Genomic DNA, 109,141 nt, shown 5'->3' on the forward strand with positions numbered 1-109,141 from the left:
CGCAGCGCCGTGCGGCGAAGCCGCATACATCGAGAGGAGGTGCAGCGAAGCAAACCGTAGGCGATGCCCCCTGATGGACACCGTAGCGAGGGAACACTGAGCCTAAGCGAAGTGCCGTACGCCGGGGCAAAAGCCTTTTGCTTACTTTTCGGCGTTTGGAAAAGTGAGTCGCTGTAAGAGCGAAACCGCCAGCGGCAGCACCCGAAGCAACGGATATACACCCAAAACTTAAGCACAAACCCAAAACGCCAAATCCCGGACAAACAAAAACGCCCGGCATTAAGCCGGGCGTCTTGTATTGACTTGATTAGCGAGCGCGGTAAGTAATACGCCCTTTGCTCAAGTCATAGGGCGTCAGCTCGACGCGCACTTTGTCACCGGTAAGAATACGAATGTAGTTCTTGCGCATCTTGCCGGAGATATGCGCGGTTACGACGTGCCCATTTTCCAATTCCACGCGAAACATGGTGTTTGGCAGGGTGTCGACGACAGTGCCTTCCATTTCGAAGCTGTCTTCTTTCGACATGCAGTAAAGCCCTCGGTGTCCAGTGAATGGCCCGGTGCAACTGCGCCAGGCAAAAGCGGCGTGCATTGTGCCCGAAAAATGGGGTTTACGCCAAGGGGTTTAGGGCTTTCGATCAGTTCAGGATGACCCAGCGCTGATTAATCAGCAGTTCGATAGGCCGATATTGGGTCTTGTAGTTCATCTTTTTGCAGTTTTTGATCCAGTAGCCAAGATACACGGCTTCAAGCCCAAGGCGTCCGGCTTCAGCGATTTGCCAGAGGATGGCGTAGCGTCCGAGGCTGCGGCGTTCTTCTTCCGGTTCGTAAAAGGTGTAAACCGCCGACAGGCCGTTGGGCAGCAGGTCGGTGACGGCGACGGCCAGCAACCGTCCGTCGAGCCGAAACTCGTAGAAGCGTGAGAAGGGCAGGTCGCGAACCAGAAAAGTCGAGAATTGATCACGGCTCGGCGGGTACATGTCGCCGTCGGCATGACGCTGTTCGATGTAGCGCTGATAAAGATCGAAATACTCTTCGCTGAAGGCCGGTTTGACCGGGCGCACCTGCAAGTCGGCGTTGCGTTTGAAAATGCGCTTTTGTTGGCGATTAGGGTTGAATTGCGCCACTGGAATGCGCGCAGGCACGCAAGCATTGCAGTTCTGGCAATGCGGGCGGTACAGATGATCGCCGCTGCGACGAAAGCCCATTTCCGACAGGTCTGCGTAGACATGCACATCCATGGGCTGGCTCGGATCGAGAAACAGGGTCGTGGCCTGTTCCTCGGGCAGATAACTGCAGGAATGAGGCTGAGTGGCATAAAACTTCAACCGCGCCAACTCGGTCATGATCAACCCTCAGGGGTAAGCTGGTGAATTAAGTGTAAGCCACGCGCGCAAAAGTCGCTCAGCAAACCCAGGTGGCAGCGTTGGGTCGGTCGAGATGCCGGGCCAGATACTCGGCAAAGGCGGGGCGGGAAATTGCCCGGGCGCCCAGGCTGTGCAGATGATCGGTCGGCATCTGGCAGTCGATCAGCACGAAACCCGAGTCTTTCAGGTGCCGCACCAGTGTGGCAAAGCCGTACTTGGAAGCATTGTCGGCGCGACTGAACATCGATTCCCCAAAAAACAGCTGCCCCATCGCCAGGCCATAGAGGCCGCCGACCAGTTTGCCTTCATCCCACACTTCTACTGAATGTGCGAAGCCGCGTTGGTGCAGTTCAATGTAGGCATCCTGCATGGCCTCGGTGATCCAGGTGCCATCGGCGTAATCCCGTGGCGCGGCGCAGGCGCGGATAACCGCTTCGAAGTCCTTGTCGAAGGTCACTTGATAGCGTTGCTGGCGCAGCAGTTTGCCCAGGCTGCGCGAGACATGCAGTTCGTCGGGAAACAATACGGTGCGCGGATCCGGCGACCACCAGAGGATGGGCTGTCCCTCAGAGAACCACGGAAAGCAACCGTGGCGATAGGCCTGGATCAGGCGATCGGCGGACAGGTCACCGCCAGCCGCCAGCAATCCGTTGGGATCGCGCATGGCCTTTTCCAATGGCGGGAAAGTCAGTGAGTTGCGTTGTAACCAAGTCAGCATGGCGTCCAGGCTTGCAGAAGGGGAGGGCGATGGGCGGCGGGGCCCGTTGCAAAGTGTGCCGTTAAATGGCGCGAATGTCCTCCCGAACCTGCGCGAAGTCGACGCTGCTGCAACTTGCCTTTCAGGATGCGGTCGTAGACGGGCGACGAGCTTGAGGGTGCATGCTTCGCTACGTTCATCAAATACACCTCATAAGCCTTTGTCACAAAAGACAATGCATGCTCAAATTGCGTCGCAGGTTTGGTCTGCTTGGCTATGCTTGAACATGGGGTTCGAAGCATGGCATCGAACGCGCAAACCCGTACAATGCCGGGCTGTTACAGAATATTCGCAGTGTGCCGTGTTTATAAAAGACCGGGCGCAGTGTTAAAAGTAGTCTCAGTTGCGCCCGTCAATTTTTTACCTGCCTGGATCGGGCAGTTTTTTATCGTCATTCAATAGATGGACGCGCCGCTGGCGCAGGAAAAGAAGCGTTTTGAAGAAATCCACGGAAGCACCAAAAACAGTCGTTCCGCTTTGGCGCCAGCAATTGCACTACCGGCTCAAGGAAGGTGCATTGATCGCCATCGGCGCTCTGTGCCTGTTCCTGATGATGGCCTTGCTGACCTACGGCAAGGACGATCCGGGCTGGAGCCACAACAGCAAGATCGACGACGTGCAGAATTTCGGCGGCCCGGCGGGCTCCTACAGCGCCGACATCCTGTTCATGGTGCTGGGTTACTTCGCGTACATCTTCCCGTTGCTGCTGGCGATCAAGGCGTATCAGATCTTCCGTCAACGTCACGAGCCGTGGCAGTGGAGCGGCTGGCTGTTTTCCTGGCGTCTGATCGGCCTGGTGTTTCTGGTGCTGTCCGGCGCCGCGCTGGCGCACATTCATTTCCATGCGGCCACCGCATTGCCGGCCGGCGCGGGTGGTGCACTGGGCGAAAGCCTCGGTGACCTGGCCCGCAATGCCCTGAACATTCAGGGCAGCACATTGCTGTTCATTGCCCTGTTCCTGTTCGGCCTGACCGTGTTCACCGACCTGTCGTGGTTCAAGGTGATGGATGTTACCGGCAAGATCACCCTCGACCTGTTCGAGCTCTTTCAGGGCGCGATCAATCGCTGGTGGTCGGCGCGTACCGAGCGCAAGCAACTGGTGGCGCAACTGCGTGAAGTCGATGACCGCGTGCACGACGTGGTCGCGCCGACCGTTACCGACAAGCGCGAGCAGGCCAAGGTCAAGGAACGCCTGATCGAGCGCGAGCAGGCCCTGAGCAAACACATGTCCGAGCGCGAGAAACAGGTTCCGCCGGTCATCGCCCCGGCCCCGGTCAAGGCGCCGGAGCCGAGCAAGCGCGTGCAGAAAGAGAAGCAGGTGCCGTTGTTCGTCGACAGCGCCGTGGAAGGCACCTTGCCGCCGATTTCGATTCTCGATCCTGCAGAAAAGAAACAACTCAATTATTCGCCCGAATCCCTGGCGGCGGTCGGCCACTTGCTGGAGATCAAGCTCAAGGAGTTCGGCGTTGAAGTCACCGTGGACTCGATCCATCCGGGCCCGGTCATTACCCGTTACGAAATCCAGCCGGCCGCTGGCGTCAAGGTAAGCCGCATCGCCAACCTGGCGAAAGACCTTGCACGTTCGCTGGCGGTGACCAGCGTGCGGGTGGTCGAGGTGATTCCGGGCAAGACCACGGTCGGTATCGAGATCCCCAACGAAGACCGCCAGATCGTGCGCTTCTCCGAAGTGCTGTCGACCCCCGAGTACGACAACTTCAAGTCGCCGGTCACCCTGGCCCTGGGTCACGACATTGGCGGCAAACCGGTCATCACCGACCTGGCGAAGATGCCGCACCTGCTGGTGGCCGGTACCACCGGTTCCGGTAAGTCGGTGGGTGTGAACGCGATGATCCTGTCGATCCTGTTCAAGTCCGGCCCGGACGACGCCAAGCTGATCATGATCGACCCGAAAATGTTGGAACTGTCGATCTACGAAGGCATTCCGCACCTGCTGTGCCCGGTCGTGACCGACATGAAGGACGCCGCCAATGCCCTGCGCTGGAGCGTTGCCGAGATGGAGCGTCGCTACAAGCTGATGGCGAAGATGGGCGTGCGAAACCTGTCCGGCTTCAACGCCAAGGTCAAGGAAGCCCAGGACGCCGGCGAGCCGTTGAGCGATCCGCTGTACAAGCGCGAAAGCATCCACGACGAAGCGCCGCTGTTGCAGAAGCTGCCGACCATCGTCGTGGTCGTGGACGAATTCGCCGACATGATGATGATCGTCGGCAAGAAGGTTGAAGAACTGATCGCCCGTATCGCCCAGAAGGCGCGTGCGGCCGGTATCCACTTGATCCTCGCGACCCAGCGGCCATCGGTTGACGTGATCACCGGTCTGATCAAGGCCAACATCCCGACGCGCATGGCGTTCCAGGTATCGAGCAAGATCGACTCCCGGACCATCATCGACCAGGGCGGCGCCGAACAACTGCTCGGCCACGGTGACATGCTCTACATGCCGCCGGGCACCAGCCTGCCGATCCGGGTTCACGGCGCCTTTGTGTCCGACGATGAAGTTCACCGGGTGGTAGAAGCCTGGAAACTGCGCGGTGCGCCGGAATACAACGACGACATCCTCAACGGCGTCGAAGAGGCGGGCAGTGGTTTCGAAGGCAGCAGCGGCGGTGGTGACGGTGACGATCCGGAAGCCGACGCGCTGTACGACGAAGCCGTGCAGTTCGTGCTGGAAAGCCGCCGCGCCTCCATTTCTGCGGTACAGCGCAAGCTGAAGATCGGCTACAACCGTGCCGCGCGCATGATCGAAGCCATGGAAATGGCCGGCGTCGTGACGTCCATGAACACCAACGGTTCCCGCGAAGTCCTGGCCCCAGGCCCGGTGCGCGACTGATTCAAATGCAATGGACGGCGCATGAGGCGCCGTCCACTTTCCCACGCGTATTCAAGAGGACTCCCATGCGTCTTATCCGCATGCTGCTGCCGGTACTGGCTCTGACCACCCTCACGGCTCACGCCGATGACAAGGATGTGGCTCGCCTGACCCAATTGCTGGAAACATCCAAGACCCTGACGGCCAACTTCTCCCAGCTGACCCTTGACGGCAGCGGCACCCAGTTGCAGGAAACCACCGGCGACATGACCCTGCAGCGTCCGGGCCTGTTCTACTGGCACACCAATGCGCCGGCCGAGCAGACCATGGTCTCCGACGGCAAGAAAGTCACCCTGTGGGACCCGGATCTGGAACAGGCCACCATCAAGAAACTGGACGAGCGTCTGACCCAGACCCCGGCCCTGTTGCTGTCCGGTGACGTGTCGAAGATCAGCCAGAGCTTCGACATCAGCGCGAAAGAAGCGGGCGGCGTGATCGACTTCACCCTGAAGCCGAAAACCAAGGACACCCTGTTCGACAGCCTGCGTCTGTCGTTCCGCAACGGTCTGGTCAATGACATGCAACTGATCGACAGCGTCGGCCAGCGCACCAACATCCTGTTTACCGGTGTGAAGGCCAACGAAGCGGTCCCTGCATCGAAGTTCAAGTTCGACATCCCGAAGGGTGCCGACGTGATCCAGGAATAAAAACAGAGGTTTCAACGGTACGTGATGGATCTGTTTCGCAGTGCACCGATTGCCCAGCCACTGGCCGCCCGATTGCGGGCGACCAATCTGGATGAGTACGTCGGTCAGGAACACGTGCTCGCTCGCGGCAAGCCTTTGCGCGAAGCGCTGGAGCAGGGTGCCCTGCATTCGATGATCTTCTGGGGGCCGCCGGGCGTGGGCAAAACCACGCTGGCGCGGTTGCTGGCGGAAGTTTCGGATGCGCACTTCGAAACGGTCTCGGCGGTGCTGGCCGGGGTCAAGGAGATCCGTCAGGCGGTGGAAATCGCCAAGCAGCAGGCCGGCCAGTACGGCAAGCGCACGATCCTGTTTGTCGATGAAGTGCACCGCTTCAACAAGTCCCAGCAGGACGCCTTCCTGCCGTACGTTGAAGACGGCACGCTGATCTTCATCGGCGCGACCACCGAAAACCCCTCCTTCGAATTGAACAACGCATTGCTGTCGCGGGCGCGGGTCTATGTACTCAAGAGCCTCGACGAAGCGGCGTTGCGCAAACTGGTGCACCGCGCCCTCACCGAAGACCGTGGCCTGGGCAAACGTCATCTGACCCTCAGCGATGAAGGCTTCCAGATGCTGCTGTCCGCCGCCGACGGTGATGGCCGGCGATTGCTCAATCTGCTGGAGAACGCCTCGGACCTGGCCGAAGACAGCAGTGAGATGGGCACCGAGCTGCTGCAAAGCCTGCTCGGCGACACACGCCGACGCTTCGACAAGGGCGGTGAAGCGTTTTACGACCAGATTTCTGCGCTGCACAAATCGGTACGCGGTTCGAACCCGGACGGCGCGTTGTACTGGTTCGCGCGAATGATCGACGGCGGCTGCGATCCGCTGTATTTGGCCCGCCGCGTGGTGCGCATGGCCAGCGAAGACATTGGTAACGCCGACCCTCGCGCCCTGAGCCTGTGCCTGGCCGCATGGGAAGTGCAGGAGCGGCTCGGCAGCCCTGAAGGCGAACTCGCCGTGGCCCAGGCCATCACTTACCTTGCCTGCGCGCCGAAAAGCAACGCGGTGTACATGGGCTTCAAGACCGCGCTGCGCGCCGCCGCCGAACACGGTTCGCTGGAAGTGCCGCTGCATCTGCGCAACGCACCGACCAAACTGATGAAACAACTGGGTTACGGCGACGAATACCGCTATGCCCACGACGAGCCGGACGCCTATGCCGCCGGCGAAGACTATTTCCCGGAAGAACTCGACCCGATTCCCTTCTACCAACCGGTGCCCCGTGGCCTGGAGCTGAAGATCGGCGAGAAGCTCAACCACCTTGCCCAACTCGATCGTTTAAGCCCCCGGCAGCGGAGAAAATAGTGGTTCCATTGATCGTTGCAGTCTCCGTCGGCGGGGTTGCCGGCACCTTGTTGCGCTTCGCCACCGGCAATTGGGTCAACGCCAATTGGCCGCGGCACTTCTATACCGCGACGCTGGCCGTTAATATCGTGGGCTGCCTGTTGATCGGCGTGTTGTACGGCCTGTTTTTGATACGCCCGGAAGTGCCCATCGAGGTGCGTGCCGGGTTGATGGTCGGCTTCCTCGGGGGGCTGACGACTTTTTCATCCTTTTCACTGGATACGGTGCGTCTGCTGGAAAGCGGGCAAGTGCCGCTGGCCCTGGGCTATGCGGCCATCAGCGTATTCGGCGGGCTGCTCGCGACGTGGGCCGGCCTGTCCCTGACCAAACTTTGATAACGAGAAACCGACATGCTCGATTCCAAACTGTTACGTAGCAACCTCCAGGACGTAGCGGACCGCCTGGCTTCCCGTGGCTTTGCCCTGGATGTCGCGCGCATCGAAGCGCTGGAAGAACAGCGCAAGACCGTCCAGACCCGCACCGAAGCACTGCAGGCTGAGCGTAACGCGCGTTCCAAATCCATTGGTCAGGCCAAGCAGCGCGGCGAAGACATCGTGCCGTTGATGGCGGACGTCGAGCGCATGGCGGGCGAACTGAGCGCCGGTAAAGTCGAGCTGGACGCGATCCAGACCGAACTGGATTCGATCCTGCTGGGCATTCCGAACCTGCCGCACGAATCGGTACCGGTCGGCGAAGACGAAGACGGCAACGTCGAAGTCCGCCGTTGGGGTACTCCGACCGCGTTCGACTTCCCGGTTCAGGACCACGTGGCCCTGGGCGAGAAGTTCGGCTGGCTCGACTTCGAAACCGCCGCCAAGCTGTCCGGCGCACGTTTCGCGCTGCTGCGTGGCCCGATTGCCCGCCTGCACCGCGCACTCGCACAGTTCATGATCAACCTGCACGTCACCGAGCACGGCTATGAAGAGGCCTACACGCCTTATCTGGTTCAGGCCCCGGCGCTGCAAGGCACCGGTCAACTGCCGAAGTTCGAAGAAGACCTGTTCAAGATCGGTCGCGAAGGCGAAGCCGATCTGTACTTGATCCCGACCGCCGAAGTGTCGCTGACCAACATCGTGGCCGGTGAAATCGTCGATTCGAAACAGCTGCCGATCAAGTTCGTCGCCCACACTCCGTGCTTCCGCAGCGAAGCCGGCGCGTCGGGTCGTGACACTCGCGGCATGATCCGCCAGCACCAGTTCGACAAGGTCGAAATGGTGCAGATCGTCGAGCCGTCGAAATCGATGGAAGCGCTGGAAGGCCTGACCGCCAACGCCGAGAAAGTCCTGCAACTGCTGGGTCTGCCTTACCGTACCCTGGCGCTGTGCACCGGCGACATGGGCTTCAGCGCAGTCAAGACCTACGACCTGGAAGTGTGGATCCCGAGCCAGGACAAATACCGCGAAATCTCGTCGTGCTCCAACTGCGGCGACTTCCAGGCCCGCCGCATGCAGGCGCGTTTCCGCAACCCGGAAACCGGCAAGCCTGAGCTGGTGCATACCCTGAACGGTTCCGGCCTCGCGGTCGGTCGTACCCTGGTGGCCGTGCTGGAAAACTACCAGCAGGCCGACGGTTCGATCCGCGTGCCGGACGTGCTGAAGCCGTACATGGGTGGCCTCGAGGTCATCGGCTAAATGAAATATCTGCCGCTGTTTCACAACCTGCGCGGCAGTCGTGTGTTGGTTGTCGGTGGGGGGGAAATTGCTTTGCGCAAATCCCGCCTGCTGGCCGATGCCGGTGCGCTGCTGCGGGTGGTCGCACCTGAAATCGAAGCGCAACTGCGCGAACTGGTTGCCGCCAGCGGTGGCGAATGCCGGTTGCGTGGCTACGCCGAAACGGATCTGGACGGTTGCGGGCTGATCATTGCCGCCACCGACGACGAAGCCTTGAACGCGCAAGTCTCCGCTGATGCTCATCGGCGTTGCGTGCCGGTCAACGTGGTCGATGCGCCGGCGCTGTGCAGCGTGATCTTCCCGGCGATCGTTGATCGTTCGCCGCTGATCATTGCGGTGTCCAGCGGCGGCGATGCGCCGGTGCTGGCCCGGCTGATCCGCGCCAAGATCGAAACCTGGATTCCCTCGACCTACGGCCATCTGGCCGGTCTGGCCGCACGCTTTCGTGATCAGGTCAAAGGCCTGTTTCCCGATGTTCAGCAGCGTCGTGCCTTTTGGGAAGACGTGTTCCAGGGTCCGATTGCCGACCGGCAACTGGCCGGGCAGGGCGCCGAAGCCGAGCGTCTGTTGCAGGCGAAAATCGATGGCGAAGCGACCGTGGCCACCGGCGAGGTGTATCTGGTGGGCGCAGGGCCGGGTGATCCGGATCTGCTGACCTTCCGCGCCTTGCGCCTGATGCAGCAGGCCGACGTGGTGCTGTACGACCGCTTGGTGGCTCCAGCGATTCTTGAGCTGTGCCGTCGTGATGCCGAGCGGGTTTACGTCGGCAAGCGTCGCGCCGATCACGCCGTGCCGCAGGATCAGATCAACCAGCAACTGGTGGAACTGGCCAAGGCCGGCAAGCGTGTGGTGCGGTTGAAGGGCGGGGATCCGTTCATCTTCGGCCGTGGCGGCGAAGAGATCGAGGAACTGGCGGCCCACGGCATCCCGTTCCAGGTTGTGCCGGGCATCACAGCGGCCAGCGGTTGTGCGGCGTATGCCGGGATTCCGCTGACCCATCGCGATTACGCGCAGTCGGTACGCTTTGTTACCGGGCACTTGAAGGACGGTTCCACTGATCTGCCGTGGGCCGACCTTGTCGCGCCGGCGCAGACGCTGGTGTTCTACATGGGGCTGGTGGGGCTGCCGGTCATCTGCGAGCAGTTGATCAAGCATGGTCGGGGGGCTGACACCCCAGCGGCGCTGATTCAGCAGGGCACTACGGTCAATCAGCGGGTCTTCACCGGCACCCTGGCTGATCTGCCGCGTCTGGTGGCGGAGCATGAAGTGCATGCGCCGACGCTGGTGATCGTCGGCGAAGTGGTACAACTGCGCGAGAAACTGGCGTGGTTCGAGGGCGCTCAGGCGCAGGTCTGAAAACCGAGTAACCCCATTCGCGAGCAGGCTCGCTCCCACAGGGGATTTGTGCAGGACACAGATCCAATGTGGGAGGGAGCCTGCTCGCGAAGAGGCCTTCAAAAACGCGGAACAACTCAGCCCCTGCGCCAAACCCCTTTCCCGCCCAACCGGTTCCGGTCATGGGCAACCTTGAAATCCTGCTTCGGCCCCTTTGGCACAACTCCGGTCGGGTTGATGGTCTTGTGGCTGCCGTAGTAGTGATTCTTGATGTGCTGGAAATCCACTGTCTCGGCAATGCCCGGCCACTGGTACATCTCACGCAGCCAGTTCGACAGGTTCGGATAATCGCTGATCCGCCGCAGATTGCATTTGAAGTGCCCGTGATACACCGCGTCGAAACGAATCAGCGTGGTGAACAACCGCACGTCCGCCTCGGTCAGGTATTCGCCCGTCAGATAACGATTGGCGCCGAGCACCTGTTCCAGATGATCGAGCTCGGCAAACACATCGTCGAACGCCTCTTCATAAGCCTGTTGCGAAGTGGCGAACCCGGCGCGGTATACGCCGTTGTTCACGGCGGGGTAGATCCGCTCGTTCAGCGCATCGATCTCGCTGCGCAATGGCGCCGGATAGAAGTCCAGATCGTTGCCGGTCAAGTCATCGAAGGCACTGTTGAACATGCGGATGATTTCCGCCGATTCGTTGCTGACGATGCGCTTGAGCTTCTTGTCCCACAGCACCGGCACGGTGACGCGGCCGGTGTAATCGGCGGTGTCAGCGGTGTAGCGCTGGTGCATGAAGTCGAAATGGTCGAGCTTGTCGCCGGTCGAGCCGAGGTTCTGGTCGAAGGTCCAGCCGTTTTCCAGCATCAGCCAGCTGACGACTGAAACGTCGATCAGGCTTTCCAGGCCCTTGAGCTTGCGCAGGATCAGCGTGCGGTGCGCCCACGGACAGGCGAGAGAGACATAGAGGTGATAACGCCCGGCTTCGGCGGCGAAACCGCCTTCACCGCTCGGGCCCGGCTCGCCATTGCGAGTGACCCAGTTGCGGCGCTGCGCCTGTTCGCGCTGGAATGCGCCGTCCTTGCTGCTTTCGTACCACTTGTCCTGCCAGTGGCCGTCGACGAGTAAACCCATGATCAAGACTCCAGAAACCAATAATCGTTGGAGTGGAGTCTATTCCGATGAGTTCGAACAAAAAGCGCAAAGATCGGGCGTGAATGATCGGTTAAATCGATTTGTTCCGTGCGGCCCAGTATTGCTCGGCGGTTTCGAACGCCTGTTCCCGGTTTTGGCCAAGACCACGCAGCGCCAGTGCCATGGTCGAAATCAGCGTCATTTGCGGGTAGCTGTCGACCACATCGCCACGCCAGACAGCCTTCAGATGCTCGATATCCAGCGACGCCGGTTTGACGTGACGCTGCGCCGACAACTGCGGCCATTCCTCGTCCCAACTCTCGCCGCCAGTGGTGCCGTACAGGTGACTGTCGGCATCCGGGTTGATCTCGATTTCGCCGCCGTCACCCTTGATCACGATTGCCGTGTCGCCGACCAGGCCGCTGGCATCGCGGTGCACCGCTTGGTAGCCGGGGTGGAAAATGCTCTGCAAGCCGCAACGTGCGCCCAACGGATTGAGAATCCGCGCCAGCGAGTGGATCGGCGAGCGCAAGCCGAGGGTGTTGCGCAGGTCGATCATCCGTTGCAGCTGTGGCGCCCAGTCCACCAGCGGCATGAAGGCCAGGCCGCCGTTATCCAGCGCTGCTCCGACCTGTTGCCAGTTGCGGCACAGCGGAATGTTCAACTCACCGAGCAATTGTTCGGAATACAAACGCCCGGCGGTGTGGGCGCCGCCGCCGTGCATGAAGATGCGCACGCCGTTCTGCGCCAGGCACTTGGCCGCCAGCAGATACCACGGCAGGTGACGTTTCTTGCCGGCATAGGTCGGCCAGTCCAGATCCACGTTCAACGCCGGTGCTTGCAAGCGATCGCGCAGGGCCTCGGTGAAACCGGCCATTTCCTCGGCGCTTTCTTCCTTGTGCCGCAGCAACATCAGGAAGGCGCCGAGCTGGGTTTCTTCGACGGCCTCGTCGAGCACCATGCCCATGGCTTCCCGGGCTTCCTCGCGGGTCAGGTCGCGGGCGCCGCGCTTGCCTTTGCCGAGGATGCGCACGAACTGGGCGAACGGATGCTCGGCGGGCGTTTCGAGGGTCAGCGCTGGATAGTCGGTCATAGGCAATTCGTCGGTTTGGGCAGGCCCGCCAGTTTCGCGGCGAGTTTGGCAGGGGTGCCTTTGAACAGTCGGTTCAGGTGCAGGCTGTTGCCTTTCTCCGCGCCGAGCTTGAGCGCGGCGTACTTGATCAGCGGCCGGGTGGCCGGCGACAGCTGGAATTCGGCATAGAAGCTGCGCAGCAATTCGAGGACTTCCCAGTGTTCCGGGCTCAGTTCGATATCTTCGGCAGCGGCGAGGGCGCTGGCGACTTCTGCCGACCAGTCGTTGAGGTCGACCAGGAAGCCGTCCTTGTCCAGTTCAATGGCGCGGGCGCCGACGGTCAGCGCATTCATAGCCAGCTGTTGACCTTGTCGTGATGAATCGACAGTTCGACGAAGGCCGGATAATCGATGGTCTCGGCCCAGTCCGGAACCTGCACGGCGCGGGCTTGCGCGTCTTCGGCCAGCACGAACAGTTTCACCCGGCGGGTTTCCAGCGCACTGAACGGCGCGGTGCCGGGTTGCAGCGCGTAAGCGGCATCACCGCACAGCAGCAGCGCGTCGGCAGTGCCGAGCAGACGCAGGCAACTGGTCAGGCGTTCGTCGCCGAACGGGGAATGAGACAACACATGCAAAGTCGACATCAGAGGGTGATCACCTGGTCGTAACGGTCAATAAGGGCGGTGATTTGTTCGGCGGCCAAAGACTGCGCCTCGTCCAGCGAACGATCGCCGAGGCCGCGGGCACTGGCGCTGTCGGCGCAGTAGAACAGCTCTTCGACGCCAAACATCGGCAGCGCTTGCAGATTGGCGCTCAGGTCTTTCTGTTGCAGGGCCTTGGCGTTTTGCCCGGCCGCCAGTTGCAACACGCCGTCATCGAGAAACAGCAGGCCGATCGGCAGATCGAAGGCACCGCCGGCCAGCACGATGTCCAGCGCTTCGCGGGCGCCGGGGCCGGACCACGGCGATTGACGGCTGATAATCAGAAGGGACTTGGCCATGTCATGCGCCTCCAAAACAGATGAGGCGGTCGGCGTCCTGCACCGCATCATGCAACTGACCGAGGCCGGACAATTCCCACGGCGCGCTGACCGCCACGGCATCACGCTGATAACGCACGGCTTCCTCGGCATTCAGCACGCCACGGCGCAGGGCGGCGGCGATGCACACCACACCGTCGAGGTTTTGTTCGGTGATGAAATTGCGCCATTGCTTGGGCAGGTCCAGTTCGTCCTGCGGCGTGACCACGGCGTCGGACGCGTTGTGGACTCCGTCCTGATAGAAAAACAGCCGGACAATCTCATGCCCGCCGGCCAGCGCAGCCTGCGCGAACAGCAAGGCGCGGCGCGAGGAGGGCGCATGGGCGGCGGAAAACAGTGCGATGGCGAACTTCATGACGGACTCGATCAGCAAAACTGCGGCCATGATAAAGCTTTCTCGGCGGGGCGGCGAAGTCGATGTTGCCGCAGACGTCAGCGCGGCATGTAACCCAACTGCCAGCGCCGAGGGATTTTCAGTGAGACCAGGCCGATCAACGCAGCCAGCAAACCGCTGGCGTACAGTGCTTTGAGCCCCAGGTGATGCTCCAGCACGGCACCGAGGATGGCGCCGATGAACATGCCGCTCCACGGCACCAGTTGCACCCGCCAGCCATTGCGTCGCTCGCCCATGATCCAGCGCCCAAGACCGCGACCGAACCGTGAAAGCGCACCGGTGACATAGGTCAGCCCGACGGCCAGACCGTTCACTTCCTCCACCGCAGCATTGAGCATGCCCATGGCGATGATTGCCGCCAGCAGCGCCGGCAGTTGCACCTCGGACGGCCAGGCCGCAGCCCCGCAAAGCAGCGTCGCGATGCACAACAGCAACGGCAGTGCGCGGCGCCCGCCGAGGCGACCGATCACCACGCCGAGGGCGTTGCCGACGATGAACGTGGCAACGAGGATCACCAGGCGCAGCGTCAGACTTACATCGCCATCACTGATCGCCACCGCCAGCCGTGTGGTGTTGCCGCTCATGAATGAAACGAAGTCGCCACTGGCCATGAAGCCGATGGCATCGGTCATTCCCGCCAGCACCGAGAGCGCGGCCACCATTGCCAGTCCTATGCGACCGCGCCATTTTTGCGTATGCAAGTGGCCGGGGCTGGCGCGGTGAGTCGAGGCGGTTGGCAACATTGGCGCAGATGTCCTTGCGTAGAGGTCAGGGTTCTATGCCATAAAGGTCGCAATATTCCAACCAGTCCATCCCGGCCATCTCCGCCACCTCGCGGTGCACTTCCAGGCGTTGCGCCTGATATTCCTCGGGTGTGGCTGCAGTCAGTTGCAGCGTCAGTTCCCAGGCGAACAGACCCTGGCATTCGGCCTCGGCTTCAAAGGCTTCGTGCAGACGTTCTTCACGATACTGTGCCGGGGTTTCGCCCTTGGCCTGGGCCAGTAACGGATTGAGATGGTCGAGGGTTTCGCGCAGCTCGGGGCGTGCGTCGAGAAACAGTTTGAGGGCATGTTCATGTCGCTGGTCGGTAGGCGCCATGGGGGTTCCTTGTGGGGCTGATGACCTTAATGTGCCGCAGCTGTCGGCGGGTGTCGCGCTCTAAATGCAGTAAAGCAGAACGATTTTGCCCGTTGCGGTGATACAGTCCGCTTTTTTCCGAATGAGCGAATGCAATGCGAATGCTGATGGTGGCACTGGCGGCAACCCTGCTGGCCGGTTGCGCGGGTTCGGTGATGGAAGACGCCCGCACTCAAACTCCTTACAAGGTCCTGAACTCGGACAAGCCTGAAAAAGTCGTGGCCGAATGTGTGCAGTTCGCCTGGCAGGACGAAGCGGTGTTCGGCGTGGATGCGGCGGCCTATCTGCAACCGGGCAAGAAGGGCGGCTCGACGGTCTACACCCGTTCGGCGGAGTCGTTCGTCGACTTGACCACTGCTGCGTCCGGCACCGTGCTGAACTACTACGCGCAGAAGGACGACTTTGTCGCCAAGCGCCGGTTGGCGGCGTTGGCGACCTGTCTGTAAACCTGGCGATCCGTGGGGCTCAGACGTCCAGACGTTTCTGGAAAAACATTCGTTTGTGCCCCGGCGGGTAATCCGCCAGTTCGCCAAACTGGCTGTACCCCAGCTTTTTGTAGAACTCAGGCGCCTGAAAATCGAAGGTGTCGAGCCAAGCCCCGATGCAACCTTTCTCCCGCGCCAGGTCTTCGGCCATGCGCATCAATTTCGAGCCGATCCCCTGATGGCGACCCTGCTCCGGCACCGACAGCAGATCGACAAACAACCACTGGCAGACCAACCGGCCATAGAGTCCGCCCAAAATCGCGTCATGTTCGTCGCGTACCAGCAGCGTGAGCGGCTCCGATACGGCAATCCCGGCCTGAGCGACGTTATAGGCGTGCAATGGCGCCAAAATGGCCAGGCGTTCTTCTTCCGTGGAGTCTTGCGACAGCTCGATCCGTAAACTCATGTGCAACATCCTTATGGCAGTGAACCGGCAGCCTATCGCGCCTCGACGGATTGATCCATCCCGGCATCGAGCAGTTGGAACCGTCGCTCTCGCGTTGAGGTCTAGCGCTTGAAGGCGTTCAGTCCGAATGCGTCTGCCGAGGAGAGTCCATGAATATTTTCGAAGCCCTTCGCGAGAGCCACGACCGCCAGCGCGGCTATGCCAAGACCTTGATCAAGACCAGCGGCGACACCCCGGAACGCGTCGAAGCCTACAAGCAATTGAAGGCCGAGCTGCAAGCCCACGAGACCGCCGAAGAGCGTCACTTCTACATCCCGTTGATGGAGTTCGACAACGGCGTTGACCTCAGTCGCCACGCCATCGCCGAACCCCATGAAATGGACGAAATGATTGAGGAACTCGACGAGACCGAAATGTCCAGTCCAGCCTGGCTGGCCACGGCGAAAAAGCTCTCGGACAAGGTCCATCACCACTTGAAGGAAGAGGAGCAGAAGTTCTTCCAGATGGCCGGCAAGCTGCTCGACGACAAACAGAAAGAACAGCTCGCCGGGCAGTATGAAAAGGAGTTCAAGGCGCAACTTCCCTGAGTGCTTGAATGCAGGTTTTTGTAATGACGCCGTGTAGGCTTTTTGCCATGCGTTGGGTGAGCGTCGTCGCAATGTACTGTATTTATATCCAGTATTTTCGGTGTTTTTCGGGTATTGCACAGGCGGGCTGCGACAAAACCGCCGATGGACAAAAAATCCCCCTCCGTTAGCTTGAAGACCTCTCCCCGGAAAGGAGAGTTCTTAAATCAATGGAGTGAAAAACATGAATCAACCACAAGCTCAAACCCAACTGCGACACGGTCGCGTCATTTCCCCTGCAAGCCGCGGTGCGGTGGCCATCGAACAAGGATTGCTCGGTGGCTGGCAGGTCAACGAGATGGAAGGTGGCAAGAACTTCCCGGCACTGGTGGCCGGCCCGTTCCCGGCGCCTTTCGAGTCGGACAACCCGAGTGTCGTGCCTCCGGCCGACGGTCACATTCTCAGCGGCGGCAAGGACGACGCCCGTGACTGTGTGAACTTCACCGACGAGGAAATGAGCAAGAAGCTCGGTCGCCCGTTCACCTGGCCGCTGCTCAACGTCACCCCTGGCCAGACCCTCGAAGTTAAATGGGAATACACCGCGCCGCACACCACTCGCGGCTACCGCTGGCTGATCACCAAAAATGGCTGGGACCCGAAACAACGCATTACTCGTGGGCAACTGGAAGCAAAACCGTTCGCCGAGGACTTTTATGCGCAAGTGCCGTACTACAGTCATTCGGCGGAGCTGAAGGCCAAGGTCAATCACGCGGTGAAACTTCCGGCCAACAAGCAGGGTCGTCACGTCATCGTCCTGATGTGGATCGTCGCCAACACCGGCAACGCCTTCTATCAGGCCTTCGATGTGGACTTCAAATAAGTCTGCAACATCCACCCACACGTTCTGAAGGATTAGAACATGTCAAATATCGACTTCACGTTAATGCAAAACCAGGCGAGCGACGCGGCTTCGCTGATGCCGAGCATCGCCGGCAAGAAGATCCTCATGGGCTTCTGGCACAACTGGCCCGCCGGTCCGAGCGACGGCTATCAACGTGGTCAGTTCGCCAACATCGCTCTGGAAAACGTGCCCAAGGACTACAACGTGGTTGCGGTCGCGTTCATGAAGGGCAGCGGGATTCCGACCTTCAAGCCGTTCAACGTTTCCGACGCCGAGTTCCGCCGTCAGGTCGGCGTACTCAACAGTCAGGGCCGAGCGGTGCTGATTTCCCTCGGCGGCGCCGATGCGCACATCGAATTGCGTGCCGGTCAGGAGCAACCGCTGGCCAATGAAATCATCCGTCTGGTAGAAACCTACGGCTTTGACGGGCTGGACATCGATCTTGAACAGAGCGCGATTGATTTCGCTGCAAACAAGACTGTCCTGCCGGCCGCCCTGAAACTGGTCAAGGATCACTACGCAGGCCAGGGCAAGCATTTCATCATCAGCATGGCGCCGGAGTTTCCATACCTGACCACCTCCGGCAAATACGTCGGCTACCTGCAGGCACTGGAAGGCTACTACGACTTCATCGCGCCGCAGTTCTACAACCAGGGTGGTGACGGTGTCTGGGTCCCCGAGGCCAATAACGGCAACGGGGCATGGATCGCGCAAAACAACGATGCGATGAAAGATGACTTCCTCTATTACCTGACCGAAAGTCTGGTGACCGGCACGCGCGGGTTCACGAAGATCCCTGCGGACAAGTTCGTCATCGGTCTGCCAGCCAACGTTGACGCTGCTGCCACCGGTTACGTGATCGACAAGAATGCGGTCGGCAACGCGATGAAACGCCTGGCCGTCAAAGGGCACCCGATCAAGGGCCTGATGACCTGGTCGGTGAACTGGGACAACGGCACCAGCAAGGATCGTGTGCCGTACAACTGGGAGTTCATCCGGCGTTATGGACCGCTGATCAACGGCGTGGCGGCTGCCACGCAGGTGCCAGATGTCGCAATGGCCGACATGGCCCGTCAGCGGTAATCGAATGAAAAAGCCCGGTAGCGCTGCCGGGCTTTTTTTCGCCTAACATGGGGCTTTTCCGGTCAAGACAAAGGATGAAGCGTCATGCCCAACACCGCCGAGCGGATCAACATCGTCGACACTCAGGTGTTGTCCCACGACTGGTATCTGCTGAAGAAAATCACCTTCGACTACCTGCGCAATAACGGTGAATGGCAACGCCAGACCCGCGAAGTCTACGACCGCGGCAATGGTGCGGCGATTCTGTTGTTCAATCGTGAGAAGCGCACGGTGGTGCTGACCCGTCAGTTCCGCTTGCCGGTGTTCGTCAACGGTCATGACGGTCTGCTGATCGAGGTGGCTGCCGGGTTGCTGGAAGGCGCGGCACCGGAGCAGCGTATCCGCGACGAGGCCGAGGAAGAAACCGGTTATCGCGTGCACGATGTGAAGAAAGTCTTCGAGGCGTACATGAGTCCGGGTTCGGTGACCGAGAAACTGCACTTCTTCGTTGCCGAATACGACGCGGCGTCAAAGGTCAGCGACGGTGGTGGCCTGGAGGAGGAAACCGAGGAACTGGAGGTTCTGGAGTGGCGCTTCGACGATGCAATGGCAGCGTTTCATCGTGGCGAGATCTGCGATGCCAAGACCATCATGCTGTTGCAGTACGCGGCGATGAATAACTTCTTCGGCGCTTAAAACAGTTCGCCGGTTTTGCCGATGTCTGACCACTGGCCACCTTCCAGTGTCAGCAAACGCTCCTTGGCTTCAAGGCCGCCGGCAAACCCGGTCAGTTTTCCCGAGGCACCAATCACCCGGTGGCAGGGCGCGATGATCGAAATCGGGTTTCTGCCGTTCGCCGCGCCGACGGCACGTACCGCGCTGGGATGGCCGATCTGTTCGGCAATCTGGCTGTAGGTGCGGGTCTCGCCGAACGGAATGGTCAGCAACGCGGCCCAGACCTTTTTCTGGAACTCGGTGCCGGCAAAGTCCAGCTCCAGATCGAACGCACTTCGCGTTCCGGCAAAATATTCTTCCAGTTGTCGCGCGGTTTTCACCAACACCGGGTTGTCCGGCGCTTCGGTCATTGGTCCGAGGCGCACCCGGTTCGGTTTGTCGTTTTCCCAGAGGATGGCGGCCAGTCGTGAACCGTTCGCGACCAGCTTCAACTCACCGACGGGCGAGGGCAGGGTGATGAACGTGTAGGCCATGGGAAAAACTCCGGGTCGGGTCGGCAACAGCGCCCAGCATACTGCCGGATCGGGGAGGCGCAAACCGCAATCGCGACCATACTGGCTGATGCTCTTGAAGCGCTTTCCTACCTTATAAAAAGAAGAGACCGACTCATGAAGTACGAACCTTTTGCCAAATCGCTGATTGCGACCTCATTGGCGCTCAGCTGCCTCATGGCCCATGCCGCCTCGGTTGCCCCGGTCGCCGCCGAAAACGGGATGGTGGTCACCGCCCAGCACCTGGCGACTCACGTGGGTGTCGATGTACTGAAAAGTGGCGGCAACGCGGTGGATGCGGCGGTCGCCGTGGGCTACGCACTGGCGGTGGTTTACCCGGCGGCGGGCAACCTCGGTGGTGGTGGTTTCATGACCATCCAACTGGCGGACGGACGCAAGACCTTCCTCGACTTCCGGGAAAAAGCCCCACTGGCCGCGACAGCCAATATGTACCTCGACAAGGATGGCAACGTCATCCCTGATCTGAGTACCCGTGGCCACCTCGCGGTGGGCGTTCCGGGCACTGTCTCCGGCATGGAGCTGGCGCTGACCAAGTACGGCACCAAGCCACGCAAGGACATGATCGCCCCGGCCATCAAACTGGCGGAAGAAGGCTTCGAGCTGGAGCAGGGTGACGTCGATCTGCTGGACTACGCCACCGACGTGTTCAAGAAGGACATGAAAGATTCAGGCTCGATCTTCCTCCACAACGGCGAGCCGATGCAGGTCGGGCAGAAACTGGTGCAGAAGGATCTGGGCAAGACCTTGCGCACCATTTCCGAGAAAGGCGCCGATGGTTTCTATAAAGGCTGGGTCGCCGACGCCATCGTCACCTCCAGTCAGGCCAACAAGGGCATCATCACCCAGGCTGACCTCGACAAATACAAGACCCGCGAACTGGCTCCGGTGGAGTGCGACTACCGTGGCTACCACGTTGTTTCTGCACCGCCACCGAGCTCCGGCGGGGTGGTGATCTGCCAGATCATGAACATTCTCGAAGGCTATCCGATGAAGGATCTGGGCTTCCATTCGGCCCAGGGCATGCACTACCAGATCGAGGCGATGCGCCACGCTTATGTGGATCGCAACAGTTATTTGGGTGACCCGGATTTCGTGAAAAACCCGATCGAGCACCTGCTGGACAAGAACTATGCGACCAAGCTGCGCAATGCGATCCAGCCGCAGAAGGCCGGTGTCTCCGCCGAGCTGAAACCCGGCGTTGCGCCGCACGAAGGCAGCAACACCACGCACTATTCGATCGTCGACAAGTGGGGCAACGCGGTGTCCGTCACCTACACCCTCAACGACTGGTTCGGCGCAGGTGTGATGGCGAGCAAGACCGGGGTGATCCTCAACGATGAAATGGACGACTTCACCTCGAAAGTCGGCGTGCCGAACATGTACGGTCTGGTGCAGGGTGAAGCCAATGCCATCGCTCCCGGCAAGGCGCCCCTGTCGTCGATGAGCCCGACCATCGTCACCAAGGATGGCAAGGTGGTGATGGTGGTGGGCACGCCGGGCGGCAGCCGCATCATCACGGCGACGCTGCTGACCATGCTCAATGTCATCGACTACGGCATGGGCCTGCAGGAAGCGGTCGATGCACCGCGCTTCCACCAGCAGTGGATGCCGGAGCAGACCAACCTTGAGGACTACGCCGCCAGCCCCGACACGAAGAAGATTCTCGAGAGCTGGGGCCACAAGTTTGCGGGCCCGCAGGACGCCAACCACATCGCCGCGATTCTGGTCGGAGCGCCGTCGCTGGGGGGTAAACCGGTCGGCAAGAACCGCTTCTACGGCGCCAACGATCCACGGCGCAACACCGGGTTGTCTTTGGGTTACTGAGAAGGGTAAAAAGGGGGCGGGCACACGTCCGCCCCTGTCTCAAGGACCGATCAAGGAAGGCTCACCATGACCACCGCATTGCTGATCATCGATGTCCAGCGCGCCCTGTGCACAGGCGAATACGAGTGTTACGACATCAAACGGGTGATCGACACCATCAACGGCCTCAGCGCCCGGGCGCGCAAGGCTGGCGTCACAGTCGTACTGATCCAGCATAACGAAAAGGACAGCCCGCTCGCCTATGGCGCCGAGGGCTGGCAACTGGCCGATGGCCTGAATACCGCACCGAGTGACCTGCACGTCGACAAGACCGCCAACGACTCGTTCTACCAGACCAACCTGCAGAAACTGATCCCCCGGGAAGACTTCGATCGCCTCGTGATCTGCGGTCTGCAAACCGATTACTGCGTCAACGCCACCGTGCGCCAGGCCCATCAACTGGGCTACGACGTGGAGCTGGCCGCCGACGCGCATTCCACCGTCGACAACGGCAACATGAGCGCCGAAGACATCATCGCCGAACACAACAAGGACTGGGCGCACCTGACCGGTTCGGTGGCGCGGATCGATGTGAAGCCGGCGGCCGAGATCGCGTTCTGACTCTCTTGAAGTAATCGGTGAAATTTCCAGAGCATCGATAACCCGGGCGCGGCATACTGCCGCCGCCTCAGGAATGGAATCTGTCGATGCTCGCTTTCAATCTCCGTCACGCCTTGCTGCTGACGCCCCTCGTTTTTGCTGCCAACTCCCACGCTGCCAGTTTCGACTGCGCCGGCGCTTCCAGTCCGGTTGAAAAAGCCATTTGTGCGGATCCGTATACCTCGAGTCTTGATGAGAAACTCGGGAAGCTCTGGACGACAACGCTGGCGCAGGTTGCTGATCCGAAAGCGCTCAAGGCCGATCAAAGAGCATGGTTGAAGAACCGCAGCCTTTGTGGCGCTGAACCGGCGTGCTTGCGTCGTGAATATCTGATGCGCCTGACTGAGCTGCAATATGCGGCCAGAGCGTTCAACTGGGATTCCACATGGCATTTGATTCCTCACGGGGTGAACTCGGGATCTGAAGTGATCATCAAGCGTCAGGACGCCACACACATCCGCTTTGAGGTTTCGGCACAGGAGGGCGCCAACTCTGGTGATCTGGAAGGCATTGCTGTGTTGAGCGGTGGTGAGGCTCGTTTTGAAGAGGGTAGTTGCACGCTTGTTTTTCGAGCTATCAATGGTGTTCTGGACGTCACGCAGAATGGCGATGACGTTGATTGCGGCGGCGGTATGGGTGTCTTTTACTCAGGTCGTTATGTGGCGTCTGATAAACCACTTTCGATGAATTACAACTTGCTCAGCGTTGGACTTGCTCGTACGCAGCAAGAGGATCAGGCGTTGCATAAATTGCTCAAGGGTGATTATCAGAAGCTGGTGGACCGTACGAGTACCATGACCGTCGGCGACCCGGCGGTTGATGTGCCTGATGCCGAGGTCATCGAAATGTGGGTGCGCGGACTTGGCAATATGAACGCGGCCATTCTGATGCGTGCGGCCAGTAACCGTTTCTGGGTGCTGATGCTGGTGCCTGAGAAAGGGGGACACACGCGAGCCCGTTATTACACCAACGTACCGGAATGGAAAAAGCGCCTGCCTGCTCAGTTCCAGGCATGGTACGAGCGGATGGAAGGTGACCGCGCACTACCTTTGGACATCATGCCCTGACTCCGCCGCTCAAGTCGCAAACATCAACCTGCGTACATCACTCACCGGCTCGGACACCACGCCGCCCAGCACCAGCCGCGTAATGGTATCCGCCGCCCTTTCATAATCCTCATCCTGCGGCATTTCGCGCCCGGTGATGCGCCCCATCTGCCAGCCGATATTGGTGTAGGTGCGCGTCGCCGACCAGATGAACAGCATCAAATGCTCGGGATCGACCGGGGCCAGCAAGCCTCGCTCGATCCAGCTGCGCAGGCACTCGACATTGCGTCGGGCTTCGGCGTGCAGCAGGTCGCGGCATTCGTCGGGCAACTGGCGACCGCCCAGCAGCAGTTCACCACTGAACACCTTGGCAATCGCCGGATGCTCGCGGGCGATGCGGATGCGTGCCGCGACGTAGGCACGCAGGCCGATCAACGGGTCATCACTTTCGCGCAGCACCGCCGAGGCTTCCAGCAGCGGCTCGACGAAGCCGAGCAGCACTATGCCGTAGAGGTTTTCCTTGCTCTGGAAGTAGTAATAGAGATTGGCCTTGGGCACACCGGCGCGGGCGGCGATGTCGCGGGTCTGGGTCGCGTCGAAGCCGTTGGCGGCAAACTCTTCGCTGGCGGCCTTGAGGATCAGTTGCTGGTTGCGTTCGCGGATGCTGCTCATGGAAGACATTGAAAGTCTGGCGATTTCGGGTTCGCAATATACAAAACTATATAGCGATTAAGCCAGCACACTCGACGGACAGCGCTATGCTGCTGCAATCATTTGACGGGATCGGGGAGGGGATATGAGTCTTCAGGCAATACGCGCCAGTGCGGAACATCTGGATGCGGTGGCCTCACTGTTCGACGGCTATCGCGGCTTTTATGGTCAGCCATCGAACCTGGCGCAATCGCGGGCCTTCATCGCCGAGCGCCTGGCCGGCAATGAATCGGCAATTTTTCTGGTTGAAGAGGAAAACGGCGAAGCGCTGGGATTCGTGCAGTTGTACCCGACGTTTTCATCGATAGACGCCCACCGCACCTGGCTGCTCAGCGACCTGTTCACCACGCCGGCCGCCCGAGGTCGTGGCGTCGGACGGTTGTTGATGAACACCGCCCGCGACTTCGCCGTGGAAACCGGCGCCAAGGGGCTGGTGCTGGAAACCGCCACCGACAATTTCACGGCACAAGGGTTGTACGAATCCCTTGGCTGGGTGCGTGACACAGGGTATTACACCTACAACCTGGACCTGCGACAGGGCTGATCCGGTCAGTCGGCCCGGGCCAGCAATCGTTCGATCTGCGTCAGTTCCCAGGTGCTGAGCAGGCTGACCGGGTCGGTGCCGAAACGTTGAGTGGTGTCGAGTGTCCATACGCGACCTTCCGGGCACCGGCATTGCAGGCAGTGGTGCAGGCGTTGGCCGTCGAAGTCGAGCGACAGGTGCCAGCCGTCGATCTCGACCGACATCTGGTCGGTCCCGGATTCCTGTGCAATACACCGTAATGCGCAAACGCCCAATGCCGCATCGCGCAGGCGCTGGCAGACTTCGCGGGTGGATAGCGGTGACATGTTCAAACCCGTCGATCAACGAAGCGCGCAAGCATAAAGCGCCGGGACGTCTCTGTCAGCGACCGCTGGCCCGTGCCCGGTCAATTGCGTAACATCCGCAACCCTCTTTTTCCCGCGAATACAGCGGCCGCCAGTCGCGGCCGCGCTGTCAGGTAAGCCATGAAACCGATTCGTCTGCGCGCCGATGTCCTGGCCGGACTCACCACCTCGTTTGCCCTGTTGCCCGAATGCATTGCGTTTGCGCTGGTGGCTCATCTCAATCCGCTGATGGGCCTGTACGGCGCCTTCATCATTTGCACATTGACCGCGTTGTTCGGCGGCCGGCCGGGCATGGTGTCCGGTGCGGCCGGTTCGATGGCGGTGGTGATCGTCGCGCTGGTGGTGCAGCACGGTGTGCAGTACCTGCTGGCGACGGTGTTGCTCGGTGGCCTGATCATGATGGCGTTCGGGCTGTTGCGCTTGGGCAAACTGGTGCGCATGGTGCCGCACCCGGTGATGCTCGGGTTCGTCAACGGTCTGGCGATCATCATTGCGCTGGCGCAACTGGAACATTTCAAGAGCGGCGAGCAGTGGCTCAGCGGCACGCCGTTGTACCTGATGGCCGGGCTGGTGTTGTTGACGATGGCCATCGTCTACATCCTGCCGCGTCTGACCCGCGCCGTTCCGCCGGCACTGGTGGCGATCCTCGGCGTCGGGGCGCTGGTCTATCTGCTCGGCCTGCCGACCCGTACCCTTGGCGACATGGCCCACATCGCCGGCGGTCTGCCGACGTTCGCGTTGCCGGACATCCCGTACAACCTCGAAACCCTGCGCATCATCGCGCCTTACGCGATTCTGATGGCGCTGGTCGGCCTGCTGGAAACCCTGCTGACCCTCAACCTCACCGACGAAATCACCGAAACCCGTGGCTACCCGGATCGCGAATGCGTAGCGCTGGGCGCGGCGAATATGGTCTCCGGTGCGTTCGGCGGCATGGGCGGTTGCGCGATGATCGGCCAGACCGTGATCAACCTCAGTTCCGGCGGACGCGGGCGGTTGTCCGGCGTGGTGGCGGGCGTGCTGATTCTGTTGTTCATTCTGTTTCTGTCGCCGCTGATCGAGCGGATTCCGCTGGCGGCGCTGGTGGGGGTGATGTTCGTGGTGTCGCAGCAGACCTTTGCATGGGCCTCGTTGCGGGTGCTGAACAAAGTACCGCTCAACGATGTGCTGGTGATCATCGCGGTCACCACCATCACAGTGTTCACCGATCTGGCCACGGCGGTGCTGTGCGGGATCATCATCGCCGCGCTGAATTTTGCCTGGCAGCAGGCACGTGAACTGTACGCCGACGAACATCTGGAAGCCGACGGCAGCAAACTCTATCGCCTGCACGGCACGCTGTTCTTCGCCTCGACCACGCCGTTTCTCAATCAGTTCGACCCGGCCAACGATCCTCAGCGGGTAACCTTGGACTGCCGGCACCTGAGCTTTGTCGACTACTCGGCCATCGCCGCGCTGAAAACCCTGCGTGAACGCTACGCCAAGGCCGGCAAGCAGTTGCAGGTGTTTCACCTGTCCGAGCGCTGCAAGAAACTGCTGAAGCGCGCCGGGGTCGACCACGACTGAACAATTGTGGGAGCCAGCCTGCTGGCGATGGCGTCAGGTCGCTCAAAGAGGCTTTGATTGACACACCGCTATCGCCAGCAGGCTGGCTCCCACAGGTTTTCTGTTAAATCAGGCATCGATTGCCGGGAAGTCGATGTCGGTCAGTGCGGTGTTGTTGAGGTAGTTGGTCAGGGTCTGCACGGCGACGATGGCGATCACTTCGATGATCTTCTTGTCGTCGATGCCGGAAGCGCGGGCGGCGGCGATCTGTTCATCGCTCAGATGTCCACGGGTTTCCGTCAGTTGATGGGCGAGGGTGGCGAAGGCATTCAGCCGGCCATGACGGGCCTCGATGATTTCTTCCGTGGCGAGCCCCGCCTTGCCGGCAAACAAAGTGTGCGCCGCCAGGCAGTAATCACAGCCATTGACCTGAGACGTGGCGAGGTACACCGCTTCTTTTTCCTTGGCGCTCAGGGACGTTTTGCCCAGTGTGGCGGAGACTTGCACGTAGGCATCCAGTGCAGCGGGGGCAACCGCCAGGGTCTTGAACAGGTTGGGCAGGAAACCGATTTTTTTCTGCACGCCTTCCAGGGTCGGGCGGGTGGCTTCGGTGGCGTTTTCAAGGGTGATCGGGGCAATGCGGCTCATGGTGATTCTCCGAAAGTCCGGTGCGAAGTGCGCCGGGGATGGAGGTCATGTTATTGAGCGAGGCTGGTGTCTTGGGTGCAAATCGTCGAGGATATGCGACAGATCGTCCAAACCTGTCGTCGAGGATTCGTCCATGGATCGCTTGTCCACGTTGCTCAGCCACTTCGGCGTGAATGCCGGCACCTTCCACAGCGGTACTTTCTGCGGCATCAGTGCCTACGGTGGCGATCAGGTCTGCGGTCATGTGCATCTGTTACAGGCCGGGCAAGTGCTGCTCAAACCGGGGAATGACCCAGAACTCACGCTCAGCGAACCGACCCTGATTTTCTTTCCCCGACCGTTTGCTCACCGACTGTTCGCCGACGAGGCCATGAACACGCAACTGGTGTGCGCCTCGCTGACCTTCGATGGCGGCGCGGGCAATGCGCTGGCGGCGGCGCTGCCGGATTATCTGGTGCTGAAACTCGCCGACCTTCCGGAAATGGCCAGCATTCTGGAATGGCTGTTCAAGGAGGCATTCGATGGTCATTGCGGGCGTGAAGCGGTGATGGATCGGCTGTTCGAATTGTTGGTGATTCTGCTGCTGCGGCATCTGATCAGCAGTCGCAACCAGCAGCCGGGCATGATGGCGGGGTTGGCCGACCCGAAGATTTCCCGTGCATTGAGCCTGATGCATGACCAACCGGCCAAGGCCTGGAGCGTCGCCGAACTGGCTGCGACCGTGCATTTGTCCCGTGCCGGTTTTGCCGAGCATTTCCGGCGAGTGGTGGGGCAGACGCCGGTGGATTATCTGGTGAGCTGGCGCGTCAGCCTCGCGCAGAAACGTCTGCGCGAGGGGCGGCCGATTGCCTTGATCGCCGAAGAAGTCGGCTATGAAAGTCCTTCGGCGCTGGCCCGGGCGTTTCGGCGCAAGACCGGGCTCAGTCCACGGGAGTGGAAAGCGGGAACGAGCTGATCATCGGGCGAATTTCTTCGCCCCGGCCACGCACAAAATCACGCCCAACTCGACCACCAGCATGCCGACGCTGACGTGTTCATGCAGCAACGTCGCCGCCAGCGCCAGACCAAAAAACGGCTGCAACAACTGCAACTGCCCGACCGCCGCAATCCCGCCCTGCGCCAGGCCGCGATACCAGAACACAAAACCGATCAGCATGCTGAACAGCGAAACGTAAGCCAGGCAGACCCATGCCGACACGCTGATGCCGCTGAACGAAGTGGGCGCCAGCCATACGCTGAGCACGGCCATCGCCGGCAACGACAACATCAGCGCCCAGCAGATCACCTGCCAGCCACCGAGGGTGCGCGACAGTTTGGCGCCTTCGGCATAACCGAGACCGCAGGCGAGGATCGCCGCCAGCATCAACAGATCACCAGTGGGTGAGGCGGTCAGGCCTTGTGATACCGCAAAGCCGACCACCAGCGAACTGCCCAAAACCGAAAAGATCCAGAACACCGGGCGCGGCCGTTCACCGCCGCGCAGCACGCCGAAAATCGCCGTCGCCAGTGGCAGCAATCCTACAAACACAATGGAATGCGCCGACGTCACATATTGCAGCGCGAGGGCGGTCAACAACGGGAAACCCACGACCACGCCCAGTGCCACGATCAACAACGAGAACCACTGATCCCGCGCCGGGCGTCGTTCACGAAACAGCCACAACAGGCACAACGCCAAGACCCCGGCGATGGTGGCGCGGATGACGGTGAGAAACACCGGGTCGAATTCCAGCACCGCCAGCCGCGTGGCCGGCAGCGAGCCGCTGAAAATCACGACGCCGATGAAACCGTTGATCCAGCCGCTGGTTTTTTCCAGGGCCGGTGCGGGCAGATTCGTGGTTCGTTCCATGTCGGGTCAGGCTCAAGAGTGGGGTTGCTTGTGGCTCATCCTAGGGTTGAGAATCAGCACAATCAAAAAATTGTCATGGATACATCCCGACATGCCGCGCTCCCGTTACAAGACCCTTGTTGATACCTACGCCGCCGACATTCGCAGCGGTCGCCTGTTGCCCGGCACGCGTTTGCCGACCCATCGGCAACTGGCGGCGAGCGAAGGGCTGGCGCTGGTCACAGCGTCGCGGGTGTATGCGGAGCTTGAGGCAATGGGGCTGGTCAGCGGCGAAACCGGGCGCGGCACGTTTGTCCGGGAAACCTCGTTGTTGCCGGGGCAGGGGATCGATCAGAAAGACATTGCCGTCGGCATGATCGACCTCAACTTCAACTATCCGTCGCTGCCGGGACAGGCCGATCTGCTGCGCACCGCTTTACGGCAATTGGCGCTGTCCGGCGACCTTGAAGCGCTGCTGCGTTATCAACCCCACGCCGGGCGCCAGCATGAAAGGGCCTCGGTTGCCCGGCATTTGCAGGCGCGAGGCTTGAACGTCGACGCCGAGCAGGTGTTGATCGTCAACGGCGCCCAGCAAGGGTTGGCGGTGACGCTGATGGCACAGCTCAACCCCGGCGATGTAATCGCGGCCGATGCGCTGACTTATTCGGGCTTCAAGGTATTGGCCGAAGCACTGCATCTGGAAGTGGTGGCGATTCCCGTGACCGCAAACGGCCCGGATCTGGAGGCGCTCGACAGGCTCTGCCGCAACCGCCCGGTGCGCGCCGTCTACAGCATGCCGACTTTGCACAATCCGCTGGGCTGGGTGATGCCGCTGGCGCAGCGTGAACAACTGGTGGCGATTGCCCGACAGCATGATCTGACGATCATCGAAGACGCTGCCTACGCCTTTCTGGTCGATAACCCGCCGCCACCGCTGGCGGATCTGGCGCCGGAGTGCACGGTGTACGTCTCGGGGCTTTCGAAAAACATCGCCACGGGCCTGCGCGTCGGCTTCGTCGCCGCGCCGCTGAAAATCGTCCCGGCACTGGAACGCATCATCCGCGCCACCACCTGGAACACGCCGGGGGTGATGACCGCGATGGCCTGCGGCTGGCTCGACGACGGCACCGTTACATTGCTGGAGGCGCAAAAGCGCGATGACGCCCGGGCCCGTCAGACGCTGGCCGCTGAAATCCTCAAAGGCTTGCCGATGGTTGGTCATCCATCTTCGTATTTCCTCTGGCTGCCGCTACCGGAAGACGCGAGGTCCGATCAGGTGGTGATCGAGCTGATGAAGGCGCAGATCTCGGTCACCAACGCCGAGCCGTTCACCGTATCCGCCCATGTGCCCCATGCGATCCGGCTGGCGCTGGGCTCGGTGGACAGGCTTGTCCTGCGTCAAGCCTTGCTCAAAGTCCGGCAGGTGATCGCGGCTTACCTGTAGCGCAACGCTCCCCGCAGGATTACCCTTGGCGCCGCCGAAGATCTGGATGCTCCCGATGAAAAACACCGCGTTACTGACCCTCGCCCTGATCCTCAACGCAGGTCTGTTCAGCACACCCGCGCTGGCGGCCGGCGACGCCGAGGCCGGCGGCAAAATCTTTCCGCGCCTGTGCGGAGGCTGCCATCAGGTCGGCGAGTCCGCCCGCCCCGGATTCGGCCCGCAACTCAACGGCATCATCGGCCGCCCGGCGGGGACGTCGGCGAACTACGTCTACTCCGATGCGATGAAGAACTCTGGCATTACCTGGAATCGTGAAACGCTGACGGCGTATCTGAAAGATCCGAAGGGTGTGGTGCCGGGGACGCGGATGATCTTCTGGGGGCTGAGTGACGAGGAGAAAATCGACAATCTGTTGGCGTATCTCCAGTCATTTCCCGCTCAATGAACATCGGTGCGGGAACTGCGCAAGGCAGTTCCTGCGTTCAATCTTCCCGCTCGACCTGACTGGCAAACCACTTCATCACCACCCCGCACGCCGGATGCGAACCCGCCGACGGCTGCGGGCACAGCGAATAAATCCCCCCGGTTTTCAGCGGCTCCCCGAACGGCACCACCAACACCCCACGCTCGATGGATTCTGCCGCGAGCGTCATGTCCGTCACCGCCACACCCAATCCCCGCGCCGCCGCGTCCAGTGCCAGTTCATCGAGATTGAACGGAATGTGCCGGTAATCCTCCAGCGGTTTGCCGTCGTTTGCGGCCAGCCATTCGATCCATGCCTGGCGATCCGCCGAGCGATGCAGCAAGGCAAAACGCTGCAGTTCTTCGACTGACCGGGGGGCGTCCACCAAACCTGGGGCGCACACCGGCACCAGGGTTTCCTTAAATAACGTCAGGCAATCCGGATCACTCGAGGCCGTCGGCAAGTAAAGGATGTAGGCGTCACTGTCGCTGGTGGGCTCGACGACTTCGGTGGCGACGGTTTCGATGGCCAGCGAAACCTCGGGATGACGCAGATAAAAGTCGCTGAGTCTGGGCAGCAACCAGCGCACTGCCAGCGACACATGCAGGCGAATGCGGAACGGGCGCTTCTGCGGCGTGAGGCGTTCTTCGAGGGTTTTCAGTTGCTCGAAAATGCTCCGGGCACTGGCCAGAACCTGCTCGCCTTCCGGCGTCAGGTGCAGGTTGCGGCTGGTGCGCACGAACAGCGCCACGTTGAAGTGACTTTCCAGTTGCTGGATCTGCCGGCTGACGGCGCTTTGGGTCAGGCACAACGTCTGCGCAGCCTGAGTGAAGCTGCCGCATCGGGCGACTTCGACCAGTGCCTGCATGGCTTGCAGCGATGGAACGTGGCGAATTTTATCCATGCGTTTTCAGAATGGCTCGATGATTTCTTAGCGTTGGTGAGGCGTTTGAAGACTCTATAGATTCTAGTTCTGGCGGCAATCTTCACAACACGGGCATGCGATTCACGCATGGGTATCTGAAGAAGGCAAGCCGCCGAACGACAGTCTTACGAGGTGATGCATGGAAAATATCTGTGGCTGGATCGCGCAGGCCGGAAACGCCCCGGCACGCGCTCGCCTGAGCGGAGCGCAAAAAGCCGACTGGCTGGTGATCGGGGCCGGCATCACTGGGCTCAGCGCCGCGCATAACCTCGCGCAACTGCATCCCCAGGCGCGCATTGTCGTGGTGGATCGGCAATCGGCGGCGCAGGGTGCGTCTGCGCGCAACTCGGGATTCGTTGTCGCCCATGAACACCCGGCCGATAGCGAACTGATCGGCGCCGCAGGCTTTGCCGGGTTTGAAGTCGACACGGCGATTTCCCGCGCCGCCAGCGCTGAAGTCCGCCAGTGCATCGATCGACACACCATTGATTGCGACTTTCGTGACAGTGGTTATTTCTTTGCCGTCAACGATCCGGCCAAGCTCAATCAGGTCAACGCGAAACTGGCCACGCTGCGCACCCTGGGTGCCCGCGCTGAATTTCTGCAAGGCGAGGCGCTGAGCCAGAAGCTCGGCACTCGCCACTATCAGGCTGCGATCTGGTGCGGCAACGGCAATGCGCTGCTGCAACCAGCCAAGTATGTGAAGGGCTTGCTCGATGCGCTCCCGGAGAATGTCACGGTGTTTGAAAACACCGATATTTCGGGTCTTGAGCGTGTTGGTTCGGGGCGTCTACGCGCCCAAGGCGCCGAAGGCAGTATCGAGGCGAAGCAGGTGCTGGTGTGCCTCAACGCCTTCATACCCCGCGTCGGCATCCGCGACAGCGCCACGTTCCCGATGGAGTTGAGCGCGAGCCTGACGCGCCCGCTCACGGATCAGGAATTCGCGGCCATCGGTTCGGTCGAGCCGTGGGGCGTGCTCTCGACCCGGCCGTTGGGCGCGACCGTGCGGTTGACCCCGGATCGCCGGGTGATGATCCGCAACACCGCCGAATACCGCACGCGGGACCTGTCCAACAGCGAACTGGTTTTGCGTCGGCAACATCATGTGCGCGGTCTGCAACGACGTTTTCCGTTCCTCGGCGAGCAAGACATTCGCTACACCTGGACCGGTCACCTGAGTGCGAGCCGCAGCGGTCAGGCCTATTTCGACCGGGTGGAAGAGGGCGTTTTCGCCGTCGCCGGTTGCAACGGTTCGGGCGTGGCGCGTGGAACCCTGTGGGGACGACTGTTGGCGGAGTTGGCATCGGGCGTCGACTCGCCCTTGCTGCAATCGGTGATGCAACGGGCGGAACCCGGCTGGCTGCCGCCGCGACCTTTCTTCGATATCGGTGCCATGCTTCGCATGCGCGTGGAGGCGGTCAGGGCCAGAACAGAAATCTGAAATTCCGCACATCCCACAAGAACAAAAGCCATTCAATTCAGGTGACAGAACATGCGCGCCCACACACTTTCCCTGGCGGTCCTGCTCGCAACGGCATCGACCGGCGCCCTGGCCGACGAAGCGGTCAACATTTCCAACTGGAACGGCTACATTGCCGATGACACCCTGGCCAACTTCACCCAAGCCACCGGCATCAAGGCTACTTACGATATCCATGACAGCAACGAAGTGCTGGAATCCAAGTTGATGACCGGCAATACCGGTTACGACGTGGTCAGTCCGTCGAACCACTTTCTGTCGCGGCTGATCAAGGCCGGCGCGATCCAGAAACTCGACAAGTCGCAACTGCCGAACTGGAAGAACCTCGACCCGCAGTTGATGAAGAAACTCGAAGTCAACGATCCGGGCAATCAATACGGTTATCCGTACATGTGGGGCACCGCCGGCATCGGCTACAACGTCGAGAAGATCAAGGCAATCTTCGGCAACACCGACGTTACCCGTTCGTGGAAGATGTTTTTCGAAGAGGACAACATCAAGAAGTTGAGCCAGTGCGGCGTAGCGATCATCGACAACCCGACCCAGGTATTGCCGATCACCCTCAACTACCTGGGCCTGCCGCCACACAGCCATGAACCGGCGGATTACCAAAAAGCCGAAGCGGCCTTGTTCAAGATTCGCCCTTACGTGCAGTACTTCCATGCGTCGAAGTACATCAGCGATCTGGCCAACGGCAACGTCTGTGCGGTGATCGGCTTCAACGGCGATGTCGTCCAGGCGGCCGCCAGTGCCAAGGAAGCGAAAAACGGTATCGACATCGCCTATTCGATCCCGGACGAAGGCACGACGCTGTGGTTCGACATGGTGGTCATGCCCAGGAACGCGCCCCACGAGAAGAACGGCTACGCCTATATGAACTACCTGCTTGAGCCGAAAGTGATCGCCAACATCAGCAACAGCATTCACTACGCCAACCCCAACGCGGCGGCGAATGAGTTCCTGACGCCGGCGGTGGAGCAGGATCAGGCGATCTACCCGCCGAAAGAGGTGATGGACAAGCTGTTCACCGTGGAAGAGTTGCCGGCGGCGATTGCCCGGTTGACGACGCGGTTGTGGACCAAATTGAAGACCAATACCTGAAGAGACTCGTGAAGCGCTGCTGGCAGCGCTTCATGAAACATTCCCAGATTGATACCAATGTGCCATTGCCTCCAGTAAAGTGTGCGCCGCCCGAGAGATGGATCCCGGGCGTTTACCCATGGAGTCTTGCAGTGAAATACCTCAGCAAAGTAGTCGCCGCCGCACTGTTCGGTGTGGTTCTGGCAGGTTGCACCGGCACCCCGATGAACAGCAAACACTACGACAGCAACCAGTACACCGTGATTGGCCACAGCGAAGCGACCGCCACCGGCCTGATGCTGTTCGGCGTGATCCCGATCCGGCAGAACAGCCGTTTCGTCCGCGCTCAGGATGAGGCGATCAAAGCCAAGGGCGGCGATGCCATGATCAACACCCAGGTCCAGGAAAACTGGTTCTGGGCATGGGTTCTGAGCGGCTACACCACCAAGGTCTCCGGTGACGTGGTCAAGCTGAAAACCGTTCAGTAAGCGACGACTGGATGTGAAAAAGCCCGGCTGATCAGGCCGGGCTTTTCTTTGTCTTGCGAAAGCGTTTTCAGGTCATGCGACGCGGCGTTCGATCAGACGATCCGAACCGCCTTCAGCAACACGGCGTTCTTGCAGGCGATCCGAGCCACCTTCGGCAACGCGGCGTTCTTGCAGACGATCCGAGCCACCTTCGGCAACGCGGCGTTCCAGCAGACGATCCGAGCCACCTTCAGCAACACGGCGTTCCAGCAGACGATCCGAACCACCTTCGGCAACGCGGCGTTCCAGCAGACGATCCGAGCCACCTTCAGCAACACGGCGTTCCAGCAAACGATCCGAACCGCCTTCGGCAACACGCTGTTCGATCAATCGATCCGAACCGCCTTCGGCGATCATGGTGTGAGCGGGTTTTGCTGCAAAAGCGTTGACTGCGAGAACCGAGAAAGCGATGCCGAGAAGGATTTGGCGTTTCATGATCGTGTGCTCCGGGGTGTTGTTTGGTTGGTATGGAGCAGATGTTACGCCCGGGATTTTTTATGAGAACTTCATTGACGTGATGGTGACTATCGACGCCAGCGATGGATGCTTGAGCCCCGATTTACGGGGCTGTTGCCCGAATACAGAGTTCGCCGGTGGCGCGGATCAGGGCCAGTTCATGCAACGCATCCTGAGCCAGACCGCTGCGTGCCTTGGCCAGCCACGCCGTGCAGTCCGGGTCGTGGCGATAGGGCGTGAAGTCGGCGTATTGCTGCAACAGCCGGGTTTGCAGCTCATCCAGGCGCGGACGAATCTGTTTGCCCAGATCCGGACGCGGCGTGTCCGGTGCAGCGCCGGCCGCCTGCCACTTCGCGAGCAAACCGTATTGCACCAGCTTGTTGGCTTCCATTTGCGCGGCGATCAATTGCGCCACGTCTTCCGGATCGAGTTTGCGTTCGGCGGCTAGCCTCCTGGCATTGGCGATGACCTGGGCTTCGCGGGGACTGTCCTGGATCGGCTTGCCGCTGTCCCATTTGGTCAGGGCGACGAGGTCGCCGATGTTCAGACGTTCGTTCAGGGTACTCAGCAGGCTTTGCAGCGCTTCAGGCGCTGGTGTCGGAGCTGCGTTGGCTGTCGTCGCCAGAACGGCAAAAAGGGTAGAGGTCAGCAGGGTCGAGACGCGGGACATGGGATCGGTTCACTTCCATTTTGGACAGGGGGTGGAGATTACGAAGTTTTAATGCAAAGGGGTACGACCTGAACGGCTGTGCATACCTTAGACTCTCCCACATTGCCTCCTCCCGAGACGGACTCTCAATGCAAACCCCCGCGCAAAACCCCCTCTGGAAAACCTACCTGCTGTTCCTCGCCCCCATGGTGCTGTCGAACTTCCTGCAATCCATGTCGGGCACGGTCAACAGCATCTACATCGGCCAGATGCTCGGCACTCAGGCACTGGCGGCGGTGTCGGGGATGTTTCCGATCATCTTTTTCTTCATCGCGCTGGTCATCGGTCTGGGGGCCGGGGCAGGGGTGTTGATCGGTCAGGCGTGGGGCGCGCGTGAGTCGCATATGGTGAAGGCGATTGCCGGGGCGACGCTGTTGCTGGGGGTGTTGATCGGGCTGGTCGCGGCGGTGTTTGGCAGTGTGTTTGCGCGTCAGGCGTTGCAGGGGTTGGGCACGCCGGCGGATGTGCTGGATGACGCGGTTTCCTACGCCCGGGTGATGATGTGGACCTTGCCGTTTGTGCTGGTGTACGTGCTGTTCACTCAGCTGTTGCGCGGGGTGAGCGACACGCTGTCGCCGATGCTCGCGCTGCTGCTGTCGACCGTTGTCGGTCTGGCGCTGACCCCGGCGTTCATTCGCGGCTGGTTCGGCTTGCCGCAACTGGGCATACAGAGCGCGGCGTTCGCCGGTCTGGCCGGTACGCTGGCGGCAATGGCGTGGCTGGCGTGGAGCCTGATCCGCAAAGGCCATCCGCTGGCGCCGGATCGGGAGTTCTTTGCGTCGTTGCGCCTGGATGGCGAGATTCTCGGCAAGGTGTTGCGCATCGGTCTGCCGACCGGGGTGCAGATGATTGTGTTGTCGCTGTCGGAGCTGGTGATCCTGGCACTGGTCAACCAGCACGGCTCACAGGCAACGGCGGCCTATGGCGCGGTGACACAGATCGTCAACTACGTGCAGTTTCCGGCGCTGTCGATTGCAATCACTGCGTCGATCCTCGGTGCCCAGGCGATTGGCGCCGGGCGGCTGGAGCGGATGGGGCCGATCCTGCGCACCGGGTTGTGGATCAACGTGTGCCTGACCGGTGGCCTGATCGTGCTCGGTTACCTGTTGTCGCACTGGCTGCTGGGGCTGTTCCTCACCGAAGACTCGACCCGGGCCATGGCCGAACATCTGCTGCACATCATGCTGTGGAGCCTGCTGATCTTCGGCTTCCAGGCGATCATCGGCGGCATCATGCGCGCCAGCGGCACCGTGTTGGTGCCAGTGGCCATCGCGATCATTTGCGTGGTGGGTGTGCAGTTGCCGGCGGCGTACTGGCTCGACGGGCAGTTTGGTTTGCAGGGCGTGTGGATGGCGTTTCCGGTGGCGTATCTGGGGATGCTGGTACTGCAGACGCTGTATTACAAACTGGTCTGGCAGCATCAGAAAATCGAGCGGTTGGTGTAGTACTTGTCGCCAGCAGCCAGAAGGACCGTTCCTCAGGGAGCGGCCCTTTTTCATGCCCGGTGCAGAGCCACTGAACCGAATCCTTTCGCCCGGCGAAAAATAGCTGTTGTCCCGTCGCAAAGCGTCGTAGCTTAGCCGCCCATAACTACAAGGACAGGTGAGGGTGTTCGTGGGCGTCTATCGATTGTTGCTGGCGGTGCTGGTGGCTTTGTCCCATATGGGGATCAATTTTGCGGGGCTGAACCCGGGTGTGGTCGCGGTGATCTCGTTTCTGATCATCAGCGGTTTCGTGATGACCTCGCTCATCGAGCGTAACTACAAGGCGCTGGATAAAGTCGGGTCGTTCTATCTGGATCGGGCCTTGAGACTCTATCCGCAATTCCTGTTTTATCTGTGCCTGTCCTGCGCGGTGATCTATTTCTTGCTGCCCGGCACACCTCAGGCTGCCGAACTGACGTTCAAGCATATCGTCGCGAATCTGGCGATCGTGCCACTGGATTTCTACATGTTCGGTCTGGCCGGCACCCAGCTCATGCCGCCTGCGTGGTCGCTGGGGCTGGAGCTGTGTTTCTATCTGGCGATTCCGTTTCTGCTGATCTTCAAGCTGCGGGGCGTGGCGTTTGCTCTGTCCGTGGCCGTGTTCATGGTCGCGTGCCTGGGCTACATCAACACGGATGTCTACGGTTACCGGCTGCTGCCGGGCGTGTTGTTCATGTTCCTCTGCGGCAGCTATCTGTACGGCGCGCAGGGCAAGGGCCGGCTGATCGCGATGGGCACGTTCGTGGCTGCGGCATTGCTGTTTGTCGCAATCATGGCCGGCTGGATCGAGCGTCGGCCCTTCAATGCCGAAGTCACACTGGGCGTCGCCTTGGGCATTCCGGCCGTGTACCTGTTGACGAGGCTGCGACAGCATCCGCTTGACGAGTTCTTCGGCAACATCAGTTATGGCGTGTTTCTCAATCATTTCGTGGCGATGTACCTGCTGCGTGCCCTCTGGCCGCTGGCCTGGATTGGCTGGTATGTCGAGGCGGTGATGGCGCTGTCATTTGTCATGAGCATCGTGTCCTACCACGTCATTGAAAAACCGGCCCTGAAGCTGCGTCACAAGCTGCGGGCCGGTGGGCGATCGGGCATGGCACAGGCACCCGGTAGCGAACCGGTTGCCTGAGTGATGTCAGCCTGCGTGGCCGACCCGGATCCGTGGGCGCAGATGTCGCCAGGGCAACGCTTGCTCAAGTTGTGAAGCCAGGCGCAGCAGCCTGTCTTCCGCACCGAAGCGAGCGGCCAGTTGCACGCCGATCGGAAAGCCGTCGCGGGACATCCCCAGCGGCAGTGAAATGGCAGGTGTCCCGGCGACGTTGAACACTGGCGTGAACGGTGAGTGCTCGAACACTCGAGCCGTCCATTGCAGGCCGTCCAGGGTCTCGGCGCCGCGATTGTAGGTGCCGATGGCTTGCGGCAGTTGCGGCAGGGTCGGGGACAGCAGGATGTCGATGGACTCGAACCACGCGGCCACTTGCCGGGCGACGCTGTTGCGCGCTTCCAGCGCGGCGGCGAAATCCGTGCCGCGTGATTGCTGGCCGAAGGCGTAACAGGCGAGGGTGGCCGGCTCCAGGGTGTTGCGATCGACTGGCCGCCGGGTAGCGGCGGCGAGAGGGTCGATCCAGCGCACCAGGCTGGCACACCAGATATGCGCGTTGGCCTCGACGAACGCGTCCCACGACAGACCGAGCGGCGCCCGGACGGTTTCAACCTGATGGCCTAGGGATTCAAGCTCTCGGGCAACACGGGCGGTGGCATCACTGATCTCGGCATCGACACTGGCCCCGTTCCACGGTGTATCGAGCAAACCGATACGCAAGCGTCCCGGATCGCGGCCGACCTGAGCGAGAAAACCTTCCGCCGGTGCCGCCGTGTAATAAGGATCTCCCGGCGCACAGCCTTGCACCACATCCATCAGCGCCGCGCTGTCGCGCACCGTCCGCGACAGGCCCAATTGCACGCCGAGCCCGGCGAACACTTCGTCCATCAATGGCCCGTGGGAGCTGCGACCGCGCGTCGGCTTGAGGCCCACCAGCCCGTTGAAAGCGGCCGGAACGCGGATCGATCCTGCCGCGTCGGTGGCATGAGCGATCGGCACGATACCCGCCGCGACGGCAGCCCCGGCACCACCGCTTGAGCCGCCGGCGGAAAGTTGCGGGTTCCAAGGATTGCGGGTCGGGCCTTGCAGGAGGGAGTCGGTTTCGGTGCTGAACGCCATTTCCGGCGTGGTAGTTCGGCCCAGGGTGATGAGCCCGGCGGCGTTGAAGCGCTGCATCAGCGTGGAATCGATTTCCGCGACCAGGCCTTGGGCGAGTCGGCTGCCCAGTTCATTGCGCCGCCCGGCTGCGGTGATCGCCAGGTCCTTGATCAGAAATGGCACCCCGGCCAAGGGGCCGCTGCCCGTGGTCGCGGTCGGTGTCCAGTGCTCGATGACGGCGTTGATCGATGGGTTGACCTGCCGTATCGCTTCGATGGCCAGAGCGGCCAGCTCTTTGGCGTGGACTTCGCCTGAGGCAACCAGTTGCGCGAGGCCGATGCCGTCATGTTCGGCGTATTCGTTGAGGTTCATGGATAGCACTCCGAGAGGGAGCGTCGATATTAGGTCGCAGGGCCTCAGCTGATTAGCCCATAATCGCGGCATGCAATGTGCCATGGGTGGCACAGTTGATTGCTTTCAGGCAGGCCCGAAATGATCCGTGACTTGAACGACACACTGGTTTTTGTCTGCGTGGTGCGCCTAGGCAGCTTCACCGCCGCCGCCCAAGCCTTGCAGATACCGAAAACCACGGTCAGCCGCCGGGTGCGTGAGCTGGAGCAGGCCATCGGTGTGCAACTGCTGCGCCGCACCACCCGCCAGTTGAGCCTGACCGAGGCCGGGGCGGTGTATTACGAGCAGTGCAAATCCATCGCCGACACACTCGAACACGCCGAACGGGCGGTGCATCAATTGCGTGACGGGCCCCGTGGCTGGTTGCGGGTGACGGTGCCGTTTTCATTCGGGGTGAGTTGGTTTGCACCGCTGTTGGCGGGGTTTCGTCAGGCGTATCCGGAGATTCGTCTGGAGATTCTGGCCTCCCATGTGCCGATGGATCTGGTGGGCGAGGAGATCGACGTCGCACTGCGGCTTGGGGCTTTGCCGGACTCGAGTCTGATCGCCCGTCGGCTGGCCAGTTTTGCCACGGGCATTTACGCGGCCCCGCAATACCTCGCCCGCCACGGTACGCCGCAAGCCCCGGAAGAATTGCTTCACCATCAGACGTTGACGCTGCATCAGGCCCGGCGTGATGTCGGTTATGTCTGGCCATTGCGTCGGGAAGGGGGGCGCCTGAGAGACTATCGTGTGGAACCCTCCATCCTGGCCAACGACCCGGCGCTGATGCACGACGCGTTGCTCGCCGGCGAGGGACTGAGCCTGGCGATGGACCAGAGCATGCAAGCGGATGTGCAGGCCGGACGCCTGATCCGGGTGTTGCCGGAGTGGATCGGCCCGCCGCAGGATCTCAACGCGGTCACGGCTCGCGAGCATCTGCCATCGCCCAAGGTGACGGCGTTGATCGGATACCTGAAGGCGCACATGCCAGACGGAGTGGCGTAAGCGGCGGTTGTTTGCTTAAGTCAATCGAGGCCTACCGAGGCGCCGGAGCATCCCATGTCGATTCGATTGTTGTTGGCTGCCGTGTGTTGCCTGATCCTCATGCCGACGGCGCAGGCGGTGGAGTACACCCGGGTCAATACCGCCGCCAGCCAGATCAGCTTCACCTACAACCAGATGGGCTCGCGGATGTACGGCACGTTCGGCAAGTTCGACGCGACGCTGGACTTCGACACTGCCAATCTGAGCAACGCCCGCACCACGTTGCACATCGACCTCACGAGCATCGACGCCGGCAGCGAAGACGCCAACACGGAGCTGGTGAAACCGGCGTGGTTCGACACGCAAAAATTTCCGACGGCAGTGTTCGAGTCGACCGGTTTCAGCCGGGTCGATGAAAACCATTACCTGGTGGCCGGCCGGCTCACCCTCAAAGGCATCACCCATGAAGTACAGGTGCCGGTGCATCTGAAACCGGACAACAGCATCGGCATCTTCGACGGTGAACTGGTACTCAAGCGCGATGCCTTCGGCCTCGGTGCCGGCGAGTGGGCCGACACCGTGGTTTCGAACGACATCGCGATCAAGTTCAAGGTCGTTGCACCGGCCCAGTGACCGGGCTCAATACGCCCGCCAATGCCCCGGCACCCAGCGCCACTGGTTGCCGGCCCAGCGGTAATGCCCGGCGACCCAGTGATAGCCCGGCGCAGGCATCGCCGGAACCACTTCGACGATCGGTGGTGGACGGTGCGGGCGCGCCGGTTCGACGACACAACCCGACAGGGTGATTGCCACCAGTGTGGCGGTGATCAAGGTTTTCAGGGTTTTCGACATGGTGATGTTCCTGGTGGGTAACGTTGGCAGACGGTTGCGCGATCAACGCACCCAATGGCCTTCAATCCAGTACCAGTTCGGCCCGCGCGCCTGCCAGTGGCCAGGTTCCCAGCGTGCGCCATGGTGACGCACCGGTTGCCAGTGACCGGGCATCCAGACATAACCACGACCTTCCCAGCGCCAGTGGCCGCGATCCCAGGCGTAACCTGCCCGTGGACCGGGCATCGGTTCCATGCGCATTGGTGGCGGTGCTTCGCGGATGATCATTTCGGGTTGGGCAAATACGGGGGAACTGGCCAGCGCGGCCAGCGTCACGGGCACCAGCAGCAGGGCTTTTCGCCATTTCAACAGGGAACGCAGAACGTTCATGACAACTCCTCAGGGCCTGCGTCGGGAAAGTGAACGCAGTTGAAGAATTGGACGCCAAATCGGCGAAAGATCCGACGCCGGCCGGATGAAATTTTTGTCAGGAACGGCGCCGGAAAAGAGGATGAATCAGTAGAAACGATCTTCTTCTTTCATGGCCTGGATCTGCCAGAGCGTCCTGCCCGAGATCAGCAGGAACAGCACCCCGAGCAAAAGGCCGCCGGTCATGATGTAGAAGCCCGGGCGGTAGCTGTGCAGTTCGGCGGCAATGGCGTTCTTCTCCGGCAGCCAGCGTGAAACCAGCAGAGGGATCGGCCCGCCCACTTCATATTGCGTGTGCTCGGCGTAACGCTCGTCGACGAACTGATCTTCGTGGATCTGCCCCTGATCGTCGGTGTAGCGGTAGTGAAGGATCTTGCCGTTCCGGTTCATCCGGATCTCTTCCAGTTGCGTGACGGTGCCGCTGACTTCCATGGCATTGAACTGCAACAGACCATAACGAATGCCCTGATGGCGGGCCATGCCGGCCAGCAGCAACACTACACAGCATGCGACAGTCAACATCACGATACGGTTGTAGAGATGATCCCTTTGGGCTTCGCGCGGGTAGTACATCGGACGATCCTTCGTGATTTCGGAATAGAGAAAGGCTGCATCGGCGGCGGTGCGGGCAACTTTAGCCAGTGTCCGCGCCCGGGCGCGGTATGATGTCGGCGTTTGCCACGGTCAGCCCGGTGGCAATCTGTGTTTACCGCCGGAGTTCACCCGCCATGCCCCGCATCACCCACTACAAATCCCCGTGCCCCGAAGGCGTCAACAGCCAGATCCTGCAAATGGTGGTCGACTACCTGACCGACATCAGCGCCATCGGTCTCGGCCCGAGCAACCTGCTGTACAACGTCTATCAATACGCGGTCGGCTACGAGGTGCATTTATATCTGGAGGCGCTGAACGGCGAGAAGGGCACTGAAGTGGAGCTGCTGGTGGCCACCGACGACGATGATCCGGAACAGGTGATCGGCTTCCTGTTGTACTTGCCGGTGCAAGGCGACTGGGAAGCGTGCAATGTGGCCTATCTGGCGGTCGCTCAGCCGCATCGCCGCCAGGGCGTGGCCCGTGCGCTGATTGCTGACATGGTTGCGCGTTACCCCCATGCCGAACTGACGTGCAGCATGGGTAAAGTCCCGTATTTCGAGGCGCTGGGCTTTGAAGTGCTGGGCCAGCTGGAGACTCAGGTGCTGATGAGCACCCGGCATTACCGCAGCAACGGTTTGCGCGGGTTTATCGACACCACGCCGATCTACCGTTCGCTGGAAGTGCAGCAGATTCACACCTACCTGCTGCAAAAGCACGGCAAACGGGCGATGGTCGATGCCGAAAAGCAGCGTGACCGGCATCTGGATCAAGTCACCCGCCACACCGAAGAATTTGTCCGCCAGCGCCTGACCGTGCACTGATCCGGCCAACGGCAAAAAGCCCTTGTTGCGATGACCGCAACAAGGGCTTTTTTGTGCCCGTGATTTCAGGACAGCTTCACGTTCATGGTGATCCGTGCCGTGAACACCTTCTTGCCCTCGGCGTCGTGGATGTCCACCGGCACGATCTTGTCGCCTTCGGTCTGCCAGTCCAGCCCTTCGCCATTGGCCACGGCAGTGACATCGGATTTGGCCTTGGCCAGATACTCGACGGTCATGCCTTTGGGAATCCAGCGTGCACCCGCGGGAATCGACACATCGGTCATCATCCCCGCCGCGAGTTCGGCGGCGTTGCACATGGCGATGGCGTGCACGGTGCCGAGGTGGTTGGTGATCTCGCGGCGGAACGGCACCTGCACCGTTGCCGAGCCTGCACGCAGCTCGCTGACCAACGGATGGATGCTGCTGAAATAAGGCGCGACCTGGCAGGCCATCTGGCTGAACGCTTGGGGGCCGGCGCTGGTGAACATGCTGAGAAACTGACTCATGGTGAAGCCTCGCGATTAGGGTAATTTACAGAATGATATTCCGTTACAGAATATTGTTCTGTAACGGAACGGTATTCTGTTCGTGGGAAATCTGTCAACCTAGGCGCGTTTCGATTACCGGCACCGGCGTGCCTTTCAACCGGATTTACAAGGCTTTCAACCCCATGGACACCTCAGATCTACTCGAGCGCAGCTACCCCGGACGCCGGGCCGAACTCAAGCGCGACATCTTTCGCAAGGCCCTGCACCTGTTCAACGAACAGGGGATCGAGGCCACCACCATCGAAATGATCCGCGCCGAGTGCGACACCAGTGTTGGTGCGATCTACCACCATTTCGGCAACAAGGAGGGGCTGGTGGCCGCGTTGTTTTTCACTGCGCTGGAAGATCAGGGGCGCTTGCGCGACGCCTATCTGGCCGAGGCGACGACCACTGAAGAGGGCGTGCAGGCGCTGGTCTACAGCTATGTGGACTGGGTCGAAAACCAGCCGGAATGGGCGCGGTTCCAGTATCACGCGCGTTATGCCGTGACCCGCGGTCCGCACAAGGATGAACTCGCCGACCGCAACAGGACGCGCAACCAGGGCCTGCGCACCTGGCTAAGCGAATCCGGGCGCGCCACTGAACTCAATGAATGCCCGGCCGAACTGCTGCCGTCGCTGATCGTCGGCCAGGCCGACAGCTATTGCCGTGCATGGTTGTCGGGAAGAGTGCAGGGCAGTCCGAAGGCTTATCGCGAGTTGCTGGCGCAAGCCGCATGGCGTTCGATCCGCCGCGAACCGGAACGCTGATTTTCAGGGACAAAAAAAGAGCCTCAAGACTCTTTGATGGGGAGGAAGTAGAGCCCGTGAGGCTCAAGATGCGCGTGAAACAAGGTGCGGGCTTGATTGGGGTTCAGGGCACCCGCACCTACGCAGCGGTTTGGCGAGCCAAGCGGCTGCGTATCTCCATCCTAGGAAGGTGCCCGGACGGTCTCAAGTACCGTCAGTCACTTGCTTTGCGGCGCTGGCGGCGGCCCTTTCGACCATTGCGGTGATGGTTGCAAACAACTCGTCGCGGGCTTGCGCCGCGCTGATTTCGTCGGTGGCCGCTGCTTGAGACAAGGCCTCGGCGGCACCGAGCATGGCGCGCAGTCCTGCTTGGGTAATGTCGCCACCGTCAGCGAACGGCGACAGCACACGGCGGCATTTCTCGAGGAAGATCGCCTCGTACTCGCGCTTGATCTTCTCCAGTTCCGGCGTGCTCGCCAGGGCGGCAATCACCCCCGGAATCTCATTGCCCTGAGTCAGCACACAGTCGACATACGACGTGGCAATCACCGAGGCAGTGCCGCTCAACGTCGCCTCGCAATTGTCCAGCGCGGCATCCATCAGTGCGGTCTGGCGCCTGTCGAAATCCTGATACAGCGCTGCCAGCAAACCGGCGCGGGTGATGAAGTGGTCATACACCACCGGTTTGGTCACACCGGCCTTTTCCGCCAGATAACCCAGCGTCAGGGCATCGGTGCCTTCTTCGCGAATCAATTGCCAGGCCATGTCGAGCAACTGGCGCTGACGGTCTTCCCGGGACAGGCGTCGGCGGGGTTGAACGGATTCGGGGATTTCAGTGGTTGACATTGCTTATATACCAAACGTAACTTACTGAAGGTAACTTACTAAATGTAGCTTATCGAAAGGATAAGCCCTTGGTCAGCAATCACCAACCGGAGATTTCCCCATGCACGCATTGATTGTTGTGGCTCATGACGACCCCCGTTCACTGACGCATGCGTTGGCGCAGAACATCGCCAAAGGCCTGTCGGAGAACGATCCGTCCAACACCTTCGAAATTGCTGACTTGCACGCCGAGGAATTCGATCCGCGTTTCGGCGTGGCCGACTGGGCGGTGCATCATCGTGAGTCTGCACCGCCGGCAGACGTCCTGGCCGAGCAGACGCGGATCGACCGCGCCGATGCGCTGGTCCTGGTATATCCGGTGTTCTGGTGGTCGATGCCGGCGCTGCTCAAGGGCTGGATCGACCGGGTGTTCAGCAATGGCTGGGCGTTTGATTTCGACGGCGATTCGACCCTGAAGAAGCTCGGACGCCTGCGCGTGCAACTGGTTGCACTCGGCGGGGCCGATGCGCGCACCTACGAACGCCACGGCTACGGCGCGGCGATGAAGACGCAGATCGATCACGGGATTTTCGATTACTGCGGGGCGACGGTGGCGGGCTCGGCGTTGTTGCTGGAGTCCGAGTTGCGCGACCCTGCGGTGCAACTGCAGGCGGCGCGCGAACTCGGACTTGGGTTGTTCCGCTGACCCCCTGTGGGAGCGAGCTTGCTCGCGATTGCGATCTGCCAGTCAAGGCATGTGTTGAATGACACACCGCCATCGCGAGCAGGCTCGCTCCCACAACGGGGCTACGGTGTCAGCGAGCGCCCGGCCAGCCGGCTTTTTCGAGAGCGGCGAGCAGGGTGGCGGCATCCAGCCCCGGCACCGAATGCCCGTTGCCTTCGGTGCTGCCGCTGGCAAGCAGGGCGTTGATGATCGCTTCCTCAACCGCCTCGGTCGCCGCCAGAAACAGCTCGCTGATGTGGTCGTTGTTGACCATCCGCAAGCCGTCGCAGGTGGGCGAGCCTTTGCCCTCGTAGGCGGCAGGCGGGACCTGTTCGTTGCCGGTGGCGAAGGCAATGAAAATGTCACCGCTGTGGTCTTCGTTGCCACCGCCGGTACGTGCCAGACCAAGGCTCGCCCGTTGCGCCAGCCGCGTGCATTGATGCGGCAATAACGGCGCATCGGTCGCCAGACACACCACGATCGAACCCATGCCCGGATGCGGCAGCGAAGCGCGCAGGAACGGCGAATCCACCTGTTCCATGTAACGCCCGACCGGGTAGCCGTCGACCCGCAATTCGCTGCGAATCCCGTGGTTGGCCTGAACGATGGCGCCCACCGTCCAGCCGCCCTGAGCCTGGCTCAAGCGGCGCGATGCGGTGCCGATCCCGCCCTTGAATTCATGGCAGATCATGCCGCTGCCACCACCCACTGCGCCTTCCTGCACCGGGCCGTCAACGGCATTGCTCATCGCCTCGGCCACGTGTTCGGGCTTCACGTGAAAGCCGTTGATGTCGTTGAGCAAACCATCGAAGGTTTCCAGCACCACCGGCATGTTCCAGTAGAGACGCCCGTCGTCCGGTTGCTGCGCGCGATCCAGTTCGATCAATGCATCGCGCACCACGCCGAGGCTGTGGGTGTTGGTGAAGGCGATCGGACTGGTCAGCAGGCCGGCCTCGCGAATCCATTCCAGCCCCGTCGCATCACCGTTGCCGTTGAGTACGTGAACGCCGGCAAAACACGGTTGTGCATTGGTCGAACCAGCACGGGGTTCGATCAGCGTGACGCCGGTGCGGACATCACGTCCGCTGGCGCTTTGACCGCGCACATTGCTGTGGCCAACCCGTACACCGGGTACGTCGGTGATGGCGTTGAGCGGGCCGGGCTGCAGTTGGCCGATGCGGATATGGAGATCGCGGGTACGTGGTTTCATGGAGTTTTCTTCTCTGTTCATTTTTGATTATTGGCCGTTTTTGACCTTGCTCCAGACCCGCGTGCGCACCCGTTCGGTGGCTTTGGGCAGGGGTTCGAGGGTGAACAGCGTGGCCATCGCCGTGGCAGACGGATACACCGCCGGGTTGTCGCGGGTGGCTTCGGCGACCAGCGCGGTGGCGGCGCGATTGCCATTGGGATAGGAGAGGCGATCGCTGACCGGCGCAATCACCTCGGGCCGCAGCAGGTAGTCGATGAACGCCAGGCCCTGGGCCGGATGCGGCGCGTCCTTGAGCAGCACCAGCGTGTCGAACCACACCGGCGCGCCTTCTTTCGGCAGGCTGTACTGGATCTTCACACCGTTGCCGGCCTGCTCGGCGTTGGTCTTGGCTTCGAGCATCGCGCCGGACCAGCCGACCGCCACGCAGATGTTGCCGTTGGACAGGTCGCTGATGAATTTCGAGGAGTTGAAGTAGGCGATGTGCGGGCGCAGTTTCAGCAGCAGCGCTTCGGCTTTCTGATAGTCCTCGGCGTTGGTGCTGTTGGGCGGCAGGCCGAGATAGTGCAGCGCGACCGGAAGCATTTCCGATGGTGAATCGAGCATCGCCACGCCGCACTCGCCGAGTTTGGCCAGGTTCTCTTCCTTGAACACCAGATCCCAGGAGTCCACCGGCGCCTTGTCGCCCAGCACGGCGCGTACTTTATCGACGTTGTAGCCGATGCCGTTGGTGCCCCACAGATACGGCACGGCGTACTGGTTGCCGGGGTCGTTGTTGGCCAGTTTGCCGAGCAGATCGTTGTCGAGATTCTTCCAGCCCGGCAGTTGATTGCGGGGCAGCGGGGCAAGGGCGCCAGCCTTGATCAGGGTCGGCAGACTGAAGTTGCTCGCCACTACCACGTCGTAGCCGCTGTGGCTGGTCATCAGTTTGCCTTCCAGCACTTCGGCGCTGTCGAAGGTGTCGTAGACAGGTTCGATGCCGCTGTCGCGCTTGAAATCATGCAGGGTGTTCGGGCCGATGTAGTCGTACCAGTTGTAGACATGCACGCTCGGCGCTTCGGCCGCTTGCGCGGTCAGTGCGACGGACACGACGCCCGCCAGGCCCAGGTTGATATACCCACGATGACAACGCATGATGCGGCACTCCTGGCCTGTGACAGGCCGGTGATGAACAGGAGTGGTCAGCCTATCGGGCAGGCCATGCCAGACCCATTCCCATCATGGGTTACTCCAAAGGGGTAGAGCGTGGACGCGTTGCTGCAGGAATTGCCGGTGCATCAGAGCCTGTCGCGGGTGTTCGCCACGGTCGGTCAGGACGGCTTCTGGCGGGCGCTGGTCGATACGCTGCGGCTGCTGGTGCCGCTGGACAATGCGCTGGTGGCGGTGATGCAGGCGGGGCGGGCGCCGCAATTGCTGATCGACTTCGACAGCCAGGGTCGGGCCGACGAGCAGGAAGAACTGGCCGGTTACTGTGCCGGCATGTACCTGCTCGATCCGTTCTACCAGGCCGTCGTCGCCGGGATTGCCGACGGTTTGCACAGCCTCGCGGCCGTGGCGCCGGACCAGTTTCTGCACAGCGAGTACTACCTGAGCTACTTCCGCTCGGTGGTCGGCGCGGATGAGCTGCAGTTCATGGTCAACATCAACGCAGGCGTGCTGGGCTTGTCGATGGGCCGTTCGACCGCGTTCAGTTTGCAGGAGCAGGGGCGGCTGCTCTGCGTGCGGGAATGGGTGTTGTCAGCAATGCGTCGGCATGTGCAGCTGATGCCGCCGCAAGGCGCGGCCGTCGAGGCGCCGGTCGGCGATCTGGCGGCGCTGCTGGACCGTTTCGACGCTCGGCTGACCGCACGCGAAATCGACACGGCGCGCCTGATTCTCCAGGGCTTTTCCAGCAAGGCCATCGCCCAGCAACTGAACATTTCGCCGGAGACTGTGAAGGTCCATCGACGAAACCTCTATCACAAGCTCAACGTCACCGGGCATGGCGAGTTGTTTGCGCTGGTGCTGCGCCCGCGCTGAGCAGGATCAGCCGATCCGCTTGAACAGCAGCGCCTTCAGACCGCTTTCCGGATCGATATCCGGAAACTCTGGCGGGTTCTCCAGCCGCTGCTCGAAACGCAGGCTCGGCGCCTCTTGGGTCACGCCATCGATCAGGAAATCCGGACCGAACGAAGGATCGTTCATGCACGCCAGCACCGTGCCCTGTGCCGTCAGCAGTTCCGGCAGGCGGCGCAGCACACGCTGGTAGTCCTTGGTCAGCAGGAAACTGCCTTTCTGGAATGACGGCGGGTCGATGATCACCAGATCATAGGGGCCGCTGTTGATCACCTTGCCCCAGGACTTGAACAGGTCGTGGCCGAGGAAACTCACCTTGCTCAGGTCATGCCCGTTCAGGCGATGGTTGTCGCGGCCCCGGCTCAGCGCCGCGCGGGACATGTCGAGGTTGACCACATGGCTGGCGCCGCCCTCGATGGCCGCCACCGAGAAGCCGCAGGTGTAGGCGAACAGGTTCAGCACCCGCTTGCCGGCCGCTTGTTCGCGCACCCAGTTGCGCCCATAGCGCATGTCGAGGAATAGCCCGGCGTTCTGCTTGCGACCCAGATCCACGCGGTATTTCAGCCCGCCCTCGATGATGGTCATCTCGTCGATTTCTTCACCCAACAGCCATTCGGCGGTGCTTTGCGGCAGGTAACGGTGCTGGATCAACAGGGTGTGGGCGCCGGACTGCTGCCATTGCTCCGAATGAGTGATCTCCAGCAGCAGACGCTTGAGGCCTTCCAGTTGCGAAGCCTCGGGTTCCTTGAACAGCGACACCAGTACCACGCCTTGCAGCCAGTCCACGGTGACTTGCTCCAGCCCCGGCCAGCAGCGTCCACGACCATGGAACAGGCGCCGGGTTTCGGCCGGGGCCGAAGTCAGCGCGGTAAGCAGGTGGGCGTGGAGAACGGCGAGGGCTTGAGGGTTCATCAATCGGGATCGGCCAGCAAAAGGGCGGGCATTTTAACCACAAAAGCGCCGTGGCGATGGCCCGCCGAGCGACGTTATCGAAAAGACCTGTATCAAAAATGAATTTCTGTACAAGGTGTCGCTCATACCAGATAAGCAGCGGATTGATTCCGCTGAAAACGTTCATGTTGTTCAGGGAGTGCCAGTTCATGTGTCCAGTTCCGTCTTCGAGCGCGCACCTTCCTGACGGGTTGATTCTGGTAGTGGAAGACGATCCGTTGATTCTGGAGTTTTTGTGCGAAATTCTTCAGGAGGAAGGTTTCAAGGTCGAGCCGCAGACCAGTGCCGATGCGGCGTCGCAATACCTGGAAGAGCACGCGCCGGAAGTCGCGTTGCTGCTCACTGACATCACCATGCCCGGCACCCTCAATGGCGCGGACCTGGCTAATCTGGTCGGCGAGCGCTGGCCGGAAAAACCGGTGATGGTCATGTCCGGCTATGAAACGCCGGAAACCTCCGGCGTGCGCCATCCGGTGGCGTTCATCAAGAAGCCCTGGGCCATCGGCCAGTTGCTCGATTGCGTGGACGGCGCGTTCAAATCCAAGGCGCCGCGTCTGCACTGAAGCCTGCGGCAGATGCTACATTGCCGGGCACATTTGCCCGGCTCTGCCTAAGGATGCGATCCCTTGTCTGCTCAAGATGCTGTTTTCAATCGCGCGTTCGGCGCGTTCCTGTTCGACATGGACGGCACCGTCCTCAACTCCATCGCCGCCGCCGAGCGGATCTGGGCGGCCTGGGCCGAGCGTCATGGCGTGGATGTCGAGTCGTTCCTGCCGACCATCCACGGCGTGCGCGCCATCGACACCATCACGCGTCTGAACCTGCCGGGCGTGGACGCCGAGGCGCAAGCGGCGTTCATCACCGAAGCGGAAATCGAAGACGTTGAAGGCATTGTCGAGATTCCGGGTGCGGCGGCGTTTCTCAAGTCGTTGCCGGCAAATCAGTGGGCCATGGTGACCTCGGCGCCACGGGATCTGGCATTGCGGCGGATGGCAGCGGCGGGAATTCCGGAGCCTGCGGTGATGATCACTGCTGAAGATGTGAGCGCCGGTAAACCTGACCCGGCCGGCTACCTACTGGCTGCCAGGCGTCTGGGTCTGGAACCGGCCGATTGCCTGATTTTCGAAGATGCGACGGTCGGCATCCAGGCTGCTGAGGCGGCTGGTGCGCCGTTGATGATCATCACCGCGACCCACCAGCATCCGATCGAGACTGTACACGCGACCATCGCCAGCTACCGCGAGGTTGCGCTGAGTATCGACAGCGACGACCAGTTGCGTCTGCAACCTCAGTAAACGCCCGGCAACAATCGCCAGCTGCGCGCGCAATAGGCGTCGTATTCGGCGCCGAACTGGGTGCGTAGCAAGGCTTCCTCGGAATGGATTCGGGCAATCAGCGGGATCAGCGTCAGCGCCGCCAGCAGGATTCCGACCACCGAACGAAATGCCAGGGCCCAGCCCAGTGCGTTGACGACCAACCCCAGATAGCTGGGATTGCGCAGGCGTGTGTAGATGCCGTCGGTGACCAGACGGTGCCCCGGCTGAATCGCCACCAGTCCGCTGAACCGGTGCCCGAGCACGAACACCGGCCACAGCCGCAACGCCCCACCGACAATGAACAGCAACGCCCCCAGCCAACGGGTGCCTTCGCCGCCCACGGTCCAGAAACCGATACGGTCGCACCAGGCCGGCAGAAAACCACTGACCAGTCCGATCACGCCGAACGCCGGAAGCACCCAGCGATTGGCCCGGTCCTCGCGCTCGCCGGAGCTGAGGTTCACTTCGCTGAACAACGACACCACCACCATCACCAGCGTCGCCAGGGCCACGACCACCAAGGCGCCGTGGGAAAAGAATATCGCCACACCACCGATGCCCCACATCGCCAGACCCAGATAGGCGAGGGTGGCGAGCACCGCGACGACGGTCATTTGCGCTGACATTTTCATAGGCACCTCACGGCTGTTCCGTTCAGTGTAGATCCCGGCACGATCCCCGGCGTTTACCGTTCAGGGAACAGGGTGGACTAAGCTTCAGACAGGGACGTTTCGCTTTCATCCGTCCACGCTCCGACGCAGCGGTCGCCCGGACGTGGCCTCAACAGGAGCCCGCCATGCTGCACATCCGCACGCCGTTGATCCTCCATCCGACCCTGTCGACCAGCTCCCGGCGTATCTGGTTGAAACTGGAAAACCTGCAACCCAGCGGCTCCTTCAAGCTGCGGGGCATGGGCTTGTTGTGCAGTCAGGCGGCGGCGCAGGGCAAGCGCAAAGTCGTCTGCCCGTCCGGCGGCAATGCAGGCCTGGCTACAGCGGTGGCGGCGGCCAGCCTGGGTCTGCAAGCCTGCATCGTGGTGCCGCACACCACCCCCGAAGCGACTCGCGCGCGGATTCGCCGCACCGGCGCCGAAGTCATTGTCCATGGCAAGGTCTGGGACGAAGCCAACCAGCGAGCGCGGGAGCTGGCCAGCGCGGCAGACACCGAGTACGTCCCGGCCTTCGACCACCCGGTGTTGTGGCAGGGGCACAGCACCATGATCGACGAAATCCTCGAAGACTGCCCGCAGGTCGACACCGTGGTTACCTCGGTCGGCGGCGGGGGATTGCTGGCAGGAATCCTCACCGGACTGCTGCGCCACGACCGCCGCGACTGCCGGATCATCGCCTGCGAAACCCGGGGCGCCGCCTCGTTTGCCGCCGCCGTCGAGGCCGGCCATCCGGTGCGCCTGAGCAAGATCGACACCGTCGCCACCTCCCTGGGCGCTGCGCAGGTGGCGAAGTGGCCGGTGCAGCACATCGGCGAGTTCGATCACGAATGCCTGGTGCTGTCCGATGACGACGCGATCATGGGCGTGGTGCGTTACGCCAGTGATTTGCGGCAACTGGTGGAGCCGGCGTGCGGGGTGTCGCTGGCGGTGTCTTATCTTGATCATCCGGCGCTGGCGGGGGCTCGGGATGTCGTGATTGTGGTGTGTGGCGGGGTGAGTATCAGTGCACAGTTGGTGGCGGGGTGGGCGCGGATGGTGGGCTGAACCGCGCCCTCAATCAGGCGCCCGGAGTATCCGGCCCCGTCAGCATCGTCCTGAAGGTCTCCACCAACGGCCGCAAATTGATCCGGTGCCAGGCCGCCCACAACGGCGTGGTAAACGCCAGCCACGGCACCTCCCGCAACACCACACCCGGCGGGGCGTTGTGGCTCAGGCCTTTCTGGATCATCGCAATCCCCAGCCCCGAGGCGACCAGCCCCAGCGCGGTAAACGGCTCGGTCGCCTGCATCCGTACATCCGGGGTGAAACCTGCGCGCAGGCAGGCGCTAAGGAAGTCGTCGCACGCATCCTGGCGCGGTTGAACGCCGATCCATTCCTGAGTGGCCAGATCCTCCGGGGTCAGCGAAGCCTTTGCCGCCAGCGGATGCTGTTCCGGCAGTGCCAGCAGCATCGGGTCGTCCAGTACCTGAAAACCCAGCAGATCCGGATCGTCCGCCGTCGGCGGTTCACTGACCAGCGCAATGTCGAGGCTGCGCTGACGCAGGCCTTCAAGCTGTTCGGTGGAGTTGAGGTTGTACAGCGCAACATGCACGTTCGGCCGATCCACCCGCAGCACGCGCAAGGCGTTGGGCAGGACGCCCGCGTGCATGGCGTTCTCGATATAGCCGATGCACAAACCACCTTCTTCGCCACGGCCCAGGCGCTTGCCGAGGGATTCGAGTCGATTGGCGTGGGTCAGCAGGGCTCGGGTTTCGGCGAGGAACGTCTGGCCGTCGCGGGTCAGGCGGATGCGTTGCTGGCTGCGTTCGAACAGGGTCAGGCCCAGGCGCTCTTCGAGCTGGGCGATCTGCCGGCTCAGGGGCGACTGGGAAATATGCAGGCGCTCGGCGGCGCGGCCGACGTGCTCTTCTTCGGCGACGACCACGAAGTAGCGCAATTGGCGGAAATCGATCATGTCAGACCTTTAGGGACTCAAGTTCTGCGCATTATGTCTTGGACGGTCTGAATGTCGCAATCTAGGATCTGCTCAACGGTCAACCACGACCCAGACACTACGAGGAAATCCCCATGAGTTTGAAAGACAAACTGCCCGGCCAACTGGGCTTCGGCACCGCGCCACTGGGCAACATGTTCCGCGCCATTCCTGAAGAAGAAGCCCAGGCCACCGTGCATGCGGCGTGGGATGCCGGCGTGCGTTACTTCGACACCGCGCCGTTCTACGGCTCGGGCCTGTCGGAAATCCGCCTCGGCGAAGCACTGTCCCGCTACAAGCGCGACGACTATGTGCTCAGCACCAAGGTCGGCCGGGTCATTCTCGATGAAGTCGAAGACGCCGCCGCCCGGGATCTGGGTGAGAAGAGCGGGGTGTTCGAACACGGCCGCCCGAACAAGATCGTCAACGACTACAGCGCCGACGCCACCTTGCGTTCGATTGAAGACAGCCTCGAACGCCTGAAAACCGATCGCCTCGACATCGTCTGGGTCCACGACATCGCTCAGGATTTCTACGGCGACCAATGGCTGGAGTATTTCAACCAGGCCCGCACCGGCGCCTTCAAAGTCCTCACCCGTCTGCGTGAAGAAGGCGTGATCAAGGGCTGGGGGCTGGGCGTGAACAAGGTCGAACCCTGCGAATTGACCCTTGATCTGGCCGAGGCGCAGCCCGACGGCTTTCTGCTGGCCGGCCGCTACACTCTTCTCGACCACGAACGGGCCCTGCAGCGCCTGATGGATTCGGCGCGGGCGCAGAACGTTGAAATCGTTGTCGGCGGCCCTTATAGCTCGGGGATTCTGGCTGGTGGCGCGCACTTTGAATACCAGAAGGCCAGCCCTGAGATCGTTGCCAAGGTCGAGCAGATCAAACGTATCGCGGCGACCCATGGTGTGGATGTAAAAGCAGCGGCGCTGCAATTCTCCCTGGCCAATCCGGCAGTGGCGGCAGTGATTCCCGGCGCGAGCAAACCGGGGCGCATCGCCGAAGACGTGGCGGCGCTGTCGGCGGTGATTCCTGCCGGCTTCTGGCAGGCCATGCGTGAAGCGAAACTGGTGTCCGAACGTGCACCATTACCTATCGATGAGGTGAAAGCATGAAGATCGATCTGAGCGGGAAACTGGCGATTGTCAGCGGCAGCACGGCGGGTATCGGTTTGGGCATCAGCCAGTCACTGGCCGAGGCGGGCGCCACGGTGGTGGTGATCGGTCGCGACTCGGCCAAGGTCGAACAGGCACTGGCGAGCATCCGGGACAAAGTGCCGGGCGCGAAACTGCGCGGTCTGACGGCGGATCTGGGCACGGCCGAAGGCGCGCAGAAACTGTTCGCCGCCGAACCGAAAGCCGACATCCTGGTGAACAACCTCGGGATCTATAACGCCGTGGATTTCTTCGATGCGCCCGATGATGAGTGGACGCGCTTCTATGAAATCAACGTGATTTCCGGCGTGCGCCTGTCGCGGCATTACGTGCCGGCCATGGTCGAGCAGGGCTGGGGCCGGGTGATTTTCCTGTCTTCGGAATCCGGCGTGGCGACTCCGGCCGACATGATCAACTACGGCGTGACCAAAAGCGCCAACCTCGCGGTGTCCCATGGCCTGGCCAAACGGCTGGCGGGCACTGGTGTCACGGTCAATGCGATCCTGCCGGGGCCGACCTTCACCGACGGCGTCGAAGAGATGCTCAAGGATGCCGCCGCCGAATCCGGTCGCAGCCTGCGGGACGAAGCCGACGCGTTTGTGCGCCGGGCACGTCCGAGCTCGATCATCCAGCGCGTGGCCGATGTCGAAGAGGTCGCGCACCTGGTCACCTACATCGCTTCCCCGCTGTCTTCTGCCACCACCGGCGCCGCATTGCGCGTCGACGGCGGCGTGGTCGACAGCCTGGCAATCTGAATTTTTGAGAGAGACATTTATTTATGGCAACAACATCGGTATCCATCGACATCCCGGCTTCGGCCGATCAGGTCTGGCAATTGATCGGCGGCTTCAACACGCTGCCGGACTGGCTGCCGTTCATTCCCAAGAGTGAACTGAGTGAAGGCGGGCGTGTGCGCAGCCTGCAAACCGCTGACGGCGGGGTGGTGGTCGAGCGTCTGGAAAGCTTCGATAACGCCGGCAAGACCTACAGCTACTCGATCCTGCAGGCACCGTTTCCGGCCACCGACTATCTGGCGACGATTCGCGTCGAAGCCCAGGGTCAGGGCGCGAAGGTGACGTGGTCAGGGCGCTTCACGGCCAAGGGTGTGAGCGATGAGGAAGTGGTGGCGCTGTTCAGCGGCATCTATCAGGGTGGACTGGAGGCGCTGCGGGCCAATTACCCGGCCTGAGTCTCTGCAAGCCCCCCTGTGGGTGCTAGCCTGCTAGCGATAGCGGTCCATCATTCAACTATTGATTGACTGACACACCGTTATCGCCAGCAGGCTGGCTCCCACACGGGGAGCATATGAGGTTCAGGACTGTGAAATCAGACTCTGCCTGCAATCGAGCACCAGTTTCGCCCCGCCCAGATCGCTGCGACCCACTTCAAGACTGAACCCGTGCAGGCTGACAATCGCTGCGACGATCGAAAGCCCCAGCCCGAAACCGCTTTGCGGTTGCCCACCCTCGGCACGATAGAAACGCTGGAACACCGCTTCCCGTTCCGACTCGGGAATGCCGGGGCCGGAATCGTGCACTTCGATCCGCGTATGCCCCGCATCATTCACTCCACGCAAAATCACCGTGCCGCCCGGCGGAGTGAACTTGATCGAGTTGCTCAGCAGGTTGGCCAGCGCCTCGAACAACAGCGCCCGGTCACCATTGAGCATCGGCAGGGTTTCCGGCATGTTCAGCTCGAAACGCAGTTCGTCCTCTTCGGCCAGCGGCAGGTAGAACTCGTGCAGTTCCTGCAGCAACCGCACGGGATCGAGCTCCACGAAGCCGGAACGGCGCTGGCGATCCTCCAGTTCGGAAATCCTCAGCAGACCGCGAAAACGCGCCATCAGCGTATCCGCCTCGGCCAGCACCAGATCCAGCTGCGCTGCTTCCGGCGAGCCTTCGCCGGCCTGCTGCTGCATGCGATACAACTGCGCCCGCAGGCGGGTCAGCGGGGTGCGCAGGTCGTGGGCGATGTTGTCGCACACGCCTTTGACTTCGTTCATCAGGCGCTCGATACGATCGAGCATGGCGTTGACGATGGCGGCAAGCATGTCCAGTTCGTCGCGGCGATTGGACACGGGCAAACGGTGAGTCAGGTCACCGGCAACGATTGACTGGGCACTGGCCTGAATCGCGCGGATCCGCCGCAACGGCCGACGCCGCAGCAAATGCCAGCCGATGACCCCCGGCACGATCGTCAGCGAAACGCCCCAGAGCAGGGCGCGCAGAATGATCCGGGTCACGGCGAACAGCGAACCGTTGTCGCGCACCAGCACCAGCCAGCGACCGTCGCGGGTCGGCGTGGCGACGGCATCGCAGCTGTCGGCGGGCAGGGTCGGGTCGTCGGATTCGGAGCAGTCGCGCAGTTCGTGGATCTTGCCGTCCAGCGGCAGGCCGGCGGGCATCTGCTGCAAGGCACCACCGAGGTAGGTGTGGTCGGCGGCGAACAGGCCGTAGGCGTCGATGCCGCGAATGTCGAAGGTCATGCTGGCGGCGAGTGCGTCCTCCAGTTGCTCACCGCGAAAATGCGAGAACAGATGCTGACGCTGCATCAGCGAATGCTTGGCCAGGTTGTCGAGGTAGCCGGACACCTCGAAATACATGACCCCCATGAGGATCCCGCTCCAGGCCACGAACAACGAACTGTAAAGCGCCAGCAGCCGGCTGCTGGAGGAACGCCAACCGTCAGACGGGTTCGGCAATGACATAACCCGAGCCTCGCACCGTGCGGATCAGCGGGACATTGCCCGGCGGGTCGATCTTCTTGCGCAGGCGACCGATGTGCACGTCGATCAGGTTGGTGCCCGGGTCGAAGTGATAACCCCAGACTTCCTCGAAAATCATCATCCGCGACAGGATCTGGCCGCTGTTGCGCATCAGGAATTCCAGCAGTTTGTATTCGGTCGGCAGCAGTGTCAGCACCTGCTCGGCGCGGCTGGCTTCGTGACTGATCAGGTCCAGTTCCAGGTCCGCCACACGCAGGGTGGTGGGCTGGGTGCCGCCGTTGTTCTGGCGGCGCAGCAACACTTCGACCCGGGCCGCCATTTCGTCGGTGGCGAAGGGTTTGGTCAGGTAATCGTCACCGCCGGCGCGCAGGCCGCGTACACGTTCGTCGACATCGGACAGGGCGCTGATCATCAGGATCGGCGTGGACACGCCCATGGTGCGCAGGGTGGTGACGATGGCCAGGCCGTCGAGTTCGGGCAGCATGCGGTCGAGGGTAATCAGGTCGTAATTGCCGCTGACGGCGCGGTCGAGGCCTTCGCGGCCGTTGTCGACCCAATCCACGTCGAGGCCGTGGCTGCTCAGTTCGGCGACGATTTCCCGGGCGGTCACGGCGTCGTCTTCGATGGTCAGGATGCGAGTCATGGTGGGCCTGCTGATCGGTTCAAACGGAATGGCAGCATTTTGCCAAGATTTTGCAATAACGCTTTAAATTAACTTTCATGTTGTAGTTGATACAAACCGCCCGGGACGGTTTTTTGTGCCAATGCATAAAACCCGCTGCGATCGCACTGTTGTTGCAAATTGCATGGTCCCGGGAAGTTCATTATTTTTAACTCATTGAATCTCAACGGTTTATTTAATTTTGGCGACTGGCACGGTCACTGCAATTCATCTGCTGACGAGTTGTAACACCATTTTTCATGCCGGGAGCAGAACAACAATGAATAGATCCTCTGATGGGTTTTATCCTGCCTTTGATGGCGAGTCGAGCAACGTCTCGGGAGTCTCCTGGGGCGCGATCTTCGCCGGGGCCGCAGCCGCTGCGGCGCTGTCGATGATTCTGGTGCTGCTCGGTTTCGGTCTGGGCTTCTCTGCTGTTTCACCGTGGGCCGGGGAGGGTGTCAGCGCCAAGGGCCTGGGCATTTCGACAATCGTGTGGCTGGCGGCGACGCAAATCATCGCTTCCGGCCTGGGTGGCTACATCGCCGGTCGCCTTCGGGTGAAGTGGGCAAACATGCACGGTGACGAGGTGTATTTCCGCGACACCGCCCACGGCTTCCTCGCCTGGTGCGTGGCCACGCTGGTGACCGCGACGCTGGTGGTCGGTTCGGTCAGCAGCATCGTCAGCGGTGGCGTGCAGGCCGGTGCGAGTGTTGCCGGTGGCGCCGCCAGTGCCATGACTCAGGCCGCCGGCACGGCTGCGGCCAACACCAGCAGCGATCAGTACGGCTACTTCGTCGACAGCCTGTTCCGCGATGACCGTCCTGCCGCCGTCAGCGATGACGCCGCTCGCGGCACCGTGACCCGGATCTTCGCCCAGAGCCTGGCCAACGGTCAGCTCAGCCCTGAGGATCGTACTTACCTCGCGCAACTTGTGGCGCAACGCACCAACCTGAGCCAGGCCGATGCCGAACGTCGCGTAGACGAAATCTACGCTCGTACGCAAAAAGCCATAGCCGACGCCAAGGTCAAGGCACAGCAAGCCGCTGACACCGCCGCCAAAGTCGCTGCCTGGACCTCGCTGTGGATGTTCATCGCGCTGCTGGCCGGTGCGTTCTTCGCCAGCCTGTCGGCCACCTTCGGCGGTCGCCGCCGGGATGCCGTCGAGTACGTTGAAGTCGACACCTACACCACGACCACTGTGCCCCCAGTCCGTTAATCAAGGAGCATCACCATGCGCTCATTACTGCTGTTTTTCCTCGGCGTGCCAATCCCGATCATCATCCTGATCGCCCTGTTCGTGCACTGAACCCTCTGGGGCTTATGCCTCGGCCGCTTTCACCCTCGGGTGAAAGCGGCTTTTTGCTGTCCGGCCGATGGGATGGCACAGAACCGTACAGTCATTTCCATGGCCTGGATCAATATTCGTCGGCGCAATATCCCCTACCGTGAAATATCCCGGCCCTTGCCGCTGGATCGACTACATTGCTTGCGCGCACTTTGCTGCGCGATCAGAGCAGACCTGCCGGCCCGATAGAGAGATAACTTCCACGCGCCGGCGAGGTGTAGTGCAGCAAGGAGCTGTTTCAACCTCACCTGAACCTTTTCACGGATGATCATCGCAATGCACTGCCTAGAAAGAACCTTCGATATCCAGCCTTTGACGCAGGCGGATATGACTGTCCACATCAACGGCCAGCCGGTCACCGCCGCCATCGGCGAAACCGTGCTCAGCGTCATTCAGTCCCTCGGCGTGCGCCAGGTCGCACGCAACGATCACAACCAGGTCAGCGGTGCCTATTGCGGCATGGGCGTGTGCCAGTGCTGTCTGGTGAAAATCAACGGCCGGCACAAACGCCGCGCCTGCCAGACCGTGGTGCGCGACGGCATGCAGGTCGAAACCCAGGTCAACCGCATTCACGGGCAGGAGGCGCCATGAGTCAGCATCCGGTCATTGTCGGCGGTGGGCCGGCGGGCATGGCGGCGGCCATCGAACTGGCGCGCCATGGTGTGCGCAGCACCTTGCTGGAAGAGGCGTCGCGCCTTGGCGGCGTGGTCTATCGCGGGCCGCTGCGTGACGGCGTGCAGCTGGATTATCTGGGGCCGCGTTACTCCGAAGCGCTGAGCAAACTGCACGGCGACTTTCAGGAGCAGGCCGGGCTAATCGATGTGCGTCTGCATCATCGGGTGGTCGGCGCCGAAGGCACCCGCTCGCTGGTGGTGCTCGATGGCGATGAGCGCCTGCACGAAATCAGCTATCCGCAACTGGTGATGGCCGCCGGTTGTCACGAGCGCAGCGTGCCGTTTCCCGGCTGGACGCTGCCCGGCGTCATCATGCTCGGCGGCCTGCAATTGCAGATCAAAAGTGGCGTGGTCAAGCCGCAGGGGCCGGTGGTCATCGCCGGCACCGGGCCGCTGTTGCCGCTGGTGGCGACCCAGCTGCACGCGTCCGGCGTGAGCGTGGTCGGTGTCTACGAGGCCTGCGCGTTCGGCAAGATTGCCAAGGAAAGCCTGGCGCTGCTGAACAAGCCGCAACTGTTCCTCGACGGCTTGAGCATGCTCGCCTACCTGAAACTGCACGGCATCCCGATGAACTACGGCTGGGGCGTGGTCGAGGCGCACGGCGACGGCGAACTGAAAAGCGTCAGCGTGGCGCCGTACTCGGCGACGTGGGAGCCGGACATGAGCCGCGTCGAGCGCTTCGAAGCGAAGACGCTCGCCGTCGGCTACGGCTTCATTCCGCGTACTCAGTTGAGTCAGCAAATGGGCCTGGATCACGGCTTCAGCGACGACGGCTACCTGCGTGCCAATGCCAATATCTGGCAGCAAAGCAGCGAACCTCACGTGCACCTGGCCGGCGACATGGGCGGGATTCGCGGCGGTGAAGCGGCGATGCTGGCCGGCAAGATCGCCGCCACCTCGATCTTGCTGCAACGCGGTGTGCTGGAAGAAGAACTGGCGCGGGTCCGTCGCGACCGTTACCTGGGCAAACTCAAAGCCATCGTGCGTTTCCGCGCGGCGGTGGATCGCTACACCGAGCGCGGTGTCGGGCAGATCGCATTGCCGGCCGCCGACACGGTGATCTGCCGCTGCGAACACGCGACCCGCGCCGACATCGACCGGGCGCTGGAGCAGGGCGTGCAAGACATCGCCAGCCTGAAAATGCGCACCCGCGTAAGCATGGGCGACTGTCAGGGGCGGATGTGCGTCGGCTATTGCAGCGACCGCTTGCGTCAGGCCACCGGGCGCAAGGATGTCGGTTGGCTGCGGCCGCGTTTCCCAGTCGATCCGATTCCTTTTTCCGCGTTCCAGTCCCTCGGCACGGAGGCCGTTTCCCATGAGTAAGTTCTATGACGTGGTCATCGCCGGCGGCGGCGTGATTGGCGCGTCCATCGCCTATCAGTTGTCCAAGCGCAAAAACCTCAAGGTCGCGATGATCGACGCCAAGCGACCGGGCAATGCGACCCGCGCCTCGGCCGGTGGCTTGTGGGCCATCGGTGAGTCCGTGGGGCTGGGTTGCGGGGTGATTTTCTTCCGCATGATGTCGGCCAATCGCAAGCGCGAAACCCAGGGCGCAGCGGTGGCAGTGGACTCCAGCACGCCGCACATCCTGCCGCCGTCATTCTTCGACTTCGCCTTGCAGTCCAACGCGCTGTACCCGGCGCTGCACCGTGAGCTGAAAGACAACCACGGGATGGATTTCAAGTTCGAGAAGACCGGGCTCAAATTCGTCATTTATGACGACGAGGACCGGTTGTACGCCGAGCACATTGTCGGCTGCATTCCGCATCTGGCCGATCAGGTGCGCTGGCTGGATCAGGCTGCATTGCGCGAGTCCGAACCGAGCGTCAGCCATGAAGCGCGGGGCGCGCTGGAGTTTCTCTGCGACCATCAGGTCAGCCCGTTCCGCCTCGCCGACGCCTACGCCGAAGGCGCCCGGCAGAATGGCGTGGACATGTACGTCAACACCAACATCACCGGCGTTCTGCATCACGGCTCGCGGGTGACCGGCGTACAAACGGCCGAAGCCGGGGTGTTCCACTGCAAGACCCTGATCAACGCCGCTGGCGCGTGGGCGGCGGATTTGAGCGAGTGGGCTACGGGCATTCGCATTCCGGTAAAACCGGTGAAAGGCCAGATCCTGCTGACCGAACGCCTGCCGAAAATCCTCAACGGTTGCCTGACCACCAGCGATTGCTACATGGCGCAGAAGGACAACGGCGAAATCCTGATCGGCAGCACCACCGAGGACAAGGGCTTCGACGTCACCACCACCTGGCCGGAAATCGCCGGGCTGGTGCAGGGCGCGGTGCGATGCCTGCCGGAACTGGCGGACATCAACCTCAAGCGCACCTGGGCCGGGTTGCGTCCGGGCTCGCCGGATGAGTTGCCGATTCTCGGGCCGATGGCCGGGGTGGAGGGGTATCTCAATGCCTGCGGGCATTTCCGCACCGGCGTGCTGACGTCGGCGATCACCGGGGTGTTGCTGGACAAACTGGTCAACGATGAACCGCTGCCGCTGGACATCACGCCGTTTCTGGCGGACCGGTTTGCAGTGGCGCCGGCCAAAGAAGAGAGGGCGCTGGAGATAGCCTGAACCTGTGGGAGCCAGCCTGCTGGCGATGAGGCCGGTTCAGTCACCCTTGATGGTGGCCGAGCTGTCGCAATCGCCAGCAGGCTGGCTCCCACATTTGCATCTCTGCAAGCTTCAGGGCTTGACGGATTGTTCTTCCAGTTGATCCGACTCGAATAATCTGGCCAGTTCCGCCCGCGCTTCCTGGGCGGTCTGCAGGACTTTGGCCGCGTCGTCGTACACCGCGTGTTGAGCCTCGAGCACCTGTTCGTCGTGGTGCTTGAAACGCTTGATCCGCGCATCGGCCTGGGCCTGGGTCAAACCGAGGCCAACCAGCGTGCGACGGCTCATTTCCAGACTGGAGTAATAGGTCTCCCGGATCGGATCGGCCCCCACATCCACCAACCGATGCACATGCTGGCGGTTACGCGCCCGGGCGATGATCTTCATGTGCGGGTAGAGCTTGCGCACGATCTCGGCGGTCTTGATGTTGGTCTCCGGATCGTCCGTGGCAATCACGAAGTATTCCGCTTCGCCGACCTTGGCCGCGCTGAGGATTTCCGGGCGCATCGGGTCACCGTAGAACACTGGCACGCCGCCGAAACTGCGCGACAGTTCGATGGTTTCCACCGAAGTATCCAGCGCCACGAACTTGATGTTCTGCGCCCGCAGGATCCGCGCCACGATCTGGCCCATCCGGCCCATGCCGGCAATCACCACCCGTGGGGTTTCGGTGTCGATCTGGCGGAATTTCTCCGGCACTTCCACCGGCTGCACCTTCGGGCTGACCAGCCGTGCGCAGATCAACAGCAGCAACGGCGTGACGGCCATCGACAGGGTGATGGTCAGCACCAGCAAGTCGTACAGACGTGGTTCAAACAGGCCTTGATCGCGGCCAATCTTGAACACTACGAAAGCAAACTCACCGCCCGCTGCCAGCACGATGCCGAGGCGAATCGCGCTGACCTTGTTCAATCCACCGGCCAGACGCCCGACTACAAACAACAACGGCAACTTCAGGGCGATCAGCAACAGCGTCAGCCCCAGCACCGTGATCGGCGCGCTGAGCAGCAGACTGAGGTTGGCGCCCATGCCGACGCTGATGAAAAACAGCCCCAGCAGCAGGCCCTTGAACGGCTCGATCTGCGCTTCCAGCTCATGGCGATATTCCGAGTCCGCCAGCAGCAGCCCGGCAAGGAAGGCGCCCAGCGCCATCGACACACCAGCCATGTCCATCAGCCACGCGGTGCCGATCACCACTAGCAACGCGGTGGCAGTAGACACTTCCGGCAGACCGGTTTTCGCCACTACACGGAACACCGGACGCAACAGATAACGTCCACCGATAACCACCACGGCAATGCTGCCCAGCACCTGCAAGCTGTGGCGCACATCGTCGGCGGTGCTGGTGTGGTGATCGACCCCCGCGAGCATCGGCACCAGCGCGATCAGCGGGATTGCGGCAATGTCCTGGAACAGCAGAATTGCAAACGCCAGCCGCCCGTGGGGGCTGGTCAGTTCCTTGCGTTCCGCCAGGCTCTGCAAGCCGAACGCGGTGGACGACAGCGCCAGGCCCAGACCCAGAACAATCGCGCTGTTCAGCGGCTGGCCGAACACCGACAACGCCAGCACACCAATCACCGAACCGGTCAGCAGCACCTGCGCCAGACCCACGCCGAACACCGATTTGCGCATCACCCACAAACGTCGCGGCGACAGCTCAAGACCGATGATGAACAACAGCAGCACCACGCCCAGTTCCGAGATATGGCTGACACTTTGCGGATTGCCGATCAGGCCCAGCACCGACGGGCCGATGATCACCCCGGCAAACAGATAACCGAGCACCGCGCCCAGTTGCAGGCGCTTGGCCAGGGGAACGGTGAGCACGGCGGCCAGAAGAAAGACGACAGCGGCTTGCAACAGATTGCCTTCATGGGGCATGAGCGGAACTCCAGTAACGCGGTACGGCGGGGGGCGACAAGGATAAAGGCTGAAATGATTGCAGATCCAGCGCAGAGCCTGCTTGAGCAGATGTGCTTCTGTAATAATTTGCATCAATTGGTTACATTTATAGCCTCAGCGAATCAATTCCTCCCGAGTCCTCCATGGCCATCAACTTCGACCTCAACGACCTGCAAGCCTTTCGTGCCGTGGTCGAGCAGGGCAGTTTCCGCAAGGCCGCCGACACCGTGCGCCTGTCGCAACCGGCCCTGAGCCGGCGCATCGAAAAGCTCGAAGACGCCCTCGGCGTGAAGCTGTTCGAACGCACCACGCGCAAAGTCAGCCTGACCCAGGCCGGACGCGGTTTCATGCCCAGCGTCGAACGTTTGCTGGATGATCTGGACGTGGCGTTGCTGGGCATCAGCGAGGTCGCTTCAAGCCGACAGGGCCACGTCACCGTCGCTTGTGTGCCGTCGGCCGCGTATTACTTCATGCCACGGGTGGTCGCTCGATATCACCAGCAGTTCCCGCGAATCAAAGTCAAAGTCCTCGACTCCAGCGCCCACGACGTGCTGAGCGCAGTGGTCAACGGCGAGGCGGATTTCGGTCTGAGTTTCATGGGCACCCAGGAGGCGGGCGTGGATTTCGAGCCGCTGGTGCAGGAGAGCTACGTGGTTGCCTGTCGCCGCGATCATCCGCTGGCCGGGCGCAGCAGCGTGACCTGGGACGAGTTCTACCGGCAGGATTACATCTCGCTCGACAAGACTTCGGGCAACCGGTTTCTGCTCGATCAGGCGCTGGCCAAAGTGGTGCCGCAGCGTCCGAGTATCTGCGAGACGCGGCATGTGACGACCATGATCGGTCTGGTGGAGGCGGGGTTGGGTGTGGCGGCGGTGCCGTTGATGGCGATGCCGGCGGCGGATCATCCGATCCTGACGCGGGTGCCGCTGACCGATCCGCAAGTGATGCGCAGCGTCGGCATCATCAAACGCCGGGGTCGTACGCTGACCCCGGCGGCACTGGAGCTGGAGCGGCTGGGGGTGGAAACGAAGGTCCAGCCGCCGACGGTCAGCGCTTGACCGAATCCAGACCGGTGGCCTGCACGTCAGGCTGGGCGGCCGGCGCGGCCAGATAAGCGAGCAACGCCTTGGCTTCCTTCGGATGCTGCGCACCCACCGGAATCCCTGCTGCAAACCGTGTTACCGACTGCACCGACTCCGGGATCTTCGCCACAAAACTCACCCCCGGTACCGGGAGCAACTCGCTGACCTGCTGGAAGCCCAGTTGATAGTCGCCGGTCGCGACCACCGAACCCACCGGGATTTTCGGGATCATCTTGGCCTTCGGTTTCAGCTGATCTTCGATACCGAGTTTCTTGAACAGTTGCTGCTCGATGTACACGCCGCTGGCGCTGTCGGAGTAGGCCACCGATTTTGCATCAAGCAGGGTTTTCTTCAGGGCATCGACATTGCTGATGTCCGGTTTTGGCGCACCTTCACGTACTACCAGGCCGATTCGCGAATCCGCCAGTTCCACCCGCGACGCGGGGTCGACCTTGCCTTGTTTGATCAGATCATCGAGGGCGTAGCCGACCATGATCACCACGTCGGCCTTTTCGCCACGGGCAAGGCGATTGGGGATTGCCTCCGGTGCCTTGCCCATCGACGGGCCGAGTTGGGTGTCCAGGGTGTTGCCGGTGGCGGCGGCGAATTTCGGCCCGAGGATCTTGTAGGCAGCGGTGAAACCGCCGGAGGTCATGACCCGCAGCTCTTCGGCCTGGGCCGCAACGTTGAACGCAAGACCGGCGAGCAGGGCTGTAACGGTAAACAGTTTTTTCATGGTGATGTTCTCAGGCAGTAGCAGGTTGCAGACGACCGCCGGCGCGGCGATACAGATACAGCGTCGCGCACAATGCACACAGTGCGCCGATGCTCATCCAGTAACCCGGTGCGGCTTTATCGCCGGTGTACTGGATCAGGAAGGTCGACATGGCTGGAGTGAATCCACCGAATACGGCAGTGGCGAGGCTATAAGCCAGGGAGAAACCGGCCACCCGCACTTCCACCGGCATGATCTCGGTCAGCGCTGGAATCATCGCGCCGTTGTACAGGCCGTAGATGAACGACAGCCACAACAGCGACAGCAGCATGTGGCTGAAGCTTGGCGCCTGGACCAGATACGACAGCGCCGGATAAGTAGTGGCCAGGGCCAGCAACGCCATGGCGATCAGCACCGGACGGCGGCCGACGCGATCGGACAACGCGCCGCCAATCGGCAGCCAGAAGAAGTTGGAAACGCCCACCAGCAAGGTCACCAGCAACGCATCCGATGTGCTCAGGTGCAGTACTGTTTTGCCGAAGGTCGGTGCGTACACGGTGATCAAGTAAAACGCGGTGGTGGTCAGGGCAACCATCAGCATCCCGCCCAGCACCACGCCCCAGTTCTGGCCGAGGGTGCGGAACACTTCCTTCATGCTCGGGCGATGTTTGCGGGCGGCGAACTCTTCGGTTTCCGCCAGATTGCGCCGCAGAACGAAGATGAACGGCACGATCATGCAGCCCACGAAAAACGGAATCCGCCAGCCCCAATCGGCGACGGCTTGCGGCGCCATCCACTGGTTCAAGCCATAACCCAGCGCAGCGGCGACGACGATGGCCACCTGCTGGCTGGCCGACTGCCAGGCGGTGAAAAAGCCTTTGCGGCCGGGCGTGGCGATCTCCGAGAGATACACCGAAACCCCACCCAGTTCCGCACCGGCAGAGAACCCTTGCAGCAGCCGCCCGATCAACACCAACGCCGGGGCGAACAGGCCAATGGTTTCGTATCCGGGCACCAGCACAATCAAGATCGTGCCGCTGGCCATGATCGACAGGGTGACGATCAAACCTTTGCGCCGACCGACGTCATCGATGTAAGCGCCGAGCACGATAGCCCCCAGCGGACGCATCAAAAAGCCTGCGCCGAACACCGCAAAGGTCATCATCAGGGAAGCGAACTCGCTGCTCGCCGGAAAGAACACCGCCGCAATCTGCGTGGCGTAGAAGCCGAACAGAAAGAAGTCGAACTGTTCGAGGAAGTTACCCGAGGTCACCCGGAAAATGGCGCCGGCTCGCGAGCCGCCGTGTGGGATTGAGGCTGTCATAGAAAAGTACTCCACCGCTTTTATGACGTGCGCGACGGGGAGGCGGCGCACGGTTCTTATTGGGGCGGATAGTGGCGCAGGGGGATCGATCTGTTAATTGCATAGTTGGCATGGATTGATGCGCATACCGGATCAATGCATCTGGAGGGACGACTACACTTTCGAATCCGGCATCATCACAAAACAAGGAATGATTCCAGAACCCCGCAGTCGGAGTTCAGGTATCACACATTTGAAGGAGGTTCACCGATGAACAACAAGACCCTGATCGCCAGCCTGGCCCTCGTCGCCAGCATCGCCGGGATCAGCCCGCTCGTTCAAGCGGCGCAACCCTCGACCGACACCGTCGAACGCTCGCCCACCGACGGCCGCGAACTGAAGGTCAACGACCGCGCCCCGGACATTTATCAGCGCAGCGAAAAAGCCATAAAGAACTGGAAACAGAAAGGCCTCAAGCAACCTGATCCGCAGGCGCAGTGGGTGCAGATGAATGACAAGTACGTGATGGTGATGATCACCAACGGGACGATTGTGGATATCAAGCCGGTGGAGCGTTAGGCCGCTAGCAACAATTGGCCATGGACGGTTGATTGCATTCGAGCGCCGTTCGGGTAAAACGCGAGGGGCGTTTCGAGTGACTGGATGTCAGGAGCAATTCGTTGGAAAAGAAACCCCTTTACCGCAAAGAAAACACCACGGCCCATAACGTCTGGCGCAACAACCCGGGCGGGCATTATCGGCATCAGCGAAACACCAAGGCTGAAATTCACAGCGAGGCTACACGCGGCTCGATGCATGGCATCAAGCACCATGGCTACGACTACACGCCGTTGTTTCGCTTTCTGCTTTCGCGTGTCGGTGGTGATTGGGACGAGATTTTCAGTGAGGCTGTGTCGCGGCTGGATCGGCAGGAGCCGGTGTTCTGGATGGTCGCTGAGCTTGAAAGTGACCGGGAAGAAATAGTGAGACTCGGTGAGTCGAGTTTCTTCAATGGTCTGTATGTCGATGAACAGAAGCGCCTGCAAATCGTCAATCCCAACCTCAAGGCAGAGGATATGACGCCCAACTGCCAGTGCTGCACTCATACCTTCAACGGTGTTGTATTCGGTACACCTGAACGCTGAGATTCAGTCAGCCCGGCTATGGCTCAACGCCTGTCCGCCACCCAGCCGATACTGATTATTCCCGCTGCGCTTGGCCTCATACATCGCCAGATCCGCAATGTGCAGCAACCGGTCCATGGTCGGCGCATGGTCGGGGAATACCGCCACGCCGAGGCTGGTGCCGATGTGGCGTTGTTCGTTGCCGATGGTGATGGGCGGGGACAGTTCGATGAAGATTTTCTGACAAATGCTGCGGGCTTCGTCCTGCAGGTTCAGGCCGGGGGCGAGGCCTTGCAGGATGACCACGAATTCATCGCCACCGATGCGGGCGACGGTATCGCTGACTCGCAGGATGCGTTTCAGCCGGGTGGCGGTGGTGATCAGGACGCGGTCGCCGGCGGCATGGCCGTAGCGGTCGTTGATGCTTTTGAAACCGTTGAGATCGATAAACACCAGCGCCACCCGGGTCTCGGTAGCACGGGCATGCTCCAGCGCTTCCGACAGGCGTTCTTCCAGCACCAGTCGATTGGGTAAACCGGTTAGCGGATCGAAGTGGGCCAGGTGCTGAAGGTAACTGGCCGAGGCCTTTTCTTCGGTGATATCGCGCACCACGCCCATCATCTTGATCATCGCGTCATGATCGTTCTTCACCACGTTGCCGGTTTCTCGCAGCCAGCGAATCGTGCCGTCGGGCCAGACCACGCGGTATTCCTCGTCGTGGTTTTCACCGGTTTCCAGGCAACGCAATTCCCCGGCGCGCACCTTGGCCCGGTCGTCCGGGTGGACGCAGGAGCAGAACAAGGCGTAGGAGGGCGTCACTTCGCCGATCTTGAACCCGAACATGCCGAAGATCGCGTCGGACCAATACAGTCGATCCGTGTCGACTTCCCAGTCCCAGGTGCCGATCCGCGCAAAATACTGGCTGCGCTTGAAGCGCTCGGCATCGCCATCCTGGTGGATGTTCTGACCTTCGGCCGCGCGAGTGAGCAATTCACGGTATTCGGCAAGTTGCCGGCGCAGGGCACGCTCGCGACGAATCAACACGGCGATCACGACCATCAGCACAACGACAAGGGCAAAGCCGATCCAGAGTTGAGTCATTCAAGCATCGCTGACATGGCGTATCGATTCGGGGTTGGTGGCGGGTGGCTATCATTCATCACGGCCAACGCTGGGTCAAACGGTTGCCAATGTCCGGCATTTCTGGGAAAACGGCGGCCAGCGGAACAATAGAGTGAATGTTATGAATGATGAACTGCAGATAATCGATCTTCAGCCCGGCGACGGAAAAGCCGCCGTCAAAGGCGCATTGATCACCACCCAATACACCGGTTGGCTGGAAGACGGCACCGAGTTCGATTCGTCCTGGAGCCGGGGCAAACCGTTTCAATGCGTGATCGGTACGGGCCGGGTGATCAAGGGCTGGGATCAAGGGATCATGGGCATGCAGGTCGGCGGCAAGCGCAAACTGCTGGTGCCGGCGCATCTGGGGTATGGCGAGCGGACGATGGGCAAGATTCCGCCGAATTCGAATCTGGTGTTCGAGATTGAGTTGCTGGAGGTTTTGACGCGGGAGGATTGAAGTTTGCGGGACGAGGGCGTTGTGATGAGGGAAGTCCCTGATCACAACGTCCGGGATGCGACGCTTGGTGAGTCAGGTAAATGTCTCAATATCGTCAAGCGTGTCTTCGATCACGCCTTCCAGCGAGGGGAAGCTTTTCTTTACATCTTCCAGCGCTGAGAGAACGGCATCTTTGTCCAGCTCGCCGTACCTGCGAGCGATGTGGCCGAGAGCGGTAATGGCGGAGGAGACTACGGCTTCATTACTGTTGGCGAAATACTTCAAGCAAGTCTGTTGGGCCCAAATCCTGTCTTCTTCATTGAGGCCAATAGAAATCAGAGCCTGGATAACGTCTGTGTCTGTGCGGCTTTGAAGAAGTCTCACTGCTTCATCATGGCTAATAGACGGGTCTTTATAGGTCAAGCTCACTTCTTGGCTCCCAGAATGTTGCCTTTGTTATCCGTTTTCTTGGCTTTGATTAGCGCGTTTTTCATATCCTGATGGAGTTTGTCCCAAGGTCTGACATGTCCATGGTAAACATCGCCTCCTGTGCGATCAAAGACGACAAATTCGCTGGTCTCTGGATCGACACCAATTCTGCGAGGTGATGTAGGTTTTACCTGAATTGAATTCTCCAAAGCTTCCTGACCATTGGCAGGGCCTTTGCTCTTTACAGGAGTGTCTGCCTTTCCATGATAACTGGCAGCATCAAACTCCAACGCCAAGACAATATAGAGAGGCTTGTTACCGGAGTCGGCCGGAAACACAAGGATGAAATCCTCGTACTCTGGCGGATAGATCGGGTTGACGATGATTTTGTCTGCTTGCTCAGTCGGCGGATAAATCCAGATAGTCGGTGTTTGCGGGGCACCTTCCAGCGGTGGGATACCCGAAGTGCTGGATGGGTCGACGGCTGGCGTCCAGGTCAACGTGACGCCATTGCCAAAGTCAGCCACCTGTCGAGAGCCTTGAGCAACGAATTGCACGACCGGAATCATTTCCCAGTCAGGGCGCTTCTGAGTGTTGTACCCGTACCCTTTGAGACTGCCATCGGCCTGTTGCTCTACATGCAGCCGGATACGTGTTCGGCCCTCCTTCAGTGATCTGAGCTGTTCTTCGGTATAGAGCGAACTGTCCCCCAGATTCGATGGCCACAGAAGTGCAACCATTCCCGCCAATGTACCTCCTGCAACGCCGCCCGTGACTGCGCCAACACTGGAAGTGGCGCTTGCGCCGGCGCCAGTAAAAGCAGGACTGCCCAACGCAAGCGTGCCCAGTGCGGACGGCAAATTGGCACCGCTGATTTTTTTGAGGGGAATGTTTCCCGACGCATCTCTTTCGCGCCCCCCAAGCAGTGAGAACGCTCCAAAGTCGGCAAGCCTTTCGACAGGAATAAACCCTGCCGGGCTTTCATGGTTGATGACGCCATCGGGGAGGTTGCAGCTTTTGGCGAGTACACAACCTACGGCGCTGAGTTGACTCTGTCGTGGCGTCTGCCGAACAAAACGATCTTCATAGGCTTGTTGTCTGGCCAGCATATCGTCGTATTTCTTTTGTCTGGCATCCTGTTCTGCAAGTTTGGTAGCAGTCATGAAGCGGGTAGTGATGTGGTGCCCGTCACCTGACGGCGGATTTTGAATCCGGGGGAGGAGTGTTTTTCGAGGCATGAGCGTCCTTGTTTCATCTTTTCAAAGCGTGAAGGACGCTATCTGAATGAGAGTTTGAAAGATGTAGGACGCTTCTGAGGTTCAAGCGGTTGTTACAAAAAAAGGCGTTTTCGGCAAAGAGTTAAATGTTGGCTACGGCCTAACTTGACAATATGCTGTTGTCGGCGCATCTGGGGTATGGCGAGCGGACGATGGGCAAGATTCCGCCGAATTCGAATCTGGTGTTCGAGATTGAGTTGCTGGAGGTTTTGACGCGGGAGGATTGATGACCGGATGTCATCTCGTTCGAACTGCTCAAGGATCAGGTCGATGGATGTTGAACAGATCATTTACGAAACCGTTGCGTGGTTGACTATCGAACACCCGGGACGACGGAGTCCGATTTACAACATCCAGTTGGTATTCTTCGCGGCCATGATGATTTTTTTGTGGTTCGTCGGAAAGGATGTCCTCGCACGGCGAAAAGCCTTTCTGGCCAGCAAGGCTCAGACCCTGGTGTCAAAGCCACTGTCCGCAATTTCCTTCGCCGAGGAAGATGGGCAGAAGGTCAGGTTCACCGGCGTTTTGCTGGAGAAGGAGGGCGCTTACACCGTGACAGTGACCCGCGACGATGACAAAGAAGCCACCGTTTTGTCCCGTGACGGGTTGCTTTCGCTGGAAGAGGTCGAGGCTTACTTGAGGGGGAATACGCCTTTCATTCTGTCTGACTTTCGGCGGTGATCGCGTTTGCACACAAAACCCGCTGCCTCCCCTCACGGAGACAGCGGGTTTTTTCTTTCCCTTTTACCTGAGACGTTACGCAGCTATAGCCATCTCATCCAGCGTTGCGGCAACCGTGCTGGTCAGGCTCGGAAATCTGCGTTTTACGCTGTTAAGTACCGGCATTACTCGGTTGCGGTCCAGCTTGCCGTGATCGCGGGCGAGTTGGGCGAGGGCGTCGAGGGCGGCGGTGACGATGGATTTTCTTTCGCTTTCGAGCAGGAGCAGACAGGCCTTCTCGGCCCATTGGCTGTCTTTCTCGTTGAGGCCGATGGAGATCAGGGCGGCGACGACGTGTGCATCGGATTTGCTTTCCATGGTGTGTTCCTCAGGTCGTGGCATCGAGGGTGTCCAGCGCCCGGTTCACGGCGAGTTCGCCACACATCACCACTTGGGCGATGCCCAGGACGGTGCTGCGGTAGGGCGGGTCCAGCAGCGCGGCGAAGTCGCTGAGCATCACGCTGGCCGAGGCCATCGATTCGCAGGCGTGGGCCAGCAAGGCATGTTGATCGATGTGGGGGGCGATGAGGAACATGCGGCCGGGGCAGTGCTGTTTCGGGGCGGTGGGTTTCAAGTAATGGTCGAGGGCGCGCTCGGCGGCTTCGTGGAGTTTTTTTGAGTCGGTTGTGGAGTAGGGAGAGGTTGGGTCGGATTCGGACGATACGTCTGTTTCCGGAGGATTAGGCGTTGGCTTGATCATTTGCTCAGAGTCTCCAGTAATGCTGACTCCCATTTCGCGACTAAACGATTGGGTGGCAGCTATGCGCAGGTTAGTCGACCGGGACTCCAAGCTTTACCGGCGCACCCGAAGGCGCCCTGCGCACAGCTACCATTGAGCGTAGGCACAAAAGCACCTGACTTAATGACTGCATGCGAAGTTGGAGAACACCGAGCGACTAAACCCGTTCACTGACCATTCAGTGATGCGAATCAAGTTACGGGCAGACCCCAAACCGCACAAGCCGGCGGATTCTGGCGTAGTTGTAGGCAAAGGCGCAAGGCAATGTAGCCTCCCGGATGGGGGCAAAATGATGCGTCATTTTTCAGTCCGCCATCGCGAGCAAGCTCGCTCCCACAGGGGTTCTGTGTCGGCTTGTCAGGTGTGCCGACTCGCGAATTTCTGCTTTGTGATACCAAATGTCAGATAAGCCAATTCAAACTTGATTTATATCGGTTTCGATATAGTCTGGTGGTATGTGATCGCTGCCATTCCTTGCAACACACCGACGCGACACGATTCCGTCCGGGCTATTACGCTTTTCTTTCCAACACAGGAGAAGCCAATGCCAAGACACAAGGACGTGGTGTTTGTCGGGAGTGCGCTCAAGGATTTGAGAGCTTTTCCCCTCGATGCTCGCAGAGCTGCAGGATTCCAACTGGATCTGTTGCAACAGGGAGACGAACCCTTTGACTGGCGCCCCATGAAAACAGTCGGGCGGGGCGTCAATGAAATCAGAATCACCGAGGATTCAGGGGCGTTTCGAGTGTTTTATGTGGTCAACCGGCCTGAGGCGATTTATGTGCTGCACGCCCTGCAAAAGACCACGCGCAAAACCGAGACGCGAGACATAGAACTGGCACGGGCCAGATACCAGGAAATAGGTTGAACCATGACGGATCATCAAAACTCTGCCCAGCGTTTCGCAAGCGTCTGGGATGCACTGGAAGACACGCCGCAGGAAGCGGCCAACATGCGCCTGCGGGCCAAACTGATGCGCACGCTGTGCGAAACGATTCGAGCCTGGGAGCTTCCGCAGAAGGAGGCGGCCAAGCGTCTTGGCATCACCCAGCCGCGCCTCAACGACGTACTCAACGGCAAAATCGACAAGTTCTCTCTGGATGCGCTGGTCAACCTGTCGGCCGCAGCGCAACTGGACGTAGACCTCTGCTTCTCGTCGTCCCCGCCACTGCAATGGGCCTGACAGACGAGGGTTCCCAGCCGCCCTACATCTGAAAATCCTTCTAGAGGCGGCGCTGTCTGAAGCGCCGCCTCATTCTTCCACATCAAAATCTCAAGCCGCGACGGACGGCCGAAAGCAGGACTTGCTCCTTCCGACCGGAACAGCGACTATGCTCGCCATATAGGGGTAGGGGGTATAGGTATGTCGCACACGCACGAACACAAAGGCGAGTTGCTCAATCGGGTCCGGCGCATTGCCGGGCAGGTTCAGGCGGTTGAACGAGCACTGGAGTCCGAAGCCGATTGTGCCAAAACGTTGCACCTGATGGCGGCGATTCGCGGCGCGGTCAACGGTTTGATGGAGCAGTTCATCGAGGCCCACGCCCGCGAGCATGTCGCCCATCCCGACCTCAGCGATGAAGCCCGCGCCCAGGGCGTGGAAGAGTTGCTGCAAGCCATCCGCCGTTATTCCAAGTGAGCACCGACACCATGAATCTGACGACTCGCTCTGACGACTTTTCCCACGATCACCAGTTCCTTGGCGCGTCCCACGACGACAATGCCCGCCGCACCTTGTGGGTGGTGGCGCTGACGTTCGTGATGATGATCGGCGAAATTGCCGCCGGTTACCTCACCGGTTCCATGGCGCTGCTGGCCGACGGTTTCCACATGGCGACCCACGCCGGCGCCCTCGGCATCGCGGCGGCGGCCTATGGTTTTGCCCGGCGTAACGCCAACAACCGCCGTTACAGTTTCGGCACCGGCAAGGTGGGTGATCTGGCGGGTTTCGCCTCGGCCATGGTGCTGGGGCTGGTGTCGCTGGGCATTGCCGGGGAATCGGTTTTCCGTCTGTTCGAGCCCACCAGCGTGGCGTTCGGCGAGGCCACCCTGATTGCCGTGGTCGGCCTGGGCGTCAACCTGCTCAGCGCTTTTCTGCTGGCAGGCCATCACGGTCATCATGACCACGGCCATAGCCACGATCATGGTCATCACCACCATCACGACAACAACCTGCGTTCAGCCTACGTGCACGTACTCGCCGATGCGTTGACCTCGGTGCTGGCGATTGCCGCGCTGCTGGCCGGTCGTTATCTGGGCTGGGTGTGGATGGACCCGGTGATGGGCATCGTCGGTTCCATCGTCATCGCCAAATGGGCCTGGAACCTGATGCGCGACAGTGCCGCCGTGCTGCTCGACACCACCGATGAACCGGTTGCCGAGGAGATTCGTGAACTGCTGGAAACCTCCGACGACGTGCGCATCAGCGACCTGCACGTGTGGCAGGTCGGCCCACAGGCGCGGGCGGCGATTGTCAGTGTGGTGGCGGCTGCTGGCGTGACTGCCGAAGCGATTCGCGAGCGGCTGGCACCGGTGCATGAGTTGTCGCACCTGACCATCGAATTGCGCAGCGCCTAAGCCCGTACTTCGCTGAACAGCGGAATGCGTCCGTTCAGCGAAGGGCGGTAGTGCCAGGTGAACCGGCCCAGGTCGATGTCACGGGCGAGGATTTCACCGACGGTGGCGCTGGCAATGGTCAGCGCCAACCTTTGCCCAGGGCATTGGTGACGACCGCTGCCGAACGTGAAGCTGCGGCGGTTGGGGCGATCCGGCAGAAACTGATCCGGGTTTTCATTCAGTGCCGGGTCGCGGTTGGCCGAGGCGAGCAACACCAGAATCACGTCACCTGCTTCAAGTCGGACGCCGTCGATTTCGCAGGTGTTCGCGACAAAACGTCGGGTGTTCTGCACCGACGGATCGAAGCGTTGGACTTCTGCCAACAGCGAATCGACCGACACGTTGTGTAATTCCGGCTGACGCTGCAACGCCACCAGCGCATTGCCGATCAGGCCGGCGGTGGCTTCAAAGGTCTGCGAGCAAAGGCCGATGAGGTTGGCGATCAGCACGTCCTCTTCGCCTGAATAGCGTTGTTGAATGTCGGCGAGAAACGGGTTCGGATCTGCCAGTAATTCAATGAAGTAACCGTGCAATTGCTCCGCCGCCCGATGGGCTGCCGCCAGTTGCAGGTCATTGCTTAGCGGTGAAAGGCACGCTGCAAAATCGGCGGTCAGCTCACTGATCGTCCGCGCTTGTGTCGGGGAGAATCCGAGCAGCGCCGCAACCACACACACCGGGCCGCGAAACATTGCCTTATATAAGCCGTCGGCATCGTCAGTCACCAGCCGAGCGGCAACCAGTGCCCGGACATCGTCGTCATTGATCAACCCCAGCGGCGGCTCAATGGCCAAACGCGGGCAGCGCTGAGCTTCGCCATCATTCATGCGCATCAACTGGCCGAACACCTTGCCCGCCATGCCATCGACGATGGCTTTGGGTACCGGCTCCTGCACCGGACGCACCCGGCAATCCGGATGCGCCAGCACCGCGCAAACCGCCCGGGCGCTGCTGGCCACCCACAGTTTCAGCCCATGATGAAAGGTCAGCCCGCCCGCCGCGCGCAGTTCGGCGTAGTAAGGATAGGGATCGGCGTGAGTCGCAGCGATGATCGGGTCCATGGATCGCAACCTTGTCGGTGGGGAAAGTGTTGCTACTATCTCCAGTCCTTGAAGGCGATGATTCGTCCGGGAGCGAAATATGCACGCAGAACATCAAGACATCGGCGTCTCGCAAGTGGCCGCCGCCATCGCGGAACCGGCGCGAACCAAAATGCTGTGCTCACTGATGGACGGCCACGCCCGCACCGCCACGGAGCTGGCGACCCTCGCCGACGTCAGCGCCTCCACCGCCAGCGCACACCTGGCCAAACTCAAGGACCTGGCGCTGGTGCGCCTGCATGTGCAGGGCCGCCACCGTTATTACAGCCTCGCCGACAAACGCGTGGCCCAGGCACTGGAAGCGCTGATGGTGATCGGCCAGAACCCCGCACCGACCTTCAAACCGCACACGCCGGATCGCCTGCAATTTGCCCGCACCTGCTATGACCACATGGCCGGGACGCTGGCGGTGCTGCTACATGACCGGTTGCTGGAGGGCGGTTGGCTGGTCGAAACCGATGAACAGGCGTATCGCCTCAGTGAAAGCGGCGAGGCGTTTTTTGAAGGGTTAGGTATCGAGGTCAGGGATCTGTCGACCTTGCGCCGACGCTTTGCCTGCCCGTGTCTGGACTGGAGCATGCGCCGGCCACATCTGGGTGGATCGCTCGGGGCGGCGTTGTTGCAGACCGCGTTGAAGCGCAAGTGGGTGACGCAGGATCTGGATAGTCGGGCGCTGACGTTGACGGCGGTGGGGCGCAAGGAGCTGACAGCGCGATTCGGGGTGAAATGGCCCGATGCGATGCAGCCTGCCTCGGTGCGTAAATCCATGACCATCTCAGCTGACAGCCGACTGCTATAAGTCTGACTGACGAAGGGTCGTTTTACGACTTGTCGGCCGTGGACGGACTCTATACTGTATATGCGAACAGTATAAGGTCCGTGCCATGCAACTCATCGACAAGCTCAGCATCCTCGCCGACGCCGCCAAGTACGACGCCTCCTGCGCCAGCAGTGGCGCGCCCAAGCGTAGCTCCGAGGGCAAGAGCGGACTGGGTTCCACCGATGGCATGGGTATCTGCCACAGCTATACGCCGGACGGGCGTTGTGTGTCTCTGCTCAAGGTTCTGCTGACCAATTTCTGTCTCTATGACTGCCAATACTGCGTCAACCGCCGTTCCAGCGATGTGCCCCGTGCGCGTTTCACGCCCGAGGAAGTGGTGACGCTGACCCTGGACTTTTATCGGCGCAATTGCGTCAGCGGGTTGTTCCTCAGCTCGGGGATCATTCGTTCGGCGGACTACACCATGGAGCAACTGGTGCGTGTTGCGAAGCTGTTGCGTGAAGAACATGAATTCCGGGGCTATATCCACCTCAAGACCATTCCCGAAGCCGATCCTGCGCTGATCGAAGAGGCCGGGCGTTATGCCGACCGCTTGAGCGTCAACATCGAATTGCCCACCGATGCCAGTTTGCAGACGCTGGCGCCGGAGAAGCAGATCGGCTCGATCAAGCAGGCGATGAACACCATCTACACCGGTGTGCAGACCGTGCTCAACGAGCCCCGCGCCCCGAAGTTCGCCCCGGCCGGGCAGAGCACGCAGATGATCGTCGGTGCCGATGACACCGACGACAGCACCATCCTCCACAGTGCCCAGGCCTTGTACGGCAACTTCCGTTTGCGCCGGGTCTATTACTCGGCGTTCAGCCCGATTCCCGACAGCCCGAAAAGCGTACCACTGGCCGCGCCGCCGCTGATGCGTGAGCACCGCTTGTATCAGGCTGATTTTCTATTGCGCGGTTATGGCTATACCGCTGGTGAATTGCTTCAGGGGCCGGGCAATCTGGCGCTGGATATCGACCCGAAACTGGCCTGGGCGCTGCAGAATCGCGAGGTGTTTCCGCTGGACCTCAATCGCGCCGAGCCGGCGCTGATCTCACGCATTCCCGGCATCGGCCTGCGCACCACCGAGCGTCTGGTGGAGCTGCGTCGGCAGCGGCGTATTCGCTACGAAGACGTGGCCCGCATGCGTTGTGTGCTGGCCAAAGCCAAGCCATTCATCATCACCAGCGACTATCACCCGCAGCAGGCGGAAGTCACCAGCCAGATGCTCTATCAACAGTTGCGCGACCGGCCGATGCCGCAGCAGATGGGGTTGTGGGGATGATCAATCTCGATTGCGACGACCTGTTCGACACCTGGCGCCAACAGGCACGCTGGCTGCTCAGCCATGAAATCGATCCGAGTCTGGTGAGCTGGGCATCGGAAGGGGTGAGTGATCTGTTTGCCAGTGATGTATCGGTGCCCGAAGGGCAGGGACCTTTTCAGGCGCGTATTCCGCGTGCATTGCTCGACACCCTGGAACAAGCGTCGCGCTACCGTGGCGATCAGCGCTGGAGTCTGCTTTACGAAGTGCTCTGGCGCGTCAGCCACGGCGATCGCACGGCAATGATGGCAGGCGACAAACTCGGCAGCGAGTTGCAGCGGCGGATCAAGCAGGTGCAACGCGAAGCTCATCATCTGCACGCGTTCGTGCGTTTCATCGAGCGTCCGGCAGGGCTGCCGGGCCCGCAATACGTCGCGTGGCACGAACCGGCCCACGACATCCTGCACAGCGCTAGCGAACACTTCATCGGCCGCATGGGCCGCCATCGCTGGCTGATCGCCACGCCACGGGACGGGGTTTATTACGATGGCGAACAGTTGACCCATCAGCGCCAGTGTCCGCTGGAATGGCAGCGACTGGCGCAGAACGTCGACGATCCGCATGGTGAGCTGTGGCTGGCGTACTACAGCCACATCTTCAACCCGGCACGGTTGAACGAGAAGGTCATGCAGGGGCACTTGCCCATGCGTTTCTGGAAAAATCTGCCGGAGGGGGAATTGATCCCCGGATTGATTACCCAGGCGCGAACGGGCAAGCAGCAGAACGGGCAGGCCGGCGGCATCGCCGGGCGTGGCGGAAAGCGCATTGCCTTGAAACAGGTGGAGCATTCGCCGTCCGATCAGCGAGTCGCCGAAGCCATCAACAGTCCAAAACCGGCAAAGGTCACCCCCGAGACTTTCGCTGTCAGCCAGGACCCTTTCGGGCTCGACAGCCAGCCTTTGGCGGCATTGGCGAGCAGCGCATAACTGCCGTGCACCAGAATCACCAGTACGGCATATGAGGCCACCAGTTTAAAGAACTGCGGAAGGAAAGCCTGTGTGGTGTCGATGAACTGCGGGAACACTGCCAGAAAAAAGAAGATGGCTTTGGGATTGAGAAACTGCAGGGACGCGGCTTCCAGAAAACGGTAGCTCGGGCGCGAGGGGCGGACGTGTTGCAGGGTGCGGAAACGATCCGAACGCCAGCTCTTGAAACCCAGGTACAACAGGTAAGCGGCGCCGGCGTATTTCAGCACGGTAAAAGCCGTCGCCGAGGCGCTGAGGATCAGGCCGACACTGGTTGCACTGACGGCGGCAACCACAAAGGCTCCCGAGGCAATCCCCAGAATCCCGGGCACTGCGCCGGTCCAGCCCAGGCGCACGGCGTTGGACAGGGTCAGCACCACGCCCGGGCCGGGGCTCAAAATGGTCAGGGTGGCGAAGAGTACAAAGAGTCCGTAGCTGTGCATGTCTGGTTCCGTCGGGGCGCGGGTTGGGCGTGCGGGCAGATTGGCGTGGCGACGAACGTGTGACAAACGCTTTAAATGCAGCGCATACGTGACTAAATTAGACCCATGAACAAATCACTCCCGCCGCTCAATGCGGTTCGTGCCTTTGCGGTCGCCGCCTGTCATCAGAGTTTCACGCTGGCGGCCGAAGAGCTGCACGTGAGCCACAGTGCCGTCAGCCGGCACATCAAATTGCTGGAAGAACATCTTGGTGTGTTGCTGTTCGAAAGGCGCATCCGGCAATCGCTGCTGACGCCCGCCGGCCAGCGTTTTTATCAGCAGGTCAGCGCCGGTCTGGCGCAGATCGCCGACGCGGCTGCCGAGTTGCGGCAGCAGGCAGCACGGCCGACTGTGACCATCAACACCCGGCCGTCCTTTGCCCAGTTGTGGCTGATGCCCCGGCTGGATGACTTCACGGCGAAACATCCGGACATCGAACCGCAGGTGATCACCCAGACCCGCTCTCCGGATCCTGCGCGAGACAGCTTCGACATCGTCATCCGCCGTGGCCGCGACGACTGGGCTCCGACCATCGAATCGCACGCGCTGTTTGAAGATGAGTTGTTGATGGTGGCGGCGCCCGAGCTGATCGAGCGAATTCCCTTGGCGGACCTTGCCGATCTGGGCCGGCATACGTTGCTGACTGTCAGGGCCCGACGCGAAGACTGGCACCACTGGGCGCTGCGTTTCGGCCAGAGTCAAAGCCCAAGCCAGGAGATTCGTCAGTTCGATTACATGCATCGAGTCATGGAGGCCGCCGTGGCGGGTGAGGGCGTCGCGTTGTGCCCGACTACGTTGCTGGGCACGCATCTGTCGAGCGGTCGACTGGTCTGCCCGTTGCCTGACTTGCGGATGCCGTTGCCACGCTATTACTACGGCGTTGCACCGCAGGCCTGCGCAGCAGCCCAGGTATTTCTGACATGGCTGCAAAAACAGACCCCATGAAAAAGCCCCCATCGATCACTCGATGGGGGCTTTTGTGCATCTGGGCGTCAGATCAAACCTTGACGATCCAGCCGGCTGGCGCTTCGACGTCGCCGGTCTGTACGCCGGTCAGCTCTTTGTAGAGCTTCTGGGTCACAGGGCCGACTTCGGTTTCGCTGTGGAACACGTGCAGGTGGTCGTTGTAGCTGATGCCGCCGATCGGGGTGATCACCGCAGCGGTACCGCAGGCGCCGGCTTCCTTGAAGTCCGACAGCTTGTCGATGAACACGTCGCCTTCGACCACTTCCAGGCCCAGACGGGATTTGGCCAGTTCGATCAGCGACAGACGGGTGATACCAGGCAGTACCGATGGCGAGTTCGGGGTCACGAACTTGTTGTCGTGGGTGATCCCGAAGAAGTTGGCCGAACCGACTTCCTCGATCTTCTTGTGGGTCAGCGGATCCAGGTAGATGGCGTCAGCGAAGTGCGCTTTCTTGGCCTGGGAACCCGGCATCAGGCTGGCGGCATAGTTGCCACCGACCTTGGCGGCACCGGTGCCTTGTGGCGCGGCGCGGTCGAAGCTGGAGATCTGGAAGTTGTGCGGGGTCAGGCCGCCCTTGAAGTAGGCGCCGACCGGGATCGCGAACACCGAGAAGATGAACTCCGGGGCGGTACGCACGCCGATGTTGTCACCCACGCCGATCACGAACGGACGCAGGTACAGCGCGCCGCCGGTGCCGTAAGGCGGGATGAAGCGCTCGTTGGCGCGAACCACTTCCTTGCACGCTTCGATGAATTGCTCGGTGGACACATGCGGCATCAGCAGGCGGGCGCAGCTGCGCTGCATGCGCGCGGCGTTCTGGTCCGGACGGAACAGGTTGATCGAGCCGTCCTTGCAACGATAGGCCTTCAGGCCTTCGAAGCATTGCTGGCCATAGTGAAGGGCAGTGGAGCCTTCGCTGATGTGCAGCACGTTGTCTTCGGTCAGGGTGCCTTTGTCCCACTCGCCGTTGCGAAAGTACGACAGATAGCGTTTATCGGTCTTGATGTAGTCAAAACCCAGCTTGTCCCAGTTGATGCTTTCGTTACCCATGACACCCTCTATCACTGAACAACCGCCGAAGCGGTTCAAGGCTTCTGACGTTTTTTTGGATGGGCACAACAATACTTCATTCTTGAGCGGTTTCGCAGCCCGGGCGATGGGGGGAGCAGCAAATTTATTAGCCTGCTTATGAAAAAACTCCCCCGTGTCCGGGTTTTACAGGTGCAACGCATGCCCAAGGGCACGCAACGCCGCTTCCTGCACCGCTTCACCCAGGGTCGGGTGCGCGTGGATGGTGCCGCCTATGTCTTCCAGTCGCGCGCCCATTTCCAGGCTTTGCGCAAACGCGGTCGACAGCTCCGAGACCCCGACACCCACTGCCTGCCAACCGACAATCACATGATTGTCCCGACGGGCGACCACACGCACGAAGCCGGTTTTCGATTCCAGGGTCATCGCCCGGCCATTGGCGGCGAACGGGAAGTTCGACACGATGCAGTCCAGTCCCGCCGCCTTGGCTTCATCCGGCGTCTTGCCGACGACCACCAGTTCCGGGTCGGTAAAGCACACGGCAGCGATGGCGGTCGGGTTGAATTCGCGGGTCTTGCCGCTGATCAGCTCGGCAACCATCTCGCCCTGGGCCATGGCGCGGTGCGCCAGCATCGGCTCGCCGCTCAGGTCGCCGATGGCGTAGACGTTGCGCATGCTGGTCTGGCAGCGGCTGTCGATCTTGATCGCCGAGCCGTTCATGTCCAGGTTCAGCGCTTCGAGGTTCCAGCCCTGGGTGTTGGGCTTGCGACCGACGGCCACCAACACCTGATCGGTTTCCAGGTTCAGGGTGTCGCCGTTCGGATCGCGCACCTGCAACGTGCCGTCGAACCCCAGCACGCTGTGCTTCAGGTACAGCTTCACGCCCAGTTGCTTCAGCGCTTCGTGCACCGGTTGGGTCAGCTCGGCGTCGTAGGCCGGCAGGATGCGATCCTGCGCCTCGACCACACTGACCTCGGCGCCGAGCTTGCGATAGGCAATGCCCAGCTCCAGACCGATGTAACCACCGCCGACCACGATCAGTCGTTTCGGAACCGACTTCGGCGCCAGCGCCTCAGTGGACGAAATGATCGGCCCGCCAATCGGCAGGATCGGCAGATTGACGCTTTTCGACCCGGTGGCGAGCACCAGGTGTTCGCACTGGATGCGGGTGTCGCCGACTTCAACGGTCTTGCCGTCGATGACCTTGGCCCAGCCGTTGATGACCTGAACCTTGTGTTTCTTCAGCAATGCGGCGACGCCGGTAGTCAGGCGATCGACGATGCCGTCCTTCCACTCGACGCTTTTGCTGATGTCGAGGGTCGGCGCGGAAACGCTGATGCCCAGTGCCGAATGCTGGTTGTGATGTTGAGTCTGGTGAAACTGCTCGGCCACATGGATCAGCGCTTTCGACGGAATGCAGCCGATGTTCAGGCAGGTGCCGCCCAGCGATTCGCCCTCGACCAGAATGGTCGAAATGCCCAGTTGTCCGGCACGAATGGCCGTCACGTAACCGCCGGGGCCGCCGCCGATGATCAGCAGCGTGGTGTTCAGAGATTGCATGCCATCACTCCACAAACAGGGTCGCGGGTTGTTCGAGCAGACCACGAATGGCCTGGATGAAGAGCGCCGCGTCCATGCCGTCGACCACGCGGTGATCGAAGGAGCTGGAGAGGTTCATCATCTTGCGGATCACCACCTGGCCTTTGACGACCATCGGGCGTTCGACGATTTTGTTCACGCCGACGATGGCCACTTCCGGCAGGTTCAGCACCGGGGTGCTGACGATGCCGCCAAGGGCGCCGAGGCTGGTCAGGGTGATGGTCGAGCCGGACAGCTCATCGCGGCTGGCCTTGCCATTGCGGGCGGCGGTGGCAAGGCGGGAGATTTCCGCCGCGCTGTCCCAGAGGCTGCGCGCTTCGGCGTGACGCACCACCGGCACCATCAGGCCGACGTCGCTTTGGGTGGCGACACCGACATGCACCGCGCCGAGGCGGGTGATGACCTGAGCTTCGTCGTCGTAACGGGCGTTCATTTGCGGGAAGTCGCGCAGGGCGACGACCAGTGCACGCACCAGGAACGGCAGCAAGGTCAGCTTGCCACGGCTGGCACCGTGTTTTTCGTTCAGGTGGGCACGCAGTTCTTCAATCGCGGTGACGTCGATTTCCTCGACATAACTGAAGTGCGCGGCACGCTGAGTAGCGTCCTGCATGCGCTGGGCAATCTTGCGGCGCATGCCGATAACCTGAATCTGTTCTTCATCGTTACGCTGGGCGTAAGCGGCGGCTGTCGGCGCCGAAGCGTTCGACTGACCTTGCGCCAGATAGGCGTCGAGGTCTTCGTGCAATACGCGACCGGCCGGGCCGGAACCGCGCACCAAACGCAATTGAATGCCCAGATCCAGCGCGTGTTTGCGCACGGCCGGCGAGGCCAGCGGACGCTCATCGGCTTCACGGGCAACCATCGGGCCTTGGCAAACCGGAGCCGTACGTGGCGCGGCGGGTTTGCTTTCAACGACCGCTTCAACTTTCGGTGCGACAGGTGCTTCTTTTGCCGCAACAGGCGCCGGTTTGTCGGACTCTTTCAGATTGCCCGCACCTTCGACCTCGATGCTGATCAGCACACTGCCGACCGCCATCACTTCGCCCGGCTGACCGCCGAGCGCAATCACCTTGCCGTGTACTGGCGACGGAATATCGACCATCGCCTTGTCGGTCATCACATCCGCCAGCACCTGATCTTCAACGACCAGATCGCCGACCTTGACGTGCCACTGCGACAGTTCTACTTCTGCGATGCCTTCGCCGATGTCCGGCATCTTGATAACGTGCGTGCCCATTCAGACCTCCATGACCCGTTTCAGCGCCGCGCCCACACGGGACGGCCCAGGGAAATACGCCCACTCCTGCGCGTGCGGGTAGGGGGTGTCCCAACCGGTGACGCGTTCGATCGGCGCTTCCAGGTGGTGGAAGCAATGCTCTTGCACCAGCGACACCAGTTCGGCGCCGAAACCGCAGGTGCGGGTGGCTTCGTGAACCACAACGCAGCGGCCGGTTTTCTTCACGGATTTGACGATGGTTTCGAGGTCCAGCGGCCACAGGCTGCGCAGGTCGATGACTTCAGCATCAACACCGGATTCTTCGGCGGCGACTTGCGACACGTACACGGTGGTGCCGTAGGTCAGTACGGTGACGTCCTTGCCCGGACGGGCGATGGCGGCGACGTCCAGCGGCACGGTGTAGTAGCCGTCAGGCACCTGCGCGGCCGGGTGTTTCGACCACGGGGTTACCGGACGTTCGTGATGGCCGTCGAACGGGCCGTTGTACAGGCGTTTCGGCTCCAGGAAGATCACCGGGTCATCGTTTTCGATGGAGGCGATCAGCAGGCCCTTGGCGTCATACGGGTTGGACGGCATGACGGTGCGCAGGCCGCATACCTGGGTGAACAGGGCTTCGATACTCTGGCTGTGGGTCTGGCCACCGTAGATGCCGCCGCCGCAAGGCATGCGCAGGGTCATCGGCGCGGTGAATTCGCCGGCCGAGCGATAACGCAGGCGCGCCGCCTCGGAAATGATCTGGTCGTAGGCCGGGTACACGTAGTCGGCGAACTGGATTTCCACCACCGGGCGCAGACCGTAGGCACCCATGCCCACGGCGGTGCCGACGATGCCGCTCTCGGAGATCGGTGCGTCGAACACCCGCGAGGTGCCGTACTTGGCCTGCAGGCCTTCGGTGCAACGGAACACGCCGCCGAAGTAGCCGACGTCCTGCCCGAACACCACCACATTGTCATCACGCTCAAGCATCACATCCATGGCCGAGCGCAGGGCCTGGATCATGGTCATGGTGGTCGTGGTCATGGCGGTTTCCAACTGAATATTGTTGTTGTGGTCGTTCATGTCAGATCCCCAACTGCTGACGCTGGCGCTTCAAGTGCTCCGGCATCTCTTTGTAGACGTCTTCGAACATGGTCGCGGCGCTTGGAATCTGGCCGCCGGCAAGGGTGCCGTACTGTTCGGCCTGTTTCTGTGCGGCGATCACTTCGGCTTCGAGCTCGGCGCTGACGGCGGCGTGCTCTTCTTCCGACCAGTGGCCGACCTTGATCAGGTGCTGTTTCAGGCGGGCGATCGGGTCGCCCAGCGGGAAGTGGCTCCAGTCATCGGCAGGGCGGTATTTGGACGGATCGTCGGAGGTCGAGTGCGGGCCGGCACGGTAGGTGACCCATTCGATCATGGTCGGGCCGAGGCCGCGGCGGGCGCGTTCGGCGGCCCAGGCAGAAGCGGCGTAGACCGCGTAGAAGTCGTTGCCGTCCACGCGCAGGGAAGCGATGCCGCAACCGACGCCGCGTCCGGCGAAGGTGGTGGCTTCACCACCGGCGATGGCCTGGAAGGTCGAGATCGCCCACTGGTTGTTGACCACGTTGAGGATCACCGGCGCACGGTAGACGTGGGCGAAGGTGAGGGCGGTGTGGAAGTCCGATTCGGCGGTGGCGCCGTCACCGATCCAGGCCGAGGCGATTTTGGTGTCGCCTTTGATCGCCGAGGCCATGCCCCAGCCCACGCCCTGGATGAACTGGGTGGCCAGGTTGCCGGAAATGGTGAAGAAACCGGCATCCTTGACCGAGTACATGATCGGCAGCTGGCGTCCCTTGAGCGGATCGCGCTCGTTGGACAGCAGTTGGCAGATCAGGTCGACCAGCGGTACGTCGCGGGCCATCAGGATGCTTTGCTGGCGGTAGGTCGGAAAGCACATATCGTCGGTGTTCAAGGCCAGGGCCTGGGCACTGCCGATGGCTTCTTCGCCGAGGCTCTGCATGTAGAACGACATTTTTTTCTGACGCTGGGCAACAACCATGCGGTTGTCGTAGATCCGGGTCTTGAGCATGGCGCGCATGCCTTTGCGCAGGATCTCGACCGGCACGTTTTCGGCCCATGGGCCGAGAGCGTTGCCCTGGTCGTCGAGCACGCGGATCAGGCCACGGGCCAGGTCGGCAGTGTCGGCGGGTTCAACGTCAATGGAAGGTTTGCGCACCGTGCCGGCATCGGTCAGATGCAGGTAGGAGAAGTCGGTTTTGCAGCCTGGGCGGCCCGAAGGTTCAGGGACGTGCAGACGCAGCGGTTCATACGCTTGGGTCATGGCTTCTACGCTCGATCTTGTGAATTTCTTGTAGTGAGCTGGCAGTCATTCTTCGATAAAAGAAATCTTGTCCTACAACAATCATAGGCCCGGGCAAGAAGAATATTTCTCTCTGTTTCGTTGCGCTGGAGATCATTTGCAGATAGAAAATCTGCATAAACATAAAAAACAGGTGGTTTTGTCTCATGCGCAAACTGGACCGTACCGACATCGGCATTCTCAACAGCCTTCAGGAGAATGCGCGCATCACCAACGCCGACCTGGCCCGTTCGGTCAATCTGTCACCGACACCGTGCTTCAACCGGGTCAAGGCGATGGAAGAACTGGGGCTGATCCGCGAGCAGGTAACCCTGCTCGATGCCGACCTGCTCGGGCTGCACGTGAACGTGTTCATTCACGTGAGCCTGGAAAAACAGGTAGAGGAAGCTTTGCAGCATTTCGAAGAAGCGATTTCCGACCGCCCGGAAGTCATGGAGTGCTACCTGATGGCCGGCGACCCGGACTATCTGATCCGGGTGCTGGTGCCGACCATTCAGTCCCTTGAACGCTTCATGATGGACTTTCTGACCAAAGTGCCGGGCGTTGCCAACATCCGTTCAAGCTTTGCGCTCAAGCAGGTGCGCTATAAAACGGCGCTGCCGTTGCCGGCGAACGGTTTGACATTGGGAAACTGAAACCGGTGCAGTTCACAGGTATTCATACCGATAACCGAGTTCTTCCGTAAAAAGTGCCTGCTGAACGGTAAAGCTCTGGGGCCACGGCGCGAGTTCGTTATCCGGGTGAAAGACCAGTGTCGATTCACTCAGTTCGACAAACGGGAGGGACTGGATATTGGGGTGTTGCCGTTTCCAGCGCTCCCACAGCAGGTCCAGATGGCAATGGTGCAGAAAGAACAGCGGGTCGTTGGGGGAAGAGGCCTCCATCATGTTGCCGCCAATCCATGCGTGCACTGGATTGTGCAATTCGTTCTCTGAAATGTTTTCCCAGCCACCCGGTTCCAACCAGTAGGGTGTTCTGTTCAGGGCCGAGATGATGGCTTCCTGAGTCGGCAAGGCACCAGCGGCCCCCAGATCGCGACGCAAGGCAGCGCTACCGGTTCCTTCGTCCCATACAGACACGATGAATGCCGACTGGTTATTGGAAAAAGGGCCGGTCGTTACCTGTTGGTTCTGGGTATTGTCGCCATTACCGCCCATGAAGTTCGAGGTGAACGGGTTATCGGTTCCGCTGATTTGCCAGTTCCAGTAGGGCAAGGTGATCCGAGGATCATCGACGGCGGCCTGCAGAGCCAGCTCGAACTGGCGGATCAGTACACGGTGCCAGGGATAAAACAGGGGACTCTGGTGCGGGTTGGGGGCGAGCGGATTACCGCGCCCCATCGAATTCTTGTGTATCTGGACAAAGTCATCGTAGCGGCTCTGCAGACCGGGGCGCAGCACACTGTTGACGTTGTTTTTCAGCCTCAGAACCGCTTCGACAAAGGCGGATTTCTGTTGCGGCGACATATCTCGGTGGTTTCGGCGAATATCCATATTGCACAGACTCCATTGATTGATTGCCCAATGAAGTCTGCCTGCTGGCCGAGATTACGCCCAGTTCATGGCATCCGACGCGACAGGTACGAAATCCGTTATTCCCGGTTCCTTGACTGAATTTTTCCTACACGGAGTTGATGGGGATCTTCAGGTAGACAACGCCATTTCCTTCCGCAGGCGGCAAATTCCCCGCTCGCACATTCACTTGAATCGCCGGCAATAACAGCGTCGGCATACCCAGCCCGGCATCACGTTTGGTGCGCATCTCGACAAACGCGGCTTCGTCGATGCCGTCATGCACATGGATATTGCTTTTACGCTGTTCGCCCACGGTGGTCTGGCACTGTGAGGCGCGACCTTGCGGCGGGTAGTCGTGGCAGACGTAGAGTTTCACGCTGGCGGGAAAGGCCAGCAGTTTGTGGATCGAGTTGAACAGTTGATGCGCGTTACCGCCGGGGAAATCGCAGCGGGCGGTGCCCACGTCGGGCATGAACAGCGTGTCGCCGACCAGGATCTGCTCGCCGTCGATCAGGTAGGCCATGTCCGCTGGTGTGTGGCCGGGAACGTGCAGGGCGGTCGCCTTGAGGTTGCCGATCCTGAACAACTCGTTCGGTGCGAACAGGTGATCGAACTGCGAGCCGTCGACACGAAATTCCGGCTCGAGGTTGAACAGCGCCTTGAACACGTTCTGCACTTTGCTGATCGATTCGCCGATGGCGATCTTGCCGCCCAGCTCGCGGCGCAGGTAGGGCGCGGCGGACAGGTGATCGGCGTGGGCGTGGGTTTCCAGCAGCCACTGCACTTGCAGACGGTGGGCGTGCACGAAGGCAATGATTTTGTCTGCCTGGGCCGTACAGGTGCGGCCGGCGGCGCCGTCGTAATCGAGCACCGGATCGACGATTGCGCACTGTCCGCCATCGGCCTCGTAGACCACGTAGCTGTAGGTCGAGGAGGCGGGGTCGAGGAAAGCTTCAATCAGCGCGGGCATGGACAGGGTCCTGTGCAGGAAGGTGGAAAGTCAGGGTTGCAACACTTTATGTAAACACATAATGTCCGCAGCTTAAGTGACGTTGAAGGGATCCTGCAAATGCAATCCAGTCTGACCGAATGTGAAGTCGCCCAACTGCGGGCCTCGGCCTCCAAGGCCTGTTCGCTGCTCAAGGCCCTGGCCAATGAGGACCGGCTGCTGATCCTGTGCCAGTTGACCCAGGGCGAACGCAACGTCGGCGAGCTGGAGAAAATGACCGGCGTGCGCCAGCCGACTCTGTCCCAGCAATTGGGCATCCTGCGCGATGAAGGGCTGGTCGCGACCCGACGTGAAGGCAAGTACATTTTTTACGGACTCGCCAGTCATGAAGTCATCCAGGTGATGAAAACCCTGTCCGGACTCTACTGCGGAGCCGTGCTCAAAAGCTGGGCGCAATAGACCCGGCTATCCTTGCGTGCAGCAATAAGGAACAAGCAATGAACGATCAACACTGGGGCCCATCCATCAGTGCAGACATCGTGGTCATCGGCGGCGGCACCGCCGGCATCGGTTTTGTCGCCAGTCTGCTCAAGCGTGATCCGCACCTGAACATCACGGTGATCGAACCGAGTGCCCAGCATTACTACCAACCGGCGTGGACGCTGGTCGGCGGTGGTGCCTACGACGCCAAAGACACCGCCCGACCGATGAACAAGGTGATGCCGCGTCAGGCCACCTGGATTCAAGCGGCAGTGACGGCCATCGATCCCGACCAGCGCCGTCTCACCCTCAATGATCAGCGTACCGTCAGCTACCAGAACCTGATTGTCTGCCCCGGCCTGCGTCTGGCCTGGGAGAAAATCGAAGGCTTGCAGGAAAACCTCGGCCAGCACGGCGTGACGTCCAACTACAGCTATCAGCACGCGCAATACACCTGGGATCAGGTGCAGAAACTGCGCGGCGGCAAGGCGCTGTTCACCCAGCCGGCAATGCCGATCAAATGCGCCGGCGCGCCGCAAAAGGCGCTGTACCTGTCCTGCGATCACTGGCTCAAGCAAGGCGTATTGAACAAGGTCGAGGTTGAATTCAACCTGGCCGGCGCGGCGCTGTTCGGCGTGGCGACGTTCGTGCCACCGCTGATGAAGTACATCGAAAAATACAACGCCCGCCTGGCGTTCAACGCCAATCTGGTGAAGGTCGACGGCCCGGCGAAAACCGCCTGGTTCGAGGTCAAGGACGCCGACGGAAACGTCACTCAGGTGGCCAAGACCTTCGATCTGCTGCACGTCGTCCCGCCACAGGTTTCCCCGGACTTCATCGCAAAAAGTCCGCTGGCCGACGCCGCCGGCTGGTGCGAAGTCAACCCGCACAGCCTGCAACATCCTCGTTATCCCGAGGTATTCGCACTCGGCGATATCTGCAACACCACCAACGCGAAAACCGCTGCCGCCGTGCGCAAGCAGGTCGTGGTGGTCGCCGAGAACCTGCTGGCCCAGCGCAAGTCTCTGGCGTTGCCGTTGAAGTACGACGGCTATGGCTCCTGCCCGCTGACGGTGGAGAAGGGCAAGGTGATCCTCGCCGAGTTCGGCTATGGCGGCAAGTTGCTGCCGACCTTTCCCCTCGACCCGACCGTGCCACGGCGTTCCGCGTGGTGGCTGAAGGCGTCCCTGCTGCCGTGGTTCTATTGGAACGGCATGCTCAAGGGCCGCGAGTGGCTGACGAGTCTGTCCAAAGTCGACTGAGAACTCCCTATGTTGCTGGCAAGTCTGTTTGGCGTGGTGATGGGATTGATCCTCGGGCTGACCGGGGCCGGTGGCGGGATTCTCGCGGTGCCGGCGCTGGTGCTCGGGCTGGGCTGGACGATGACGCAAGCGGCGCCGGTGGCGTTGTTCGCCGTGGGCAGTGCGGCGGCGGTCGGGGCCATCGACGGTTTGCGTCATGGACTGGTTCGCTACCGCGCGGCGCTGTTGATCGCCGCGCTCGGGGCGGTGTTTTCACCGCTGGGCATCTACTTCGCGCACCAGTTGCCGGAGAAGGTCCTGATGATCCTCTTCAGCCTCCTGATGGTCATGGTGGCCTGGCGCATGCTGCGTCGCGAACGCCAGCAAGAGGGGCCAAGCGATCATGGCCACGCCAGTTGGGGTCAGAAGAACTGCATGCTCAATGAACAGACCGGCCGGTTCGACTGGACCGCCAAATGCACCGCAACCCTCGCGGCGTTGGGCGCGGTCACCGGTGTGGTGTCGGGGTTGCTGGGCGTCGGCGGCGGGTTCCTGATCGTGCCGGCCTTCAAGCAACTGACCGATGTGCAGATGCGCGGCATCGTCGCCACGTCGCTGATGGTGATCAGCCTGATTTCCGCCATCGGCGTGATCGGTGCGTTCCATGCCGGGGTGCGGATCGATCATCCGGGCGCGGCGTTTATCGTGGCCAGCATTGTCGGCATGATCATTGGCCGCAAACTTTGCGCACGAGTACCGGCGAGGACATTGCAGGTGGGATTCGCCAGTGTGTGCCTGGTGGTTGCGGTTTATATGCTGCTGCGGGCGTGAGCCGTTAAACAGAGAAAAATCGCAGCCTTGGCTGCGATTTTTTTGTCACTGGTTGTACGCCGCCTCGGTGTTGTCGATCAGCGGGTTTTTCTCGGTCAGCACCACCTGGGCAATCTGATCCTTGCGCATGAATGTCACCTTCGGATGTGACTGCGCATAGCGGATAAAGCGCTCCATCGCCTCGACCATCGCCGGCGTGCCGCCGATGCGGTCGTGCAGACTCACCGACATCATCCGCCGCTTGTTCGCGCCTTCGGCGTAGAGGCGATCGAACTCCAGCACCAGTTGTTGGTAGAACTGTTCGGCGGAGAAATGCCGGCCTTCGATCAGCACAATGTCGTTGTTGCGCAGGGTGTAGGGCACCACGGCGAATTTACGCCCACGAACCATGGTCACGAAGGGCTCGTCGCGGCTGACATCGTCGATGTGATAGGTGAAGTTCAGGTCCTGCAGCACCTTCAGCGTATTGGGGCTGCGCCGCAGCCAGTTGGCGTTGTAGCCCACCGAGCGCTGGCCGGTGATTTTCTCTACCGCCGCGACGCCGTCACCGATGAACTGTTTTTCCTGGGCGTAGTTCATGTTGTACGAGTCGGCCCAGCGCATACCGTGGGCCGCCAGCTCATGGCCGCGCTCGGCAATCGCCCTGGCCAGTTCCGGGTGCTTGAGCGCCGCCTCGCCGACCACGTGGGAGGTGACCTTGATGCCGGTACGATCCCACAGATCGAGCATGCGCCACAGACCTTCCTTGTAGCCGTAATCGAACCAGGTCTGCGCCGGCAGGTCCGGATAACCTTTGGGCAGCGGTGTGCCGGAGAACGGACTTTCTGCGCCTTCGGGCTGGCCACCGGTTTCGAATTGCATCGACACCGAAATCACCAGTTGCGAGCCATCCGGCCAGGGCCGTTCCTGAGCGAAGGCGAGGGCGGGCAGCAACAGGGTGGCGGCCAGCAGGTTTTTCAGCAGACGCGGGGAGCGTTGCCAGCGGGAAGTGGTCATAACGGGCACCTTGCAGGTTGAGAAGTGCGGCAAGGTTGGCATCCGCTACGCTTGGGAAAAATCCGCTGCGGGCGAGATGACCTTTAAACAAAATTTACGAATCCACCACTGACTTGTGGGAGCAAGCGCCCACAGGGATATGTGTTTGGCTGCCGTTTTGCGGCACACTCAAGCCATCACCGTACAAGGCCTTTCCATGGATCGATACGCCCCGCGCAACTGGCAGCCTCACGAGAAGCCCAGTCTGCCCGGATCCCCCTCGACACCGTTGCACTCCAACCCCAAGCGTCTGGCCTATGCGCTGGTCGGGTTGCTGGTGGCGTTGACCGGTGGATTGGGCAACTCGCTGGTGGTCGCCAACCTGCCTTATCTGCAAGGGGCGCTCGGGGCGACCACGGCGGAGATGGCCTGGCTGCCGGCGGCCTATGTGATGACCAACGTGTCGATGAACCTGCTGCTGGTGAAGTTTCGTCAGCAGTTCGGGTTGCGGGCGTTCACTGAAGTGTTTCTGGTGCTGTATGCGCTGGTTACCTTCGGCCATCTGTTCGTCAACGACCTGAATTCGGCGGTTGCCGTGCGCGCGGCCCACGGCATGGTCGGCGCAGCGCTGAGTTCGCTGGGCCTGTATTACATGGTGCAGGCGTTCCCGGCCAAGTGGCGGATGAAGGCGTTGGTGCTCGGTCTTGGCACTTCGCAACTGGCCTTGCCGCTGGCGCGGCTGTTTTCCGAAGACCTGCTGCAGATCGCCGAATGGCGCGGCTTGTATCTGTTCGAACTGGGCATGGCGCTGTTGTCGCTGGGCTGTGTGTTGATGCTCAAGCTGCCGCCCGGCGACCGTTTCAAGACCTTCGAACCTCTCGATTTCCTGACCTTCGCGATCCTCGCCAGCGGCGTGGCTTTGCTGTGCGCCGTGCTGTCCCTGGGCCGGATCGACTGGTGGCTCGAAGCACAATGGATCGGCATCGCGCTTGCCGCATCGATTGCCCTGATCCTCGCGGGGCTGGCCATCGAGCACAACCGCAGCAATCCGATGCTGATGACCCGCTGGCTCGGCAGCGGGGTGATGATCCGTCTGGCGCTGGCGGTGATCCTGATTCGCATGGTGACCTCGGAGCAATCCACCGGCGCCGTGGGTTTCATGCAGAACCTGAACATGAGCAGTCAGCAGTTGCACAGCCTCTACGTGGTGATGCTGATCGGCAGCGTCGCCGGGCTGCTGACCAGTGCGCTGACCATCGACCCGAAACACCTGCTGATGCCGCTGATCGTCTCGCTGGCGTTGATGGCCACCGGTTCGATCATCGACAGTTCCTCGAACAACCTGACCCGCCCCGAAAATCTGTATTTCAGCCAGTTCCTGCTGGCCTTCGGCAGTACCTTTTTCCTCGGTCCGACCATGGTCCTCGGCACGCGCAACGTGCTGACTAACCCGCGCAATCTGGTGAGCTTTTCCGTGCTGTTCGGGATCTGTAACAACCTCGGCGGCCTGATCGGCGCGGCGTTGCTGGGGACCTTCCAGATCGTGCGTGAGAAGTTTCATTCCAGCCATATCGTCGAGCAACTGGTGCTGTCCGACCCGTTGGTGGCCGCCCGGGTGCAGAGCGGCGGTTCGGCGGTCGGCTCCCTGATCGCTGACCCGAGCCTGCGCAACCTGCAAGGCATTCGCAGCCTGGCCAACGCCGCCACCCGCGAAGCCAACGTACTGGCTTACAACGATGTGTTCATGCTGATCGCGGTGATCGCGATCCTCACCATGATCTGGATTTCCATCCGTGCGCTATGGCTGATCAGCACCACCAAAGCCGTCGCCCCGACACCTTCCGTACCTTCCAGCGGTGCCACTTCTTCATGACTGAACCGACCACCACGACCACCAATGCCATTGCCGCCACCCCTGAAGGTGTGGCGCCGCCGTCATCGCCGAACACCGAGCCGCGCTCGTTGCGGGTGCGGATCATCTCGTCGCTGGGCTTTGCCGCGATTGCCATCGTCGGTGTGCTGATCGTGCTGTATGCGTGGCAGTTGCCGCCGTTCAGCAGTGCGGTTGAGACCACTGAAAACGCCTTGGTGCGGGGGCAGGTGACCATCATCGGCCCGCAGCTCAGTGGTTATGTCTATGAAGTGCCGGTGCAGGATTTTCAGTTCGTGAAGGCCGGGGATCTGCTGGTGCGTCTCGATGACCGGATTTATCAGCAGCGTCTCGATCAGTCGCTGGCGCAACTGGCGGTGCAGAAGGCCTCGTTGGCCAATGTAGTGCAGCAGCGCAACAGCGCCGAGGCGACGATCAAGCTGCGGCAGGCGGTGGTGGCCGACAGCGAGGCGCAGCTGCGCAAAAGCGAGGCGGACCTGCGCCGCAACACGGCGCTGGTCAATGATGGCTCGGTGTCGAAACGCGAGATGGACGTGGCGCTGGCCGCCAACGCGCAAAGCATTGCATCGGTGGCCCAGGCCAAGGCCAATCTGGAAATCGCCCGGCAGGATCTGCAAACGGTGATCGTCAATCGTGGTTCGCTGGAGGCTGCCGTGGCCAGTGCCGAGGCGGCGGTGCAACTGGCGCGGATCGACCTGTCCAACACCCGGATCATTGCCCCGCGTGACGGCCAGCTCGGGCAGATCGGCGTGCGTCTCGGTGCCTACGTCAATTCCGGGGCGCAACTGATGGCGCTGGTGCCGGACCAGAAGTGGGTGATCGCCAACATGAAAGAGACCCAGATGGACAACGTGCGGGTCGGGCAACCGGTGAGCTTCACCGTCGATGCGCTGAACCACCGCAAATTCACCGGCCACGTCCAGCACATCTCGCCCGGCACCGGTTCGGAGTTCGCGTTGTTGCAGGCCGACAACGCCACCGGCAACTTCGTGAAGATCGCCCAGCGGGTGCCGGTGCGTGTGACCATCGATCCGGACCAACAGGAAATCGAACGCTTGCGGCCGGGGATGTCAGTGGTGGTCAGCATCGATACGGCGAAGGGCGATACGCAACCCCACTGATGCCTGCCAATATTTTGTGGGAGCGAGCCTGCTCGCGATTGCGGAGTGTCAGTCAGCACAATGCCGCAAATGTTGACCTCATCGCGAGCAGGCTCGCTCCCACTCGGATGTGTGGTGATCCTTCAGGCCGCAATCATCGGCGGCAGGGTGCCGAGCACGGAAACCGCCGCCACCGCGCCGATCCCCAGCAGCCACTCCAGCAGCACGCTGCGCTTGAGGGTATCGACGCGCTGTTCGCAATCACGGATGCGCAAGCGATTGAACAGCGCCAGCCCCAGCATGCCCAGCACCAGCAAGGCCTTGATCAGCAGGATCAGGGCGAATCCCGAAAACAACGGCGTCGGCCACCATTGGCCGGTGAGAACGCGCACGTTGATCAGCCCGGTGATCAACAGCCCGGCAACCAGCACATAGCCGATCCCGCTGAAGCGCTGCAAGACGTAGCGCACCGTTTCGCCGGATTGGCGCAGGATCATCACCAGCATCAACAACCCACCGAGCCAGGCGCCGACGCAGGTCAGGTGAACGACCTGATTGAGGATCAGCATCTGGCCGCTGAATCCGTCGAGCATCGCCCCGTGGCCGACCGGTGCGAGGGTCATCAGCAGCAATGCGCTCAGGCCCAGTCGCAATGGCTGGCTCGAACGCCAGGGCGTAAACAGCAACGCCAGCAACAGCGCATTGATCAGCAGGTGCCAGCGCCATACCTGACCGAAAAACGTATGGCCCAGCACCAGCTCTACAGTATCCGGGTCGAACGCCGCAGCCGCCGAACCGGCCATGCTCGCGGTGATCAGCAACGCCCAGGCAACGCCGCTGGCCAGCGCAATCGCCGTCAACCAGCGGGCCAGTCGCGCCAGATGCCGATCCAGCGCCGGCGCGTCATCCTTGAGCAGCAGCGGCCGGAACAGCCAGGCCCCGAACAGCATCAACACCACGATGAAATGCAGGAACCGGCACAGCACCAGCGCGTCACTCATGAATTACTGGCCAACCTTGAACTGATAGGCGCCTTCGCTCTTGTGCGTATCGACCGACACCGCGTGCCATTCGACCTTGTATTGGCCAGCGGTCAACGGTGCTTCAGGGGTGACGATCAGGGTTTTCTTGTCGCCTTCGGTGGTCAGCGGCTTGATCTTCACCGGCGCGCCGTCGTGGGTCACGGTGACTTTGGTGAAGCTGGCTTCGACGCCTTCGGAAAACACCAGGCGCAGATCCGCAGGCGCGGCGACGGTGCTGTCGGCAGCCGGGGTTTCACTTTTCAGGTGAGCATGGGCGAACGCCTGGGAGGTGACGACCAGCGAAGCCAGCAGGGCGCTGGCGGTGAACAGTTTTTTCATCGACATGGGCAGTGTCCTTTCAGTGAAATGGCGGGCTGAGTATAGAGCGTTGATCACAAGGCTTTCAGGCGCATGTGCACGACCGGAAAGGGCCGGCCTTCACCGTCGAGTTCCGAGCGGCCGATGTCCTCGAAGCCGTAGTGCAGATAGAAGCCGTGGGCCTGGGGATTCTGTTCGTTGACGTCAACCTTCAGCAACGGGCGGCGGACATGGTCGAGCAAGCGTCGGCCGATGCCCTGGCCACGCCGGGCCGGGTCGATGAACAGCATCTGTACGGTGTCGTCGTCGGTGGCGATGAAGCCCGCCGGAGAGTTGTCGGGGTTCTCGAAGACCCAGACCTCCAGCGCGGGCAGGTAGGCGTCACGGACCAGCGGGAACAGCCGGTGAATGTCGTCTTCCGGAAGAAAGTCGTGGGTGGCGCGGACGGAACGTTCCCACAGGTCGGCAAGTTGCTGATCGTCCGCGGCAATACGTTTGCGAATGGTCATGGACAAGATCCTTCAGTGTCTGACAGGGAGAAGGGGGGCGATCCTAAACCAGAAAAAAGTCCAAGTGTGTGAAGAATCGTTCTCGCCTGTCGCCCCTTGCCCAGAGCGGATGCTAGTCTTCAACAACGTTGTCTTCAGGGAGCCCTCATGGGCAATCACAAGATCGAAATCCGCCGCACCAACGTCGACAAGATCCTGCTGGCGGCAGAAAAAGTCTTCGCCGAAAAAGGCTTCGGCGGCACCGCCATGGCCGACATCGCCGCCGAAGTGCAGCTGCCGCGCTCCAATCTGCATTACTACTTTTCAACCAAGAGCGAGCTGTACAGCGCCGTGCTGTTCGACCTGCTGGAAGTGTGGAAACAGGACGCGCTGTGCTTCGAGATGTTCGACGATCCGCGCGTGGTGCTCAGCAGCTACATCCGCGCCAAGATGAATCACTCGCGCAGCCGGCCCTACGGGTCGAAAGTCTGGGCCAACGAAATCATCCACGGCGCGCCGACCCTGGGCGAGGCGCTGGATGTCAGCCTGTACGACTGGGCGAAGATGAAAGAGGCGAAGATCCGTCAGTGGGTGGAGGACAAACGGATTCTGCCGGTGGAACCGTCGAGCCTGCTCTATATGATCTGGGCGTCGACGCAGCACTATGCCGACTTTGATCATCAGGTGAATATTCTGAATGAGCATCAGCCGTTGTCGGACATGCAGTTCGAGCGGGCGGTGCAGACGGTGACCAGTGTGATTTTGCGGGGGATAGGGTTGGAGCCATGAGGCAAGGGTGTGGTTGCCGGCCTCATCGCTAGCAGGCTAGCTCCCACAGGGAAGTGCATTCCAACAGTGGGAGCTAGCCTGCTAGCGATGGCGGTGGTTCAGACACCTACATGGTAGGGATTGCGCGGATCATGATTCCAGTCCAGAAACGGCTTCCCTGTCTCCATAGGCACCATCTCGATACAGTCCGCCACCGGACAAGTGATCTGGCACAGATTGCACCCCACACACTCATCATCGATCACTTCATATTTATGCGTGCCATCGGCCTGTTTCAGGCTGCTGATCGCCTGGTGTGACGTGTCCTCGCAGGCGATGTGGCAACGCCCGCAACCGATGCACGCCTCCTGATCGATCTTCGCGATGACCTGATAGTTGATGTCCAGGTACTTCCAGTCCGTGGTGTTGCCCACTGCGCGCCCGGAAAACTCGGCGATGCTGGCGTAACCCTGACTGTCCATCCACCGCGACAAGCCGTCCTTCATCTCATCGACAATCCGGAAACCATGCAGCATCGCTGCCGTGCACACCTGCACCGCGCCGCTGCCCAGGGCGATGAACTCCGCCGCATCGCGCCAACTGCCGATGCCGCCAATGCCGCAGATCGGCAGGCCCTGGGTTTGCGGGTCGCGGGCGATTTCCGCGACCATGTTCAGCGCAATCGGCTTGACCGCCGAACCGCAATAACCGCCGTGGGTGCTTTTGCTGCCGACGGTGGGCAGGGCGACCATGTGTTCGAGGTCGACGCTGGTGATCGAGTTGATGGTGTTGATCAGCGACACCGCATCGGCGCCGCCCCGGTGTGCGGCGCGGGCGGCGACGCGGATGTCGGTGATGTTTGGCGTCAGCTTGACGATCACCGGCAGCGAGCAATAGGTCTTGCACCAGCGCGTGACCTGCTCGACGTACTCCGGCACCTGACCGACCGCCGCGCCCATACCGCGCTCGGGCATGCCGTGGGGGCAGCCGAAGTTCAGCTCGATGCCGTCGGCTCCGGTGGCTTCCACCAGCGGCAGGATGTGTTTCCACGACTCCTCCACGCACGGCACCATCAGCGACACGATCAGCGCGCGGTCCGGCCAGTCCTTCTTCACCTGGGTGATTTCCCGCAGGTTGATCTCCAGCGAGCGGTCGGTAATCAGCTCAATATTGTTGATGCCCAGCACTTCGCGGTTGTTGCCGTAATGCGCCGAGTAGCGCGAGGAGACGTTGACCGCTGCCGGGTCTTCACCCAGGGTTTTCCAGACCACGCCGCCCCAGCCGGCTTCGAAGGCGCGCACCACGTTGTAGGCCTTGTCGGTCGGCGGCGCGGAGGCCAGCCAGAACGGATTGGGGGCTTTGATGCCGGCGAAGACAATCGAGAGATCGGCCATTTACGCAGCCTCCACGTTGAGCATCAGTTGAGCGTTGATCGCCTCGGCGGCGCGCTTGCCGTGTTGGACCGCTTGTACGGTAAGGTCCTGATCGAGGCTGGTGCAGTCGCCGCCGGCATACACGCCGGGAATGCTGGTGCGCAGGTTGTCATCGACCTGAATCCGTTCACCCTGACGTTTGAGCTCACGGGCCAGCGGATCGGCGAGGGCGCTGCCGTCGAAGGCCTGGCCGATGGCTTTGAAGATCGCATCGGCGACCAGTTCGAAGGTCTCGCCCGTGGTTTGCAGGCGACCCTCCACCAGATGCGTGCGGGCGAAACGCATGCCGCGCACCTTGCCCTGAGCGTCGAGCAGCACTTCGTCCGGTTGCGCCCAGGTCAGCAGCCGCACCTGATTGGCCTTGGCGATGTCTTGCTCGTGGCCGGTGGCGCCCATGTCCGCCGCGCCACGGCGATAGACCAGATTGACGTCGCGGGCGCCGAGGCGGGCCATTTGCACGGCCATGTCGATGGCAGTGTTGCCGGCGCCGAGGACAATGCAGTGTTCGGCCAACGGCAGCTGCGAAAGGTCATCGGCCTGGCGCAGTTCACGGATGTAGTCGGTGGCGGCGAGTAGGCCGGGGGCGTCTTCGTGGGCAAGGCCGAGTTGTTTGCTGGCGTTGAGGCCGAGGCCGAGGAACACCGCGTCGAACTGCTGATGCAGTTCGCTCAAGGTCAGATTTTCACCGAGTTTTTGCCCGTGGCGGATTTCGATGCCGCCGATTTGCAGGAGGAAATCCAGCTCTTTCTGCGCGTAGTCATCCACCAGTTTGTACTTGGCGATCCCGTATTCGTTGAGCCCGCCAGCCTTTTCCCGCGCTTCGAAAATCACCACGTCATGCCCGTGCATGGCGCTGCGGTGGGCGCAGGACAAACCTGCGGGGCCGGCACCGACCACGGCAATGCGTTTGCCCGTAGCAGCGGCGCGTTGAAACGGGTGCTCGCTGAAGCGCGCATTGTCCACCGCATAGCGTTGCAGCAGGCCGATCAGCACCGGTGCGCATTCGTGGGCGTTGTTGCGCACGCAGGCTTGCTGGCAAAGGATTTCGGTCGGACAGACCCGGGCGCAACTGCCGCCGAGGATGTTCGCCGAAAGGATTTTCTGCGCCGCACCGGGCACGTTGTCCTGGTGGATATTGCGGATGAACGAAGGAATGTCGATCTCGCTCGGGCATGCGTTCACGCACGGCGCGTCGTAGCAGTACAGGCAGCGCGAGGCTTCCAGGTGCGCCTGACGGTCGTTGAGCGGCGGCGCCAGATCGGTGAAGTGGCCGGCGAGGGCGGCCGCACTTTCGTGCGGGTGCGGGAGATGGTTCAGGGTCTCGATCACGGTTTTTTGCCTCACGGTTATTTGAGGTTTTCTGCCTCTGTCGGGCAGTGGTTTTTTGTGGTGTCTGAACTGGCCTCATCGCCAGCAGGCTGGCTCCCACATTTGGAATGCGTACACCTGTGGGAGCTAGCCTGCTAGCGATTGCCGAAGGCCTGGATTTCAGCGTTTAACCGCAACCGGCCTGTGCAACTCAGCCCGCTTGCTCAACAAGTCAAACACCGCCGGATACGCCGGCCGTTCGATATACCGGCCCGCCCCGCGCTCGGCGCGCAGGTCGCCGTCGGCCCAGACCACTTTCCCCTGGCTGACGGTATGGCTCGGCACACCGCGCACGGTCTTGCCTTCGAAGATGTTGAAGTCCACCTGCTGATGGTGGGTCTTGGCGGAGATGGTGCGGGTGCCTTGCGGGTCCCACAGCACCAGGTCGGCATCGGCGCCGACGCGGATCGCGCCTTTGCGCGGGTAGAGGTTGAAGATCTTGGCAGTGTGGGTGGAGGTGAGGGCGACGAAGTCCTGCATCGACAACCGCCCGGTGTTCACCCCTTCATCCCACAACACCGCCATGCGGTCTTCGATGCCGGCGGTGCCGTTGGGGATCTTGCTGAAGTCGTCGCGGCCGGCGGCTTTCTGCTCGGCGCAGAAGCAGCAGTGGTCGGTGGCGGTGGTGTGCAGATTGCCGCTCTGCAAGCCATGCCACAGCGCCTCTTGATGCCCGCGCGGACGGAACGGCGGGCTCATCACGTAGCCGGCGGCGGTCTGCCAGTCCGGGTGCTGGTAGACACTGTCGTCCAGCAGCAGATGCCCGGCCAGCACTTCGCCGTAGACCGGTTGGCCCTTGCTGCGGGCGTAGGTGATTTCGTCGAGGGCTTCCTTGGTCGAGACGTGTACCAGGTACAGCGGTGTGCCGATGGTTTCAGCGATACGGATCGCCCGACTCGCCGCTTCGCCTTCCACCTGGGATGGCCGCGACAGCGGATGCGCTTCCGGCCCGGTGATGCCCTGGGCCATCAACTTGCGTTGCAGGTGATAGACCAGCTCGCCGTTTTCCGCGTGGACGGTCGGCACCGCGCCGAGTTCCAGGCAGCGCTCGAAGCTCGCCACCAGCGTGTCGTCGGCGGCCATGATCGCGTTCTTGTAGGCCATGAAATGCTTGAAGCTGTTGATCCCGTGATGGCTGACCAGCTCGGCCATTTCTTCGCGGACCTGCTCGCTCCACCAGGTGATCGCGACGTGGAAGCCGTAGTCTGACGCCGATTTTTCCGCCCAGCCGCGCCACTGGTGAAAGGCTTCGAGCAGCGACTGCTGCGGATTGGGAATCACAAAGTCGATGATCGACGTGGTGCCGCCGGCCAGGCCTGCGGCGGTGCCGCTGTAGAAGTCTTCGCTGGCCACGGTGCCCATGAACGGGAGTTGCATGTGGGTGTGCGGATCGATGCCGCCGGGCATCAGGTACTGGCCGCTGCCGTCGAGCACTTCGGCGCCGGCGGGAACATCCAGGTTTTCACCAATGGCTTTGATCACGCCGTCAGCGCAATAGACATCGGCGCGGTAACTTTCATCATGGGTAACAACGGTGGCGCCACGGATCAACAGAGACATTCCGAGTTCCTCGCAGGCATGACCGACTTGTGCCGGTTCTAGTGTTTTATTGTTTGCAGCACCCAATGCGTAATCTTGTCAGCGCTGTCAGGAATAGACGCTAGTCGCAGTTCTGCAATTGATCAAGATTATTTTTTATAAGCTTATGACTGTTTTAACTGACTGATAAATAACGATAAAAATCATAAATCACCAAAATGGTGAGGCACTTCACCATTTTGACGCACTTGACAGGTTGGAAATATGAGCAAGATTTCCTATGTGAAATCAGCCGCTTGAAGTTGAGCTGCGGCTGAGCGCCCACGATGAAAAAAAGTGCAGTGCACCAGATTGAGTCCTGACAGTTCGGACAACTTGCCCGGCATTTAGCCTGAGTGTTCAGTCAAGTGTTCGCGGGCTCACCAGGTGAATAATTAAAACTGATAAACATCAGTCAGTTACACAAAGTTGAAAGCACGGCCCGATGCGCAAGCGGGGCACCCGGCACGTTTATTGATGCCGCCGCTGACACCATGGCCGGTGCATGAAGGTTGTCAGTTCCTCCGGCCATCGTCCGGCTCGCACCCGCGTGTGCAGCCGCTTGATGAGCAAAAAATAATCAGAAGAACAGTGGAGCGGCCATGCAACAGAACAGATCGCAAGTGACCGAGCGCGACGGCTTGTTCGAACTCGAAGCCGGCAGCGACGTCCTCGACAGTCCCCGTTACAACCACGACATGGCACCGACCAAGGTGCGCGAACGAACCTGGAACAAATGGCACATCACCGCCCTGTGGGTCGGCATGTCGATCTGCGTGCCGACTTATACCTTGGGCGGCGTGCTCACCGCGTATTTCGGTTTGACCGTCGGCGAGGCGCTGCTGGCGATTCTGTTTGCCAACATCATCGTGCTCATCCCGCTGACGCTGAATGCGTTTCCCGGCACCAAATACGGCATTCCGTTTCCGGTGCTGCTGCGCTCGTCCTTCGGGATTCTCGGCTCCAACGTGCCGTGCCTGATCCGCGCGCTGGTGGCCTGCGGCTGGTTCGGCATCCAGACCATGTTCGGCGGGCTGGCGATCCACCTGTTTCTCGGCTCGATTTTCGAGGGCTGGAAATCCCTCGGCGGCACAGGAGAAGTGATCGGTTTCATGATCTTCTGGACACTGAACCTGTGGGTGGTGATCCGTGGCGCCGAGTCGATCAAATGGCTGGAAACCCTGTCGGCGCCGCTGCTGGTGGCGGTCGGCATCGGGCTGCTGGTGTGGGCCATGCCGAATGTGTCGATGACCGAACTGCTGGCGATTCCGCCGAAGCGTCCCGAAGGCGCGAGCGTGGTCAGTTACTTCGCTGCCGGGCTGACGGCCATGGTCGGTTTCTGGGCCACGCTGTCGCTGAACATTCCCGACTTCAGCCGTTATGCCCGCAGCCAGAAAGATCAGATCCTCGGGCAGATTTTCGGCCTGCCGCTGACCATGTTCCTGTTCGCCGCACTGGGCGTGGTGATGACCGCCGCGTCAGTGAAACTGGTGGGTGTCAGCGTCTCCGATCCGGTCACTTTGATCGGCCACATCCAGAGCCCGGTGTGGGTCGCGGTGGCCATGGCGCTGATCATCATCGCCACGCTGTCGACCAACACCGCCGCCAACATCGTCTCGCCGACCAACGATTTCCAGAACATCGCGCCCAAGGTCATCAACCGCACCAAGGCAGTGATTCTCACCGGGTTCGTCGGCCTCGCGCTGATGGGCCATGAGTTGCTGAAAAAGCTCGGCTGGATCGTCTCCGACCTCAGCCTGGAAACCGTGTATTCGAACTGGCTGCTGGGCTATTCCAGCCTGCTCGGGCCGATTGCCGGGATCATGGTGGTGGACTATTTCCTGATCAAGAAACAACAACTGGACCTGGCCGGCCTGTACCGCGATGACGTCTACCCGGCGTGGAACTGGGCCGGGTTCATCGCGTTCGGCGTGCCGGTGGTGCTGACCCTGCTGTCGCTTGGCACCAGCGCGTTCAGCTGGTTCTACAGCTACGGCTGGTTTACCGGCTCGGCGCTGGGCGGGTTGATCTATTACGGGTTGTGCGCGATGCGGACCAGCCCGGTAATCGTCAAATCGCCGTTGTAATTCCCATAAGAACTGCCTGAGGAGATCCCCATGAACGCAGCCGTAGACGTTCTGCAATCGACCCATCAGCACATCAACCGCGACCGCTTGTGGGCGTCGCTCATGGAACTGGCTAAACTCGGCGCCACGGTCAAGGGCGGGGTCTGTCGCCTGGCCCTGACCGACCTCGACCGCCAGGCCCGCGATATTTTCGTGCAGTGGTGCAAGGACGCCGGTTGCAGCGTCACGGTCGATGAAGTCGGCAACATCTTCGCCCGCCGCCCCGGGCGCAACCCGAAGCTGCCCCCTGTGATGACCGGCAGTCACATCGACACCCAGCCTACCGGCGGCAAGTTCGACGGCTGCTTCGGCGTGCTGGCCGGGGTCGAAGTGCTGCGTACCCTCAACGACCTGGGGGTGGAAACCGAGGCGCCGCTGGAAGTGGTGGTCTGGACCAACGAAGAGGGATCGCGCTTCGCCCCGTGCATGATGGGTTCCGGCGTGTTCGCGGAAAAATTCACCCTCGCAGAAACCCTGGCCAAGGTCGATGCCGACGGCGTAACGGTCGGCGAAGCGCTGAACGCCATCGGCTACGCCGGGCCGCGCAAGGTCAGCGGGCACAAGGTCGGCGCCTACTTCGAAGCACACATCGAGCAAGGGCCGATCCTGGAAGACGAGCAGAAAACCATCGGCGTGGTGCTCGGCGCACTGGGGCAGAAGTGGTTCGACCTGAAACTGCGCGGCGTCGAGGCCCACGCCGGCCCGACCCCGATGCATCTGCGCAAGGACGCACTGGTCGGCGCCTCGGTGATCGTCGGTGCGGTCAATCGCGCCGCCCTCGGACACCAACCCCACGCCTGCGGCACGGTCGGTTGCCTGCAAGCCTATCCTGGCTCGCGCAACGTCATCCCCGGTGAAGTGCGCATGACCCTCGACTTCCGGCATCTGGAACCGGCACGCCTCGACTCGATGATCGCGGAGGTCAGGCAAGTCATCGAAACCACCTGCGAAGAACACGGCCTGACCTACGAACTTACCCCGACCGCCGACTTCCCGCCGCTGTACTTCGAAAAAGGCTGTGTCGAAGCCGTGCGCGGTGCCGCCAAAGGTCTGGGGCTGTCGCACATGGACATCGTCAGCGGCGCCGGCCATGACGCGATCTTCCTCGCCGAACTCGGCCCGGCCGGGATGATTTTCGTGCCGTGCGAGGGCGGCATCAGCCACAACGAAATCGAAAACGCCGCACCGGACGATCTGGCGGCGGGCTGTGCAGTGTTGTTGCGGGCGATGCTGGCGGCTTCGGCAGCGGTGGCGGGTGGGCAACGAGCGGCGTGAACACGGACAGAGCTGGATGGGGCGGCAAAACATTCTATTGCCAGGCAAAGCTTTACCTGTGGGAGCGAGCTTGCTCCCACAGTTTTTGCACATTGGCTTGCGACTACCCAAGTCTTTCGTTGTTGTTCGCCGAACCTTTGCGACGGTCACTGCCATTCGGGTTGCCAACGTCCAGCAATCGTCTTTCCACCATTACATTTTCAAGCGCCTGACGCTCGGCCGGCGCCATCTCGTGCTCGCGCCTTTTCAGTTCCAGCAGGATGGGGCTGGACCAGGTGCGATAGGTCTGTTCGATGAGGCGGTTGGATGTCATCAGTCTCTCCTTGATCAAGAGCCCGGTGTAGCTGGCAGGGGCTCAATCCGATGAGGTACTAACGTTAGTCGACAGCTTCCGAGTTCGCCAATGCACCGCGATTCCTGTGGGAGCGAGCCTGCTCGCGAACGAAGTGGATCAGTCAACAAATCTGTGTCTGATACTCCGCTTTCGCGAGCAGGCTCGCTCCCACAAATTTTTTCCTCGCCAGCGAGTCAATCGTCGACCGTCATTAGCGCCTGCACTCCCTCCCACGCCTCGGCCCGCATCCGCTCGATATCCAGCCCCGGAATCACCCCGTCATCGACCACGATCCGCCCACCCACCAGGCTGTACTTCACGGCAATCGGTTCACCCGCGACGACCGGTGCGACGGCGCAGTCGTGGAAGCCGTAGAAGCGTGGATGGTCGAGGCTGTAGATCACCAGATCCGCTGCCTGGCCGACTTCCAGTGTGCCGACCGCGCCGAGGCCGAGCACTTGTGCGCCGCCGGCGGTGCCCCAGTGGATGACGTCTTCGGCGGTGGTGGCC

119 protein-coding genes and 3 pseudogenes (1 of these 122 cut by a window edge) are annotated in these 109,141 nt (G+C 61.2%); 63 read left to right on the plus strand and 59 right to left on the minus strand.

From position 1 onward, the window contains the following. Nucleotides 1-307 precede the first annotated feature (307 nt). From infA to aat, 3 genes are all read right to left on the minus strand, one after another. A complete protein-coding gene (infA, locus tag DXT77_RS06375; protein ID WP_002553999.1) occupies nt 308-526 on the minus strand; it encodes a translation initiation factor IF-1 in 219 nt (72 codons plus the stop codon). Between the two features lie 112 nt (nt 527-638). Continuing rightward, nucleotides 639-1,346 (minus strand): arginyltransferase, encoded by a 708-nt coding sequence (locus tag DXT77_RS06380; protein WP_119427033.1) that lies wholly within the window; start codon nt 1,344-1,346, stop codon nt 639-641. A 58-nt stretch (nt 1,347-1,404) separates the two neighbouring features. Continuing rightward, nucleotides 1,405-2,085, minus strand: coding sequence for a leucyl/phenylalanyl-tRNA--protein transferase (gene aat / locus DXT77_RS06385; RefSeq protein ID WP_119427034.1), 681 nt, complete (start codon nt 2,083-2,085; stop codon nt 1,405-1,407). 475 nt (nt 2,086-2,560) lie between these two features. Here aat and DXT77_RS06390 point away from each other — a divergent pair, with 475 nt between their 5' ends. The 6 genes from DXT77_RS06390 to cysG all read left to right on the plus strand — a co-directional run bounded on the left by DXT77_RS06390 (nt 2,561) and on the right by cysG (nt 10,067). Beyond that, nucleotides 2,561-4,969: a DNA translocase FtsK gene (locus DXT77_RS06390; protein ID WP_085712378.1), complete on the plus strand. Its 2,409-nt coding sequence runs from the start codon at nt 2,561-2,563 to the stop codon at nt 4,967-4,969. Between the two features lie 65 nt (nt 4,970-5,034). Then, nucleotides 5,035-5,655 (plus strand): outer membrane lipoprotein chaperone LolA, encoded by a 621-nt coding sequence (gene lolA / locus DXT77_RS06395; protein WP_007958184.1) that lies wholly within the window; start codon nt 5,035-5,037, stop codon nt 5,653-5,655. Nucleotides 5,656-5,679: 24 nt separating this feature from the next. Continuing rightward, entirely contained in the window at nt 5,680-7,002 is a 1,323-nt protein-coding gene (locus DXT77_RS06400; protein WP_119427035.1) for a replication-associated recombination protein A, read from the plus strand. Continuing rightward, entirely contained in the window at nt 7,002-7,376 is a 375-nt protein-coding gene (crcB, locus tag DXT77_RS06405) for a fluoride efflux transporter CrcB (RefSeq protein WP_085712376.1), read from the plus strand. Before DXT77_RS06400 ends, crcB begins: the two co-directional genes overlap by 1 nt. Before the next feature lie 15 nt (nt 7,377-7,391). Then, nucleotides 7,392-8,672, plus strand: coding sequence for a serine--tRNA ligase (gene serS / locus DXT77_RS06410; protein ID WP_119427036.1), 1,281 nt, complete (start codon nt 7,392-7,394; stop codon nt 8,670-8,672). Further along, nucleotides 8,673-10,067 carry a siroheme synthase CysG gene (cysG, locus tag DXT77_RS06415; protein ID WP_119427037.1) on the plus strand — a complete coding sequence of 465 codons (1,395 nt, stop codon included), beginning with the start codon at nt 8,673-8,675 and terminating at the stop codon, nt 10,065-10,067. It abuts the gene before it with no gap. A gap of 116 nt (nt 10,068-10,183) precedes the next feature. Here the strand turns inward: cysG and DXT77_RS06420 are convergent, their stop codons facing one another. The 8 genes from DXT77_RS06420 to DXT77_RS06455 form a co-directional block, all read right to left on the minus strand. Further along, complete coding sequence (locus DXT77_RS06420) at nt 10,184-11,185, minus strand: glutathione S-transferase family protein (RefSeq protein ID WP_119427038.1); 1,002 nt, start codon at nt 11,183-11,185, stop codon at nt 10,184-10,186. Nucleotides 11,186-11,276: 91 nt separating this feature from the next. Continuing rightward, nucleotides 11,277-12,278 (minus strand): glycosyl transferase family protein, encoded by a 1,002-nt coding sequence (locus DXT77_RS06425; RefSeq protein WP_119427039.1) that lies wholly within the window; start codon nt 12,276-12,278, stop codon nt 11,277-11,279. Then, a complete protein-coding gene (locus tag DXT77_RS06430) occupies nt 12,275-12,610 on the minus strand; it encodes a TusE/DsrC/DsvC family sulfur relay protein (RefSeq protein WP_119427040.1) in 336 nt (111 codons plus the stop codon). The genes DXT77_RS06425 and DXT77_RS06430 overlap by 4 nt, the downstream gene beginning before the upstream one ends. Beyond that, the gene (tusB, locus tag DXT77_RS06435) at nt 12,607-12,900 is read right to left on the minus strand and encodes a sulfurtransferase complex subunit TusB (RefSeq protein WP_119427041.1); all 294 of its coding nucleotides are present in this window, start codon (nt 12,898-12,900) and stop codon (nt 12,607-12,609) included. Before tusB ends, DXT77_RS06430 begins: the two co-directional genes overlap by 4 nt. Then, nucleotides 12,900-13,256: a sulfurtransferase complex subunit TusC gene (gene tusC, locus DXT77_RS06440; protein ID WP_119427042.1), complete on the minus strand. Its 357-nt coding sequence runs from the start codon at nt 13,254-13,256 to the stop codon at nt 12,900-12,902. Before tusC ends, tusB begins: the two co-directional genes overlap by 1 nt. Before the next feature lies 1 nt (nt 13,257). Continuing rightward, nucleotides 13,258-13,650, minus strand: coding sequence for a sulfurtransferase complex subunit TusD (gene tusD / locus DXT77_RS06445; RefSeq protein ID WP_119427129.1), 393 nt, complete (start codon nt 13,648-13,650; stop codon nt 13,258-13,260). Nucleotides 13,651-13,727: 77 nt separating this feature from the next. Beyond that, complete coding sequence (locus tag DXT77_RS06450) at nt 13,728-14,432, minus strand: YoaK family protein (RefSeq protein ID WP_119427043.1); 705 nt, start codon at nt 14,430-14,432, stop codon at nt 13,728-13,730. 25 nt (nt 14,433-14,457) lie between these two features. Beyond that, the gene (locus tag DXT77_RS06455) at nt 14,458-14,787 is read right to left on the minus strand and encodes a DUF6388 family protein (protein WP_119427044.1); all 330 of its coding nucleotides are present in this window, start codon (nt 14,785-14,787) and stop codon (nt 14,458-14,460) included. Between the two features lie 134 nt (nt 14,788-14,921). On the opposite strand from DXT77_RS06455, the gene DXT77_RS06460 reads away from it, so the two are divergent. After that, the gene (locus DXT77_RS06460) at nt 14,922-15,272 is read left to right on the plus strand and encodes a hypothetical protein (RefSeq protein ID WP_119427045.1); all 351 of its coding nucleotides are present in this window, start codon (nt 14,922-14,924) and stop codon (nt 15,270-15,272) included. Between the two features lie 19 nt (nt 15,273-15,291). Here the strand turns inward: DXT77_RS06460 and DXT77_RS06465 are convergent, their stop codons facing one another. Continuing rightward, a complete protein-coding gene (locus DXT77_RS06465) occupies nt 15,292-15,717 on the minus strand; it encodes an N-acetyltransferase (RefSeq protein WP_119427046.1) in 426 nt (141 codons plus the stop codon). 149 nt (nt 15,718-15,866) lie between these two features. Here DXT77_RS06465 and DXT77_RS06470 point away from each other — a divergent pair, with 149 nt between their 5' ends. The 4 genes and pseudogenes from DXT77_RS06470 (at nt 15,867) to DXT77_RS06485 (ending at nt 18,942) form a co-directional block, all read left to right on the plus strand. Continuing rightward, nucleotides 15,867-16,304: a hemerythrin domain-containing protein gene (locus DXT77_RS06470; RefSeq protein ID WP_119427047.1), complete on the plus strand. Its 438-nt coding sequence runs from the start codon at nt 15,867-15,869 to the stop codon at nt 16,302-16,304. 223 nt (nt 16,305-16,527) lie between these two features. After that, nucleotides 16,528-17,163 (plus strand): lytic polysaccharide monooxygenase auxiliary activity family 9 protein, encoded by a 636-nt coding sequence (locus DXT77_RS06475; protein WP_119427048.1) that lies wholly within the window; start codon nt 16,528-16,530, stop codon nt 17,161-17,163. 39 nt (nt 17,164-17,202) lie between these two features. After that, nucleotides 17,203-18,231, plus strand: a pseudogene (locus tag DXT77_RS06480) (chitinase); the annotation flags it as partial. A 120-nt stretch (nt 18,232-18,351) separates the two neighbouring features. Beyond that, the gene (locus tag DXT77_RS06485; protein ID WP_119427050.1) at nt 18,352-18,942 is read left to right on the plus strand and encodes an NUDIX domain-containing protein; all 591 of its coding nucleotides are present in this window, start codon (nt 18,352-18,354) and stop codon (nt 18,940-18,942) included. Here the strand turns inward: DXT77_RS06485 and DXT77_RS06490 are convergent. Continuing rightward, nucleotides 18,939-19,454, minus strand: coding sequence for a methylated-DNA--[protein]-cysteine S-methyltransferase (locus DXT77_RS06490; protein WP_119427051.1), 516 nt, complete (start codon nt 19,452-19,454; stop codon nt 18,939-18,941). The two genes, DXT77_RS06485 and DXT77_RS06490, sit on opposite strands and share 4 nt — an antisense overlap. 135 nt (nt 19,455-19,589) lie before the next feature. Here DXT77_RS06490 and ggt point away from each other — a divergent pair, with 135 nt between their 5' ends. The 3 genes from ggt (at nt 19,590) to DXT77_RS06505 (ending at nt 23,023) form a co-directional block, all read left to right on the plus strand. Further along, nucleotides 19,590-21,317, plus strand: a complete 1,728-nt coding sequence (gene ggt, locus DXT77_RS06495) for a gamma-glutamyltransferase (protein ID WP_085711597.1) — start codon at nt 19,590-19,592, stop codon at nt 21,315-21,317. Nucleotides 21,318-21,383: 66 nt separating this feature from the next. Then, on the plus strand, nt 21,384-21,917 hold the full coding sequence (locus tag DXT77_RS06500; protein ID WP_119427052.1) for a cysteine hydrolase family protein: 534 nt from the start codon (nt 21,384-21,386) through the stop codon (nt 21,915-21,917). Nucleotides 21,918-22,003: 86 nt separating this feature from the next. Beyond that, a complete protein-coding gene (locus DXT77_RS06505; RefSeq protein WP_119427053.1) occupies nt 22,004-23,023 on the plus strand; it encodes a lysozyme inhibitor LprI family protein in 1,020 nt (339 codons plus the stop codon). A gap of 9 nt (nt 23,024-23,032) precedes the next feature. Here the strand turns inward: DXT77_RS06505 and DXT77_RS06510 are convergent, their stop codons facing one another. Beyond that, complete coding sequence (locus DXT77_RS06510) at nt 23,033-23,674, minus strand: TetR/AcrR family transcriptional regulator (RefSeq protein WP_119427054.1); 642 nt, start codon at nt 23,672-23,674, stop codon at nt 23,033-23,035. 124 nt (nt 23,675-23,798) lie between these two features. Between DXT77_RS06510 and DXT77_RS06515 the strand changes: the two genes are divergently transcribed. Beyond that, nucleotides 23,799-24,257, plus strand: coding sequence for a GNAT family N-acetyltransferase (locus tag DXT77_RS06515; RefSeq protein ID WP_119427055.1), 459 nt, complete (start codon nt 23,799-23,801; stop codon nt 24,255-24,257). 5 nt (nt 24,258-24,262) lie between these two features. Here the strand turns inward: DXT77_RS06515 and DXT77_RS06520 are convergent, their stop codons facing one another. Further along, nucleotides 24,263-24,562, minus strand: coding sequence for a hypothetical protein (locus DXT77_RS06520; RefSeq protein WP_119427056.1), 300 nt, complete (start codon nt 24,560-24,562; stop codon nt 24,263-24,265). A 159-nt stretch (nt 24,563-24,721) separates the two neighbouring features. On the opposite strand from DXT77_RS06520, the gene DXT77_RS06525 reads away from it, so the two are divergent. Then, nucleotides 24,722-26,167 carry a SulP family inorganic anion transporter gene (locus tag DXT77_RS06525; RefSeq protein WP_119427057.1) on the plus strand — a complete coding sequence of 482 codons (1,446 nt, stop codon included), beginning with the start codon at nt 24,722-24,724 and terminating at the stop codon, nt 26,165-26,167. Nucleotides 26,168-26,275: 108 nt separating this feature from the next. On the opposite strand, the gene DXT77_RS06530 is transcribed toward DXT77_RS06525, so the two are convergent. Then, complete coding sequence (locus DXT77_RS06530; protein ID WP_119427058.1) at nt 26,276-26,794, minus strand: carboxymuconolactone decarboxylase family protein; 519 nt, start codon at nt 26,792-26,794, stop codon at nt 26,276-26,278. A 133-nt stretch (nt 26,795-26,927) separates the two neighbouring features. Between DXT77_RS06530 and DXT77_RS06535 the strand changes: the two genes are divergently transcribed. Beyond that, nucleotides 26,928-27,749 (plus strand): AraC family transcriptional regulator, encoded by an 822-nt coding sequence (locus DXT77_RS06535; RefSeq protein WP_119427059.1) that lies wholly within the window; start codon nt 26,928-26,930, stop codon nt 27,747-27,749. On the opposite strand, the gene DXT77_RS06540 is transcribed toward DXT77_RS06535, so the two are convergent. Further along, the gene (locus tag DXT77_RS06540; protein ID WP_119427060.1) at nt 27,750-28,643 is read right to left on the minus strand and encodes a DMT family transporter; all 894 of its coding nucleotides are present in this window, start codon (nt 28,641-28,643) and stop codon (nt 27,750-27,752) included. It abuts the gene before it with no gap. A gap of 91 nt (nt 28,644-28,734) precedes the next feature. Between DXT77_RS06540 and DXT77_RS06545 the strand changes: the two genes are divergently transcribed. Both DXT77_RS06545 and DXT77_RS06550 read left to right on the plus strand, forming a co-directional pair. Continuing rightward, a complete protein-coding gene (locus tag DXT77_RS06545; protein ID WP_119427061.1) occupies nt 28,735-30,066 on the plus strand; it encodes a PLP-dependent aminotransferase family protein in 1,332 nt (443 codons plus the stop codon). Nucleotides 30,067-30,121: 55 nt separating this feature from the next. After that, nucleotides 30,122-30,511, plus strand: a complete 390-nt coding sequence (locus DXT77_RS06550; protein WP_119427130.1) for a cytochrome c family protein — start codon at nt 30,122-30,124, stop codon at nt 30,509-30,511. 37 nt (nt 30,512-30,548) lie between these two features. Here the strand turns inward: DXT77_RS06550 and DXT77_RS06555 are convergent, their stop codons facing one another. Then, nucleotides 30,549-31,433, minus strand: coding sequence for a LysR substrate-binding domain-containing protein (locus tag DXT77_RS06555; RefSeq protein ID WP_119427062.1), 885 nt, complete (start codon nt 31,431-31,433; stop codon nt 30,549-30,551). A 160-nt stretch (nt 31,434-31,593) separates the two neighbouring features. On the opposite strand from DXT77_RS06555, the gene DXT77_RS06560 reads away from it, so the two are divergent. From DXT77_RS06560 to DXT77_RS06570, 3 genes are all read left to right on the plus strand, one after another. After that, nucleotides 31,594-32,895, plus strand: coding sequence for an FAD-binding oxidoreductase (locus tag DXT77_RS06560; protein WP_119427063.1), 1,302 nt, complete (start codon nt 31,594-31,596; stop codon nt 32,893-32,895). Nucleotides 32,896-32,946: 51 nt separating this feature from the next. Continuing rightward, the gene (locus DXT77_RS06565) at nt 32,947-34,035 is read left to right on the plus strand and encodes a polyamine ABC transporter substrate-binding protein (RefSeq protein WP_119427064.1); all 1,089 of its coding nucleotides are present in this window, start codon (nt 32,947-32,949) and stop codon (nt 34,033-34,035) included. 131 nt (nt 34,036-34,166) lie between these two features. Then, complete coding sequence (locus DXT77_RS06570; RefSeq protein ID WP_119427065.1) at nt 34,167-34,502, plus strand: hypothetical protein; 336 nt, start codon at nt 34,167-34,169, stop codon at nt 34,500-34,502. A gap of 72 nt (nt 34,503-34,574) precedes the next feature. Here the strand turns inward: DXT77_RS06570 and DXT77_RS06575 are convergent, their stop codons facing one another. Together DXT77_RS06575 and DXT77_RS06580 are read right to left on the minus strand one after the other, a co-directional pair. Beyond that, nucleotides 34,575-34,976, minus strand: a complete 402-nt coding sequence (locus tag DXT77_RS06575) for a hypothetical protein (RefSeq protein WP_119427066.1) — start codon at nt 34,974-34,976, stop codon at nt 34,575-34,577. Between the two features lie 124 nt (nt 34,977-35,100). Next, nucleotides 35,101-35,667, minus strand: coding sequence for a chorismate mutase (locus DXT77_RS06580; protein ID WP_119427067.1), 567 nt, complete (start codon nt 35,665-35,667; stop codon nt 35,101-35,103). A 128-nt stretch (nt 35,668-35,795) separates the two neighbouring features. Here DXT77_RS06580 and DXT77_RS06585 point away from each other — a divergent pair, with 128 nt between their 5' ends. Together DXT77_RS06585 and DXT77_RS06590 are read left to right on the plus strand one after the other, a co-directional pair. Further along, nucleotides 35,796-37,151 carry an MATE family efflux transporter gene (locus DXT77_RS06585; protein WP_119427068.1) on the plus strand — a complete coding sequence of 452 codons (1,356 nt, stop codon included), beginning with the start codon at nt 35,796-35,798 and terminating at the stop codon, nt 37,149-37,151. Nucleotides 37,152-37,320: 169 nt separating this feature from the next. Then, a complete protein-coding gene (locus DXT77_RS06590) occupies nt 37,321-38,319 on the plus strand; it encodes an acyltransferase (RefSeq protein WP_119427131.1) in 999 nt (332 codons plus the stop codon). Between the two features lie 6 nt (nt 38,320-38,325). Here the strand turns inward: DXT77_RS06590 and DXT77_RS06595 are convergent, their stop codons facing one another. Continuing rightward, nucleotides 38,326-39,762 carry an amidase gene (locus tag DXT77_RS06595; RefSeq protein ID WP_119427069.1) on the minus strand — a complete coding sequence of 479 codons (1,437 nt, stop codon included), beginning with the start codon at nt 39,760-39,762 and terminating at the stop codon, nt 38,326-38,328. Nucleotides 39,763-39,882: 120 nt separating this feature from the next. Here DXT77_RS06595 and DXT77_RS06600 point away from each other — a divergent pair, with 120 nt between their 5' ends. Together DXT77_RS06600 and DXT77_RS06605 are read left to right on the plus strand one after the other, a co-directional pair. Further along, nucleotides 39,883-40,788: a LysR family transcriptional regulator gene (locus DXT77_RS06600; protein ID WP_119427070.1), complete on the plus strand. Its 906-nt coding sequence runs from the start codon at nt 39,883-39,885 to the stop codon at nt 40,786-40,788. 54 nt (nt 40,789-40,842) lie between these two features. After that, the gene (locus DXT77_RS06605) at nt 40,843-41,400 is read left to right on the plus strand and encodes a YceI family protein (RefSeq protein ID WP_085711574.1); all 558 of its coding nucleotides are present in this window, start codon (nt 40,843-40,845) and stop codon (nt 41,398-41,400) included. A 6-nt stretch (nt 41,401-41,406) separates the two neighbouring features. Here DXT77_RS06605 and DXT77_RS06610 read toward each other — a convergent pair whose 3' ends face one another. The 3 genes from DXT77_RS06610 to DXT77_RS06620 form a co-directional block, all read right to left on the minus strand. Beyond that, entirely contained in the window at nt 41,407-41,619 is a 213-nt protein-coding gene (locus DXT77_RS06610; protein ID WP_119427071.1) for a YXWGXW repeat-containing protein, read from the minus strand. A 42-nt stretch (nt 41,620-41,661) separates the two neighbouring features. Then, nucleotides 41,662-41,988, minus strand: a complete 327-nt coding sequence (locus DXT77_RS06615; RefSeq protein WP_119427072.1) for a YXWGXW repeat-containing protein — start codon at nt 41,986-41,988, stop codon at nt 41,662-41,664. A 126-nt stretch (nt 41,989-42,114) separates the two neighbouring features. After that, the gene (locus DXT77_RS06620) at nt 42,115-42,600 is read right to left on the minus strand and encodes a DUF3592 domain-containing protein (RefSeq protein ID WP_119427073.1); all 486 of its coding nucleotides are present in this window, start codon (nt 42,598-42,600) and stop codon (nt 42,115-42,117) included. Nucleotides 42,601-42,755: 155 nt separating this feature from the next. On the opposite strand from DXT77_RS06620, the gene DXT77_RS06625 reads away from it, so the two are divergent. After that, nucleotides 42,756-43,442, plus strand: a complete 687-nt coding sequence (locus DXT77_RS06625; RefSeq protein ID WP_119427074.1) for a GNAT family N-acetyltransferase — start codon at nt 42,756-42,758, stop codon at nt 43,440-43,442. Between the two features lie 65 nt (nt 43,443-43,507). Here the strand turns inward: DXT77_RS06625 and DXT77_RS06630 are convergent, their stop codons facing one another. Next, entirely contained in the window at nt 43,508-43,948 is a 441-nt protein-coding gene (locus DXT77_RS06630) for a hotdog fold domain-containing protein (protein WP_119427075.1), read from the minus strand. Nucleotides 43,949-44,112: 164 nt separating this feature from the next. On the opposite strand from DXT77_RS06630, the gene DXT77_RS06635 reads away from it, so the two are divergent. After that, complete coding sequence (locus DXT77_RS06635; RefSeq protein WP_119427076.1) at nt 44,113-44,739, plus strand: TetR/AcrR family transcriptional regulator; 627 nt, start codon at nt 44,113-44,115, stop codon at nt 44,737-44,739. A gap of 183 nt (nt 44,740-44,922) precedes the next feature. Here DXT77_RS06635 and DXT77_RS06640 read toward each other — a convergent pair whose 3' ends face one another. Further along, nucleotides 44,923-45,564 (minus strand): TetR/AcrR family transcriptional regulator, encoded by a 642-nt coding sequence (locus tag DXT77_RS06640; RefSeq protein ID WP_119427077.1) that lies wholly within the window; start codon nt 45,562-45,564, stop codon nt 44,923-44,925. Between the two features lie 100 nt (nt 45,565-45,664). Here DXT77_RS06640 and DXT77_RS06645 point away from each other — a divergent pair, with 100 nt between their 5' ends. Continuing rightward, the gene (locus DXT77_RS06645) at nt 45,665-46,249 is read left to right on the plus strand and encodes an NAD(P)H-dependent oxidoreductase (protein WP_119427078.1); all 585 of its coding nucleotides are present in this window, start codon (nt 45,665-45,667) and stop codon (nt 46,247-46,249) included. A gap of 109 nt (nt 46,250-46,358) precedes the next feature. On the opposite strand, the gene DXT77_RS06655 is transcribed toward DXT77_RS06645, so the two are convergent. Both DXT77_RS06655 and DXT77_RS06660 read right to left on the minus strand, forming a co-directional pair. Continuing rightward, entirely contained in the window at nt 46,359-47,477 is a 1,119-nt protein-coding gene (locus tag DXT77_RS06655) for a P1 family peptidase (RefSeq protein WP_119427079.1), read from the minus strand. Nucleotides 47,478-47,504: 27 nt separating this feature from the next. Beyond that, nucleotides 47,505-48,608, minus strand: coding sequence for an extracellular solute-binding protein (locus tag DXT77_RS06660; protein WP_119427080.1), 1,104 nt, complete (start codon nt 48,606-48,608; stop codon nt 47,505-47,507). 111 nt (nt 48,609-48,719) lie between these two features. On the opposite strand from DXT77_RS06660, the gene DXT77_RS06665 reads away from it, so the two are divergent. After that, nucleotides 48,720-49,493 carry a helix-turn-helix transcriptional regulator gene (locus DXT77_RS06665; protein WP_119427081.1) on the plus strand — a complete coding sequence of 258 codons (774 nt, stop codon included), beginning with the start codon at nt 48,720-48,722 and terminating at the stop codon, nt 49,491-49,493. A gap of 6 nt (nt 49,494-49,499) precedes the next feature. Here DXT77_RS06665 and DXT77_RS06670 read toward each other — a convergent pair whose 3' ends face one another. Continuing rightward, the gene (locus tag DXT77_RS06670) at nt 49,500-50,441 is read right to left on the minus strand and encodes a class I SAM-dependent methyltransferase (RefSeq protein ID WP_119427082.1); all 942 of its coding nucleotides are present in this window, start codon (nt 50,439-50,441) and stop codon (nt 49,500-49,502) included. A gap of 188 nt (nt 50,442-50,629) precedes the next feature. On the opposite strand from DXT77_RS06670, the gene DXT77_RS06675 reads away from it, so the two are divergent. Further along, a complete protein-coding gene (locus DXT77_RS06675) occupies nt 50,630-51,043 on the plus strand; it encodes a response regulator (protein WP_119427083.1) in 414 nt (137 codons plus the stop codon). Between the two features lie 63 nt (nt 51,044-51,106). After that, entirely contained in the window at nt 51,107-51,775 is a 669-nt protein-coding gene (locus DXT77_RS06680) for an HAD-IA family hydrolase (RefSeq protein ID WP_119427084.1), read from the plus strand. Here the strand turns inward: DXT77_RS06680 and DXT77_RS06685 are convergent. Beyond that, nucleotides 51,769-52,428 carry an isoprenylcysteine carboxylmethyltransferase family protein gene (locus tag DXT77_RS06685; protein WP_119427085.1) on the minus strand — a complete coding sequence of 220 codons (660 nt, stop codon included), beginning with the start codon at nt 52,426-52,428 and terminating at the stop codon, nt 51,769-51,771. The two genes, DXT77_RS06680 and DXT77_RS06685, sit on opposite strands and share 7 nt — an antisense overlap. Nucleotides 52,429-52,592: 164 nt before the next feature. Here DXT77_RS06685 and DXT77_RS06690 point away from each other — a divergent pair, with 164 nt between their 5' ends. Continuing rightward, entirely contained in the window at nt 52,593-53,510 is a 918-nt protein-coding gene (locus tag DXT77_RS06690) for a pyridoxal-phosphate dependent enzyme (protein ID WP_119427086.1), read from the plus strand. Between the two features lie 13 nt (nt 53,511-53,523). Here the strand turns inward: DXT77_RS06690 and DXT77_RS06695 are convergent, their stop codons facing one another. Continuing rightward, on the minus strand, nt 53,524-54,420 hold the full coding sequence (locus DXT77_RS06695) for a LysR substrate-binding domain-containing protein (RefSeq protein ID WP_119427087.1): 897 nt from the start codon (nt 54,418-54,420) through the stop codon (nt 53,524-53,526). Between the two features lie 113 nt (nt 54,421-54,533). On the opposite strand from DXT77_RS06695, the gene DXT77_RS06700 reads away from it, so the two are divergent. From DXT77_RS06700 to DXT77_RS06710, 3 genes are read left to right on the plus strand one after another with little or no spacing between them, the layout of a single operon-like run. Continuing rightward, nucleotides 54,534-55,556, plus strand: coding sequence for an aldo/keto reductase (locus tag DXT77_RS06700; protein WP_119427088.1), 1,023 nt, complete (start codon nt 54,534-54,536; stop codon nt 55,554-55,556). Then, a complete protein-coding gene (locus tag DXT77_RS06705; protein ID WP_119427089.1) occupies nt 55,553-56,350 on the plus strand; it encodes an SDR family NAD(P)-dependent oxidoreductase in 798 nt (265 codons plus the stop codon). Before DXT77_RS06700 ends, DXT77_RS06705 begins: the two co-directional genes overlap by 4 nt. 23 nt (nt 56,351-56,373) lie before the next feature. Further along, nucleotides 56,374-56,784 carry an SRPBCC family protein gene (locus tag DXT77_RS06710; protein WP_119427090.1) on the plus strand — a complete coding sequence of 137 codons (411 nt, stop codon included), beginning with the start codon at nt 56,374-56,376 and terminating at the stop codon, nt 56,782-56,784. 123 nt (nt 56,785-56,907) lie between these two features. Here the strand turns inward: DXT77_RS06710 and DXT77_RS06715 are convergent, their stop codons facing one another. Both DXT77_RS06715 and DXT77_RS06720 read right to left on the minus strand, forming a co-directional pair. After that, nucleotides 56,908-58,302 (minus strand): HAMP domain-containing sensor histidine kinase, encoded by a 1,395-nt coding sequence (locus DXT77_RS06715; protein WP_085711557.1) that lies wholly within the window; start codon nt 58,300-58,302, stop codon nt 56,908-56,910. Beyond that, the gene (locus tag DXT77_RS06720) at nt 58,280-58,963 is read right to left on the minus strand and encodes a response regulator transcription factor (RefSeq protein WP_085711556.1); all 684 of its coding nucleotides are present in this window, start codon (nt 58,961-58,963) and stop codon (nt 58,280-58,282) included. The genes DXT77_RS06715 and DXT77_RS06720 overlap by 23 nt, the downstream gene beginning before the upstream one ends. 298 nt (nt 58,964-59,261) lie before the next feature. On the opposite strand from DXT77_RS06720, the gene DXT77_RS06725 reads away from it, so the two are divergent. The 4 genes from DXT77_RS06725 (at nt 59,262) to hcnC (ending at nt 63,578) form a co-directional block, all read left to right on the plus strand. After that, the gene (locus tag DXT77_RS06725) at nt 59,262-60,200 is read left to right on the plus strand and encodes a hypothetical protein (RefSeq protein ID WP_085711555.1); all 939 of its coding nucleotides are present in this window, start codon (nt 59,262-59,264) and stop codon (nt 60,198-60,200) included. Nucleotides 60,201-60,605: 405 nt separating this feature from the next. Continuing rightward, nucleotides 60,606-60,920: a cyanide-forming glycine dehydrogenase subunit HcnA gene (gene hcnA / locus DXT77_RS06730; RefSeq protein ID WP_114886732.1), complete on the plus strand. Its 315-nt coding sequence runs from the start codon at nt 60,606-60,608 to the stop codon at nt 60,918-60,920. Then, nucleotides 60,917-62,326, plus strand: coding sequence for a cyanide-forming glycine dehydrogenase subunit HcnB (gene hcnB, locus DXT77_RS06735; protein WP_119427091.1), 1,410 nt, complete (start codon nt 60,917-60,919; stop codon nt 62,324-62,326). The genes hcnA and hcnB overlap by 4 nt, the downstream gene beginning before the upstream one ends. Further along, nucleotides 62,319-63,578, plus strand: coding sequence for a cyanide-forming glycine dehydrogenase subunit HcnC (gene hcnC / locus DXT77_RS06740; RefSeq protein ID WP_119427092.1), 1,260 nt, complete (start codon nt 62,319-62,321; stop codon nt 63,576-63,578). The genes hcnB and hcnC overlap by 8 nt, the downstream gene beginning before the upstream one ends. Nucleotides 63,579-63,689: 111 nt before the next feature. On the opposite strand, the gene DXT77_RS06745 is transcribed toward hcnC, so the two are convergent. Then, nucleotides 63,690-65,498 (minus strand): monovalent cation:proton antiporter-2 (CPA2) family protein, encoded by a 1,809-nt coding sequence (locus tag DXT77_RS06745; protein WP_119427093.1) that lies wholly within the window; start codon nt 65,496-65,498, stop codon nt 63,690-63,692. A gap of 164 nt (nt 65,499-65,662) precedes the next feature. Here DXT77_RS06745 and DXT77_RS06750 point away from each other — a divergent pair, with 164 nt between their 5' ends. Further along, on the plus strand, nt 65,663-66,577 hold the full coding sequence (locus DXT77_RS06750; protein WP_119427094.1) for a LysR family transcriptional regulator: 915 nt from the start codon (nt 65,663-65,665) through the stop codon (nt 66,575-66,577). Here DXT77_RS06750 and DXT77_RS06755 read toward each other — a convergent pair. Further along, a complete protein-coding gene (locus DXT77_RS06755; protein ID WP_119427095.1) occupies nt 66,567-67,337 on the minus strand; it encodes a substrate-binding domain-containing protein in 771 nt (256 codons plus the stop codon). The two genes, DXT77_RS06750 and DXT77_RS06755, sit on opposite strands and share 11 nt — an antisense overlap. Nucleotides 67,338-67,347: 10 nt before the next feature. Beyond that, nucleotides 67,348-68,640: an MFS transporter gene (locus tag DXT77_RS06760; protein ID WP_119427096.1), complete on the minus strand. Its 1,293-nt coding sequence runs from the start codon at nt 68,638-68,640 to the stop codon at nt 67,348-67,350. Between the two features lie 249 nt (nt 68,641-68,889). Here DXT77_RS06760 and DXT77_RS06765 point away from each other — a divergent pair, with 249 nt between their 5' ends. Then, the gene (locus DXT77_RS06765) at nt 68,890-69,198 is read left to right on the plus strand and encodes an RcnB family protein (RefSeq protein WP_119427097.1); all 309 of its coding nucleotides are present in this window, start codon (nt 68,890-68,892) and stop codon (nt 69,196-69,198) included. 101 nt (nt 69,199-69,299) lie between these two features. Then, complete coding sequence (locus tag DXT77_RS06770; protein WP_119427098.1) at nt 69,300-69,764, plus strand: hypothetical protein; 465 nt, start codon at nt 69,300-69,302, stop codon at nt 69,762-69,764. Nucleotides 69,765-69,767: 3 nt separating this feature from the next. Here DXT77_RS06770 and DXT77_RS06775 read toward each other — a convergent pair whose 3' ends face one another. Next, complete coding sequence (locus DXT77_RS06775) at nt 69,768-70,844, minus strand: sensor domain-containing diguanylate cyclase (RefSeq protein WP_119427099.1); 1,077 nt, start codon at nt 70,842-70,844, stop codon at nt 69,768-69,770. A 142-nt stretch (nt 70,845-70,986) separates the two neighbouring features. Here DXT77_RS06775 and DXT77_RS06780 point away from each other — a divergent pair, with 142 nt between their 5' ends. Continuing rightward, the gene (locus tag DXT77_RS06780) at nt 70,987-71,325 is read left to right on the plus strand and encodes an FKBP-type peptidyl-prolyl cis-trans isomerase (protein ID WP_007952931.1); all 339 of its coding nucleotides are present in this window, start codon (nt 70,987-70,989) and stop codon (nt 71,323-71,325) included. 72 nt (nt 71,326-71,397) lie between these two features. On the opposite strand, the gene DXT77_RS06785 is transcribed toward DXT77_RS06780, so the two are convergent. After that, nucleotides 71,398-71,733, minus strand: a complete 336-nt coding sequence (locus DXT77_RS06785) for a hypothetical protein (RefSeq protein ID WP_119427100.1) — start codon at nt 71,731-71,733, stop codon at nt 71,398-71,400. Beyond that, entirely contained in the window at nt 71,730-72,971 is a 1,242-nt protein-coding gene (locus tag DXT77_RS06790) for an S-type pyocin domain-containing protein (RefSeq protein ID WP_119427101.1), read from the minus strand. The genes DXT77_RS06785 and DXT77_RS06790 overlap by 4 nt, the downstream gene beginning before the upstream one ends. A 152-nt stretch (nt 72,972-73,123) precedes the next feature. Here DXT77_RS06790 and DXT77_RS06795 point away from each other — a divergent pair. After that, nucleotides 73,124-73,237, plus strand: a pseudogene (locus DXT77_RS06795) (FKBP-type peptidyl-prolyl cis-trans isomerase); the annotation flags it as partial. A gap of 43 nt (nt 73,238-73,280) precedes the next feature. Further along, on the plus strand, nt 73,281-73,691 hold the full coding sequence (locus DXT77_RS06800) for a hypothetical protein (RefSeq protein ID WP_119427102.1): 411 nt from the start codon (nt 73,281-73,283) through the stop codon (nt 73,689-73,691). A gap of 75 nt (nt 73,692-73,766) precedes the next feature. On the opposite strand, the gene DXT77_RS06805 is transcribed toward DXT77_RS06800, so the two are convergent. Beyond that, nucleotides 73,767-74,048 carry a hypothetical protein gene (locus DXT77_RS06805; protein WP_119427103.1) on the minus strand — a complete coding sequence of 94 codons (282 nt, stop codon included), beginning with the start codon at nt 74,046-74,048 and terminating at the stop codon, nt 73,767-73,769. Between the two features lie 10 nt (nt 74,049-74,058). Continuing rightward, nucleotides 74,059-74,430 carry a DUF6124 family protein gene (locus DXT77_RS06810; RefSeq protein WP_085711539.1) on the minus strand — a complete coding sequence of 124 codons (372 nt, stop codon included), beginning with the start codon at nt 74,428-74,430 and terminating at the stop codon, nt 74,059-74,061. A gap of 583 nt (nt 74,431-75,013) precedes the next feature. Between DXT77_RS06810 and DXT77_RS06815 the strand changes: the two genes are divergently transcribed. The 4 genes from DXT77_RS06815 to dmeF all read left to right on the plus strand — a co-directional run bounded on the left by DXT77_RS06815 (nt 75,014) and on the right by dmeF (nt 77,046). Then, nucleotides 75,014-75,337, plus strand: a complete 324-nt coding sequence (locus DXT77_RS06815) for a type II toxin-antitoxin system RelE/ParE family toxin (protein WP_119427104.1) — start codon at nt 75,014-75,016, stop codon at nt 75,335-75,337. Nucleotides 75,338-75,340: 3 nt separating this feature from the next. Then, the gene (locus tag DXT77_RS06820; protein ID WP_085711537.1) at nt 75,341-75,652 is read left to right on the plus strand and encodes a helix-turn-helix domain-containing protein; all 312 of its coding nucleotides are present in this window, start codon (nt 75,341-75,343) and stop codon (nt 75,650-75,652) included. A gap of 180 nt (nt 75,653-75,832) precedes the next feature. Continuing rightward, nucleotides 75,833-76,108 (plus strand): metal/formaldehyde-sensitive transcriptional repressor, encoded by a 276-nt coding sequence (locus tag DXT77_RS06825; RefSeq protein WP_065258432.1) that lies wholly within the window; start codon nt 75,833-75,835, stop codon nt 76,106-76,108. 11 nt (nt 76,109-76,119) lie between these two features. Next, the gene (gene dmeF, locus DXT77_RS06830) at nt 76,120-77,046 is read left to right on the plus strand and encodes a CDF family Co(II)/Ni(II) efflux transporter DmeF (protein WP_119427132.1); all 927 of its coding nucleotides are present in this window, start codon (nt 76,120-76,122) and stop codon (nt 77,044-77,046) included. On the opposite strand, the gene DXT77_RS06835 is transcribed toward dmeF, so the two are convergent. Continuing rightward, nucleotides 77,043-78,143: a cytochrome P450 gene (locus tag DXT77_RS06835; RefSeq protein ID WP_119427105.1), complete on the minus strand. Its 1,101-nt coding sequence runs from the start codon at nt 78,141-78,143 to the stop codon at nt 77,043-77,045. The genes dmeF and DXT77_RS06835 overlap by 4 nt on opposite strands. 79 nt (nt 78,144-78,222) lie before the next feature. Here DXT77_RS06835 and DXT77_RS06840 point away from each other — a divergent pair, with 79 nt between their 5' ends. The 3 genes and pseudogenes from DXT77_RS06840 to DXT77_RS06850 form a co-directional block, all read left to right on the plus strand. Further along, a complete protein-coding gene (locus DXT77_RS06840; RefSeq protein WP_119427106.1) occupies nt 78,223-78,981 on the plus strand; it encodes a helix-turn-helix transcriptional regulator in 759 nt (252 codons plus the stop codon). Between the two features lie 85 nt (nt 78,982-79,066). After that, complete coding sequence (locus tag DXT77_RS06845) at nt 79,067-80,287, plus strand: putative DNA modification/repair radical SAM protein (protein ID WP_085711534.1); 1,221 nt, start codon at nt 79,067-79,069, stop codon at nt 80,285-80,287. Next, nucleotides 80,284-81,102, plus strand: a pseudogene (locus DXT77_RS06850) (TIGR03915 family putative DNA repair protein); the annotation flags it as partial. The gene DXT77_RS06845 and the pseudogene DXT77_RS06850, both read left to right, overlap by 4 nt. 23 nt (nt 81,103-81,125) lie before the next feature. Here the strand turns inward: DXT77_RS06850 and DXT77_RS06855 are convergent. Beyond that, nucleotides 81,126-81,734 (minus strand): LysE family translocator, encoded by a 609-nt coding sequence (locus tag DXT77_RS06855; RefSeq protein ID WP_119427107.1) that lies wholly within the window; start codon nt 81,732-81,734, stop codon nt 81,126-81,128. A gap of 105 nt (nt 81,735-81,839) precedes the next feature. Here DXT77_RS06855 and DXT77_RS06860 point away from each other — a divergent pair, with 105 nt between their 5' ends. Then, nucleotides 81,840-82,718, plus strand: coding sequence for a LysR substrate-binding domain-containing protein (locus DXT77_RS06860; RefSeq protein WP_119427108.1), 879 nt, complete (start codon nt 81,840-81,842; stop codon nt 82,716-82,718). A 52-nt stretch (nt 82,719-82,770) separates the two neighbouring features. On the opposite strand, the gene DXT77_RS06865 is transcribed toward DXT77_RS06860, so the two are convergent. The 5 genes from DXT77_RS06865 to DXT77_RS06885 all read right to left on the minus strand — a co-directional run bounded on the left by DXT77_RS06865 (nt 82,771) and on the right by DXT77_RS06885 (nt 88,901). Then, nucleotides 82,771-83,790 carry a branched-chain amino acid aminotransferase gene (locus DXT77_RS06865; protein WP_085711531.1) on the minus strand — a complete coding sequence of 340 codons (1,020 nt, stop codon included), beginning with the start codon at nt 83,788-83,790 and terminating at the stop codon, nt 82,771-82,773. A gap of 165 nt (nt 83,791-83,955) precedes the next feature. Next, nucleotides 83,956-85,329 carry a dihydrolipoyl dehydrogenase gene (gene lpdA, locus DXT77_RS06870; RefSeq protein ID WP_119427109.1) on the minus strand — a complete coding sequence of 458 codons (1,374 nt, stop codon included), beginning with the start codon at nt 85,327-85,329 and terminating at the stop codon, nt 83,956-83,958. Between the two features lie 4 nt (nt 85,330-85,333). Further along, nucleotides 85,334-86,605: a dihydrolipoamide acetyltransferase family protein gene (locus DXT77_RS06875; RefSeq protein ID WP_119427110.1), complete on the minus strand. Its 1,272-nt coding sequence runs from the start codon at nt 86,603-86,605 to the stop codon at nt 85,334-85,336. Next, on the minus strand, nt 86,606-87,664 hold the full coding sequence (locus DXT77_RS06880; protein WP_085711528.1) for an alpha-ketoacid dehydrogenase subunit beta: 1,059 nt from the start codon (nt 87,662-87,664) through the stop codon (nt 86,606-86,608). Between the two features lies 1 nt (nt 87,665). Further along, complete coding sequence (locus tag DXT77_RS06885; RefSeq protein WP_114883893.1) at nt 87,666-88,901, minus strand: 3-methyl-2-oxobutanoate dehydrogenase (2-methylpropanoyl-transferring) subunit alpha; 1,236 nt, start codon at nt 88,899-88,901, stop codon at nt 87,666-87,668. Nucleotides 88,902-89,086: 185 nt separating this feature from the next. Here DXT77_RS06885 and bkdR point away from each other — a divergent pair, with 185 nt between their 5' ends. After that, a complete protein-coding gene (gene bkdR / locus DXT77_RS06890) occupies nt 89,087-89,575 on the plus strand; it encodes a Bkd operon transcriptional regulator BkdR (protein WP_007915088.1) in 489 nt (162 codons plus the stop codon). Nucleotides 89,576-89,587: 12 nt separating this feature from the next. Here bkdR and DXT77_RS06895 read toward each other — a convergent pair whose 3' ends face one another. Both DXT77_RS06895 and DXT77_RS06900 read right to left on the minus strand, forming a co-directional pair. Continuing rightward, nucleotides 89,588-90,433 carry a tyrosinase family protein gene (locus DXT77_RS06895; protein WP_119427111.1) on the minus strand — a complete coding sequence of 282 codons (846 nt, stop codon included), beginning with the start codon at nt 90,431-90,433 and terminating at the stop codon, nt 89,588-89,590. Nucleotides 90,434-90,560: 127 nt separating this feature from the next. Continuing rightward, a complete protein-coding gene (locus tag DXT77_RS06900) occupies nt 90,561-91,424 on the minus strand; it encodes an MBL fold metallo-hydrolase (protein WP_119427112.1) in 864 nt (287 codons plus the stop codon). A 99-nt stretch (nt 91,425-91,523) separates the two neighbouring features. Here DXT77_RS06900 and DXT77_RS06905 point away from each other — a divergent pair, with 99 nt between their 5' ends. Genes DXT77_RS06905 through DXT77_RS06915 form a run of 3 tightly spaced genes read left to right on the plus strand, consistent with a single transcriptional unit; the run spans nt 91,524 to nt 93,955 of the window. Further along, a complete protein-coding gene (locus tag DXT77_RS06905) occupies nt 91,524-91,862 on the plus strand; it encodes a helix-turn-helix transcriptional regulator (RefSeq protein ID WP_007952897.1) in 339 nt (112 codons plus the stop codon). A gap of 38 nt (nt 91,863-91,900) precedes the next feature. Then, complete coding sequence (locus DXT77_RS06910; protein WP_119427113.1) at nt 91,901-93,145, plus strand: FAD/NAD(P)-binding oxidoreductase; 1,245 nt, start codon at nt 91,901-91,903, stop codon at nt 93,143-93,145. A 9-nt stretch (nt 93,146-93,154) separates the two neighbouring features. Continuing rightward, entirely contained in the window at nt 93,155-93,955 is an 801-nt protein-coding gene (locus DXT77_RS06915) for a sulfite exporter TauE/SafE family protein (RefSeq protein ID WP_119427114.1), read from the plus strand. Nucleotides 93,956-94,000: 45 nt separating this feature from the next. Here the strand turns inward: DXT77_RS06915 and DXT77_RS06920 are convergent, their stop codons facing one another. Next, entirely contained in the window at nt 94,001-94,951 is a 951-nt protein-coding gene (locus DXT77_RS06920; protein WP_119427115.1) for a polysaccharide deacetylase family protein, read from the minus strand. Between the two features lie 196 nt (nt 94,952-95,147). Between DXT77_RS06920 and DXT77_RS06925 the strand changes: the two genes are divergently transcribed. Both DXT77_RS06925 and DXT77_RS06930 read left to right on the plus strand, forming a co-directional pair. Further along, nucleotides 95,148-96,803 carry an MFS transporter gene (locus DXT77_RS06925; protein WP_085711522.1) on the plus strand — a complete coding sequence of 552 codons (1,656 nt, stop codon included), beginning with the start codon at nt 95,148-95,150 and terminating at the stop codon, nt 96,801-96,803. After that, entirely contained in the window at nt 96,800-97,942 is a 1,143-nt protein-coding gene (locus DXT77_RS06930; RefSeq protein WP_119427116.1) for an HlyD family secretion protein, read from the plus strand. Before DXT77_RS06925 ends, DXT77_RS06930 begins: the two co-directional genes overlap by 4 nt. A gap of 122 nt (nt 97,943-98,064) precedes the next feature. Here DXT77_RS06930 and copD read toward each other — a convergent pair whose 3' ends face one another. Genes copD through DXT77_RS06945 form a run of 3 tightly spaced genes read right to left on the minus strand, consistent with a single transcriptional unit; the run spans nt 98,065 to nt 99,770 of the window. Beyond that, nucleotides 98,065-98,922, minus strand: a complete 858-nt coding sequence (copD, locus tag DXT77_RS06935) for a copper homeostasis membrane protein CopD (RefSeq protein WP_119427117.1) — start codon at nt 98,920-98,922, stop codon at nt 98,065-98,067. A gap of 3 nt (nt 98,923-98,925) precedes the next feature. Beyond that, nucleotides 98,926-99,288 carry a copper homeostasis periplasmic binding protein CopC gene (gene copC, locus DXT77_RS06940; protein ID WP_119427118.1) on the minus strand — a complete coding sequence of 121 codons (363 nt, stop codon included), beginning with the start codon at nt 99,286-99,288 and terminating at the stop codon, nt 98,926-98,928. A 47-nt stretch (nt 99,289-99,335) separates the two neighbouring features. Next, nucleotides 99,336-99,770, minus strand: coding sequence for a GNAT family N-acetyltransferase (locus tag DXT77_RS06945; protein WP_119427119.1), 435 nt, complete (start codon nt 99,768-99,770; stop codon nt 99,336-99,338). 147 nt (nt 99,771-99,917) lie between these two features. On the opposite strand from DXT77_RS06945, the gene DXT77_RS06950 reads away from it, so the two are divergent. Continuing rightward, nucleotides 99,918-100,538: a TetR/AcrR family transcriptional regulator gene (locus tag DXT77_RS06950; protein ID WP_007952885.1), complete on the plus strand. Its 621-nt coding sequence runs from the start codon at nt 99,918-99,920 to the stop codon at nt 100,536-100,538. A 98-nt stretch (nt 100,539-100,636) separates the two neighbouring features. On the opposite strand, the gene preA is transcribed toward DXT77_RS06950, so the two are convergent. The 3 genes from preA to hydA form a co-directional block, all read right to left on the minus strand. Then, complete coding sequence (preA, locus tag DXT77_RS06955) at nt 100,637-101,911, minus strand: NAD-dependent dihydropyrimidine dehydrogenase subunit PreA (protein ID WP_119427120.1); 1,275 nt, start codon at nt 101,909-101,911, stop codon at nt 100,637-100,639. Continuing rightward, nucleotides 101,912-103,279, minus strand: coding sequence for an NAD(P)-dependent oxidoreductase (locus DXT77_RS06960; protein ID WP_119427121.1), 1,368 nt, complete (start codon nt 103,277-103,279; stop codon nt 101,912-101,914). 159 nt (nt 103,280-103,438) lie between these two features. After that, nucleotides 103,439-104,878, minus strand: coding sequence for a dihydropyrimidinase (hydA, locus tag DXT77_RS06965; RefSeq protein ID WP_119427122.1), 1,440 nt, complete (start codon nt 104,876-104,878; stop codon nt 103,439-103,441). 620 nt (nt 104,879-105,498) lie between these two features. Between hydA and DXT77_RS06970 the strand changes: the two genes are divergently transcribed. Then, nucleotides 105,499-106,983: an NCS1 family nucleobase:cation symporter-1 gene (locus DXT77_RS06970; protein WP_119427123.1), complete on the plus strand. Its 1,485-nt coding sequence runs from the start codon at nt 105,499-105,501 to the stop codon at nt 106,981-106,983. 30 nt (nt 106,984-107,013) lie between these two features. Beyond that, complete coding sequence (locus tag DXT77_RS06975) at nt 107,014-108,297, plus strand: Zn-dependent hydrolase (RefSeq protein ID WP_119427124.1); 1,284 nt, start codon at nt 107,014-107,016, stop codon at nt 108,295-108,297. A 103-nt stretch (nt 108,298-108,400) separates the two neighbouring features. Here DXT77_RS06975 and DXT77_RS06980 read toward each other — a convergent pair whose 3' ends face one another. Both DXT77_RS06980 and DXT77_RS06985 read right to left on the minus strand, forming a co-directional pair. Beyond that, nucleotides 108,401-108,610, minus strand: coding sequence for a hypothetical protein (locus DXT77_RS06980; RefSeq protein ID WP_119427125.1), 210 nt, complete (start codon nt 108,608-108,610; stop codon nt 108,401-108,403). A 215-nt stretch (nt 108,611-108,825) separates the two neighbouring features. Next, on the minus strand, nt 108,826-109,141 hold the final stretch of the coding sequence (locus DXT77_RS06985; protein WP_119427126.1) for an amidohydrolase family protein. The gene runs 1,073 nt beyond the window's last position; the window shows 316 of its 1,389 coding nt (coding positions 1,074-1,389); its start codon lies off the right edge, out of view — the gene reads right to left on this strand; the stop codon is at nt 108,826-108,828.

It is taken from the genome of Pseudomonas sp. 91RF, from assembly GCF_003576265.1.
GTDB classification, from domain to species: domain Bacteria; phylum Pseudomonadota; class Gammaproteobacteria; order Pseudomonadales; family Pseudomonadaceae; genus Aquipseudomonas; species Aquipseudomonas kribbensis.

Bases quoted from the DNA above. Each gene is read 5' to 3' on its own strand.
- DXT77_RS06860 (WP_119427108.1), top strand. From the start codon at position 81,840: ATGAACAAATCACTCCCGCCGCTCAATGCGGTTCGTGCCTTTGCGGTC.
- DXT77_RS06450 (WP_119427043.1), bottom strand. From the start codon at position 14,432: ATGTTGCCAACCGCCTCGACTCACCGCGCCAGCCCCGGCCACTTGCAT.
- DXT77_RS06485 (WP_119427050.1), top strand. From the start codon at position 18,352: ATGCCCAACACCGCCGAGCGGATCAACATCGTCGACACTCAGGTGTTG.
- preA (WP_119427120.1), bottom strand. From the start codon at position 101,911: ATGGCCGATCTCTCGATTGTCTTCGCCGGCATCAAAGCCCCCAATCCG.
- DXT77_RS06725 (WP_085711555.1), top strand. From the start codon at position 59,262: ATGAATAGATCCTCTGATGGGTTTTATCCTGCCTTTGATGGCGAGTCG.
- dmeF (WP_119427132.1), top strand. From the start codon at position 76,120: ATGAATCTGACGACTCGCTCTGACGACTTTTCCCACGATCACCAGTTC.
- DXT77_RS06865 (WP_085711531.1), bottom strand. From the start codon at position 83,790: ATGGGTAACGAAAGCATCAACTGGGACAAGCTGGGTTTTGACTACATC.
- DXT77_RS06635 (WP_119427076.1), top strand. From the start codon at position 44,113: ATGGACACCTCAGATCTACTCGAGCGCAGCTACCCCGGACGCCGGGCC.
- DXT77_RS06845 (WP_085711534.1), top strand. From the start codon at position 79,067: ATGCAACTCATCGACAAGCTCAGCATCCTCGCCGACGCCGCCAAGTAC.
- DXT77_RS06470 (WP_119427047.1), top strand. From the start codon at position 15,867: ATGAATATTTTCGAAGCCCTTCGCGAGAGCCACGACCGCCAGCGCGGC.
- ggt (WP_085711597.1), top strand. From the start codon at position 19,590: ATGAAGTACGAACCTTTTGCCAAATCGCTGATTGCGACCTCATTGGCG.
- DXT77_RS06810 (WP_085711539.1), bottom strand. From the start codon at position 74,430: ATGATCAAGCCAACGCCTAATCCTCCGGAAACAGACGTATCGTCCGAA.
- DXT77_RS06660 (WP_119427080.1), bottom strand. From the start codon at position 48,608: ATGCGTTGTCATCGTGGGTATATCAACCTGGGCCTGGCGGGCGTCGTG.
- DXT77_RS06950 (WP_007952885.1), top strand. From the start codon at position 99,918: ATGGGCAATCACAAGATCGAAATCCGCCGCACCAACGTCGACAAGATC.
- DXT77_RS06655 (WP_119427079.1), bottom strand. From the start codon at position 47,477: ATGAAACCACGTACCCGCGATCTCCATATCCGCATCGGCCAACTGCAG.
- hcnB (WP_119427091.1), top strand. From the start codon at position 60,917: ATGAGTCAGCATCCGGTCATTGTCGGCGGTGGGCCGGCGGGCATGGCG.
- DXT77_RS06475 (WP_119427048.1), top strand. From the start codon at position 16,528: ATGAATCAACCACAAGCTCAAACCCAACTGCGACACGGTCGCGTCATT.
- DXT77_RS06565 (WP_119427064.1), top strand. From the start codon at position 32,947: ATGCGCGCCCACACACTTTCCCTGGCGGTCCTGCTCGCAACGGCATCG.
- DXT77_RS06930 (WP_119427116.1), top strand. From the start codon at position 96,800: ATGACTGAACCGACCACCACGACCACCAATGCCATTGCCGCCACCCCT.
- DXT77_RS06625 (WP_119427074.1), top strand. From the start codon at position 42,756: ATGCCCCGCATCACCCACTACAAATCCCCGTGCCCCGAAGGCGTCAAC.
- DXT77_RS06840 (WP_119427106.1), top strand. From the start codon at position 78,223: ATGCACGCAGAACATCAAGACATCGGCGTCTCGCAAGTGGCCGCCGCC.
- DXT77_RS06835 (WP_119427105.1), bottom strand. From the start codon at position 78,143: ATGGACCCGATCATCGCTGCGACTCACGCCGATCCCTATCCTTACTAC.
- DXT77_RS06705 (WP_119427089.1), top strand. From the start codon at position 55,553: ATGAAGATCGATCTGAGCGGGAAACTGGCGATTGTCAGCGGCAGCACG.
- DXT77_RS06420 (WP_119427038.1), bottom strand. From the start codon at position 11,185: ATGGGTTTACTCGTCGACGGCCACTGGCAGGACAAGTGGTACGAAAGC.
- infA (WP_002553999.1), bottom strand. From the start codon at position 526: ATGTCGAAAGAAGACAGCTTCGAAATGGAAGGCACTGTCGTCGACACC.
- DXT77_RS06575 (WP_119427066.1), bottom strand. From the start codon at position 34,976: ATGAAACGCCAAATCCTTCTCGGCATCGCTTTCTCGGTTCTCGCAGTC.
- DXT77_RS06905 (WP_007952897.1), top strand. From the start codon at position 91,524: ATGCAATCCAGTCTGACCGAATGTGAAGTCGCCCAACTGCGGGCCTCG.
- DXT77_RS06900 (WP_119427112.1), bottom strand. From the start codon at position 91,424: ATGCCCGCGCTGATTGAAGCTTTCCTCGACCCCGCCTCCTCGACCTAC.
- DXT77_RS06895 (WP_119427111.1), bottom strand. From the start codon at position 90,433: ATGGATATTCGCCGAAACCACCGAGATATGTCGCCGCAACAGAAATCC.
- DXT77_RS06465 (WP_119427046.1), bottom strand. From the start codon at position 15,717: ATGAGTTTACGGATCGAGCTGTCGCAAGACTCCACGGAAGAAGAACGC.
- DXT77_RS06460 (WP_119427045.1), top strand. From the start codon at position 14,922: ATGCGAATGCTGATGGTGGCACTGGCGGCAACCCTGCTGGCCGGTTGC.
- aat (WP_119427034.1), bottom strand. From the start codon at position 2,085: ATGCTGACTTGGTTACAACGCAACTCACTGACTTTCCCGCCATTGGAA.
- DXT77_RS06780 (WP_007952931.1), top strand. From the start codon at position 70,987: ATGAATGATGAACTGCAGATAATCGATCTTCAGCCCGGCGACGGAAAA.
- DXT77_RS06690 (WP_119427086.1), top strand. From the start codon at position 52,593: ATGCTGCACATCCGCACGCCGTTGATCCTCCATCCGACCCTGTCGACC.
- DXT77_RS06750 (WP_119427094.1), top strand. From the start codon at position 65,663: ATGGCCATCAACTTCGACCTCAACGACCTGCAAGCCTTTCGTGCCGTG.
- lpdA (WP_119427109.1), bottom strand. From the start codon at position 85,329: ATGCAATCTCTGAACACCACGCTGCTGATCATCGGCGGCGGCCCCGGC.
- DXT77_RS06790 (WP_119427101.1), bottom strand. From the start codon at position 72,971: ATGCCTCGAAAAACACTCCTCCCCCGGATTCAAAATCCGCCGTCAGGT.
- hcnC (WP_119427092.1), top strand. From the start codon at position 62,319: ATGAGTAAGTTCTATGACGTGGTCATCGCCGGCGGCGGCGTGATTGGC.
- DXT77_RS06885 (WP_114883893.1), bottom strand. From the start codon at position 88,901: ATGACCCAAGCGTATGAACCGCTGCGTCTGCACGTCCCTGAACCTTCG.
- DXT77_RS06910 (WP_119427113.1), top strand. From the start codon at position 91,901: ATGAACGATCAACACTGGGGCCCATCCATCAGTGCAGACATCGTGGTC.
- DXT77_RS06980 (WP_119427125.1), bottom strand. From the start codon at position 108,610: ATGACATCCAACCGCCTCATCGAACAGACCTATCGCACCTGGTCCAGC.
- hcnA (WP_114886732.1), top strand. From the start codon at position 60,606: ATGCACTGCCTAGAAAGAACCTTCGATATCCAGCCTTTGACGCAGGCG.
- DXT77_RS06620 (WP_119427073.1), bottom strand. From the start codon at position 42,600: ATGTACTACCCGCGCGAAGCCCAAAGGGATCATCTCTACAACCGTATC.
- DXT77_RS06505 (WP_119427053.1), top strand. From the start codon at position 22,004: ATGCTCGCTTTCAATCTCCGTCACGCCTTGCTGCTGACGCCCCTCGTT.
- DXT77_RS06685 (WP_119427085.1), bottom strand. From the start codon at position 52,428: ATGAAAATGTCAGCGCAAATGACCGTCGTCGCGGTGCTCGCCACCCTC.
- DXT77_RS06695 (WP_119427087.1), bottom strand. From the start codon at position 54,420: ATGATCGATTTCCGCCAATTGCGCTACTTCGTGGTCGTCGCCGAAGAA.
- DXT77_RS06920 (WP_119427115.1), bottom strand. From the start codon at position 94,951: ATGACCACTTCCCGCTGGCAACGCTCCCCGCGTCTGCTGAAAAACCTG.
- DXT77_RS06805 (WP_119427103.1), bottom strand. From the start codon at position 74,048: ATGGAAAGCAAATCCGATGCACACGTCGTCGCCGCCCTGATCTCCATC.
- tusC (WP_119427042.1), bottom strand. From the start codon at position 13,256: ATGGCCAAGTCCCTTCTGATTATCAGCCGTCAATCGCCGTGGTCCGGC.
- DXT77_RS06560 (WP_119427063.1), top strand. From the start codon at position 31,594: ATGGAAAATATCTGTGGCTGGATCGCGCAGGCCGGAAACGCCCCGGCA.
- DXT77_RS06515 (WP_119427055.1), top strand. From the start codon at position 23,799: ATGAGTCTTCAGGCAATACGCGCCAGTGCGGAACATCTGGATGCGGTG.
- DXT77_RS06510 (WP_119427054.1), bottom strand. From the start codon at position 23,674: ATGAGCAGCATCCGCGAACGCAACCAGCAACTGATCCTCAAGGCCGCC.
- DXT77_RS06945 (WP_119427119.1), bottom strand. From the start codon at position 99,770: ATGACCATTCGCAAACGTATTGCCGCGGACGATCAGCAACTTGCCGAC.
- DXT77_RS06610 (WP_119427071.1), bottom strand. From the start codon at position 41,619: ATGTCGAAAACCCTGAAAACCTTGATCACCGCCACACTGGTGGCAATC.
- tusD (WP_119427129.1), bottom strand. From the start codon at position 13,650: ATGAAGTTCGCCATCGCACTGTTTTCCGCCGCCCATGCGCCCTCCTCG.
- DXT77_RS06455 (WP_119427044.1), bottom strand. From the start codon at position 14,787: ATGGCGCCTACCGACCAGCGACATGAACATGCCCTCAAACTGTTTCTC.
- DXT77_RS06525 (WP_119427057.1), top strand. From the start codon at position 24,722: ATGAAACCGATTCGTCTGCGCGCCGATGTCCTGGCCGGACTCACCACC.
- DXT77_RS06520 (WP_119427056.1), bottom strand. From the start codon at position 24,562: ATGTCACCGCTATCCACCCGCGAAGTCTGCCAGCGCCTGCGCGATGCG.
- DXT77_RS06970 (WP_119427123.1), top strand. From the start codon at position 105,499: ATGCAACAGAACAGATCGCAAGTGACCGAGCGCGACGGCTTGTTCGAA.
- DXT77_RS06775 (WP_119427099.1), bottom strand. From the start codon at position 70,844: ATGACTCAACTCTGGATCGGCTTTGCCCTTGTCGTTGTGCTGATGGTC.
- DXT77_RS06800 (WP_119427102.1), top strand. From the start codon at position 73,281: ATGGATGTTGAACAGATCATTTACGAAACCGTTGCGTGGTTGACTATC.
- DXT77_RS06820 (WP_085711537.1), top strand. From the start codon at position 75,341: ATGACGGATCATCAAAACTCTGCCCAGCGTTTCGCAAGCGTCTGGGAT.
- DXT77_RS06630 (WP_119427075.1), bottom strand. From the start codon at position 43,948: ATGAGTCAGTTTCTCAGCATGTTCACCAGCGCCGGCCCCCAAGCGTTC.
- DXT77_RS06915 (WP_119427114.1), top strand. From the start codon at position 93,155: ATGTTGCTGGCAAGTCTGTTTGGCGTGGTGATGGGATTGATCCTCGGG.
- bkdR (WP_007915088.1), top strand. From the start codon at position 89,087: ATGCGCAAACTGGACCGTACCGACATCGGCATTCTCAACAGCCTTCAG.
- DXT77_RS06380 (WP_119427033.1), bottom strand. From the start codon at position 1,346: ATGACCGAGTTGGCGCGGTTGAAGTTTTATGCCACTCAGCCTCATTCC.
- DXT77_RS06580 (WP_119427067.1), bottom strand. From the start codon at position 35,667: ATGTCCCGCGTCTCGACCCTGCTGACCTCTACCCTTTTTGCCGTTCTG.
- DXT77_RS06825 (WP_065258432.1), top strand. From the start codon at position 75,833: ATGTCGCACACGCACGAACACAAAGGCGAGTTGCTCAATCGGGTCCGG.
- DXT77_RS06755 (WP_119427095.1), bottom strand. From the start codon at position 67,337: ATGAAAAAACTGTTTACCGTTACAGCCCTGCTCGCCGGTCTTGCGTTC.
- DXT77_RS06745 (WP_119427093.1), bottom strand. From the start codon at position 65,498: ATGCCCCATGAAGGCAATCTGTTGCAAGCCGCTGTCGTCTTTCTTCTG.
- DXT77_RS06530 (WP_119427058.1), bottom strand. From the start codon at position 26,794: ATGAGCCGCATTGCCCCGATCACCCTTGAAAACGCCACCGAAGCCACC.
- DXT77_RS06535 (WP_119427059.1), top strand. From the start codon at position 26,928: ATGGATCGCTTGTCCACGTTGCTCAGCCACTTCGGCGTGAATGCCGGC.
- DXT77_RS06490 (WP_119427051.1), bottom strand. From the start codon at position 19,454: ATGGCCTACACGTTCATCACCCTGCCCTCGCCCGTCGGTGAGTTGAAG.
- DXT77_RS06720 (WP_085711556.1), bottom strand. From the start codon at position 58,963: ATGACTCGCATCCTGACCATCGAAGACGACGCCGTGACCGCCCGGGAA.
- DXT77_RS06875 (WP_119427110.1), bottom strand. From the start codon at position 86,605: ATGGGCACGCACGTTATCAAGATGCCGGACATCGGCGAAGGCATCGCA.
- DXT77_RS06880 (WP_085711528.1), bottom strand. From the start codon at position 87,664: ATGAACGACCACAACAACAATATTCAGTTGGAAACCGCCATGACCACG.
- DXT77_RS06425 (WP_119427039.1), bottom strand. From the start codon at position 12,278: ATGACCGACTATCCAGCGCTGACCCTCGAAACGCCCGCCGAGCATCCG.
- cysG (WP_119427037.1), top strand. From the start codon at position 8,673: ATGAAATATCTGCCGCTGTTTCACAACCTGCGCGGCAGTCGTGTGTTG.
- DXT77_RS06675 (WP_119427083.1), top strand. From the start codon at position 50,630: ATGTGTCCAGTTCCGTCTTCGAGCGCGCACCTTCCTGACGGGTTGATT.
- DXT77_RS06595 (WP_119427069.1), bottom strand. From the start codon at position 39,762: ATGAACCTCAACGAATACGCCGAACATGACGGCATCGGCCTCGCGCAA.
- DXT77_RS06765 (WP_119427097.1), top strand. From the start codon at position 68,890: ATGAACAACAAGACCCTGATCGCCAGCCTGGCCCTCGTCGCCAGCATC.
- DXT77_RS06605 (WP_085711574.1), top strand. From the start codon at position 40,843: ATGTCGATTCGATTGTTGTTGGCTGCCGTGTGTTGCCTGATCCTCATG.
- hydA (WP_119427122.1), bottom strand. From the start codon at position 104,878: ATGTCTCTGTTGATCCGTGGCGCCACCGTTGTTACCCATGATGAAAGT.
- serS (WP_119427036.1), top strand. From the start codon at position 7,392: ATGCTCGATTCCAAACTGTTACGTAGCAACCTCCAGGACGTAGCGGAC.
- DXT77_RS06500 (WP_119427052.1), top strand. From the start codon at position 21,384: ATGACCACCGCATTGCTGATCATCGATGTCCAGCGCGCCCTGTGCACA.
- DXT77_RS06715 (WP_085711557.1), bottom strand. From the start codon at position 58,302: ATGTCATTGCCGAACCCGTCTGACGGTTGGCGTTCCTCCAGCAGCCGG.
- DXT77_RS06430 (WP_119427040.1), bottom strand. From the start codon at position 12,610: ATGAATGCGCTGACCGTCGGCGCCCGCGCCATTGAACTGGACAAGGAC.
- tusB (WP_119427041.1), bottom strand. From the start codon at position 12,900: ATGTCGACTTTGCATGTGTTGTCTCATTCCCCGTTCGGCGACGAACGC.
- DXT77_RS06400 (WP_119427035.1), top strand. From the start codon at position 5,680: ATGGATCTGTTTCGCAGTGCACCGATTGCCCAGCCACTGGCCGCCCGA.
- DXT77_RS06815 (WP_119427104.1), top strand. From the start codon at position 75,014: ATGCCAAGACACAAGGACGTGGTGTTTGTCGGGAGTGCGCTCAAGGAT.
- DXT77_RS06555 (WP_119427062.1), bottom strand. From the start codon at position 31,433: ATGGATAAAATTCGCCACGTTCCATCGCTGCAAGCCATGCAGGCACTG.
- DXT77_RS06585 (WP_119427068.1), top strand. From the start codon at position 35,796: ATGCAAACCCCCGCGCAAAACCCCCTCTGGAAAACCTACCTGCTGTTC.
- DXT77_RS06540 (WP_119427060.1), bottom strand. From the start codon at position 28,643: ATGGAACGAACCACGAATCTGCCCGCACCGGCCCTGGAAAAAACCAGC.
- DXT77_RS06710 (WP_119427090.1), top strand. From the start codon at position 56,374: ATGGCAACAACATCGGTATCCATCGACATCCCGGCTTCGGCCGATCAG.
- DXT77_RS06670 (WP_119427082.1), bottom strand. From the start codon at position 50,441: ATGAACCCTCAAGCCCTCGCCGTTCTCCACGCCCACCTGCTTACCGCG.
- DXT77_RS06925 (WP_085711522.1), top strand. From the start codon at position 95,148: ATGGATCGATACGCCCCGCGCAACTGGCAGCCTCACGAGAAGCCCAGT.
- DXT77_RS06760 (WP_119427096.1), bottom strand. From the start codon at position 68,640: ATGACAGCCTCAATCCCACACGGCGGCTCGCGAGCCGGCGCCATTTTC.
- DXT77_RS06550 (WP_119427130.1), top strand. From the start codon at position 30,122: ATGAAAAACACCGCGTTACTGACCCTCGCCCTGATCCTCAACGCAGGT.
- DXT77_RS06645 (WP_119427078.1), top strand. From the start codon at position 45,665: ATGCACGCATTGATTGTTGTGGCTCATGACGACCCCCGTTCACTGACG.
- DXT77_RS06975 (WP_119427124.1), top strand. From the start codon at position 107,014: ATGAACGCAGCCGTAGACGTTCTGCAATCGACCCATCAGCACATCAAC.
- DXT77_RS06855 (WP_119427107.1), bottom strand. From the start codon at position 81,734: ATGCACAGCTACGGACTCTTTGTACTCTTCGCCACCCTGACCATTTTG.
- DXT77_RS06600 (WP_119427070.1), top strand. From the start codon at position 39,883: ATGATCCGTGACTTGAACGACACACTGGTTTTTGTCTGCGTGGTGCGC.
- copC (WP_119427118.1), bottom strand. From the start codon at position 99,288: ATGTCGATGAAAAAACTGTTCACCGCCAGCGCCCTGCTGGCTTCGCTG.
- copD (WP_119427117.1), bottom strand. From the start codon at position 98,922: ATGAGTGACGCGCTGGTGCTGTGCCGGTTCCTGCATTTCATCGTGGTG.
- DXT77_RS06640 (WP_119427077.1), bottom strand. From the start codon at position 45,564: ATGTCAACCACTGAAATCCCCGAATCCGTTCAACCCCGCCGACGCCTG.
- DXT77_RS06615 (WP_119427072.1), bottom strand. From the start codon at position 41,988: ATGAACGTTCTGCGTTCCCTGTTGAAATGGCGAAAAGCCCTGCTGCTG.
- DXT77_RS06545 (WP_119427061.1), top strand. From the start codon at position 28,735: ATGCCGCGCTCCCGTTACAAGACCCTTGTTGATACCTACGCCGCCGAC.
- lolA (WP_007958184.1), top strand. From the start codon at position 5,035: ATGCGTCTTATCCGCATGCTGCTGCCGGTACTGGCTCTGACCACCCTC.
- DXT77_RS06700 (WP_119427088.1), top strand. From the start codon at position 54,534: ATGAGTTTGAAAGACAAACTGCCCGGCCAACTGGGCTTCGGCACCGCG.